Annotated in this window: 99 protein-coding genes (1 of these 99 running past the window's edge); 43 read left to right on the top strand and 56 right to left on the bottom strand. The window is 54.3% G+C overall.

Features of this window, described 5'->3' with window-relative positions; all coding sequences use genetic code 11:
- Positions 1-237: the final stretch of a 23S rRNA (cytosine(1962)-C(5))-methyltransferase RlmI gene (rlmI, locus tag H7K52_RS14445; RefSeq protein WP_003850021.1), read on the top strand. It extends 954 nt beyond the left edge of the window; the window shows 237 of its 1,191 coding nt (coding positions 955-1,191); the start codon falls outside the window, past its left edge; the stop codon is at positions 235-237.
- Between the two features lie 73 nt (positions 238-310).
- Positions 311-628: a heat shock protein HspQ gene (gene hspQ, locus H7K52_RS14440; RefSeq protein WP_010246651.1), complete on the top strand. Its 318-nt coding sequence runs from the start codon at positions 311-313 to the stop codon at positions 626-628.
- A gap of 33 nt (positions 629-661) precedes the next feature.
- On the opposite strand, the gene H7K52_RS14435 is transcribed toward hspQ, so the two are convergent.
- Positions 662-1,075 carry a CoA-binding protein gene (locus tag H7K52_RS14435; protein ID WP_003850025.1) on the bottom strand — a complete coding sequence of 138 codons (414 nt, stop codon included), beginning with the start codon at positions 1,073-1,075 and terminating at the stop codon, positions 662-664.
- A gap of 176 nt (positions 1,076-1,251) precedes the next feature.
- On the opposite strand from H7K52_RS14435, the gene H7K52_RS14430 reads away from it, so the two are divergent.
- Both H7K52_RS14430 and mgsA read left to right on the top strand, forming a co-directional pair.
- Positions 1,252-1,893, top strand: a complete 642-nt coding sequence (locus tag H7K52_RS14430; RefSeq protein ID WP_008925883.1) for a YccT family protein — start codon at positions 1,252-1,254, stop codon at positions 1,891-1,893.
- Positions 1,894-1,962: 69 nt separating this feature from the next.
- Positions 1,963-2,421, top strand: a complete 459-nt coding sequence (mgsA, locus tag H7K52_RS14425; protein WP_003850029.1) for a methylglyoxal synthase — start codon at positions 1,963-1,965, stop codon at positions 2,419-2,421.
- Between the two features lies 1 nt (position 2,422).
- On the opposite strand, the gene helD is transcribed toward mgsA, so the two are convergent.
- On the bottom strand, positions 2,423-4,477 hold the full coding sequence (gene helD, locus H7K52_RS14420) for a DNA helicase IV (protein ID WP_039660963.1): 2,055 nt from the start codon (positions 4,475-4,477) through the stop codon (positions 2,423-2,425).
- 123 nt (positions 4,478-4,600) lie between these two features.
- Between helD and H7K52_RS14415 the strand changes: the two genes are divergently transcribed.
- Entirely contained in the window at positions 4,601-5,041 is a 441-nt protein-coding gene (locus H7K52_RS14415) for a YccF domain-containing protein (protein WP_003850033.1), read from the top strand.
- The gene (gene yccS, locus H7K52_RS14410; RefSeq protein ID WP_008925881.1) at positions 5,025-7,184 is read left to right on the top strand and encodes a YccS family putative transporter; all 2,160 of its coding nucleotides are present in this window, start codon (positions 5,025-5,027) and stop codon (positions 7,182-7,184) included. The genes H7K52_RS14415 and yccS overlap by 17 nt, the downstream gene beginning before the upstream one ends.
- Here yccS and H7K52_RS14405 read toward each other — a convergent pair.
- Positions 7,181-7,810 (bottom strand): TfoX/Sxy family DNA transformation protein, encoded by a 630-nt coding sequence (locus H7K52_RS14405; RefSeq protein WP_003850036.1) that lies wholly within the window; start codon positions 7,808-7,810, stop codon positions 7,181-7,183. The genes yccS and H7K52_RS14405 overlap by 4 nt on opposite strands.
- Before the next feature lie 210 nt (positions 7,811-8,020).
- On the opposite strand from H7K52_RS14405, the gene sulA reads away from it, so the two are divergent.
- The gene (gene sulA, locus H7K52_RS14400) at positions 8,021-8,512 is read left to right on the top strand and encodes an SOS-induced cell division inhibitor SulA (RefSeq protein ID WP_003850038.1); all 492 of its coding nucleotides are present in this window, start codon (positions 8,021-8,023) and stop codon (positions 8,510-8,512) included.
- A 350-nt stretch (positions 8,513-8,862) separates the two neighbouring features.
- Positions 8,863-9,933, top strand: coding sequence for a porin OmpA (ompA, locus tag H7K52_RS14395; protein WP_140033554.1), 1,071 nt, complete (start codon positions 8,863-8,865; stop codon positions 9,931-9,933).
- A 97-nt stretch (positions 9,934-10,030) separates the two neighbouring features.
- Here ompA and matP read toward each other — a convergent pair whose 3' ends face one another.
- Positions 10,031-10,498 carry a macrodomain Ter protein MatP gene (gene matP, locus H7K52_RS14390; protein WP_008925878.1) on the bottom strand — a complete coding sequence of 156 codons (468 nt, stop codon included), beginning with the start codon at positions 10,496-10,498 and terminating at the stop codon, positions 10,031-10,033.
- A gap of 53 nt (positions 10,499-10,551) precedes the next feature.
- Between matP and H7K52_RS14385 the strand changes: the two genes are divergently transcribed.
- Both H7K52_RS14385 and fabA read left to right on the top strand, forming a co-directional pair.
- A complete protein-coding gene (locus H7K52_RS14385; RefSeq protein WP_050540844.1) occupies positions 10,552-12,423 on the top strand; it encodes an AAA family ATPase in 1,872 nt (623 codons plus the stop codon).
- Positions 12,424-12,491: 68 nt separating this feature from the next.
- On the top strand, positions 12,492-13,010 hold the full coding sequence (fabA, locus tag H7K52_RS14380; RefSeq protein ID WP_008925876.1) for a bifunctional 3-hydroxydecanoyl-ACP dehydratase/trans-2-decenoyl-ACP isomerase: 519 nt from the start codon (positions 12,492-12,494) through the stop codon (positions 13,008-13,010).
- Positions 13,011-13,078: 68 nt separating this feature from the next.
- On the opposite strand, the gene rmf is transcribed toward fabA, so the two are convergent.
- The 6 genes from rmf to rlmKL all read right to left on the bottom strand — a co-directional run bounded on the left by rmf (position 13,079) and on the right by rlmKL (position 21,042).
- A complete protein-coding gene (gene rmf / locus H7K52_RS14375; protein ID WP_008925875.1) occupies positions 13,079-13,246 on the bottom strand; it encodes a ribosome modulation factor in 168 nt (55 codons plus the stop codon).
- A gap of 279 nt (positions 13,247-13,525) precedes the next feature.
- Positions 13,526-14,095, bottom strand: a complete 570-nt coding sequence (gene pqiC, locus H7K52_RS14370) for a membrane integrity-associated transporter subunit PqiC (protein WP_008925874.1) — start codon at positions 14,093-14,095, stop codon at positions 13,526-13,528.
- A complete protein-coding gene (gene pqiB, locus H7K52_RS14365; RefSeq protein ID WP_008925873.1) occupies positions 14,092-15,735 on the bottom strand; it encodes an intermembrane transport protein PqiB in 1,644 nt (547 codons plus the stop codon). The genes pqiC and pqiB overlap by 4 nt, the downstream gene beginning before the upstream one ends.
- Positions 15,722-16,990 carry a membrane integrity-associated transporter subunit PqiA gene (gene pqiA, locus H7K52_RS14360; protein ID WP_008925872.1) on the bottom strand — a complete coding sequence of 423 codons (1,269 nt, stop codon included), beginning with the start codon at positions 16,988-16,990 and terminating at the stop codon, positions 15,722-15,724. Before pqiA ends, pqiB begins: the two co-directional genes overlap by 14 nt.
- Positions 16,991-17,004: 14 nt before the next feature.
- On the bottom strand, positions 17,005-18,921 hold the full coding sequence (locus tag H7K52_RS14355) for an ABC transporter ATP-binding protein (protein WP_182630162.1): 1,917 nt from the start codon (positions 18,919-18,921) through the stop codon (positions 17,005-17,007).
- A 6-nt stretch (positions 18,922-18,927) separates the two neighbouring features.
- Entirely contained in the window at positions 18,928-21,042 is a 2,115-nt protein-coding gene (gene rlmKL, locus H7K52_RS14350; RefSeq protein ID WP_008925870.1) for a bifunctional 23S rRNA (guanine(2069)-N(7))-methyltransferase RlmK/23S rRNA (guanine(2445)-N(2))-methyltransferase RlmL, read from the bottom strand.
- Between the two features lie 110 nt (positions 21,043-21,152).
- Here rlmKL and H7K52_RS14345 point away from each other — a divergent pair, with 110 nt between their 5' ends.
- Positions 21,153-22,262, top strand: a complete 1,110-nt coding sequence (locus H7K52_RS14345; protein ID WP_008925869.1) for a YcbX family protein — start codon at positions 21,153-21,155, stop codon at positions 22,260-22,262.
- On the opposite strand, the gene H7K52_RS14340 is transcribed toward H7K52_RS14345, so the two are convergent.
- From H7K52_RS14340 to H7K52_RS14325, 4 genes are all read right to left on the bottom strand, one after another.
- Entirely contained in the window at positions 22,263-22,805 is a 543-nt protein-coding gene (locus H7K52_RS14340) for a cell division protein ZapC (RefSeq protein WP_008925868.1), read from the bottom strand. It lies immediately after the preceding gene.
- Between the two features lie 152 nt (positions 22,806-22,957).
- A complete protein-coding gene (gene pyrD, locus H7K52_RS14335; protein ID WP_008925867.1) occupies positions 22,958-23,968 on the bottom strand; it encodes a quinone-dependent dihydroorotate dehydrogenase in 1,011 nt (336 codons plus the stop codon).
- A 134-nt stretch (positions 23,969-24,102) separates the two neighbouring features.
- Positions 24,103-25,404 (bottom strand): flippase, encoded by a 1,302-nt coding sequence (locus H7K52_RS14330; protein ID WP_039660951.1) that lies wholly within the window; start codon positions 25,402-25,404, stop codon positions 24,103-24,105.
- Between the two features lie 101 nt (positions 25,405-25,505).
- A complete protein-coding gene (locus tag H7K52_RS14325) occupies positions 25,506-26,486 on the bottom strand; it encodes a glycosyltransferase family 2 protein (protein ID WP_008925865.1) in 981 nt (326 codons plus the stop codon).
- Positions 26,487-27,235: 749 nt separating this feature from the next.
- Here H7K52_RS14325 and ssuE point away from each other — a divergent pair.
- Genes ssuE through ssuB form a run of 5 tightly spaced genes read left to right on the top strand, consistent with a single transcriptional unit; the run spans position 27,236 to position 31,500 of the window.
- Complete coding sequence (ssuE, locus tag H7K52_RS14320; RefSeq protein WP_008925864.1) at positions 27,236-27,787, top strand: NADPH-dependent FMN reductase; 552 nt, start codon at positions 27,236-27,238, stop codon at positions 27,785-27,787.
- Positions 27,788-27,798: 11 nt separating this feature from the next.
- Complete coding sequence (locus H7K52_RS14315; RefSeq protein ID WP_039660948.1) at positions 27,799-28,752, top strand: sulfonate ABC transporter substrate-binding protein; 954 nt, start codon at positions 27,799-27,801, stop codon at positions 28,750-28,752.
- Between the two features lie 12 nt (positions 28,753-28,764).
- On the top strand, positions 28,765-29,913 hold the full coding sequence (gene ssuD, locus H7K52_RS14310; protein ID WP_039660947.1) for an FMNH2-dependent alkanesulfonate monooxygenase: 1,149 nt from the start codon (positions 28,765-28,767) through the stop codon (positions 29,911-29,913).
- A 10-nt stretch (positions 29,914-29,923) separates the two neighbouring features.
- Positions 29,924-30,715: an aliphatic sulfonate ABC transporter permease SsuC gene (ssuC, locus tag H7K52_RS14305; protein ID WP_008925861.1), complete on the top strand. Its 792-nt coding sequence runs from the start codon at positions 29,924-29,926 to the stop codon at positions 30,713-30,715.
- On the top strand, positions 30,712-31,500 hold the full coding sequence (gene ssuB / locus H7K52_RS14300; RefSeq protein ID WP_182630161.1) for an aliphatic sulfonates ABC transporter ATP-binding protein: 789 nt from the start codon (positions 30,712-30,714) through the stop codon (positions 31,498-31,500). The genes ssuC and ssuB overlap by 4 nt, the downstream gene beginning before the upstream one ends.
- Positions 31,501-31,573: 73 nt before the next feature.
- Here the strand turns inward: ssuB and pepN are convergent, their stop codons facing one another.
- Positions 31,574-34,189 (bottom strand): aminopeptidase N, encoded by a 2,616-nt coding sequence (pepN, locus tag H7K52_RS14295; RefSeq protein ID WP_182630160.1) that lies wholly within the window; start codon positions 34,187-34,189, stop codon positions 31,574-31,576.
- 243 nt (positions 34,190-34,432) lie between these two features.
- Here pepN and pncB point away from each other — a divergent pair, with 243 nt between their 5' ends.
- From pncB to H7K52_RS14275, 4 genes are all read left to right on the top strand, one after another.
- Positions 34,433-35,638, top strand: a complete 1,206-nt coding sequence (gene pncB, locus H7K52_RS14290; RefSeq protein ID WP_008925858.1) for a nicotinate phosphoribosyltransferase — start codon at positions 34,433-34,435, stop codon at positions 35,636-35,638.
- A gap of 156 nt (positions 35,639-35,794) precedes the next feature.
- Positions 35,795-37,195 (top strand): asparagine--tRNA ligase, encoded by a 1,401-nt coding sequence (gene asnS / locus H7K52_RS14285; RefSeq protein WP_008925857.1) that lies wholly within the window; start codon positions 35,795-35,797, stop codon positions 37,193-37,195.
- Positions 37,196-37,494: 299 nt separating this feature from the next.
- Entirely contained in the window at positions 37,495-38,619 is a 1,125-nt protein-coding gene (ompF, locus tag H7K52_RS14280; RefSeq protein ID WP_310736402.1) for a porin OmpF, read from the top strand.
- A gap of 233 nt (positions 38,620-38,852) precedes the next feature.
- Positions 38,853-40,043: an amino acid aminotransferase gene (locus tag H7K52_RS14275; RefSeq protein ID WP_008925855.1), complete on the top strand. Its 1,191-nt coding sequence runs from the start codon at positions 38,853-38,855 to the stop codon at positions 40,041-40,043.
- Positions 40,044-40,108: 65 nt separating this feature from the next.
- Here the strand turns inward: H7K52_RS14275 and H7K52_RS14270 are convergent, their stop codons facing one another.
- The 7 genes from H7K52_RS14270 to cmoM all read right to left on the bottom strand — a co-directional run bounded on the left by H7K52_RS14270 (position 40,109) and on the right by cmoM (position 50,765).
- Positions 40,109-40,738, bottom strand: coding sequence for an MBL fold metallo-hydrolase (locus H7K52_RS14270; protein WP_110411571.1), 630 nt, complete (start codon positions 40,736-40,738; stop codon positions 40,109-40,111).
- Between the two features lie 39 nt (positions 40,739-40,777).
- Entirely contained in the window at positions 40,778-41,326 is a 549-nt protein-coding gene (gene mepK / locus H7K52_RS14265; protein ID WP_003849393.1) for a peptidoglycan L,D-endopeptidase MepK, read from the bottom strand.
- Between the two features lie 185 nt (positions 41,327-41,511).
- Positions 41,512-43,323: a L,D-transpeptidase gene (gene ldtD / locus H7K52_RS14260; RefSeq protein WP_182630159.1), complete on the bottom strand. Its 1,812-nt coding sequence runs from the start codon at positions 43,321-43,323 to the stop codon at positions 41,512-41,514.
- A 147-nt stretch (positions 43,324-43,470) separates the two neighbouring features.
- Complete coding sequence (gene mukB, locus H7K52_RS14255) at positions 43,471-47,958, bottom strand: chromosome partition protein MukB (protein WP_008925853.1); 4,488 nt, start codon at positions 47,956-47,958, stop codon at positions 43,471-43,473.
- Positions 47,955-48,680 carry a chromosome partition protein MukE gene (mukE, locus tag H7K52_RS14250; RefSeq protein ID WP_008925852.1) on the bottom strand — a complete coding sequence of 242 codons (726 nt, stop codon included), beginning with the start codon at positions 48,678-48,680 and terminating at the stop codon, positions 47,955-47,957. Before mukE ends, mukB begins: the two co-directional genes overlap by 4 nt.
- On the bottom strand, positions 48,661-49,983 hold the full coding sequence (gene mukF / locus H7K52_RS14245; protein WP_003849384.1) for a chromosome partition protein MukF: 1,323 nt from the start codon (positions 49,981-49,983) through the stop codon (positions 48,661-48,663). The genes mukE and mukF overlap by 20 nt, the downstream gene beginning before the upstream one ends.
- Positions 49,980-50,765 carry a tRNA uridine 5-oxyacetic acid(34) methyltransferase CmoM gene (cmoM, locus tag H7K52_RS14240; protein WP_008925851.1) on the bottom strand — a complete coding sequence of 262 codons (786 nt, stop codon included), beginning with the start codon at positions 50,763-50,765 and terminating at the stop codon, positions 49,980-49,982. Before cmoM ends, mukF begins: the two co-directional genes overlap by 4 nt.
- Before the next feature lie 125 nt (positions 50,766-50,890).
- On the opposite strand from cmoM, the gene elyC reads away from it, so the two are divergent.
- The gene (elyC, locus tag H7K52_RS14235) at positions 50,891-51,673 is read left to right on the top strand and encodes an envelope biogenesis factor ElyC (RefSeq protein ID WP_110411573.1); all 783 of its coding nucleotides are present in this window, start codon (positions 50,891-50,893) and stop codon (positions 51,671-51,673) included.
- On the opposite strand, the gene H7K52_RS14230 is transcribed toward elyC, so the two are convergent.
- The 12 genes from H7K52_RS14230 to serC all read right to left on the bottom strand — a co-directional run bounded on the left by H7K52_RS14230 (position 51,653) and on the right by serC (position 65,661).
- A complete protein-coding gene (locus H7K52_RS14230) occupies positions 51,653-52,546 on the bottom strand; it encodes a phosphotransferase (protein WP_182630158.1) in 894 nt (297 codons plus the stop codon). The genes elyC and H7K52_RS14230 overlap by 21 nt on opposite strands.
- Positions 52,547-52,657: 111 nt before the next feature.
- Positions 52,658-53,407: a 3-deoxy-manno-octulosonate cytidylyltransferase gene (gene kdsB, locus H7K52_RS14225; RefSeq protein WP_182630157.1), complete on the bottom strand. Its 750-nt coding sequence runs from the start codon at positions 53,405-53,407 to the stop codon at positions 52,658-52,660.
- A complete protein-coding gene (locus H7K52_RS14220) occupies positions 53,404-53,586 on the bottom strand; it encodes a Trm112 family protein (RefSeq protein ID WP_003849374.1) in 183 nt (60 codons plus the stop codon). The genes kdsB and H7K52_RS14220 overlap by 4 nt, the downstream gene beginning before the upstream one ends.
- A 105-nt stretch (positions 53,587-53,691) precedes the next feature.
- Entirely contained in the window at positions 53,692-54,906 is a 1,215-nt protein-coding gene (locus tag H7K52_RS14215) for a winged helix-turn-helix domain-containing protein (RefSeq protein WP_003849371.1), read from the bottom strand.
- A 39-nt stretch (positions 54,907-54,945) separates the two neighbouring features.
- On the bottom strand, positions 54,946-55,932 hold the full coding sequence (gene lpxK / locus H7K52_RS14210) for a tetraacyldisaccharide 4'-kinase (RefSeq protein WP_182630156.1): 987 nt from the start codon (positions 55,930-55,932) through the stop codon (positions 54,946-54,948).
- Positions 55,929-57,677, bottom strand: a complete 1,749-nt coding sequence (gene msbA / locus H7K52_RS14205) for a lipid A ABC transporter ATP-binding protein/permease MsbA (protein WP_003849365.1) — start codon at positions 57,675-57,677, stop codon at positions 55,929-55,931. Before msbA ends, lpxK begins: the two co-directional genes overlap by 4 nt.
- A gap of 34 nt (positions 57,678-57,711) precedes the next feature.
- Complete coding sequence (locus H7K52_RS14200; RefSeq protein ID WP_182630155.1) at positions 57,712-59,967, bottom strand: DNA internalization-related competence protein ComEC/Rec2; 2,256 nt, start codon at positions 59,965-59,967, stop codon at positions 57,712-57,714.
- A 204-nt stretch (positions 59,968-60,171) separates the two neighbouring features.
- Positions 60,172-60,456 carry an integration host factor subunit beta gene (gene ihfB, locus H7K52_RS14195; protein ID WP_003849360.1) on the bottom strand — a complete coding sequence of 95 codons (285 nt, stop codon included), beginning with the start codon at positions 60,454-60,456 and terminating at the stop codon, positions 60,172-60,174.
- 82 nt (positions 60,457-60,538) lie between these two features.
- On the bottom strand, positions 60,539-62,212 hold the full coding sequence (rpsA, locus tag H7K52_RS14190; RefSeq protein ID WP_003849352.1) for a 30S ribosomal protein S1: 1,674 nt from the start codon (positions 62,210-62,212) through the stop codon (positions 60,539-60,541).
- Between the two features lie 108 nt (positions 62,213-62,320).
- Positions 62,321-63,007 carry a (d)CMP kinase gene (gene cmk / locus H7K52_RS14185; RefSeq protein WP_008925844.1) on the bottom strand — a complete coding sequence of 229 codons (687 nt, stop codon included), beginning with the start codon at positions 63,005-63,007 and terminating at the stop codon, positions 62,321-62,323.
- Between the two features lie 200 nt (positions 63,008-63,207).
- Positions 63,208-64,494, bottom strand: coding sequence for a 3-phosphoshikimate 1-carboxyvinyltransferase (gene aroA, locus H7K52_RS14180; RefSeq protein WP_003849347.1), 1,287 nt, complete (start codon positions 64,492-64,494; stop codon positions 63,208-63,210).
- Positions 64,495-64,575: 81 nt separating this feature from the next.
- Positions 64,576-65,661: a 3-phosphoserine/phosphohydroxythreonine transaminase gene (gene serC, locus H7K52_RS14175; RefSeq protein ID WP_003849345.1), complete on the bottom strand. Its 1,086-nt coding sequence runs from the start codon at positions 65,659-65,661 to the stop codon at positions 64,576-64,578.
- A gap of 313 nt (positions 65,662-65,974) precedes the next feature.
- On the opposite strand from serC, the gene ycaO reads away from it, so the two are divergent.
- The 4 genes from ycaO to pflA all read left to right on the top strand — a co-directional run bounded on the left by ycaO (position 65,975) and on the right by pflA (position 72,229).
- Positions 65,975-67,738, top strand: coding sequence for a 30S ribosomal protein S12 methylthiotransferase accessory factor YcaO (gene ycaO / locus H7K52_RS14170; protein ID WP_140915845.1), 1,764 nt, complete (start codon positions 65,975-65,977; stop codon positions 67,736-67,738).
- 371 nt (positions 67,739-68,109) lie between these two features.
- Complete coding sequence (focA, locus tag H7K52_RS14165; protein ID WP_003849342.1) at positions 68,110-68,970, top strand: formate transporter FocA; 861 nt, start codon at positions 68,110-68,112, stop codon at positions 68,968-68,970.
- Between the two features lie 70 nt (positions 68,971-69,040).
- On the top strand, positions 69,041-71,323 hold the full coding sequence (gene pflB / locus H7K52_RS14160; RefSeq protein WP_033761664.1) for a formate C-acetyltransferase: 2,283 nt from the start codon (positions 69,041-69,043) through the stop codon (positions 71,321-71,323).
- Positions 71,324-71,488: 165 nt separating this feature from the next.
- Positions 71,489-72,229: a pyruvate formate lyase 1-activating protein gene (pflA, locus tag H7K52_RS14155; protein WP_008925842.1), complete on the top strand. Its 741-nt coding sequence runs from the start codon at positions 71,489-71,491 to the stop codon at positions 72,227-72,229.
- A 51-nt stretch (positions 72,230-72,280) separates the two neighbouring features.
- Here the strand turns inward: pflA and H7K52_RS14150 are convergent, their stop codons facing one another.
- The 6 genes from H7K52_RS14150 to lrp all read right to left on the bottom strand — a co-directional run bounded on the left by H7K52_RS14150 (position 72,281) and on the right by lrp (position 81,429).
- Positions 72,281-73,432, bottom strand: coding sequence for an MFS transporter (locus tag H7K52_RS14150; protein ID WP_003849339.1), 1,152 nt, complete (start codon positions 73,430-73,432; stop codon positions 72,281-72,283).
- A 318-nt stretch (positions 73,433-73,750) separates the two neighbouring features.
- Complete coding sequence (gene serS, locus H7K52_RS14145; RefSeq protein ID WP_008925841.1) at positions 73,751-75,043, bottom strand: serine--tRNA ligase; 1,293 nt, start codon at positions 75,041-75,043, stop codon at positions 73,751-73,753.
- Positions 75,044-75,135: 92 nt separating this feature from the next.
- Complete coding sequence (locus H7K52_RS14140; RefSeq protein ID WP_003849336.1) at positions 75,136-76,479, bottom strand: replication-associated recombination protein A; 1,344 nt, start codon at positions 76,477-76,479, stop codon at positions 75,136-75,138.
- A 7-nt stretch (positions 76,480-76,486) separates the two neighbouring features.
- A complete protein-coding gene (gene lolA, locus H7K52_RS14135) occupies positions 76,487-77,098 on the bottom strand; it encodes an outer membrane lipoprotein periplasmic chaperone LolA (RefSeq protein WP_003849334.1) in 612 nt (203 codons plus the stop codon).
- Positions 77,099-77,276: 178 nt separating this feature from the next.
- Positions 77,277-80,816 (bottom strand): DNA translocase FtsK 4TM domain-containing protein, encoded by a 3,540-nt coding sequence (locus tag H7K52_RS14130; protein ID WP_008925840.1) that lies wholly within the window; start codon positions 80,814-80,816, stop codon positions 77,277-77,279.
- Between the two features lie 118 nt (positions 80,817-80,934).
- Positions 80,935-81,429, bottom strand: a complete 495-nt coding sequence (gene lrp / locus H7K52_RS14125) for a leucine-responsive transcriptional regulator Lrp (RefSeq protein WP_006118610.1) — start codon at positions 81,427-81,429, stop codon at positions 80,935-80,937.
- Positions 81,430-81,949: 520 nt separating this feature from the next.
- Here lrp and trxB point away from each other — a divergent pair.
- The 5 genes from trxB (at position 81,950) to infA (ending at position 87,850) form a co-directional block, all read left to right on the top strand.
- Positions 81,950-82,918: a thioredoxin-disulfide reductase gene (trxB, locus tag H7K52_RS14120; RefSeq protein ID WP_003849329.1), complete on the top strand. Its 969-nt coding sequence runs from the start codon at positions 81,950-81,952 to the stop codon at positions 82,916-82,918.
- Positions 82,919-83,061: 143 nt separating this feature from the next.
- Positions 83,062-84,831, top strand: coding sequence for a heme ABC transporter permease/ATP-binding protein CydD (gene cydD / locus H7K52_RS14115; RefSeq protein ID WP_078804221.1), 1,770 nt, complete (start codon positions 83,062-83,064; stop codon positions 84,829-84,831).
- On the top strand, positions 84,831-86,561 hold the full coding sequence (gene cydC / locus H7K52_RS14110; RefSeq protein ID WP_078804220.1) for a heme ABC transporter ATP-binding protein/permease CydC: 1,731 nt from the start codon (positions 84,831-84,833) through the stop codon (positions 86,559-86,561). The genes cydD and cydC overlap by 1 nt, the downstream gene beginning before the upstream one ends.
- 33 nt (positions 86,562-86,594) lie before the next feature.
- The gene (gene aat, locus H7K52_RS14105) at positions 86,595-87,287 is read left to right on the top strand and encodes a leucyl/phenylalanyl-tRNA--protein transferase (protein ID WP_003849322.1); all 693 of its coding nucleotides are present in this window, start codon (positions 86,595-86,597) and stop codon (positions 87,285-87,287) included.
- 344 nt (positions 87,288-87,631) lie between these two features.
- Positions 87,632-87,850, top strand: coding sequence for a translation initiation factor IF-1 (gene infA, locus H7K52_RS14100; RefSeq protein ID WP_002211347.1), 219 nt, complete (start codon positions 87,632-87,634; stop codon positions 87,848-87,850).
- 88 nt (positions 87,851-87,938) lie between these two features.
- On the opposite strand, the gene clpA is transcribed toward infA, so the two are convergent.
- Both clpA and clpS read right to left on the bottom strand, forming a co-directional pair.
- Positions 87,939-90,215 (bottom strand): ATP-dependent Clp protease ATP-binding subunit ClpA, encoded by a 2,277-nt coding sequence (gene clpA, locus H7K52_RS14095; protein WP_008925836.1) that lies wholly within the window; start codon positions 90,213-90,215, stop codon positions 87,939-87,941.
- Positions 90,216-90,267: 52 nt separating this feature from the next.
- Positions 90,268-90,588, bottom strand: a complete 321-nt coding sequence (clpS, locus tag H7K52_RS14090; RefSeq protein ID WP_003849318.1) for an ATP-dependent Clp protease adapter ClpS — start codon at positions 90,586-90,588, stop codon at positions 90,268-90,270.
- 316 nt (positions 90,589-90,904) lie between these two features.
- On the opposite strand from clpS, the gene cspD reads away from it, so the two are divergent.
- Complete coding sequence (gene cspD, locus H7K52_RS14085) at positions 90,905-91,129, top strand: cold shock-like protein CspD (protein WP_003849316.1); 225 nt, start codon at positions 90,905-90,907, stop codon at positions 91,127-91,129.
- An 87-nt stretch (positions 91,130-91,216) separates the two neighbouring features.
- On the opposite strand, the gene H7K52_RS14080 is transcribed toward cspD, so the two are convergent.
- Positions 91,217-92,854, bottom strand: a complete 1,638-nt coding sequence (locus H7K52_RS14080) for an ATP-dependent nuclease (protein WP_003849313.1) — start codon at positions 92,852-92,854, stop codon at positions 91,217-91,219.
- Positions 92,855-92,982: 128 nt separating this feature from the next.
- Between H7K52_RS14080 and H7K52_RS14075 the strand changes: the two genes are divergently transcribed.
- The 3 genes from H7K52_RS14075 to ltaE all read left to right on the top strand — a co-directional run bounded on the left by H7K52_RS14075 (position 92,983) and on the right by ltaE (position 96,807).
- Positions 92,983-93,882, top strand: coding sequence for a LysO family transporter (locus H7K52_RS14075; protein WP_003849311.1), 900 nt, complete (start codon positions 92,983-92,985; stop codon positions 93,880-93,882).
- A gap of 130 nt (positions 93,883-94,012) precedes the next feature.
- Complete coding sequence (gene poxB / locus H7K52_RS14070; protein WP_140033571.1) at positions 94,013-95,734, top strand: ubiquinone-dependent pyruvate dehydrogenase; 1,722 nt, start codon at positions 94,013-94,015, stop codon at positions 95,732-95,734.
- A 71-nt stretch (positions 95,735-95,805) separates the two neighbouring features.
- Entirely contained in the window at positions 95,806-96,807 is a 1,002-nt protein-coding gene (gene ltaE, locus H7K52_RS14065) for a low-specificity L-threonine aldolase (RefSeq protein WP_182630154.1), read from the top strand.
- A gap of 4 nt (positions 96,808-96,811) precedes the next feature.
- Here ltaE and H7K52_RS14060 read toward each other — a convergent pair whose 3' ends face one another.
- Positions 96,812-97,636: an N-acetylmuramoyl-L-alanine amidase gene (locus H7K52_RS14060; protein WP_182630153.1), complete on the bottom strand. Its 825-nt coding sequence runs from the start codon at positions 97,634-97,636 to the stop codon at positions 96,812-96,814.
- Positions 97,633-97,953, bottom strand: coding sequence for a heavy metal-binding domain-containing protein (locus tag H7K52_RS14055; protein WP_003849304.1), 321 nt, complete (start codon positions 97,951-97,953; stop codon positions 97,633-97,635). Before H7K52_RS14055 ends, H7K52_RS14060 begins: the two co-directional genes overlap by 4 nt.
- Positions 97,954-98,058: 105 nt before the next feature.
- Here H7K52_RS14055 and H7K52_RS14050 point away from each other — a divergent pair, with 105 nt between their 5' ends.
- The 6 genes from H7K52_RS14050 (at position 98,059) to artJ (H7K52_RS14025) (ending at position 102,535) form a co-directional block, all read left to right on the top strand.
- Entirely contained in the window at positions 98,059-98,598 is a 540-nt protein-coding gene (locus tag H7K52_RS14050; RefSeq protein ID WP_003849298.1) for a lipoprotein, read from the top strand.
- Positions 98,599-98,821: 223 nt separating this feature from the next.
- Positions 98,822-99,550 carry an arginine ABC transporter ATP-binding protein ArtP gene (gene artP, locus H7K52_RS14045; protein ID WP_008925830.1) on the top strand — a complete coding sequence of 243 codons (729 nt, stop codon included), beginning with the start codon at positions 98,822-98,824 and terminating at the stop codon, positions 99,548-99,550.
- A gap of 15 nt (positions 99,551-99,565) precedes the next feature.
- The gene (gene artJ / locus H7K52_RS14040) at positions 99,566-100,297 is read left to right on the top strand and encodes an arginine ABC transporter substrate-binding protein (RefSeq protein WP_003849295.1); all 732 of its coding nucleotides are present in this window, start codon (positions 99,566-99,568) and stop codon (positions 100,295-100,297) included.
- Positions 100,298-100,303: 6 nt separating this feature from the next.
- The gene (gene artQ, locus H7K52_RS14035; RefSeq protein WP_003849293.1) at positions 100,304-101,020 is read left to right on the top strand and encodes an arginine ABC transporter permease ArtQ; all 717 of its coding nucleotides are present in this window, start codon (positions 100,304-100,306) and stop codon (positions 101,018-101,020) included.
- Positions 101,020-101,688, top strand: a complete 669-nt coding sequence (gene artM, locus H7K52_RS14030) for an arginine ABC transporter permease ArtM (protein WP_182630152.1) — start codon at positions 101,020-101,022, stop codon at positions 101,686-101,688. Before artQ ends, artM begins: the two co-directional genes overlap by 1 nt.
- 115 nt (positions 101,689-101,803) lie before the next feature.
- A complete protein-coding gene (gene artJ / locus H7K52_RS14025; protein WP_105099355.1) occupies positions 101,804-102,535 on the top strand; it encodes an arginine ABC transporter substrate-binding protein in 732 nt (243 codons plus the stop codon).
- Positions 102,536-102,555: 20 nt separating this feature from the next.
- Here artJ (H7K52_RS14025) and rlmC read toward each other — a convergent pair whose 3' ends face one another.
- The 10 genes from rlmC to H7K52_RS13975 form a co-directional block, all read right to left on the bottom strand.
- Positions 102,556-103,686, bottom strand: a complete 1,131-nt coding sequence (gene rlmC, locus H7K52_RS14020) for a 23S rRNA (uracil(747)-C(5))-methyltransferase RlmC (RefSeq protein WP_182630151.1) — start codon at positions 103,684-103,686, stop codon at positions 102,556-102,558.
- Positions 103,687-103,727: 41 nt separating this feature from the next.
- Complete coding sequence (locus H7K52_RS14015) at positions 103,728-104,195, bottom strand: YbjO family protein (protein WP_008925827.1); 468 nt, start codon at positions 104,193-104,195, stop codon at positions 103,728-103,730.
- A gap of 75 nt (positions 104,196-104,270) precedes the next feature.
- The gene (gene potI, locus H7K52_RS14010; protein WP_182630150.1) at positions 104,271-105,116 is read right to left on the bottom strand and encodes a putrescine ABC transporter permease PotI; all 846 of its coding nucleotides are present in this window, start codon (positions 105,114-105,116) and stop codon (positions 104,271-104,273) included.
- Positions 105,113-106,075: a putrescine ABC transporter permease PotH gene (gene potH / locus H7K52_RS14005; RefSeq protein ID WP_003849283.1), complete on the bottom strand. Its 963-nt coding sequence runs from the start codon at positions 106,073-106,075 to the stop codon at positions 105,113-105,115. Before potH ends, potI begins: the two co-directional genes overlap by 4 nt.
- Before the next feature lie 9 nt (positions 106,076-106,084).
- On the bottom strand, positions 106,085-107,218 hold the full coding sequence (gene potG, locus H7K52_RS14000; RefSeq protein WP_003849280.1) for a putrescine ABC transporter ATP-binding subunit PotG: 1,134 nt from the start codon (positions 107,216-107,218) through the stop codon (positions 106,085-106,087).
- Between the two features lie 123 nt (positions 107,219-107,341).
- On the bottom strand, positions 107,342-108,451 hold the full coding sequence (gene potF / locus H7K52_RS13995) for a spermidine/putrescine ABC transporter substrate-binding protein PotF (protein WP_003849278.1): 1,110 nt from the start codon (positions 108,449-108,451) through the stop codon (positions 107,342-107,344).
- A 384-nt stretch (positions 108,452-108,835) separates the two neighbouring features.
- Entirely contained in the window at positions 108,836-109,315 is a 480-nt protein-coding gene (locus H7K52_RS13990) for a YbjN domain-containing protein (protein ID WP_003849273.1), read from the bottom strand.
- An 87-nt stretch (positions 109,316-109,402) separates the two neighbouring features.
- Complete coding sequence (gene rimK / locus H7K52_RS13985; RefSeq protein ID WP_003849271.1) at positions 109,403-110,305, bottom strand: 30S ribosomal protein S6--L-glutamate ligase; 903 nt, start codon at positions 110,303-110,305, stop codon at positions 109,403-109,405.
- 20 nt (positions 110,306-110,325) lie between these two features.
- Entirely contained in the window at positions 110,326-111,048 is a 723-nt protein-coding gene (gene nfsA / locus H7K52_RS13980) for an oxygen-insensitive NADPH nitroreductase (RefSeq protein ID WP_003849269.1), read from the bottom strand.
- Between the two features lie 16 nt (positions 111,049-111,064).
- On the bottom strand, positions 111,065-111,316 hold the full coding sequence (locus H7K52_RS13975) for a DUF1418 family protein (RefSeq protein WP_003849267.1): 252 nt from the start codon (positions 111,314-111,316) through the stop codon (positions 111,065-111,067).
- A 255-nt stretch (positions 111,317-111,571) separates the two neighbouring features.
- Between H7K52_RS13975 and H7K52_RS13970 the strand changes: the two genes are divergently transcribed.
- Positions 111,572-111,835 (top strand): GrxA family glutaredoxin, encoded by a 264-nt coding sequence (locus H7K52_RS13970; protein WP_003849263.1) that lies wholly within the window; start codon positions 111,572-111,574, stop codon positions 111,833-111,835.
- Positions 111,836-111,923: 88 nt separating this feature from the next.
- Here the strand turns inward: H7K52_RS13970 and ybjM are convergent, their stop codons facing one another.
- A complete protein-coding gene (gene ybjM, locus H7K52_RS13965) occupies positions 111,924-112,289 on the bottom strand; it encodes an inner membrane protein YbjM (protein ID WP_003849260.1) in 366 nt (121 codons plus the stop codon).
- 258 nt (positions 112,290-112,547) lie between these two features.
- Between ybjM and H7K52_RS13960 the strand changes: the two genes are divergently transcribed.
- Together H7K52_RS13960 and ybjG are read left to right on the top strand one after the other, a co-directional pair.
- The gene (locus H7K52_RS13960; protein ID WP_003849258.1) at positions 112,548-114,236 is read left to right on the top strand and encodes an aspartate:alanine antiporter; all 1,689 of its coding nucleotides are present in this window, start codon (positions 112,548-112,550) and stop codon (positions 114,234-114,236) included.
- 303 nt (positions 114,237-114,539) lie between these two features.
- Positions 114,540-115,145, top strand: coding sequence for an undecaprenyl-diphosphate phosphatase (ybjG, locus tag H7K52_RS13955; RefSeq protein WP_039661079.1), 606 nt, complete (start codon positions 114,540-114,542; stop codon positions 115,143-115,145).
- Positions 115,146-115,343: the final 198 nt, after the last annotated feature.

The following is a 115,343-nucleotide window of genomic DNA, read 5'->3' as shown; positions in this document are numbered from 1 at the left end:
AAAGATATTAATATGCTTGCCATTCAATTACTGAATCCGGGCGGGGTCCTGATGACCTTCTCCTGCTCCGGTCTGATGGCTACCGAACTGTTCCAGAAGATTATTGCCGATGCCGCGCTGGATGCGGGACGCGAAGTGCAGTTTATCGAACAGTTCCGTCAGGCAGCGGATCATCCGGTCATCGCCAGCTATCCGGAAGGCCTCTATCTGAAAGGTTTTGCCTGCCGCGTGATGTGACTTGAAAAATGGGCTCCTGACCCCATATTGGTAGGAGAGCTTTTTTTCGGAGGTCACTATGATTGCCAGTAAAATGATTGCCAGTAAATTTGGTATTGGTCAGCAGGTTCGTCATCGTTTGTCCGGCGTACTGGGCGTTATCGTTGATGTCGATCCTGAGTACTCGTTAGACGAGCCTAAAATTGAAGATGTTGGCGCAGAAGAAAAGATGCGTACCGCACCCTGGTATCATGTGGTGATGGAAGATGAGGAAGGCGATCAGGTTCATACCTATGTCGCAGAGATTCAGCTTTCAGGTGAAACCAGCATTGAACATCCTGAGCAACCTTCAATGGATGAGCTCGCTGCATCCGTACGTCAGCAATTGCAGGCACCTCATCTGCGACACTAATCTGTGGCGGCACGCTCTGCCGCCACCCCTGATTTAGCGCGTAATCCCCAGACGTGGAATTTCAATCTTTGGGCAACGATCCATAATGACCGTCATGCCTGCATCCTGAGCCAGCACAGCCGCCTGTTCATTAATCACGCCGAGTTGCAGCCATAATGTCTTTGCCCCGACGGCTATAGCCTCCTGGGCGACACCCCATGCGGCTTCAGAATTGCGGAAGACATCCACCATATCAATCCCGCCGGGTACATCCGCCAGACTGGCATAACCCTGTTGCCCCAGCACTGTTTTCCCTGCAAGTTTCGGGCTGACCGGGATCACGTCATAGCCCTGATCAAGCAGATACTTCATCACACCGTAACTGGGACGTTCGGGGCGATCACTTGCTCCAACTAAGGCGATACGTTGGGTTCGCGTCAGCACGTCACGAATTGTCTGGTCGTTCATGTTTCTCTCCTTTCAGGCCAGCGTTGAGTGTAGATGGGTGCGCTTGTTAACGGGTAAGTCCTGAGCACAATTAATTGAATCCGCGCACGAATAAATATGTTTAAATGTAAATTAACTGCCATAATGTAAGAATTTGCTACACATCCCCTTTCGTGTCATCAGTTACCGGAGTTGAAATGAAGCTGTCGCTGGCTGTAACGGGGTTACTTACACTCCTCGTTTCGGCGTCCTGTTCTGCCATCACATTAAAGCTTGATCCGCAAATCGAGCTACTGGTGCTGGATGGTCGAAAAATTTCAGGCTCGCTCCTCAAAGGAGCTGACAGCCTGGAGCTGGATCGCGGTCAGCATCAGTTTCTGTTCCGGGTAGAGCATCAGCGCAAAGGGCTGAAAGAGAATGTCATTGCCTATCAGTCTCTGCCGATGATTGTCACGTTCACTGCTGTAGCCAAAACCATTACTATTCGGCTGCCCGCGCTGGAGACAAAACGCGAGCGTTATCATTTTGACCGCAGCCTTAACTTCCAGCTGGTGGATGAAAAAGGCACGGAGATTACCAGCGTGCGTGACCACCTGCCGGCCATCACAACCGCCGACATGGAAAAAGCGATGCTGAATTATAACCGCACCCGCCAGATCGCCTCTGTGCCCCGGTTTGCAAATTCCGCTTCTGCTCCCCCCTCTTCCGTCAGGCTTACCGCCGACCTGGACTGGACTTCACAGGCCGAACTGCCCTCGCTGCACCGCTGGTTTCATCGTTTCGATGAAGCGACGCGCCAGCAATTTATGACACTGGTCAAAATGCTACGTACGAGTTGATAGCGTTAATGGGCCAGAGGTAAACTCAGGATCCCTCTCATTGCGCATGAGCCTTATCAGGACGCCTCTATGGAACAGACTGTTCGCACCCTTGGCACCATAAAACATATCGCGCTGGTCGCCCATGACCACTGCAAAGCCGCACTGCTTGACTGGGTTAAACAGAATCAGCCCGCGCTGGAACAACACATCCTCTATGCGACCGGGACGACCGGAAATCTGATTAATCGTGATACCGGCCTGAACGTGACAGCCATGCTGAGCGGCCCGATGGGTGGTGATCAGCAGGTGGGTGCGCTGATTTCAGAAGGAAAAATTGATGCACTGATTTTTTTCTGGGATCCGCTTAACGCCGTGCCGCACGATCCGGATGTCAAAGCGCTGCTGCGTCTGGCAACCGTCTGGAATATTCCGGTCGCCACAAATCGCTCCACAGCGGACTTTATTATTCAGTCGCCGCTGTTTGCGCAAAGCCTGGAGATTATGATTCCCGATTATCAGCGCTATCTGGCCGATCGCCTGAAATAACTCAGGCTTTACGCAGTACTGGCACACCGAGCTCGCGGAAGTCATCGACAAACGGTGACGGCGCTGCTTTATCGAACAGTAAAAAGACCTGCTGACGCGCTCGCGTCAGTGCCACATAGGCCAGACGGCGCTCCTCCGCATGCGGGAAAGGTTCGGGCTGCGGCAGTAAGCCCTGTTCAATAACTGACTCGCGGACTTCCGCCGGGAACCCCTCTTTGCCCTGTTGTAATCCCAGCAGAATGACATAATCCGCCTGCTGGCCTTTGCTGGCGTGGATCGTCATAAAGTCCAGATTGAGTTTCGGCCAGCGGGTTCGGGCTTTATCCAGTATGTCTGGCCGCAGATAGTGATAGCGCGCCAGCAGCAGAATACGCTCATCCGGTTTCGCATAACCACTGAGTTTGTTCAGCAGGGCGTCCAGCTGATCCTCTGCCAGCAATGCAATCGATTTCTTATTGCCTTTGGTGACGCTATTCAGTGGTTTTGCCAGCTGTTGAGGATTCTGCTGGATAAAACGATTAGCAATATCGCCAATGCGATCGTTAAAGCGGTAGGTGGTGTCGAGCACGCAACGATCACCCTCACCAAAATAGTGATGGAATGCGGTCGTCAGCGTCATCTCTGCGCCGCTGAAGCGATAGATAGCCTGCCAGTCATCGCCAACCGCAAACAGGGCGGTGCGCTTATTCTGCTGGCGGAGTGCGCTGAGCAAGGCGGCACGCTGAGGTGAAATATCCTGGAACTCATCCACCAGTATGTGTTTCCACGGACTGATAAACCGCCCTTTTTCCAGAACGGCTATTGCCTGATGAATCAGACCCGAAAAGTCGACCGCGCCCTCCTCTTTCAACGCACTCTTCCACGCTTTCAACAACGGTGCCATCAGTTTGATGCGTTTACTGAAGAGATCACGGACCTCTTCCGGCACATCCGCGATCATAGCTGCCTGTGCACCTCCGTGCATGCGCATCAGGCCGAGCCAGCGCTCCAGTCGTGACGCCAGCCGCTTTGCCAGCCTGTCGTCCTCCCAGAAAGGCCCCTCCGGTAATTCCCACTGCAGTTCGTCACGCAGCCACTGACGCCAGCCGTTTGCCATCGCTTTCTTCTCATGGCACTGCTGCTGCCATTCCCGGATCAATAACGCGCGACGCGCATCCGCATCACTCTCCAGCTTGCTGATAACCGGCTGCTTATTGCTGCCTTCACGAATAATATGCAGCGCCAGAGAATGGAAGGTTCGCGCCTGGATGTCATCTGCGGAGAGCCGTGACTGGATACGCTCGTTCATCTCTTTGGCAGCCTCGCGGCCAAATGCCAGTAACAGGATTTGATCGGCGCTGGCCAGCTTGCGCTGCATTAACCAGCCTGCCCGGGCCACCAGCACTGACGTTTTACCGCTACCGGCGCCAGCCAGCACCAGCAATGAATTTTCGCCGTTGACCACCGCCTCACACTGGGACTGATTCAGTGGCGTGCTCTCGACGCTGGCAAAGAATGCCTGATAACGGCTTAACATAGCGGCCGTCCAGTCGCGGTTTCGCTGCTGCAAGGCCGCGTCACCCTGATCCAGCCAGCGCTGACAAAACGCCCAGTTCTCGCGGCAGTCAGCAAACTCTTTTAAGCGGATAAGAGGCATTGGCAACGCATCGAACTGTTTGAGAATTTTTGTTTTCAGCCCCTGCAGTTCGTGGCGGTTGAGCCAACGATCCTGCGCGCCAAAGGTCTCGATTTCATCATGCAGCGACTGGAGTACCTCACGGCAGACTGCGCTCATCTCCAGACTCCAGCTCTGCCAGGCCTGCATCAGATAGTGGTGAAAGCGCTGCGTCTCCTGCCATTCCGTTCCGTGCAGCCGAACCACTTTTTCATCGGCCAGCAAAAATTCCAGTTCGCCCCATACCAGCCCACGCTTGCAGGCAATATCCAGTAACTGGTTAAAGGGGATCAGATACTCGTGCTTATCGCCACTGACTTCGACGCCCGCCGCCATCAGGCGGACACGATTATAAGGATGCTGGGCAAGTCGTTTGCCCATCGAGGTTGCTTTCAGTTCCACGCCGACACCAACGTCAGATAACAGGATTAACGGGAGTTTACCTGTCAGACCCTTAGCGCTCCAGCCTTAAAACAAGCTAAACTTGGCGTCACATCTTGCGGAATGCAAAAGGAAAAGACGATCATGCGCACCGTTTTAAATATTCTTAATTTTGTCCTGGGTGGCTTTTTCACCACGCTGAGCTGGCTGTTTGCCACGTTAATCAGTGTCGTGCTGATTTTTACCCTGCCACTGACCCGCTCCTGCTGGGAAATTACAAAGCTCTCGCTGCTGCCGTTTGGCAACGAGGCGGTGCATGTCGATGTGCTTCGTCCTGAAAGTAAGAGTCATATTCTGAATACCGGCGGAACTTTCCTGAATATTTTCTGGCTGATTTTCTTTGGCTGGTGGCTCTGCCTTTCACATATCTCGGTGGGGATTGTGCAATGCATCAGCATCATCGGTATTCCAACAGGGATTGCGAACTTTAAGATTGCCGCTATCGCCCTCTGGCCGGTTGGACGCCGCGTGGTGTCCGTGGAAGAGGCGCGCGCCGCGCGCGAAGCCAATGCCCGCCGCTATTAATATGATGTCGGATGCAGTGCCTGGCTGGCGAAAATATCTGTTTAATAGTACGTGGCGCTATCTGCTGCGGATTTTGTTTGCGCTGAGTGGCTGCGCTGCCATCCCCTGGTGGCTGCATCAGATTGAGTGGACGATTCCCTTAACGCTGGGGGTGGTCGCGGCTGCGCTGGCCGATCTTGATGATCGCCTGGCCGGTCGTCTGAAGAATCTGCTGATTACCCTGCTTTGCTTCTGCATCGCCTCCGTTTCAGTAGAACTCCTGTTTCCCTATCCGTTCGCCTTTATTGTCGGGCTGGCGATCTCGACATGGGGCTTTATTCTGCTGGGTGCCCTGGGCCAGCGCTACGCCACTATCGCGTTTGGTGCGCTGCTGATTGCGGTCTATACCATGCTCGGCATCGGGCTGTTCAGTCAGTGGTATATGCAGCCGATGCTGCTGCTGGTCGGCGCGCTGTGGTACAACCTGCTGACGCTGCTGGGTCATCTGATGTTTCCGGTCCGGCCGGTGCAGGAACAGCTGGCTGGCAGCTTTTCACAACTGGCGCGTTACCTGGATGCCAAAGGGAATCTCTTCGATCCGGATGCTGGCGAGCAGGATGACGCCGCGTTTATCGATGCGGCGATGGTCAACAGCCAGTTAGTGGCGCAGCTCAACCTGACCAAAACTACGCTGCAGAGTCGACTGCGTGGCGATCGCGGATCACGCGGTACCCGCCGTAGTCTGCACTACTATTTTGTGGCGCAGGACATTCATGAACGGGCCAGCTCGTCCCATTTGCAATATCATCTGCTGCGCGGTGACTGGCGCTATAACGAAATTCTGTTTCGCTTCCAGCGTCTTCTTAACATGCAGGCACAAGCCTGTCGCCAGCTGGCACACTGCATTCTGATGCGTGAAAGATGGGTGCATGACAGTCGATTTGAGCGCGCGTTTGAACGATTACAAAAAGCAATTGAACGTCTGGAGCAGCGCGAGCCTGAGGCTGAGCATACCCGTGCCCTGTTCTGGCTGCTGCGCAATCTGCGCGCCATCGATGCCCACCTTGCCTCCATCGAATCTGAACAGACGCTGGCCGGTGAAGATCCTCAGCACAGCGATAATCTGCTGTCACGCGAAGGATTAAGTGGCTGGAGTGACATCCGGCTGCGCTTTAGCCGTCATCTCTCTCCCTCATCGGCGCTATTCCGGCATGCAGTTCGCATGTCAGTCGTGCTCTGTATCGGCTATGGATTCATTAAGATCACCGGACTCGAGCGGGGATACTGGATTTTGCTGACCAGCCTGTTTGTCTGCCAGCCCAACTACAACGCAACGCAGCGGCGACTGGCCTTACGTATCGGCGGAACACTGGCGGGCATTGCTATTGGTCTGCCCGTTTTATGGCTGGTACCCTCAATTGAAGGGCAGTTAATCCTGATTGTGATTTCCGGCGTGCTGTTCTTCGCTTTCAGGCAGGTACAGTATGCGCAGGCCACGCTGTTTATCACATTGCTGGTTCTGCTCTGCTTTAACCTGTTAGGGGAAGGCTTTGAGGTCGCCCTGCCACGCGTAGTGGACACCTTACTCGGCTGTGGCCTGGCCTGGCTGGCCGTGGCGTTTATCTGGCCAGACTGGCGCTTTCGTCAGTTGCCGGCGGTGGCTGAACGAACCCTGAAAGCGAACTGCCGCTATCTGGATGCGATCATGGAACAGTATCATCAGGGCAAGGATAACCGTCTCGCCTATCGCATTGCCCGCCGTGACGCACACAATGCAGATGCCGAGCTGGCATCCGTGGTTTCAAACATGAGCAGTGAAAGTCGCACCAGTCAGAAACTGCGCGAATCGGCTTTTCAGCTGCTTTGCTCAAACCACTCGTTTCTGAGTTACATTTCTGCACTCGGCGCGCACCGTGACAAAATTACGGCACCAGAACTGCTGACCTTGCTGGATGATACAGTTTGTTATGTTGAGGATGTGCTTCAGACGGACGTAGTCAGCGATGAGCATGTTGAAACAATGCGCCATCAACTGGCTCATCGCATCAGCCAGTTGGCCGCAGATGCGGATGTGCGTGCGCCGCTGGTGCTTCAGCAACTCGGACTGCTGGTAGCCTTAATGCCTGATGTGGCTCGCCTGCGCCGCACGCTTATTGCTGATTAGCCTTCTTCGCCTCTGAAGTCTGGTTTCGATAAAAGCGTGCGTTGAAACCATGCATTCAGCTCGGCACGGGTGGCCAGTGGCAGTGCGGCCGCATGGTGGCCCGTAATTGCACCCTGCAGCGCCAGTAGTGTCTGAAATCCAACGTGCTGGTTGATCGCTTTTAACTTCAGCCAGCACTGTTTGGCTCCCATCTGGTAAAGATGATTGACACTCATCACGCCCGCCTCGTACAACATGACTTCCATGCGTACACTGAGATTAGGCAGATCTTTCAAACGCGGAGAGGCTTGTCTGTGCTGCAACTCGCGCTGTGCCGTTTCTAAAGAGGCCGCGGAGAGCGTCAGAAGATGGTCAGGATCCCGCCATAAGGCTTCATCGACCTGAAAGTAATCAAGCTTCACTGACTTGCCCCGTTTGCGAAAAATCAGGGGCTGGAGCGGACGGTCGGTAATGTAATCCCGCAAGGGTTCACTGGCCCGCAGGTAGAGTTCATCTTTATTAATTAACGCGAAAACCACGCTTTCGACAGCCAGTGCATAGCCACCAAACTGGGTCCGGGACTCAATTGTTCCCAACGGGCCCAGGTGCGCTCTGGAGCGCTCGACAACCGGATTAATCTTTTTCATTGCACCACCTCCATGTAAGAAATATCTGGTAAATTACGTTGTGTATCAGGTAATTAGAAGATAAAAAAAAGTGGCAGCGGGTTCAATGAATAAATAGTGCTTCAACTAATCTTGTCGCGTTTTTGCGAGGCGTTTTCAGAAATTTGGGTTGATCTTTATCCAGGATGACAGTACTGTATATTCATACAGTCCACTGCTGGTGATTAACTTATGCGAACACAACATCCTAATAATGCACGCTATGCTCATCATTATGCGTCCTCTTCTGTTCCGTCCACGCAGGGTGGTGGAATTACTGAGTTACGTTACAGCGAGCAGCCCGGTATGATGCAGATGATGCTGTTGCCGTTATTACAGCAACTGAGTCAGCAGTCACGCTGGCAGTTGTGGTTAACACCGGCACATAAACTGAACCGCACCTGGTTGCAGGAATCAGGCTTACCATTAGATAAAAGTATGCATATCGCCGATTCTGAACGTCTGAATGCGGTTGAGGCGATGGTTAAAGCGTTGCGTACGGGAAATTACAGCGTTGTTCTGGCATGGATTCCGTACGATCTTGATGAAAATGAGCGTCGTCAACTTGAAAATGCGGCAGCTGAGGGTGAAGCGCTGGGTTTGATTTTGCGGGCCAGTGGGACAACGGAAGCGCCTCTGAGACCGCAAAGTGCGATAAAAATTCAGTCGGATTTGTTTCATTAAGTAAAAATAAGAAGTTTCCCAGGCTATTATTCTTATCAGTTGTCGCTAAACCACTGATTCTGTTAGTTCGAGCTGTGACAATGGGTTAGCAGGTTTTTTGGGCTTTTTGCTGCGACGTTACGACCATCCTAATTGTTAGAAATTGTGTATAAACCGCTGTTTTTTTACAGTAGCGCCTCACATCATACTTGTAAGTTTCCAATCTCGTTGTAGACTTTAGCTCGCCAGGGTGCTCAATAACCTCCGTTTTTTGCGGTAGAGTCATAAGCGAGCGTTTTGACCCGGCGAAGGATTTAAACCAAGAGCAACCTTTTTGCTCATTGCCTATTTGGATGATAACGAGGCGCAAAATGAAAAAGACAGCTATCGCAATTGCAGTGGCACTGGCTGGCTTCGCTACCGTAGCGCAGGCCGCTCCGAAAGATAACACCTGGTACACCGGTGCTAAACTGGGCTGGTCTCAGTATCACGACACTGGCTACTACGGTCACGGTTACGAGAACAATGACGGTCCAACTCATGAAAGCCAGCTGGGCGCAGGTGCGTTCGTTGGTTATCAGGCAAACCCATACCTGGGCTTCGAGATGGGCTATGACTGGCTGGGTCGCATGCCTAATAAAGGCAATGTGACTAACGGCGCATTCAAAGCACAGGGCGTTCAGCTGGCTGCTAAACTGAGCTACCCAATTAATGACGATCTGGACGTGTATACTCGTCTGGGCGGCATGGTATGGCGTGCAGATGCAACGCAGACTAACCCAACTACTGGCCGCATCAGCGACCACGACACCGGCGTATCTCCGCTGGCTGCAGTTGGTGTTGAATATGCGCTGACTCAGAACTGGGCTACCCGTCTGGATTACCAGTGGGTTAACAACATCGGTGATGCACAGACCGTTGGTGCTCGTCCAGACAATGGCATGCTGAGCGTAGGCGTTTCATACCGCTTCGGTCAGGATGACGTCGCTGCTCCGGCGCCAGCTCCGGCTCCAGCACCAGCGCCAGTTGTTGAAACCAAGCGTTTCACTCTGAAGTCTGACGTTCTGTTCACCTTCAACAAATCTACCCTGAAGCCAGAAGGCCAGCAGGCTCTGGATCAGCTGTACAGCCAGCTGAGCTCAATGGATCCTAAAGATGGTTCCGTTGTCGTACTGGGCTTCACCGACCGCATCGGTTCAGAGCAGTACAACCAGAAACTGTCTGAGAAACGTGCTCAGTCAGTCGTAGATTACCTGGTCTCTAAAGGTATCCCTTCTAACAAGATCTCTGCACGTGGCATGGGTAAATCTAACCCAGTTACCGGCAATACCTGTGACAGCGTGAAAGGCCGTAATGCCCTGATCGATTGCCTGTCTCCGGATCGTCGCGTAGAAATCGATGTTAAAGGCATCAAAGACGTTGTAACTCAGCCACAGGCTTAAGTTTACATGTCATAAAAAACCCCGCCAAGGCGGGGTTTTTTTATGCCAGTAATAAAGCTGGCATCAGGCGTTCAGGGATGACATTGCTCCCGTTACGTTACTCGCTTTCAGAGCCTGAATTACCCAGGATCGCCTGCAAATCCTGTTTCAGGCTGGACATCTGAGTGGCATATTTCTCTTTACGTTCTGCATCTTCTATCAACTGAACAATTGTTTCAGAAAGCGTGCAGCCGCGCCGCTGTGCCAGTCCCGCCAGTCGTTGCCAGACCAGATATTCAAGGTCGATGGATTTTTTACGGGTGTGCTGATGTTCAGCATTGAAATGGCGTTTTCGCCGGGCACGGATAGTCTGTTTCAGCCGATTATCCAGATCAGAATGGATATGTTCCGCGATCCATTCATTCACCGTGACCGGATTATTTTCCATCGCCAGAAGCTTATCGACTGCAGCCTGCGCCGCACTTAATTCAAGGTGACGCGTGATCAGTTCACCTTCCCGATGTTTTTTCACCAGGTATTTCCACTTCCATCCACATTCAAGATTTTCGAGTTGCTGGTATTTCATCGGAATCTCATCGTGATCACGTAACGAACTAAGAATAACAGCTTTTTTCCCGGATGCAGCAACGAAAAACATGCTGTCATCATCACATCTTCAACAGGAAGTCTGCAGTGCTTAACAAGGGTGATTCCTGTATAATCTCGCTTTTCTTAATACAGACAAATGCGATTATTTTGACCAGCACCCAACTTACGTGGCAGACCTTACAGCCGGATAGCGCGCAATACCAATCCGTTTTCTCCCGAATTGCTGATGAAGAAACTGATGCTCTGGCAACGGTACAGCCCCGTTTGCTGAATGCACTTGCGCATTTACACCATCAGACGCAAGGGTTCCCATTACTGCTGGTTCGTAGCCAGGAGAATCGCGATTATCTGGCATTCATTGCCCAGGCCGCACAACGGGTTATGGCCGACAGTACCACGCTGTATGGTGGTGATTACCATATCATGGCAGATAATGTCACGCTCCAGCCCCCCTCCGATCCGCAACGCCCGTTCACCAGTCAGGGTGGTATTCACTTTGCTGAGTGGATTGAGATGGAACAGTTGTTTGGCTGCGTGCGCCAGTATAAAGATCGCATCCAGCTCGAGCCGGGCCTGATACATCGCGCTAACGGCGGCACGCTGGTGCTTTCGTTGCAAAGCCTGATGACGCAGCCCATTCTCTGGTTGCGCCTGAAAAAGTGTATTGAACAGGGCTATGTCGAGTGGACATCCCAGGACGAACGCCAGCCGCTGCCGGTTTCTATTCCGCCTCTGCCACTCAGCCTCAATCTGGTCCTGTGTGGCGAACGTGAAACGCTGGCAGATTTTCAGGAGCTCGACCCTGAAGCACACGAAATGGCCATCTATACTGAGTTTGAAGAGAATATTCAGATTCTGGATGAGGATGACATGCTTGCCTGGTGTCGCTGGAACGCAGAACTGGCACAGCAGGCGGGGCTGCCCCTGCCGGAAGAGGACTTCTGGCCCGAGCTGATTAAAGAAGGCGTTCGCTATAGCGGCGATCAGGATACCCTGCCACTTTGTCCCCGCTGGCTCCAGCGTCAGATGCGCGAGTCAGCCCTGATGGGCGATGAACAACTCAATGCTGAAGCGCTACGTGATGCGTTGGAAGCGCGCTTATGGCGCGAGAATTATCTCAATGAACGGATGCGTGATGAGATCCTGCTGCGGCAGATTCTGATTGAAACTGAAGGTGAAGTTGTCGGTCAGATTAATGGTCTGTCAGTGGTGGAATTTCCTGGCCACCCGCGCGCCTGGGGCGATACTTCTCGCATTACCTGCGTAGTCCATCCTGGTGATGGTGAGTTCATGGATATCGAACGCAAAGCGGAGCTGGGCGGGAATATCCATGCCAAAGGTATGATGATTATGCAGGCTTACCTCACTGCCGAGCTGGAACTTGATCAGCAACTGCCCTTCTCGGCCTCAATGGTGTTTGAACAATCTTATTCCGAAGTGGATGGTGACAGCGCCTCGCTGGCTGAACTCTGTGCCTTAATAAGCGCATTGGCAAATCAGCCCATCAATCAGCAAATTGCTGTCACCGGCTCGGTCGATCAATTCGGCAACGTGCAACCTGTGGGCGGGCTGAATGAGAAGATCGAAGGCTTCTTTGATATTTGCCATCAGCGAGAACTGACGGGCCAGCAGGGAGTGATTATTCCTGCCTGCAATGTGCGTCATCTTAGTCTGAACCAGGCTGTTGTCACGGCGGTTGAGCAGGGTCGCTTCCACATCTGGGCCATTGACCAGGCCGAGGAAGCACTGCCGCTGCTGACGGGGAAAATCTGGAGTACCGAGGATGGTCTGGGTGATTGCCTGCTGAATACCATCCAGGAACGCATTAGCCTGTTCAACCAGCCGGACGGTCCGCAACGTCCCTGGGCGCTGCGCTGGCTTAACTGGTTTAACCACCGTTAATCCGATTTGCTCAGCGTACAACTGTTCGCTAATATTCGTGATTCACTAAAACAAGGCTTATTGAAAACATGGTAGATAAACGCGAATCCTATACCAAAGAAGATCTGATTCTGTCAGGTCGTGGTGAACTGTTTGGCGAAAATGGTCCGCCGCTTCCATCCGGCAACATGCTGATGATGGACCGCGTGGTCAAAATGACCGAAGACGGCGGCAAATATGACAAAGGCTTTGTTGAAGCGGAGCTGGATATCAATCCCGATCTCTGGTTCTTCGGTTGCCACTTCATTGGCGATCCGGTGATGCCGGGCTGCCTGGGCCTGGATGCCATGTGGCAGCTGGTTGGTTTCTATCTGGGCTGGCTGGGCGGCGAAGGTAAAGGCCGTGCACTGGGCGTGGGTGAAGTGAAATTCACCGGTCAGGTGTTGCCAGAAGCGAAGAAAGTTACTTACCGCATTCACTTCAAACGCGTGATCAACCGTAAACTGGTGATGGGCGTGGCAGATGGTGAAGTGCTGGTTGACGGTAATCTGATCTATACCGCCAGCGATCTGAAAGTCGGCCTGTTTAAAGATACTGCCGCTTTCTAAGCGTTTCCTCCGGAAACAAAAACCTCCGCGCATGGCGGAGGTTATATTCCCTTTTCAGTGACATCCGGTTATGCAGCTACCGACCTGTCCTCCATGGCTTGTCGCCAACCTCCCAACCAGTGAGACTTAGCGTCAATCAACTGATACGGACACATCTCTTTTGAGCGTCCAGTAATGCCTGCCTGATAACCACGTGAATGGGCGCGTTCGAGGCGGTCTCGTTTCTGTCTCTTCATACTCCGTGTCCCTCATGTAAGGTCTGTGGAATCTGGTGGAAAGAAAAGTGGTGATTTAATGTTCAACCACCCTTATGTTCTACCTCCTGCGAATCCAAAGATCAATGCTCAATCTTCATGCCAGTGTCATAAATGTGACCTTAATCGGTAAAAATAACGGCGTTTTGTGATGCACACATCAACACCATCTCTCTGATTAAGCTAATAAAAAAGCCCCTGGCCGGCGTCGAAAAATCACGACAACCGGACAGGGGCTTAGCTTATTTATTCACATTAATCTTAATTTAACGCAACCACACTGTTGGCAATCTTCTGCGCAGTCTGTTGCCAGCCCGCCGCCAGCGTGCGGACCATAGCATCATAGCCATCTTCGGTTTGCGGCAGAACCAGATTAAACGCCTGCTTAGTCAGACGGCCCTGATGTTCCAGCGTCCATTCACCACTGACGATCGCTTTGCCATCGTAACGTCCCTGGAAGCCGGTGACCGTCACGTTAAGCGTATCGTGTTGCGCACCTAACGGTGAACCGGCCACCAGCCGGCCTGGCAACGCCTTGCTCAGGTTAGTGATCAGCGTCTGCTGCAACTGCTGATCGAGCGGACTGGCCCAGAGATTATTTGTGGCGATGACATATTTGACATCGCTGGTCTGATAAACCAGTCCATTGCCTGCCAGATAATCCGGCACCGTCACCTGCTGCACCCACAGCATGGGCTGCGCTTCATTCAGCTGGCTGCTGCTGACCTGCATGGATGCCGCCCCGGAGGGCAGCTGATACCAGGTATTGTCAACGCTGCTACTGCACGCACTTAACACCAGCGCGGCACAAAGTATCAATCCTTTCTTCACTGTTTCGCCCTCTTCGGCTGGGGATCCTGTCCCGGTTTCGCCTCAAATACCAGCGCATTGCTCTTATTGTTGAGCGTTCTCAGTACCGGCTGAAGTTCACGCAGTACCTGATCCAGTCGCTGCATATCGCCTACCACTTTGGTGTAAGCTGGCGAACCTGGCTGCAGGCCCTTCATGCTGCGGTTCAGCTCGCGCAATGTCTGCTGCAGATCTTCCGGCAGCGTTTTCATCGCCGGACTGCCAGTGACTTTGTTGATGTTGTCGATGGTGCGCTGCAGATCACGCATCGTTTTCTGGCTCTCTTTCAGTGTACCTGTGGCTTCGTTAACCATGCCGTTCAGTGGAAGACTGTTGATTTTATCCAGTGCCGCCATCAGCTTCTGCTGAATCTGGCTCAGGCCACCACTGACCGTTGGGATCACTTCATAGCCAGAGACTTTCTGTGGTCCTTTATAGGCTGGCGCATTGTCATAGAAGTCGAGATCGACATAGAGTGCGCCCGACAGCAGGTTGCCCGTTTTCAGCGTGGCACGCAGACCGCGTTTCTTACCATCCTGCAGATGCTGTTCAAGATCGAAATTTTCACCCAGCCGGCTGATAAAGCGATCCGGCTCAATACGAATCAGTACCGGTACGCGGTAATCATTATTCAGCGCCTGATCCAGGCCTGCTTTCATCAATGGCGCTTCAGAAACGGTACCCAGACGAATACCCCGGAACTCAACCGGCGCGCCTGCCTGAAGACCACGAATCGAGTCGGTGAAGAACATCAGGTAATCAATATGGTTGGTATAAAGTGAGTCCTGAATACTGCGCTGATCGTCAAACAGATGATAATCAGATTTGTTCTGCGCAGGCTCACCCAGTTCCCAGCCATCCGGCACATCAAAACTGACGCCACCACTGAAGAGCGTCGTGAGCGAACCCATTTCTACGCGCATGCCAGAGGCAGACATATCCACGGCGATACCGCTGTCCTTCCAGAAACGCACGTTGGTCGTCACCAGGCGGTCGTAAGGCGCAGCGACAAACAGCTGATAGGTCATCATACGTTTATCAGTATCAAAAACGCTGGTCTCAACCGTACCGACGCGATAGCCGCGGAACAGCACCGGATCGCCCGGATTAAGCTGACCCGCTTTTTTGCTGTCGAGAATAATGCGGATACCTTTCGCATCTGGCGGCGCTAAAGGAGGGGCATCGAGCAGGTTAAACTGTTCTGGCGCTTCACTTTTGGTGCCGGGCTGTAATTCAATGTAGGCACCTGACAGCAGCGTTCCCAGCCCGCTGATGCCTTCACGTCCTATTTGCGGTTTCACTACCCAGAAAACACTGTCTTTATGCAGCAGTTTTCCCATACCCGCATTAAGACGGGCCTTAATTTCTACATGGTGGAGATCGTCGCTTAACACCGCGCTCTCCACGATACCGACATCCACGCTGCGACTTTTAATTGTGGTTTTACCCGCAACAATGCCTTCGGCGTTTTCGGTGATTAAGGTGACTTCAGGCCCCTGATGGCTGAAATGGTAGAACAGGATCCACCCGCCAATTAACAGCGTAACGATGGGGACAATCCAGACCGGCGACCAGCGCTTAATCTGTTCCACCTTTGCATGGCCGTGGTTAGTTTCCGTCAAGGCGCGACTCCTTCATATTGTTTTCGCGTACACGATCCCAGGTTAATCGCGGGTCAAAGGTCATGGCAGCAATCATGGTGATAATCACCACCATCGCAAACAGTACTGCCCCCCACGCGGGATAAACATTCATTAATTGCCCCATACGCACCAGCGCAGAGAGCACGGCAATCACAAACACGTCAATCATTGACCAGCGGCCAACAAATTCAACCACTTCATAAATTTTGTGCATCCTGTGGCTGTCACGCCGTCCGCGCCCGCTGGCATCCCAGCAGAGCCAGCCAATCGCCAGCATTTTTAGCGTAGGCACCATAATGCTGGCGATAAAAATCACCAGCGCTACCGGATAAGAACCGTCATCCCACAGCACAATCACCCCCGCCATAATATTAGAGGGATACGCTGTGCCGAGGGTTTCCGTCACCATGATCGGCAACAGGTTGGCGGGGATATAAAGCAGTATGGAGGTAAACAACAGCGCCAGCGTCCACTGCAGGCTGTGCTTTCGTCGCGCCTGCGCCGTTACGCCGCAGCGCGGACAGGTATGCTCAGCTTCAGGCAGAATGGCCGTACAGCATGGGCAGGAACGCAGGCCCTGCTCTAAACCACTGATGCCCACTTCGGGCAGATGAGGTAGCGCGGGTCGGGGGGAGAGACTCTCCCACAACTCGCGCCGGTCAACGCACTGAAAGGCCCGAAGTTGTAACAGACAAAACAACACCCACGGCCAGAAACTGGTCTCCAGGCCAATCTCACCGTAGGCCATCAGTTTGACGAAGCTGACCAGCACGCCCGCCATAAAAATTTCTGCCATGCCCCAGTTACGCAGCTGAAACAGGATGCGTGCCAGACCAATTTTAAGTCGGGTTGGAAAAGGAACCGGATTGACCAGCAGTATAATGGTGATCATGCAGAAAGCCGGGACCGCCTGCACAAAGAGCAGGAACAGCGTCGCCAGGCTGCTGTAATCTTCCGTCACCATGACCTTGGGGATCTGCGAAAGTGTAATCTGGCTGGTCAGCCCCGCAACTTTCATTGAGACGAAAGGAAACAGATTCGCCAGCAGCAGCATAAAGAGTGCTGCCAGCGCATAGCCCGTCGGTCGTTTGCGCGGCTCGTGCCAGTTGGCCGTCAGGGAGGTGTGGCAGCGCGGGCATGATGCACGGCTGCCAACGGGAATGTCCGGCAGCTTAATCATTAAATCGCATTGTGGACAAAGTATCCACGCGTTACTTTTCACTGCTGAACACATCCGTTAGCCCTGCCCTACGCGCCGTTTTTCAGTGACTCAAGCTCTTCCCAGCGCGCAAAAGCGGTTTCCAGCTCCTGCTCAGCCTGCGCCAGATTATCCAGCACCGGCTGTGTCTGATCGTGTGCCTGACTGAAGAAGTCCGGGTGACTCATCTTCGCCTGCAGTTCGCCAATGCGCGCCTCCAGCTGCTCCAGTTTTTGCGGCAACTGTTCCAGCTCTCGCGCCAGGTTGTAGCTGAGTTTATTTACGTTACGCTTCGCATCACTCTTCTCTGCGGCAGGCTTAGCGGTATTAGCCGTCGCTTTTGCGGGTGTGGCAGCTCTGTGCTGACGGTAGGCGGCGCGCTGCTGCTGAGCATCGTGATAACCGCCCACAAAGGTGCCGATTTCGCCGTTGCCTTCAAAAATCCAGCACTCAGTGACGGTATTGTCGACGAACTGACGATCGTGACTGACCAGTAAGACGGTGCCCTGATAACCATCAATCAGCTCTTCCAGCAGTTCCAGCGTTTCGACGTCGAGGTCGTTTGTTGGTTCATCCAGAATCATCAGGTTGCTGGGACGCAGGAACAGACGCGCCAGCAACAGGCGGTTACGTTCACCACCCGAAAGTGCGCGCACCGGCGTCATGGCACGTTTAGGATGGAACAGGAAGTCCTGCAGATAGCCCAGCACGTGGCGCGGTTTGCCGTTAACCAGCACTTCCTGCTTGCCTTCGGCCAAGTTGTCCATCACGGTGCGATCCGGATCCAGTTCAGCGCGATGCTGGTCAAAGTAGGCCACTTCCAGCTTGGTGCCGGAATGCACGCGGCCATGATCCGCTTTTAATTGCTGCAGCATCAGACGCAGTAAGGTGGTTTTACCGCAACCGTTCGGTCCAATCAGCGCAATTTTGTCGCCACGCTGAACCTGGGTTGAGAAATCCTTCACCAGCACTTTGCCGTCGACCGCGTAGTCGACATGTTCCAGCTCAAACACAATTTTGCCGGAGCGGGACGCTTCGCCCACCTGCATGTTGGCTTTGCCCATGACTTCGCGACGTTCCGAATGCTCACGACGCAGCGCTTTCAGCGCACGCACACGGCCTTCGTTACGTGTACGACGGGCTTTGATGCCCTGACGGATCCACACCTCTTCCTGCGCAAGCTTGCGGTCGAATTCTGCGTTCTGCATCTCTTCAACGCGCAAGGCTTCTTCTTTGCCTTCCAGATAGAGATCGTAGTTGCCCGGCCAGGAGACCAGCTTGCCGCGGTCGAGATCGACGATACGTGTCGCCATGTTGCGGATAAACGAACGGTCATGCGAAATAAAGATGATGCTGCCGGTGAAGTTCTTCAGGAACGTTTCCAGCCAGTCGATGGTTTCAATATCGAGGTGGTTGGTTGGCTCATCCAGCATCAGCACGCGCGGGTTACTGACCAGCGCACGGCCCAGCGCCGCTTTACGCAGCCAGCCGCCAGAGAGCGACGACAGTTCGGTATCGGGCTGCAGACCAATCTGCTCCAGCACGTCATGGATGCGGCTTTCCAGCTGCCACAAATTCTGATGGTCGAGAATAGTCTGCAGACGCGCCATCTCATTGAGGTTTTTATCGCTTGGATCGTCCATCACCACATGGGAAATGGCGTGATAGGCTTTCAGATTCTCAGCCTGCTCTTCAACGCCCTCAGCCACGAAGTCATAGACCGAACCGGTGATGTTACGCGGTGGATCCTGTTGCAGACGCGCAACCACCAGATCGGTTTCATAAATAATGCGGCCATCATCCAGCGGCTGTTCGCCGTTGATGATTTTCATCAGTGTGGATTTACCTGCACCGTTACGGCCCACCAGACAGACGCGTTCGTTCTCTTCAATGTGCAGTTCGGTGTTGTCTAGCAGCGGCGCATCGCTGAAGGAGAGATAAGCGCCGTGGATACTGATTAATGACATGTAATCTTATTCCTTACCGGCGTGAGTGATCAGCCAGCAGTTGTGAATTTGACGGTTACGCGCGAAGTCCTGCGACTGTGTTTTCTGGGTAATATCCTGCGCCTGCAGGCCCAGTGCTTTCAGGCCATCCATGTCCATTTTGAAACCGCGTTTGTTATTGGAGAACATGATGGTGCCGCCGCGACGCAGCAGGCGCTTCAGGTTACGCATCAGCATCATATGATCGCGCTGAACGTCAAAGCTCTCTTCCATACGTTTTGAGTTGGAGAAGGTTGGCGGATCGATAAAGATCAGGTCAAAATTCTCGTCACTCTCATTCAGCCAGCTCAGGCAGTCTGCCTGCATCAGGCGGTGCTGACGCCCGGTCAGTCCGTTAAGACGCAGGTTGCGCTCCGCCCACTCCAGATAGGTCCGCGACATATCGACCGTGGTGGTCGAACGCGCCCCACCCAGACCGGCATGCACACTGGCGGTGCCGGTATAGGCAAACAGGTTCAGGAAATCTTTGCCCTGGCTCATCTGGCCGAGCATTTTACGGGCAATGCGGTGATCGAGGAACAGGCCGGTATCGAGATAGTCGGTCAGATTCACCCAGAAATGCGCATTAAACTCTTTAACTTCGAAATAGTCGCCCTTTTCGCTGAGCTTCTGATACTGCGCTTTGCCTTTCTGACGCTCACGCGTTTTCATAATCAGACGGTCGGCAGGCAGTTCCAGTACGCTCAGGGTCGCGCTGATCACATCGAACAGGCGCTGACGCGCTTTGTTCGGATCGATCGTTTTCGGTGGCGCGTATTCCTGGATAATCACCCAGTCGCCATAGCGATCGACAGCGACGTTGTAGTCTGGCAGATCGGCGTCATAAATGCGGTAGCATTCAATGCCTTCCTGACGCGCCCACTTCTCCAGCTTTTTCACATTTTTACGCAGACGGTTCGCGTAATCTTCCGCAATCTGACCGGCGCTTTCATGGCTGTTGACCGCCAGCTGATAATTTTTCTGAACGCAATCCAGCGGACCGTTTTTCGCTTTGAACTGGCGGTCGGCACGCAGTTGCAGGCAGCTCAGCAGTTCAGGCGAGGCGCTGAACAGCGACAGATTCCAGCCGCCAAAATGCTGCTTCATCAGACGTCCAAGCTGGCTGTGCAGCGCAATGAGGGCGGGTTCGCTCTCCAGACGTTCACCGTAAGGCGGATTGCTCAGCACCGTGCCATGCACAGCCGGATCGACCGGATTGGTCAGCTTCAGCAGGTCCTGTTGAGCAAAGGTAAAGAGTTCATAAACGCCTGCGCGACGGGCATTCGACTGCGCCCACTCCAGTACACGGCCATTATTATCATAGCCAAAGAAGCGCGCCTGGGTGGCTGCGGTGCCCGCACGGGCACGCGCCTGCGCCTCGGCTTTCACATCCTGCCACAGAGCAGCATTAAACTGACTCCAGGCGGTGAAGCCCCAGTGCTTGCGCAGCAGGCCTGGTGCGCGATCGCAGGCGATCAGTGCGGCTTCAATCAGCAGCGTACCGGAACCACACATCGGATCGATCAGCGGCGTGGTCGGCTCCCAGCCAGAACGCAGCACAATCGCTGCGGCCAGCGTCTCTTTCAACGGTGCCTGACCGGTTTGCTGCCGATAGCCGCGCTGATGCAGCGAGCTGCCGCTGAGATCCAGCGCAATACTGGCACGATCGTCATTCAGCCAGACGTTGACACGGATATCCGCCTGCTCACGATCGACATTCGGCCGCTCGAGGTTTTGACGGGTAAAGCTGTCCACGATGGCATCTTTCACTTTCAGCGCGCCAAACTGGCTATTACGAATCGAGTCGTTGGTGCCGCTGAAATGCACGACAAACGTTTTGTCGCTGCCGAACATCGTCGGCCAGTCCACGCTCTGTACACCCAGATAGAGATCAAGATCGCTGTAGACGCCAAACTCTCCCAGCGGCAACAGGATGCGTGATGCTAAACGACTCCACATCAGACTTTGGTACATGGCGCGATCGTCGGCTTCGTAGTGAACGCCTCCCTGCACCACTTGCAAATCCTGCGCGCCCAGCGCGTCCAGCTCACTTTTTAACAGCTCTTCGAGCCCACGCGCCGTGCTGGCAAACAGAGAATTCATATCGTCACTTTTTAACTCTTGAGAAAATTGTCGCGCATTATAGCGAATCGGAGACCTATGTCATAAAGTTAGCTTCTTTTGTGTCGCGCGTCGGGTTCAAGGAGAACACCATGATCACGCTTTCCCGCTTATTTATTCATCCTGTGAAGTCGATGCGGGGATTAGCGTTATCACACGCGCTGGTCACTGACAGCGGACTGGCGTTTGATCGTCTGTTTATGGTGACCGAACCTGATGGCACCTTTATTACCGCCCGCCAGCACCCGGAGATGGTGCGCTTTACGCCCGCGATTCTGCCGGATGGCCTGTTGCTGGCGGCGCCAGATGGCAGTCAGTCCCTGATCCGCTTCAGCGATTTCGATGAGCAGGATCATCCCACCGAAGTCTGGGGTAATCATTTTACCGCGCGCATAGCGCCCCTTGCGATAAATCAGTGGCTGAGCCAGTTCTTCCCGCGCGACGTTCAGTTGCGCTGGGTCGGGCCACAACCCAGCCGCCGGGTCAAAAAGTTTGATCATATTCCGCTTAGCTTTGCCGATGGCTTTCCGTTTTTGCTGATCAACAACGCGTCGCTGCATGATCTGCAACAACGCTGCCCGGCCAGCGTCCGAGCCGAACAGTTTCGTCCGAATCTGGTCGTCAGCGGTGCTGCCGCATGGGATGAAGATAGCTGGGCAGAAATTCAGATTGGCGACGTGATATTCGAGGTGCCAAAGCCCTGCAGTCGCTGTGTGCTCACCACGGTCAGCACCGAGACCGGCGTTAAGCATCCCACCGGTCATCCGCTGGCGACGTTGCAGACTTTTCGTACCGCTCAGGATGGCAGTGGTGACATCGATTTCGGCCTGAACTTAGTGGCGCGTAGCAGCGGCGTCGTGCGTGCGGGTGATGAAATGATTGTCCTGAAACGTCATGCATCGCGCAGGTATGGGGCGGGTGAAGTGGTTGAAACGTTGAAACCAGAAAAACAGGCGCCTGAAACCGTGAACATTACTTATCAGGGTCAGACATTCACCGGGGATAATCAGCAGGTGTTACTGGATCAACTGGAGATGCAGGGCTTTCGCATACCCTATTCCTGTCGTGCAGGTCTCTGTGGCAGTTGCAAGCTGAATCTGGTCGCAGGTGAGGTGAAGGCGCTGAAACAGAGTGCCCTGCGTCAGGACGGCACACTGTTAAGCTGTAGCTGTATTCCGGCGGGCGATGTTGAACTGAGATGATCAGACAGCGCGGGCGAAAGGTGCAGCAACGTCCTCATGCCAGGGCTGCAGGCGATCGTTCATCACTTTGATGGCATCGCCGAGCACCATGTTTTTTCCCGCCAGCGTGAGACCTTGCTGCGCCAGCAGACAGAGCGCCGCATTATCACCACTTTCAACCACCAGCAGACGTGCCTGTGTTCCCTCTTCAGCCAGCGTAACCTGTACCATTTCGCCAGGACGAGGCTGCATGGCCGGGGCATATGAGGTGAAATGCCAGCTTTTAGGCATCAGGGGTTTGAGAAAGCGGGCAGCGACCAGTGCGTTTAACACCAACTCAGCACGGTGACTGCCACTGAGTTTGCAATGACGGCAGGTCTCTTCAAACGTGTAATAAAGAGCAGCGTCATCGACACAAAAGCCCGATTCAGCGAAAGCGTCCGGCGTGAGCATTTTGCGGGAATAGCGGGAACGAAACAGCATACCGTCGGCCAGGTCGAGCATCATTCGATCGTGGCTGCTGTCAAAATACCAACGCCAGTTATCATCGGGTTTAATTTTCATCGTGTGCCCTGTATTTACCGCTGCGCCAAAAATCACGCAGAATTCAGCGAAAAAGAAACATAAGGAAAAGTTGAAAAAGCGTGCAACAGGACAAAATATAAACGAGCCGAGGGGATAAATAAAGCCCCCGGCCCGTCATTGTGAGAATTGTCTTAGATATTGGTAACGATATCTTTAATTAAGCCCGGTCCCTGATAAATAAAACCTGAATAAATCTGAACTAATGTTGCCCCGGCGGCGATTTTTTCACGTGCGGCCGTTAAAGAATCAATGCCACCAACGCCAATAATCGGCAGGCGTCCCTGCAGTTCCTGAGAGAGGCGCTGGATAACCGCTGTGCTCCGGGACTGAACTGGCCGGCCACTTAATCCGCCTGCTTCCTCAGCATATTTGAGTCCACTAACCAGCGAACGATCGAGGGTGGTATTGCAGGCAATAACACCATCAATCTGATGACGAATTAAACTGTCTGCGACCTGAATTAACTCCTCTTCCGAGAGATCGGGCGCAATTTTCACGGCCAGCGGAACATATTTAAGGTGACGCTGTTCCAGCTCTTTTTGTTTTTGTTTGATTGAGGAGAGCAGATCATCCAGCGCCTCGCCATATTGCAGCGAACGCAAACCTGGCGTGTTAGGGGAGGAAATATTGATGGCGATATAACCGGCGTGGGCATAGACCTTCTCCATGCAGATCAGATAATCATCTTTGCCCTGCTCGACTGGCGTATCTTTATTTTTACCGATATTGATTCCCAGCACGCCGTTAAAACGCGCTTTTTTCACGTTTTCAACCAGATGATCGACACCCAGATTATTAAATCCCATCCGATTGATAATTCCGCCTGCTTCCACCAGCCGAAACATGCGTGGCTTATCATTGCCCGCCTGAGGGCGCGGCGTGACGGTACCGACTTCAACAAAACCAAAGCCCATCGCGGCAAACGCATCAATACACTCTGCGTTCTTATCCAGCCCGGCGGCCAGGCCCAGGGCGTTCTTAAAGGTCAGTCCCATACAGGTAACCGGACGCGACGGCAGAGTCTGGCGATAGAACATCTCAAGTGGCGTGCCGCTCATAAAGCGTAGTTGCTGAAAGGTGAGTTCGTGTGCGCGTTCGGGGTCGAGTTTAAACAGCGCCGGTCGGACGATAGGATAAAACATGCACTCTCCTGAAGGACGGAAGCGATCGTGGAAGTCGGTGCACGGGAAAATGTGCGCCAGAATGGTAAAGTGCTCTGGCGCAAAAGTAAATCGAACTGCGGGGTGGTGGGAAGTTAACTGAAAATCCCTTGATCTTACGCAGCGGAATCGTTTACGGGGTGATTTTCCACCTGCGAGGGGAACAGATATTCCCGGAGGATCCCGTGACGCTGCATGATGCCAAAAATACCGATGCAGACGAACGCTTCTGCCCCGACCATCGACCATGCGGCCCCGATCGCACCAAACTTCCACGCCAGGAAACAGCACAGCGGCACGTTAATCACACCCGCGGCCATCATCACCCACATACGCTGACGCGCTAAACCATGTGGAATCAGAATCTGTAATCCGGCCGGATAAGCAATGTTGCCAAACAGGAAGCAGAGCACAAAGACACGCAGCACATCCGCCGACGGAATAAAGTCCTTACCCAGTAAGATTGAAACCACCAGGTCAGCAAAGAACCAGGTAAAGATCACAATCGACAGACTCAGGGAAAACGACAGCAGCAGGCTTTTGCGCGTCGCTGCAATGGCAGCCCGTTTATCCCGGCCAAACAGATGACTGACGCGCGGGAAGAAGGCGCTGCCAATCTGCTCTGGCACAGAGTTAGCGGCTTTACGCAGACGATCCGCACCGTTATAGATACCCACCATATAGGTGGAGGTAAAGGAAGCGAGAATCACGACATTGACGCTGTTGAACAGATTGGCACCGGCAATGGCGATAAAGACATCCATGCTGTCGGTGATGCGCTGTTTGATTTCACGGGGCTCAAAGCGATAACGGCCAATGACCTTCATCTCCAGCACAAACTTCAGCGTAATCGCTGCACTGATGATCGAGACAGTGCCAGGGATCAGGGCAGCCAGCCAGGTATCCTGCGGGGATTTCACCAGTAAAAACGTTAGCGGAATCGCACAGAAGTTCCCGAAGGTAGCGATCATTGCCGTCTTACCCAACTTCTCAAAGCCCTGCATCAGCCAGCCAAATGAAAACAACGAGCCTATCAGCGTGGTGCAGTTCGCCAGGATGATAAAGAACAACGGATGCCAGGCAGGATTGAACCAGGTCGCGGTCAGCAGCGTGCCGCTGGTCACCACCAGCAGCATCAGCTTGGCGTTAAATGTTGACCAGAAAAGCTGAGTGACGCGTTCTTTGTCATCACGATGGTGAGCAATATCTTTGGTGGTAAAGACATTGAATCCCCAGTCAGAGATGGTACTGCAATAGAGCACACAGGCGATCGCCAGTGCCAGCGTACCCATCTGCTCTACACCCAGAACACGGGCAAGATAGGGCAGCGTCGCCAGCGGAAAAAGAAACGACGCACCACGATAGGCCAGCAGGGAGAAAATATTAATAATCAGACTTTTATCAAGAACTTTTGCCATGACGCAACAACCTTATACACATTGCATGTCTCACCTTCTCATTTCGCTAAGGCATAAACAATATCGCTTCACATTTTTCAGAATCAGGCTGTTTTTTGTGATCAGGCCGCGTTTTTCAACTCTTTTTTGACTTTGTAATGCTGCAGCGCAATAAACAGTTCAGGACGATTAAACAATAACCGCTCTTTAAAGCTCTCTGCTTTTACATTACGTCCCAAAAAGCGAATAGCATTCAGCACATATTCAGGAACAGGTGTTCGATTGTAGAGCGATAAATAGATCATCAGACGAAACGAGTGAACTAAATAGGCTTTTTCCAGGGTGTCACGCCATGCTGATTTAACCATCGATCCGGTTAACGTGTTGTAGGCGTGCATAAAAGCGTCATAGCGCTGATGGAAAAACTCATTACTTTTAGTACTGTTGGTCAGTGAACCGTTACGAATACGCTGTTTATAATAGACCTGATGACTGACCCAGGCCTGCTGACTTTTCATAAAACAGGAAAGGGTAAAATTGTGGTCTTCATGAACACGTTTAACAAAGCGCAATTTATGCTGCTCAATAACGCGTTTGCTGATGACATAACTCCAGGCCGCCGAGGTATAGCTGCCATTACGCAGCAGCGCCAGCAGGACCTCCTGTGGCTTTTGCTGGCCAAAGAGTTCGTGCCTCACTTTTGGTGAAGTGATGTCAATCTGACCATCGCGGAATACACACGATTTAAAACAGAACAGGTCCGTTTCAGGATGCGTTTCCGCCACCCTGGCCAGCTCGGCCACCAGGCCGTCCGCCACGACGTCGTCCGGATCACAGAAAAAGAGAAACTGTCCCTTCGCCTGTGCAATGCCCACATCCCGGGCCTGACCGGCGCCTCCATTTTCAGTGGTAATTATTTTCACCTGAGGAAGATGCGCATAATTCTGTTCAAGTAAGGCTAATGTTCCATCGGTGGAACCATCATTCACAATGAGTATTTCATTGGGCGCTTTAACCTGACGTAATAATGAATCGACGCACTCCACAATATATTTTTCAACATTGTAAGTTGGAATAATTACAGATAATAGAGTGTCAGACATAGGCAATTCTCTGCTGTTAGAAAAAAGACAATACGCGTCACCTGCCAGATGCAGGTCCTGACCAGAGGCGAAACGTCGAAAAGAGTAATGCGCTATTATTATGATAGCTTTCATTTGGCCTGATTATCTTAAACCGGTAATGCGAATAAAGACCAGTCGTAAAAATTATCTTAACGTTTCCTGTGAAAATCACTGTTAATGAAAGTGCATCTATAGTCCGCGTAAATGTTAAAACCGTTGATGATCGATTTAAAATAGCCCGGCAAAGCAGACGTAACCATGTTCAGTAATGTGTAAGAGAACATCTGTAATAGTGAATAACTTCACCATTACTTCATTTTCATTGCAGTTTTCTTTCTGCGATTAATCTTAGCTTCAGGCAGGGGCTTCCGCAGACAGGCAGATTCTGTGCCGCTCAGAGGGGCTGTTATGCTCACCGCTTCGCTTTAACGCTGTATGATTCTCAGGAAGATTGATTAAGCAATCAGACGAAAACGATTTTTTTCAGCACCCTCCCCCGTTTTGACCATCTCGTATCAAACTCCTTAATCAATTCACCGCCTGCCGGAACCTAAATTAAGAATTATCGGAAGCTTATGCGTTCCCTTCTGCAGCGGCGTCTTCTATTTGCATTTTTCACCCTTACTTTGCCGGATAAATCATTTAAGCCCACTCCGTAGCTCTGACAGTATGAAGCCATTAGTTCTCAACTTTAGATAATCAATAACTTTTAGTTATAAGGAGTGATGATGCGCGTTATTACGCTGGCTGGCAGCCCACGATTTCCTTCCCGCTCGACTTCATTACTGACGCTGTGTCAGCACAAGCTGGAAGCGCGTGGCATTGAAGTCATTCCCTGGAATATTCACAACTTTCAGCCTGACGATCTGATCAATGCACGTTTTGATGCACCCGCACTCCTGGCCCTCCGTGAAGACCTCGCGTCTGCTGATGGCCTGATCGTGGCGACACCTGTTTATAAGGCGTCCTTTTCAGGCGCGCTGAAAACCCTGCTCGATTTGCTACCTGAACGTGCACTCGAGCACAAGGTTGTGTTGCCGCTGGCCAGCGGCGGCAGTGTCGGCCACATGCTGGCGCTGGATTACGCCCTGAAACCGGTTCTTAACGCCTTAAAGGCGCAGGAGATCCTGCACGGTGTTTATGCCGAGGACAGCCAGATTACCCACTACGATCGTCAGCCGGTTTTACAGGATTCACTGTCACAGCGTCTGGATGAAGCCGTCACTGCGTTCTGGCTGGCGCTGACCCGTCACCACCACCCCGTTGCACAAGCGGTATAAGGAAGAGTTCGATGAAGCAAATAGTTGGAAAGTGGCTGGTGGCAGGCCTTTTACTCATCGCCCCTCTGGTTCAGGCCGCCGAATCCGATCCGGCTGAGATTCGTATCGGCTATCAGAAAGGTTCAGTCAGCATGGTGCTGGCAAAATCACATCAGTTACTGGAGAAGCGTTTTCCCCATACTCAGATTAAGTGGATCGAGTTTCCGGCGGGTCCACAAATGCTGGAAGCGCTGAACATCAACAGTATTGACCTCGGCAGCACCGGTGACCTTCCGCCATTGTTTGCCCAGGCCGCTGGCGCGGATCTGCTTTATGTCGGCTCCGAGCCGCCAAAGCCCAAAGCAGAAGTGATTCTGGTCCCAAAAGAGAGTCCTCTGAAACAGGTCGCAGACCTGAAAGGGAAAAAGGTCGCGTTCCAGAAAGGCTCCAGCTCGCACAATTTACTGCTTCGCGCCTTACAGCAGGCGGGCCTGAGTTTTAAAGATATTACACCGGTTTATCTGACACCCGCCGATGCGCGCGCCGCCTTCCAGCAGGGAGATGTTGATGCCTGGGCAATCTGGGACCCCTACTACTCCTCGGTGCTGTTGCAGGGTCATTCGCGTCTGCTGACTGATGGCAGCGCACTTAATCTGACTGGCTCATTCTATTTAGCGACCCGCAGCTATGCCGAAGCCCATGGCGCCTTTATCCAGCAGGTTCTCGATACCTTTAGCGCGGCCGATGCGCTGACAATCAGCCAGCGTCAGCAGAGCACCACACTGCTGGCGCAGGCAATGGGTCTGCCTGAGCCGGTTATCGCCAGCTATCTCAGCCATCGGCCACCAACCCGGATTTCACCAGTGAGCGCTGAAACCGCTGCGGCTCAGCAGCGCACCGCTGACCTGTTCTATGCCAATCATCTGTTGCCCGTAAAAGTGACGATTCAGGATCGCATCTGGCAACCGCATACCGTAACGCAATAAGGAGCAACAATAATGAGCGTATCCATTTTCTGGTTTCTGCCGACGCATGGCGACGGCCACTATCTTGGTACTGCCGAAGGGGCGCGACCGGTTGATCACGCCTATCTGCAACAGGTGGCACAGGCCGCCGACCGCCTCGGCTTCGGTGGCGTATTAATCCCGACCGGCCGTTCATGCGAAGATGCCTGGCTGGTTGCCGCCTCGCTGATTCCGGTCACTCAGCGTCTGCGCTTCCTGGTGGCGCTGCGCCCCGGCGTGATTTCACCGACTCAGGCGGCGCGTCAGGCTGCCACTCTGGATCGGCTCTCCAATGGCCGCGCGCTGTTCAATCTGGTGACCGGCGGCGATCCGGAAGAGCTGGCGGGCGACGGTGTGTTCCTGGATCACCGTGAGCGTTACGCAGAGTCTGCCGAGTTTACCCGTGTCTGGCGTCGGGTGCTGGAAGGCGAAACCGTCGATTATGAAGGCAGGCACGTGAAGGTTCGCGGCGCGCGTCTGATGTTTAAACCGGTACAACAGCCTCGTCCTCCCCTCTGGTTCGGTGGCTCTTCTGAACCGGCCCAGGAGCTGGCGGCCGAACAGGTCGATGTTTATCTCACCTGGGGTGAGCCGCCTGCACAGGTCAAAGAGAAGATTGACCAGGTGCGCGCCAAAGCCGCTGCTCAGGGACGCACCGTACGCTTCGGCATCCGTCTGCATGTGATTGTGCGTGAAACCAATGAAGAAGCCTGGCAGGCCGCTGACCGGCTGATTGCCAATGTCGATGACGCCACTATCGCGAAAGCACAGGCAGCGTTCCAGCGGGCAGATTCTGTGGGTCAGCGCCGGATGGCCGCCCTGCACGGCGGTCGACGCGACAAGCTCGAAATCAGCCCGAACCTGTGGGCCGGCGTGGGCCTGGTGCGCAGCGGAGCCGGTACGGCGCTGGTCGGCGATGGTCCGACGGTTGCCGCACGTATCAGGGAGTATGAAGCGCTGGGCATCGAGACCTTTATCCTGTCGGGGTATCCGCATCTGGAAGAGGCGTATCGCGTTGGCGAACTGCTGTTCCCGCATCTGGATCTGCAGGTTCCCCTGGTGCCTCAGCCGCGGGTGGTTCAGGCGCACGGTGAAGCGGTCGCCAACGATTTTACCCCTGAGAAAAAAGTCGCCCGGGGCTGAGGAGAGCATGATGGCCAGAACCCGAAAACGCCTTGCTGATACGTTGCTACCCTGGCTCCTGCCAACGCTGCTGGTCGTGGTGTGGCAGATAGCCTCACAGACCGGCTGGTTATCAAACCGCATTCTGCCCGCACCGGAGAAGATCGTGACCACCTTCTGGCAGCTGACCGCCAGCGGTGAACTCTGGCAGCACCTGGCGATCAGCAGCTGGCGGGCGCTGATCGGCTTCAGCATCGGTGGATCTCTCGGCCTGCTGCTGGGCTTGATCACGGGCACCTCAAAAACCGGTGAGCGGTTGCTGGATACCTCGCTGCAGATGCTGCGTAATGTGCCGCATCTGGCACTGATCCCGCTGGTGATCCTCTGGTTCGGCATTGATGAATCCGCCAAAATCTTTCTGGTGGCGCTGGGCACGCTGTTCCCGATCTACCTGAATACTTATCATGGCATCCGCAACATTGATCGCGGGCTGGTTGAGATGGCCCGCAGCTATGGCCTCTCCGGCTGGAGCCTGTTTATTCAGGTGATCCTGCCCGGTGCGCTGCCCAATATTATGGTCGGCGTACGGTTCGCGCTGGGTCTGATGTGGCTGACGCTGATTGTCGCCGAGACTATCTCCGCCAGTTCTGGCATCGGCTATCTGGCGATGAATGCGCGTGAATTCCTGCAGACCGATGTGGTGGTGGTGGCCATTATTCTCTACGCCCTGCTCGGCAAACTGGCGGATGTCGCCGCGTTGTTACTGGAACGTGTCTGGCTGCGCTGGCATCCCGCTTACCAACTGAAGGAGGAGAACGCATGAGCCAGACTTTCTCACCGGCCCGCCTCAACACCGGTACGCCGGTTGGCGTCAACGGCGTCAGCAAACAGTATGGCAGTCGCACCATACTCAATAAGATCGACCTGCATATTCCTTCAGGTCAGTTTGTGGCGGTAGTGGGTCGCAGCGGCTGTGGCAAAAGCACTCTGCTGCGTCTGCTGGCGGGACTTGAACAGAGTTCCAGCGGTGAACTGCTGTCGGGCAATGCGCCGCTGCAGTCAGCGCGAGAAGATACCCGCCTGATGTTTCAGGATGCGCGACTGCTGCCGTGGAAAAAAGTGATCGATAACGTCGGTCTGGGCCTGCGCGGACGCGAATGGCGCAGCGCGGCAATGGATGCCCTGGCGGCGGTAGGACTGGCCGATCGGGCCAGTGAGTGGCCGGCTGCACTCTCTGGCGGTCAGAAACAGCGCGTGGCACTGGCCAGGGCGCTGATCCATCGACCGGGTTTGCTGCTGCTGGATGAACCGCTGGGCGCACTGGATGCCCTGACGCGCATTGAAATGCAGGGATTGATTGAGTCACTGTGGCAACAGCATCATTTTACTGTGTTGCTGGTCACACATGATGTCAGTGAAGCGGTGGCAATGGCGGATCGCGTGCTGTTGATTGAAGAGGGCGAGATCGGTCTGGATCTGCTGGTGGACCTGCCCCGTCCGCGGCGTCGTGGATCTGCGCGGCTGGCCGAACTGGAAGCGGAGGTACTGGATCGGGTGATGCAGCGCACGGAACGACCGCAGCCCGTCCGTTACGCGCAGCAGCGCTGAAATAAAAAACGCCTGATGCAGAGCATCAGGCGTTTTAACAGCATAGCGTGTCAACCTATGCCAGGACGGGTCATCAGGCGTTCAGTGCCCGGGTAATTTTCTCGTAAAGATCACCAGAGAGCTTATCCAGCTGCAGCAACTGCTCAAGCGCCTGGCGCATCATCGCCTGACGGTCTTCGTCATAACGTTTCAGACGAATCAGCGGTTCTACCATTCGCGCCGCGACCTGCGGATTACGGGTGTTCAGGTCGGTAAGCATCTCCACCAGGAACTTATAACCGCTGCCATCTTTCGCATGGAACGCGGCCGGGTTAGCCGAGGCAAAGGCCCCCACCAGCGAGCGAACGCGGTTCGGGTTACTCATGGTAAAGGAGCGATGAGTCAGAAGCTGACGCACATTACGCATCACGTTGGCAGCCGGACTGGTGGCCTGCAGAACAAACCATTTGTCCATCACCAGACCATCCTGATGCCAGCGCTCATCGTAGGCCGCCAGCAGCGCATCACGGCACGGCAACTGAGCCGCCACAGCCGCGGAAAGCGCCGCCAGCGCATCCGTCATGTTGGTCGCCTGGTGGTACTGCGTCTGTACCAGCTTGTCTGCCAACTGCGCATCGCTAAAGGCAAGATAGGTCAGGCAGGTATTTTTCAGGCTGCGCTGACCAATCGCATCATGCTCCACGCGGTATTCAGGCTGCTGATTGGCGTTGTAGATGGCAAAAAACTCATCGGCCAGTTCGCGGGCCAGCGTGCGTTGCAGAGCGTCACGCACCAGCGCAATCGCCTGCGGATCGATGGTATCGAACAGCTCGGCAATCTCATTTTCCGACGGCAGGGTCAGGATCAGCGCCGTCAGGGCCGGATCGCAGTCGGTATCCAGTAATACTGCACGGAAGGCGTCGGCGACATGCAGCGGCAGCGACAGATGCTGACCCTGCTGATAGCGTGCAACGTTCAGACGGATGTAGGTCGCCAGCAGGCTCTGCGCCGCATCCCAGCGGGAGAAGTCGTTGCGGGCATGGCGCATCAGGAAGGTGAGCTGCGCATCACTCCATTTATAATCGAGTTTCACTGGCGCAGAGAATTCGCGCAGCAGTGACGGCACCGGCTGGAAGTAGACGTTATCGAAAATAAAGGTCTGGAACTCTTCGGTGACATTCAGCACATGGTGCATCGGATGGCCGTTGTTCTGTAGCGGGATCACCTTGCCTTCACCGTCATAGAGTTCAATATCCAGCGGGATATGCAGGGGCAGCTTCTCTTTCTGATCGGCGGTCGCTGGCGTGTGCTGCGTGACGTGTAGCGTGTACTGCTCCAGTTCCGGATTGTAATCGTCGCGCACCGTCAGTACCGGCGTACCGGACTGGCTGTACCAGCGGCGGAACTGCGACAGATCGACGTTTGAGGCATCTTCCATCGCCTGCACAAAATCATCACAGGTGGCGGCGCTGCCGTCATGACGATCAAAGTAGAGCTTCATGCCTTTCTGGAAATTCTCTTCACCCAGCAGGGTATGCATCATACGGATCACTTCTGACCCTTTCTCATACACCGTCAGGGTGTAGAAGTTGTTCATCTCAATAACCTGATCCGGACGGATCGGGTGTGCCATTGGGCTGGCATCTTCGGCGAACTGCGCCCCACGCACGATACGCACATTATCGATGCGGTTCACGGCACGTGAACCCAGATCAGAGCTGAACTCCTGATCGCGGAACACGGTCAGTCCCTCTTTCAGGCTGAGCTGGAACCAGTCGCGGCAGGTCACGCGGTTGCCCGTCCAGTTGTGGAAATATTCGTGGCCGATAACGGCTTCAATACCCAGATAATCTTTGTCGGTCGCCGTTTCCGCTTTCGCCAGTACATATTTGGCGTTGAAGACGTTCAGGCCTTTATTCTCCATTGCGCCCATATTGAAGAAGTCCACCGCCACGATCATAAAGATGTCGAGGTCATACTCCAGGCCGAAACGCTCTTCATCCCACTTCATGCTGTTTTTCAGCGAGGTCATCGCCCAGTCGGCACGGTCGAGATTACCGCGATCGACGAAGATCTCCAGCGCCACATCACGGCCTGAACGGGTGGTAAAACTGTCACGCAACACGTCGAAATCGCCTGCCACCAGCGCAAACAGGTAACACGGTTTCGGGAACGGATCTTCCCACTTCACCCAGCTGCGGCCCTGCTCATCCCGGCCGCTGTCAATGCGGTTACCGTTGGAGAGCAGGAATGGATAGCGTTCACCGTCGGCATAAATGGTGGTGGTAAAGCGCGCCAGCACATCCGGTCGATCGAGGTACCAGGTAATATGGCGGAAGCCTTCAGCTTCACATTGGGTGCAGAGCGCCTCGCCCGATTTGTACAACCCTTCCAGCGCGGTGTTCTGATCCGGATGAATATCATTGATGATTTTCAGGGTGAAGCTTTCCGGCAGCTGGCCGATCACCAGTGCGCCCTCTTCTTCACGGTAAGCCGTCCAGGGTTGCCCGTCGATCTCCAGCGCAATCAGCGTTAACGCTTCGCCGTCCAGTCGCAGCTCAGCCTGGCTGTCGCCCAGTCGTTTAACCTGGCTGATGGCCGTAACACGGGTGGTGGACGCATCCAGTTCAAAGGTTAAATCGATATCGGTGATGGTGTAATCAGGCGCACGATAATCGTGGCGATACTTGATTTGGGGCTGTTGCGTCATATTGCGTCTCGCGTTGTTATAAGTTTACCGGCAAAGTCTAAGCTTGTTACTACAAGCTTGCCACGCACAATGCACCTAAAAGGTGAAATGGCTACAGTTTGTTAACAAAGGCACAGATTGGCCTCGACCCACCCGACTGAAATATGCTGTGATCGGGTTCAGATAGTGAATTATACTTTCGCGTCTTTATGACTGTGTACAACACCGGGCTCTGCGCCACCGAACAGGATGCTGAAACGCGCCATGACAGGACATGCTTCCCCGATACTGACCTCGCTGCTGGATACGGACGCCTATAAGCTCCATATGCAGCAGGCCGTTTTCCACCGCTATCATGACGTAACGGTGGCGGCGGAGTTTCGCTGCCGCGGCGACGAACTGCTGGGTCTCTACGCTGACGAAATTCGTGACGCGATAACCGCTATGCAACACCTGGCGCTGACTGATGATGAAGCGACCTGGCTGTCTCACCTCCCCTTCTTCCAGCAGGATTACCTCAGCTGGTTACGCCAGTTCCGCTATAACCCGGATCAGGTTGAGGTGCGCAATCACCATGGCAAACTGGATATCCGTATTCAGGGGCCGTGGCGGGAAGTCATTATGTGGGAGGTGCCGCTGCTGGCGCTAATCAGCGAGATTGTGCATCGTCATCGCACACCGCAGGTCACCACCCAGCAGGCAATTGACCATTTACACCAGAAACTCGGCGACTTTAAGACGCAGGTAGCTGATCTGGATATGTCACGCTTCCGCCTGATGGATTTCGGCACCCGTCGTCGCTACTCGCAGGATGTGCAGCAGTCGATCGTCTCAACGCTGAAACAGGATTTCCCGTGGCTGATTGGCACCAGTAACTATGATCTGGCGCGCCGTCTGTCACTGACGCCGGTCGGGACGCAGGCACATGAGTGGTTCCAGGCCTTCCAGCAGATCAGCCCGGTCCTTGCTAATAGCCAGCGCGCGGCGCTGCAGGCGTGGCTCGATGAGTATGACGATCAACTGGGCATTGCGCTGACCGATTGTATTGCCATGGACGCCTTCCTGCGCGATTTCGGTCCGTTGTTTGCCCGTCGCTATCAGGGACTGCGCCATGACTCCGGCGATCCGGTTGAATGGGGCGAGAAAGCCCTTGCCCACTATCAGAGCCTGGGTATCGATCCGCAAAGCAAACACCTGGTCTTTTCTGACAACTTAAACCTCGACAAAGCCCTGGCGTTATACCGCCACTTTGGCCAGCGGACGAATGTCGTGTTCGGTATCGGTACCCGCCTGACCTGCGACATTCCGGGCGTAACGCCACTGAATATCGTTATCAAGCTGGTGCAGTGCAATGGTAAACCGGTGGCAAAACTCTCAGACAGCCCCGGCAAAACTATCTGTCAGGATAAAGCCTTTGTAAAAGCCCTGCGAAAAGCCTTTGATTTGCCGCTGGTGAAAAAAGCGAGTTAATCCTCTTCTTATCGGGGCGTTGATGCGCCCCGCCTCTGCTGTAATAAATCTGCATTCCCCCTGAATTTTGCTTGTTTCCTGAAGACTCGCAAGTAACATAGCAAAACCCCGGATGGGGCAACTTTTAACTCACTTCTTCTATATAGAGAGATATTTATGAGCGTAGTGCCTGTAGCGGACGTACTGCACGGTCGCGTCGCGGTTGACAGTGAAGTCACCGTACGTGGTTGGGTGCGTACCCGAAGAGATTCCAAAGCCGGTCTTTCCTTCATCGCTGTCTATGACGGCTCCTGCTTTAATCCCGTTCAGGCTGTCGTCAATAATTCTCTGAATAATTATCAGGATGAAGTGCTGCGTCTGACCACCGGCTGTTCCGTTATCGTCACCGGTAAAGTGGTGGCATCGCCGGGTCAGGGCCAGGCGTTTGAGATTCAGGCAACCAGCCTGGAAGTGGTGGGCTGGGTGGAAGATCCGGACAGCTATCCGATGGCGGCGAAACGTCACAGCATTGAGTATCTGCGTGAAGTGGCGCACCTGCGTCCACGCACCAACCTGATTGGTGCAGTGGCCCGCGTTCGCCATACCCTGGCGCAGGCACTGCATCGCTTCTTCCATGAAAATGGCTATTTCTGGGTCTCCACCCCGCTGATTACCGCCTCCGACACCGAAGGTGCAGGTGAAATGTTCCGTGTCTCTACGCTGGATATGGAAAACCTGCCGCGCAACGATCAGGGCAAAGTCGATTTCAGCGAAGATTTCTTTGGCAAAGAAGCTTTCCTGACCGTTTCCGGTCAGCTGAACGGTGAAACCTATGCCAGCGCCCTGTCGAAGATCTACACCTTTGGCCCGACGTTTCGCGCAGAGAACTCCAACACCAGCCGTCATCTGGCAGAATTCTGGATGCTGGAGCCGGAAATTGCGTTTGCGACACTGGATGATGCCGCCGCACTGGCCGAGTCAATGCTGAAGTATGTGTTCAATGCGGTGCTGGAAGAGCGCGCCGATGACATGGCCTTCTTCGCTGAGCGCGTCGATAAAGAAGCTGTAGAACGCCTCCAGCGTTTCATTACCACTGATTTTGCCCAGGTCGACTACACCGACGCGGTTGAAATCCTGATGAATTGCGGTCAGACCTTCGAAAACCCGGTTTCCTGGGGAATCGACCTCTCTTCTGAGCATGAGCGTTACCTGGCAGAGAAACATTTTAAAGCGCCAGTGGTGGTGAAAAACTATCCGAAAGACATTAAAGCGTTCTATATGCGTCTGAACGACGATGGCAAAACCGTGGCGGCAATGGATGTCCTGGCGCCTGGCATTGGTGAGATCATCGGTGGTTCACAGCGTGAAGAGCGTCTGGATGTGCTGGATGCACGACTCGAAGAGATGGGTCTGAATAAAGAAGATTACTGGTGGTATCGTGATCTGCGTCGCTACGGTACCGTGCCACATTCTGGATTTGGTTTGGGCTTTGAACGTTTAATCGCCTATGTCACTGGCGTACAAAATGTAAGGGATGTTATCCCCTTCCCGCGCACGCCACGCAACGCGAGTTTCTGATTTCGGCATTAAATATAAGAAATTCATATATATAACGAGGTCGGCACTGCCGGCCTTTTTTTATTTTTGTAAATTTTGAGTTCACTCACAAAGTTCCGTGTTTTTTACATTTTGTAATACATATTTTCCTGCTGAAACAAGATTACGAGTTTAGTAGCATTTAAGCGCTAGAATTACGGCGGGTGGGATGGAAAGATGCGTGCAGACACAGGAAGACACCAAACTTCGTTAAGGGTTCTGTAAAGATTTCCTGACGGCAGTGGCAGGTGTACAAATAACTCCAATGAGGGTAATGAATAATGATGAAGCGCAATATTCTTGCAGTGGTTATCCCTGCTCTGTTAGCCGCCAGCGCAGCAAATGCTGCAGAAATCTATAACAAAGACGGCAACAAACTGGACCTGTACGGTAAAGCTGTTGGCCTGCATTATTTTTCTGATAACGATGGCTCAGATGGCGACGGCAACAACGGCGACAAATCTTACGTTCGTTTCGGCTTTAAAGGCGAAACCCAGATTAATGACCAGCTGACCGGTTACGGCCAGTGGGAATACAACATTCAGGCGAATAACTCTGAAGGTTCTGACGCACAAAACGGCAACAAAACCCGTCTGGGCTTTGCCGGTCTGAAATTCGGCGACGCTGGCTCAATCGACTACGGCCGTAACTACGGTGTGGTTTATGATGCAATCGGCTGGACCGATATGCTGCCAGAGTTCGGTGGCGACTCAGGATACTCAGATAACTTCATGAACGGTCGTAGCACCGGCCTGCTGACCTACCGCAACACCAACTTCTTTGGTCTGGTAGATGGCTGGGACTTCGCATTTCAGTATCAGGGTAAAAACGAGCGTACCGACACGCGTCGTGCTAACGGCGACGGCTGGGGCGCATCAACCAGCTATACCTCACCAATCGGTGTTGGTGTTGTTGGCGCATACAGCAGCAGCGATCGCACAAACTCTCAGGCAGACGGCACTACCGATATCAATGGTAATGTTGTTGGCCAGGGCAAACGTGCTGAAAACTGGGCAACTGCTCTGAAATATGATGCAAATAATGTTTACCTGGCAGCGATGTACGGTGAAACCCGTAACTCTACACCAATCTCTGTTGTGACTGGTCTGAACAACACCACCAGCGCTGCTTCTGCTAACAAAGCACAGAACATTGAACTGGTTGCACAGTATCAGTTCGACTTCGGTCTGCGCCCATCCATTGCTTATGTTCAGTCTAAAGGCAAGGATATCGAAGGCGTTGGCGATGCTGACCTGATTAAATACATCGACGTTGGCGCGACTTACTACTTCAACAAAAACATGTCTACCTACGTGGATTATCAGATCAACCAGCTGGATGACAATAACGCGCTGGGTCTGAACACCGATGACACTGTAGCAGTAGGCCTGGTTTACCAGTTCTAATCCTGCTTCAGACGCGTTAAAAAACGGGGCCTCGGCCCCGTTTTTTTATGGCTGTCATTCCTGAAATCTGCCCGACACTCCGCTTTTTACTTCGCCTGAAATTCAGCTTCTCCTCGTCGTGAAATGAACACGGTAAAATTGATGATTTTGTCTCGCAAACGGTTGGCATTTCCCTGGCCGGACGTTAACCTGACAGCTCTTTCCGCTAACGTTCACGCTAATGGACCTGACACATGTTTGAATCGATCTCTGCTGCACCCGCCGATCCTATTCTTGGGCTGGCCGATCTGTTTCGTGCTGATGACCGCCCTGAAAAAATCAATCTGGGTATCGGCGTCTACAAAGACGAAACCGGCAAGACCCCGGTGCTGACCAGTGTTAAAAAAGCTGAGCAATACCTGCTGGAAAACGAAACCACCAAAAACTATCTGAGCATTGATGGCCTGGCTGATTTCGCCCGCTGCACACAGGTCCTGCTGTTCGGTAATCAAAGCCCGCTGATCACGGCAGGCCGCGCCCGTACGGCGCAGACGCCAGGTGGCACTGGTGCGTTACGTGTGGCAGCAGATTTCCTCGCGACGCAGACCTCCGTGAAGCGGGTCTGGATCAGCAATCCGAGCTGGCCTAACCACAACAACGTGTTTAATGCGGCCGGTCTTGAAGTCTGTGAATACCACTATTATGACGCGGCAAACCATACGCTGGATTTTGAAGGCATGCTGACGTCGCTGCAGCAGGTTCAGCCAGGTGATGTGGTGCTGTTCCACGGCTGCTGCCATAACCCGACCGGTATTGACCCAACCGCTGAGCAGTGGCAACAGCTGGCGGAATTGTCACAGGCCAATGGGTGGCTGCCGTTGTTTGACTTCGCCTACCAGGGCTTTGCCCGTGGTCTGGATGAAGATGCAGAAGGCCTGCGCATTTTTGCCGCCTCGCATCAGGAACTGATCGTCGCCAGCTCCTACTCCAAGAACTTTGGTCTGTATAACGAGCGTGTCGGTGCCATCACCGTGGTGGCGGCTGAAGCCAGCGTGGCAGATACGGCGTTCAGTCAGGTGAAATACACCATCCGCGCTAACTACTCCAATCCGCCGGCGCATGGTGCCGCTATCGTCGCCACTATTCTGGGCAACGATACACTGCGAACCATCTGGGAGCAGGAGCTGTCAGATATGCGCCAGCGCATTCAGCGCATGCGTCAGCTGTTTGTGAACACCCTTGCAGAGAAAGGCGCTCAGCGTGACTTCAGCTTTATTATTAAGCAAAACGGTATGTTCTCGTTCAGTGGCTTAACCAAAGACCAGGTAATTCGCCTGCGTGAAGAGTTCGGTGTCTATGCCGTTAACTCAGGCCGGGTGAATGTGGCAGGCATGACGCCAGACAATATGTCGGCACTGTGCGAAGCGATTGTCGCGGTGCTGTAACGCTGACGACGAAACAAAAATGGGCCTGATGGCCCATTTTTTATTGCAGGAAAGATCGCTGATTTTTACTGCAGAAAAGGGTTACTCACGCGCTCATGTCCCAGCGTAGAAATCGGACCGTGACCGGGCAGAAACGTCACATCATCGCCCAGCGGCAGTAATTTTGTGCGGATAGCATTGATAAGCTGCTGATGATCGCCCTGCGGGAAGTCTGTGCGTCCCACCCCGCCATTAAAGATAACGTCGCCTGAAATCAGCAATCGTCCCTGACGGTCAAAGAAGACCACGTGGCCAGGTGAATGTCCCGGACAGTGCAGGACTTCGAGCGTGGTCAACCCGACCTGAACGCTCTCCCCCTCTTCCAGCCAGCGATCGGGGGTAAAAGGTGCGCACTCGTCCAGGCCGAACATCCGGCTCTGGGTAGGCAGCGCTTCCAGCCAGAAAGCATCGCGCTTTTGCGGGCCGATAATCGGAATCTGCCAGAAGGCAGCCAGTTCAACGGCAGCCCCGACGTGATCAAGATGTCCATGCGTCAGCAGAATCTGAGCAGGTTTAAGTCCGAGTTGTTCCAGCGTTTGTTTGACAAGTTCGGCATCGCCGCCGGGATCGACCAGCGCGGCTTCGCGCGTGGAGTCGCACCAGATCACTGAGCAGTTCTGGGCAAACGCTGTAACAGGAATAATGTGGTAATTCATAACGCTCCATGACCGGCTCACGCAGCGTTGCCGGTGTCGTTACCAGTGCCTGATCGGCCCGGTATCAATATGTACAAAGTTACTGCGGGGATAATATCCTACACCACCTGCGCGCAGAGATAACGCCGCTTTGCGTACATTGGCGAGCGAAACGCCTTCGATATGAAAATCCATCGCCTGACCCTTGGTGTGATAGCTGTGCTTTGCCACACCTGGACCACTCTCACGTAGCATGTTGTTGGTTGCCAGTGAGCGATAGCCGGACACCAGCTGAATCGGTTTACGCATACCCAGCAGCGCCTGCAGGCGAAAAATCTGATCAAACAGGTGCGGATCGATGCTTTTCACTTTATTGGCGCGATAGTCCCGGAAAAAGTGATTTAATCGTGACAACTCATCCTTGTCGTAACTCTTACCATTAAAAAACTCAGTTTTAAGGGTTTCACCGGTGTGAAGATTATTAAGCATCAATACACGCGGACGAGACGTAGAAAGCGAGGCCCTTGCGGAAGCAGGCAATAAAGCCAGTCCGGCGGCGGCACTACCACACAGCAGTAGTTTGCGACGAGAAGAATCAATAGTAGACATGTAACGATTTACCTGAGAATGAAGCCCGAGAAATGTGCAAAAAGCGCACAGGCCGAACCATAACTTTCTCTCAGAGAAGCGTCAACCCATCTGCCCATGGTTTGTGAGGCGATCCCCGGAGGGATCGCCATTTGAAAATATTAGTGTAAATGACCGGGACGCTGCTAACGATTTAAAATCAATCACTAGAGCAGTAACTGCTCAGCCCGACTGAGAGCCTGACTGCCCGAACGGGCGGTGTCATCATAATTGTAAATATCTGTGCGGAACTGGGGTATGCCATCATCAGCGACCCACGCCGTAAGATAATAGAGATTCACTGGAATGCGATGGCGAATCGGAACATAGCGGGTGTCGCCCTCTTTTAACGTGCTGGAAATACGCGCATCGTTCCAGCCCGCGTCCTGCAGTAATAATCCCGCCAGTTCAGATGCTTTATTCACCCGGACACAGCCGGAGCTGAGCGCGCGGATATCACGCTGGAACAGATTATGGTTTGGCGTGTCATGCAGGTAGATCGCATCTGAGCTTGGCATATTAAATTTATAACGGCCCAGCGCATTCGCCTCCCCCGGTGCCTGAATCAGGCGATAAGGGAATGATGAGGCGGTGACCATACGCCAGTCGATCATGCTGGGATCAATCACTTCAGCATCAGCACTCCAGCCCGACAGCAGGGTATAACCATGCTTATAAAGATAGGTCGGATCCAGCTTCACTTTTGGAATAATATCTTTTCGCACCAGTGTTGTTGGTACATTCCACGGCGGATTCAGCACCACATTATTGAGTGCGCTGCGCATCAACGGCGTTTTACGGTCCGGACGTCCGACGATGACGCGTGATGAGAGGATCTTATTGCCATTGTTGTAGTAAATCAGCGAGTAGTTGGCGATGTTCACCATGATGCCGTTATGCATATCGTCCGGCAGCAGGCGGAGACGCTGAATGTTCAGCGCGAGTAACGACGCACGCATCTGCGGAGAGACGTTAAGCCACTGACGGGTTCTGGCACCGATAGCCCCATCGCCATCCAGTCCCTGCCACTGCTGGAAACGCTTCACCGCCGCCACCAGCGTCTCATCATAAATATTGGCGGTATTTCCTTCGAGCGTCTGACTCTGTACGTTACCCGGTGATTGTGGTGATGGGGTAAGCAGATTGCTGACTGGCGCGGCAGAAGGACTGACTGCAACAGGCTGATCGCTGTGCGTTACCGGCGAGGCGGCAACGGGTACCGCATCGTCATTGGGTGCCGGCGCATTAACCTGCGCCGTTAACATGCCGCTGCGCTGCAAAATTTCACGCAGCGCAGGAACGTCATCACTGACCTGGCCCGGACGCAGTGTTTCACTGCTTTTCAGCTGCGGCCAGGGCTGCTTATCGCTAAGCAGGGTGATAAGCGCAGCATGCATGGGCTGATACTGTGGATGCTGCGGCTGTAAGGAGGCAATAAATGCATTGTCAGAACCGGCATTGACCGCATTCTGCCACTGATTGACCACCGCCACGGAGGGCTGGGTCAGCCTGTAAGGAACATTGCTGTAGAGCCAGGTTTCACCCTGCGTCGGCACATTCGACACAAATTGCAGATAACCCAGCATCGCATCAGACAACGCAACATCCCGGGCAAAGCCGGTAATGGCGGGGTTGGTCAGACGCTCAATCCAGCGCGTGAACTGCGGCTGAACGCCAGACAGCGCCACTTCTGCCAGCTGCTGCTGAAATTTTTGCACCGCCTGAGGATCCTGCCAGAGCGGTTGCATATGACGGGATGCATAAAGCGTTGCCAGCGGTCCCAGATAAAATGGCTGGTCGGCGCTGGAGAACGCCTGCCGAATGCGCTGCTGACTGTCGGATACGGAGATGGCCGCCTGGCTAGTTCCAGGCAAAGCGGCGATGACAGCAGCCTGCGGTAGCGTAAATGGAACAACGGATAGCGCCAGCGCCAGCAATGATACAACGCGATGATGATGTAATTTTTTTACCCGCAACATCCCTGCCTCCTTATTTTTCAACTTCGCAGCGTTCCCTGTATCCGCTGCGACCGCGCTGTGACTCATCATGTGAGTATACAAACAAAAACGGCATTTGCCTCATGCGACAAATGCCGTAACCAGATTAACGAATGGTTCAGTTTTTGACTACGTTTCCGCCTGTGATTTTTCAGCCGTTAAATCGGGCAATGCATCGGCTTCGCTTCCCGCACGCACCGGCGAAGGATCCGCAGCAAAACCACGCAGGCCAACCACATGCACATGCTCGGTGTTATTAAACACTTTACGCACCAGTTTGTAGGTCGTGCCTTTCTCAGGGCTGATGTTCTCTGGCGCGGCAATCACCAGTTGCATCTCCAGTCGTTCACACAGTTCAAACAGCGTGGCGATGGAGCGGGCATCCAGACGGGCCGCTTCATCAAGGAACAGCAGTCGGCATGGCGAAATGTCTTTGCCGCGCAGACGACGGGACTCCTCTTCCCAGCTTTGCACCACCATCACCAGAATGGACATACCGGTACCAATCGCTTCACCGGTTGAGAGCGCACCGCTCTCTGCACGCAGCCAGCCATCAGAACCCCGGTTAACTTCCACTTCCATCTCCAGATAGTTGCGGTAGTCCAGCAGCTCCTCGCCGATGGTCTGCGGCGTACGCTGCCCCATGTCGATGTGCGGATTAAGACGCTGATAAAGCTTCGCCAGCGCTTCGGAGAAGGTCAGGCGATTACTGTTAAACAGATCCTGATGCTGCTCGTGCTCCTCCGACAGTGTGTCCAGCAGCATGGCATGCGTTTCACGCACATTCACGTTAAGCCGCACGCTGTGCACCTGACCAAAGCTGACGGTCTGCAAGCCCTGGTTGAGCTGACGGATGCGATTCTGTTCGCGCTGGATTGTTTTACGGATGATATTGGCCGCACTGCGCGAACTGATCGCCAGCATCTGCTCACGTGCCGTCAGCTCTTCGGTCAGACGGTTCAGTTCGATTTCCATCTGTTCAATCGCTTCGACCGGATCGTCAGTACGAATAATATCCTGACGGATACGCTCACGCAGATGCTGATAAACCGCAATAAAGAACTGAATCTTACGTTCCGGACGTTTTGGATCTTCCGACAACCGCAGCACGTCGCGCAGATGTTCGTTATCCGCTACCGCCAGACGCAGCGCACCCAATGCTTTATCCGACATCGAGCGCAGTTCATCGCCGCTCAGGTAGGCCAGTTCACGGCGATGCAGACGACGCTCAACGCCATTCTCTTTCACCAGACGCAGTACGGTACACCAGCCCGCTTTGGCGCTGACCACCTGCTCCCGCACCAGATGATATTGACGCTCCAGCTGACGCAGTCGCTTCTGCAGGTTATCCATCTCCGCTTCGCAGAAAGTGAGTTGTTTCTCCAGCTGATTGCGGCGGGCACGGTTGTGGCTGAGTGCTGTGTACAGTTCGTCACGGCGAACGCGCGCGCGCGCTTCTGCACTGCTGTCAGCCTGGACGCCAATGTCCTGCATTTCCTGCTGCAGCTCTTTCAGCATGTCGCGTTTCGCGTCATAGGCGCTTTTCAGCGAGGCGAGCACCTGCGAGTATTGTGTCAGCTGCGCCTGATGTTCACGCAGGCGATCACGACTGCGACTACGTTCACCTTCAGCCTGCTCCAGACGCTGACGCAGCTTATCGCTGAGGTCATTGTTGCCGTTGAGCATGCTGGCTGAGTCGTCATAGCTGAAGTGGGCGCGACGCTGCACCACTTCGGTCAGGGCAAAGGCCTGCTGACGCGCATTACGCTGTTGCTGCTGTGCCTGCTGATAATCCGCCTGCAGCTGCTCGTGCTGTTCCGGGTCGCTCTGCAACACGGCGATAATTGGCTCAAGTTTCGCCAGTTTCGCGCCGTGCTGATGCAGAAAGCGCGCCGCATCCTGCGCCGCATCGACCTGCTCACGAATCTCTTCGCAACGATCGCCCAGCGTATCATCCAGCAGCAGGTTAACGCGTGGCAGCAGTCGGTTAAGTTGTGACACGCCCTCTTTCGCCAGCTCATACTGCTGGCGCTGCTGCTGATTATTGCTCTCGTGCTGATTCAGCGCCCGTTCCAGTTCAGCCCGGCGTGCGCCCAGCTGACGGATCTGCGCTTCCGGGTCAGCGTCAAACGCCACGGCCAGATGACTGCCGATAAAACGGCTGAACGACTGATGCAGACGTTGCGTTTTCTGCACGTCAAACGACAGCGTCGCGTAGCGTTCGGCCAGCCTGTCACGTTCAAGATGCAGCAGCTCCAGCTGATTTTCACGCGCAGCACGGCCAAACAGCGGTATTTTCGGGAAGCGGGAGTAGCGCCACTGACGCTCAGCTACCTTCACAACCACCGCATTCTGCAGCTCATCCACGCTGAAGACGCTGTCATCGAACGACTGCGGATCACCTTCGATCAGATAGAGATCTTCCGGGCAATCCTCGAGCCCGTCCAGCAACTCACGAACACGTGACAGATCCGGCACCACGATCGCATGACGTGACGGACCATAGAGTGCGGAGAAGTACGGCGCATCGTCCAGTGTAACATCATCATAAATTTCAGACAGTAAGACGCCGCCAAAACGTTCCGCCAGCTGGGTCAGCCGCGCATCTTCCGCTCCGCCTGGCTGGCTGAGTCGTTCAATCTGCTGCTCGATATCGCGTTTTTGGGCGGCCACTTCGTCGCGCTCGACGGTGGTCTCACGCTCACGCTCCAGCAGCTGCTGCATATATTCGGTGACGTCCTGGCTGCTGTTCAGCGCCTGGCCAGTCTGTTCGCTGAGCTGCGTCAGAATCTCCTGCGCCGCCAGCCAGTGTGGCGCGCGGGCAGTCAGGCTGGTGATGCGTTCACGCAGCTGTTCCAGCTCCTGACGCATCATCATGCGCTGCTCACCAGCGTCCGAGACGCTGCTGTTCAGCTGTTCAATCTGTGCTTCCAGTTCCTGCTGCAGGCCAGCCAGCGCATCGGCTTCGTAATGCTGCCCCTGGCGCTTGCAGAACTCGGCCAGCAGACGCTCCGCCTCATGCTGTTCGCGCAGGCGCTGTTCCAGCTCATTGAGACGCAGACGCAGCGATGAGAGCTGTTCAGCGTGATGACGCTGATTGCTGGCATCACGCAGCAGTTCGCGACCGGTTTGCCAGGCATCCTGTCGGGACACATCACCGGCAATGCTGGTCACCAGCGCCAGCGCCTGTTCAAACTGACTGTGTGCCGCTTCCGCCACGCTCAGCTTCTGCTCCAGACGCAGCAGGCGTTCTGTCGCCTCTTCCTCTTTGGCCTGGAAACTTTCCTGCCATTCAGCGGCATTGTCGATGGTCAAATCGGGCAGCTGGCAGAGCGTACGGGCGCGTTCCAGCGCCTGCAAGGCCTGCTGATACTGGATGGCGCGGGTTTGCTGCACGTCGAGTGCCTGCTGGAAATCGGCCAGCTGACTTTTCAGCTCATCCACTTCCAGCTCAGCGGCTTCGGCACGCGCTTCATTCTCTTCCTGAATTTCACGGGCTTCGGCGACCACTTCAGTCTGCTCTTCCAGACGCAACGTCAGATCTTCGATATCGGCATCGTAACGCTCAATCTTCTCCTGCTGACGCATCGCCGTCTGCACCAGGTTCAGATGATCGCTGGCGGCCTGATAATCGACTTCGAGATCATTCTCTGCGCCACTGTGCTCAGCCAGTTCGCGCGCCATCTCAACATGACGATACTGCTCGGTGGCGAGCTGCTTGCGACTGCTGAACAGCTCACTGCGCAGTTGTAACGCACTGTCGAGATGCCCCCGACGCTCGTTGGCGTGGCGCATATAGTCAGCCGAAACGTAGCTGGTCGCCTCGGAGATCAGATGCTTAAAGAGATCGCGGTCAGACTGGGTAACGCGGATTGCCTCCAGCGTCATGCGGTTTTCGCGCAGCGCCGCTTCCATATCCTGAAACGCTTTACGCACGCCGCTGTTTTCAGGCAGCAGGTAATCACGCAGCGATCGGGTGATGGCGCTGGAGATACCGCCATACAGTGAGGCTTCAATCAGGCGATAAAACTTGCTGCGATCGCTGGCAGAACGCAGACGTCGCGGCACCACGCCCAGATCAAACATCATGGCGTGATAATCGGTGATCGAGTTATAAGCGCGGAACTGTACGCCTTCCTGCGCCTCAACCCGCTCTTTCACCTCATTCAGCGGCAATACGCGTGCCTGACGGCTGTTAAGCACTTCCGTCAGCATATCGGTCGGGTTGGTATCGGTTGGCAGGCCATGGATACTGAAAGGTTTAATATCGACCTTTTTATCGCGTCCGGCGACCTGTTGCAGACGGACACCGACCACCACACGCTGATGGCGTGAATTCACGACATCCAGCATGGAGTAACAGACGCCAGCCCGCAGCTTCCCGTGCAGACCTTTGTCACGTGATCCCGACGTTGCGCCCGCTTCGGTGGTATTACGGAAGTGCAGCAATGTTAAATCGGGGATCAGCGCGGTCACAAATGCCGCCATGGTGGTGGACTTACCCGCACCGTTTCCGCCTGACAGCGTGGTCACTAATTCATCGAGATCAAAAGTACGGGCAAAAAAACCGTTCCAGTTGATCAGCGTAAGCGAACGAAACTTTCCGCGCTCAATCATGCCTGTTCTTCCTCTGCGTTCTCACTCGCGTCGCCTTCCTGACCGTCACCTTCGTCGGTGTCGACCGGTGCTGTCGCGTTTTCCAGTAGCATGGCTTCGCCATCACGAATCAGGCGAAGCTGCGCTTCACGGGCGTCATCACCGCTGCGCACGTCGGCACCAAAGCGAAACACGGATTCAGTGATGCGGAATTTGCTGCTGTCGTTACCGTAAAACCACACCATACCCAGACGGCGCAGACGGCTCAGAGAGGCGCGCACTTTCTCCTGCAGTTTGGTGCGATCCAGATCCGAACCGGTTGAACGCTGGTTAACCAGCTTCAGCAGGCGATTCTCGTCCGCCAGCGAGAGCAGCTCGTCGTAGAGCTCCTGCTGGGTAAAAATCCCTTCATTGGCAAGGCGTTCCGGACTGAGGTAGAGATAGCAAAGAATCTTCCCGACCATCATGTCCAGCTCAGAGAGCACGGAACGCGGAATCAACGTTGTTGAACGCGGACGCAGATAGAAAAAGCCTTCCGGCGCACGAATCAACTCAACGTGATAACGGCTGTAAAACTCTTCGAGAAACGACTGGTAGTCCATCAGAAACGCATGATTATCCAGCTCTTCGATACCGATATGACGTCCGGCGCGTAACTGGCTATCCAGCGCGGGAAAAATCGGGTTGGCCAGTGCCTGTGCCAGCTTAACCGGCATCACTTGTTCAATATTTGTCGATGACATGTGCCTGCACCTTGGCTCCGTAATCATTGATGGCTTGCCATTCCACAGGCAAACCGGCTAAATCAGCTTCTGCTACGCCAAGGCGCACCGCCTGATCCACCACAATGCGTGCCAGATCGAAATGGCGGGCGCGTGGATACTGGGCCAGGTAGTCGCGCATCACTGACGCGAGGTTGAGCGGTTTTTGTTGCGATTTATAGACCTGCAGCGCTTCTTCAATCATCGCTGCCAGCTGTTCGCGAATTTCGTTGATCTCTTCGTATTCCATCTCCGGCGGCAGTTCGCCCATCACTTCGTCATTCCGCAGCGTCAGCGCTTCATCACGCATGTCATACAGACGGTCAGCGTTGGCGTAGGTCAGCGCCCAGGGAGCGTCGAAGTAATTCTGCACTGATACCCGCAGGCGCTGCGCAAAGACGCGGTTCTTATCCATGTCGATGGCGGTACGGATGAATTTATGGACGTGGCGGTCATAGCCGATCCACAGGTCGATTGCCTGCTGGCCCCAGCTGGTAATCCGGTCGAGTTTGCTTTGCAGATCAAACACCAGCTTATCGACGAAGCCCAGGTCCGGGCTGTCCAGCGTGGCATCCTGAATCCGCAGCAGGTTTTCCTGAAGTTTGTCGCCCGCAGCTTCCAGCGTATCCTGCAGTTCACGCAACGTCCCTGACGTTTCGGAAAGCAGCATTTCACAGCTGGAGATAGCCGCGCGCCAGTCTTTGTTCAGCAGTTCAGCAATATCGTTTTTCACCGCCTGTTGCTGTTCATCCATCAGACGCTGGGTCATATCAATGCTGTCGAAGATCTCCGCCACCGAATATTTCAGCGGCGCAAAAACATTGCGATGCCAGTGGAACTCGTCGCCGTTTTCCTGCGCCGCATCGGCTGCTCGCTTAAGCTCATTGGCCACAATCGACAGCTGCATAGACAGGCGCAGCGTCGAAAATTCTCGCTGACGGATGTAATAGTCAGTGATGCCGATGGCCAGCGGCGTCAGGCGATAGATAGCATTGCCTTCGGTCAGTTCGCTGGTAAAGCGGTTGAGCAGGCGCTGTCGCACCATGTCATTGATGGCGTTGTTGGCGCGAACCAACACGGTTTCGTGGGTTTGTTCGAAAGCTTTACTGACGTGACGGAATGCATCAATCAGATCGCCTTCACTCATTTCGCCATCCATCCGCTCACCATTAAGGGTGGCGATAGCCAGCAAAAAGGCCAGACGTTCCACTGGCAGCGCAAGGGAAAAGTCATTTTTGCGCGCCCAGGAGACCAGTTCAGGTACCGTCTGGGAAAATTCACTCATAATTCGTCCTTCTGCCCGGGTTTACGCGCGGTCACGTGGATGTAACGCCCTAAGCTCAAAAAGGGTTCCTGACGGCAGTAACGCCGCTCCATCTCAATAATTTCATCGTCGCTTTTTGGTTCGCCCTTCGGCGGCTTCATGTAATCACTGAATACCCGGATCCCGGCACGCTGTTCAATCACAAAACCACACGCCTCCAGCCAGCGATAAACCTGTTCAGGGTCGCGCGGATAATCAGGCGACAGCGTTCGCTTTTTGCGTTTGGTCAGATTGGTGCGCAGATAGCCGAAATTACCCAGCGTTAAGGTGCGCAGTGTCAGGCCGTGCAGATTGTAAAACATCAGCGACATGACGCCTCCTGGACGCAGCAGATCGAACAGCGCTTTCAGCACCGTCTCCGGTTCAGCGACCCATTCAAGCACAGCGTGGAACAATACCAGATCCACCGGCTTATCCAAATGTTCGCCCACCTGCTGAGCGCTAATTTGTCTGAATTGCATGTTATGGCTCACACCCTGCGACACCGCATTTTCCTCTGCCCGGCGTAGCATCTCACCAGAGAGATCGCACAGCAGAACCTGATGGCCCTGTGCCGCAAGCCCGCTGGAGACCTGGCCAATACCGCCGCCCGCGTCCAGCACCGACAGCGGGTGTGACGACAGATCGGGCAGAATCTTCTCCAGCTCGTCCCAAAGAATGGCCTGCCGTATTTTCCCTTTAGTGGTGCCGTAAATATTTTGCGAAAATTTATCCGCGAGATCGTCAAAGTTACGATCCTGCATGGCATGCGCTCCGGTATGCTGCGGTGAGACTTGTGCTATTTTGTCACAGGCACCAGAAGAATGAACCTTTCATCCCCATCTTCCCTTCCGGGTGCTCTATTTTCGGACAACAGGACGCATTTTTGATGTTATTTACCCTGAAAAAAGTCATTGGCGGGCTGCTTTTACCCCTGCCGTTTCTGCTTTTGCTGATGGCGATTGGTATTTTACTGGTTTGGTTTACTGGCTGGCAGAAAAGCGGCAAAACCGTGATCTCGGTCAGCTGGCTGCTCCTTCTGTTGCTGAGTCTGCAGCCGCTGGCGGATCGTCTGCTGCTGCCGCTGGACAGCCGCTACCCGACCTGGAACGGCGCAGAGAAGGTGGACTATATTGTGGTACTGGGTGGAGGCTACACCTTTAATCCGGGATGGGCGCCCAGCTCGAACCTGTTGAATAACAGCCTGCCTCGCGTGGCAGAGGGTGTGCGCCAGTGGCGGCGTAATCCGCAGTCGACCCTGATTTTTACCGGTGCAGCGGGCGGCACCAATCCGAAGAGCAGCGCCTGGGTAGCGGCACAGGTGGCGGAAAGTCTGGGCGTTCCTCACGAACATATTCAGATCCTTGACCAGCCACGCGATACCGCAGACGAAGCGCAGGCAGTTAAAACTGTGGCAGGCAATCGCCCGCTAATGCTGGTGACCTCCGCGAATCATATGCCACGGGCAATACGCTTTTTCCACGCGGTCGGGTTGAAGCCCATTGCCGCGCCCGCCAATCAGCTTGCGATTACCTCACCGCTGAATGGCTGGGAACGGGCCATACCGTCATCGATCTGGCTAAGTCACAGCGAACGTGCCGTTTATGAAACGCTGGGCACGTTATTGCAACGGCTGAAAACCGAGGATGGCTCAGCCGAGCCAGGGAAGTAACTGTGCGCGAGCATGGTCAAAGCGCGGCCGATCAAAGGTGCCGGTCTGGATAAGCGTGTCGATGCAGTCCCACAGCTGATAAACCCACCGACGCCAGATAAAACCCTCTGAGACCGGCGCCCGTTGCAGGTAATGATGCAGTAGCGCCGTTTCGGCTGGCGATGCATCCAGATGGATCAGGTCATATTCACGCGGTGCCCAGAGAATCGTGCCGGGCTGTGTCATCGCGATTAACTGGTCACTGCGGCTGTTTTTCAGCATGCTCTGCAGCCGCACGTTGCCATGAACCATCACGCAGGGATCATCGAAGCCGCGAAACAGATGCGCCAGTCGCGCGCGGCAGCGGAACAGCACCTGGCGATCGTCCAGGGTAAAGGTGGGTGGACGCAGATAGCTCAGGGTCGCCCACAACACTTCAACCCGCTGTGCATACCAGGCGGGCCAGCGATTCTGCTGCGTGCTGTCCACTGTGCCGGCCAGGCCGTGGCTATCAAGCCGGTGCCAGGCCAGCAGTCCCTCGACGACCTGTTCGCAGAACTGTTGCCAGCGCTGAGCATCCCGCGCCGGTGCTTCCGCCGTCACACCATTCAGTCGCGCCATCAGAAGCATTTCATGCACTGGCGGCTGCTGGCTCAGCACCAGACCATAGACCGCGGGTACGGCGACCAGCCCGGCCTGCCCCAGCAACGCCAGTTTTCTGGCTTCCATCGCCGCCCTGCCCTGGTGACGAAAATATTTCGCCACCACTGGCATAGGAAGGCCGTCACGATTGTATAACGCATAGAGCCGGGTGGGTGGATGTTCACTGATCATTTCGAGGCGGCTGATGGTTTCACCCAGCGCCAGCGTGAGTTCTGATTTAAGCTGTTCCATGCGGCATCCTCCTCAGATGAATATCACCCTATCCTGAAGGAAGTGTTGGCCATAAGTTTAGCGGCGGATCAATAACGTGGTGCTGAAACGGGGAGACAGGCTCCCCGCTTGTCAGGCCTGCATGGCAATACGAACACGTTGCAAATCGTCTGGCGTATCCACACCCACGCTCGGGATGGTTTTCGCCACGGCGACATGAATTTTCTCGCCGTACCACAAAACGCGCAATTGCTCGAGCAGCTCAATCTGTTCCAGAGGGCAAGGCGCCCAGGCAACATAGCGGCGAATAAAACCGGCACGATAAGCGTAGATGCCAATGTGGCGCAGTAGCGTGTCACCGATCTGCTCGCGCGAGGCGGCATAGCGTTCACGATCCCACGGAATGGTGGCCCGTGAGAAATAGAGCGCGTAGCCATTCACATCCATGACCACTTTCACCGCATTCGGATTAAAAGCTTCTTCCGCATCCGTAATTGGCACCGCCAGCGTCGCCATGCCCGCTGCTGACCCCGCCAGATTGGTCGCCACCTGACGCAAAATCTCTGCCGGGATCATCGGCTCATCGCCCTGGACGTTGACGATGATTTCGTCATCGGCAAACTGATATTTTTCGATCACTTCCGCCAGCCGCTCCGTGCCGGACTGGTGATCGGCGCGCGTCATGCAGACTTCGCCGCCTGCCGCCTCGACGGCCTTTGCCACGTCAGGATGATCGGTAGCAACGATGACACGGCTGGCACCCGATTCACGGGCGCGCTCCATCACATGCACGACCATCGGTTTACCATGGATATCAAGCAGTGGCTTGCCCGGTAAGCGGGTTGACGCATAACGCGCAGGAATGATGGCCGTAAAACTCATGGATGAATCTCTTCGACGGAGAGCGTGCGGGCTTCCGTTTCCAGCAGCACCGGAATGCCGTCACGAACCGGGAAGGCCAGGCCATCAGGTTTGCAGATCAGCTCCTGCTGTGCATTGTTGAAGTAGAGTTTGCCATTGCACACCGGGCAGGCAACGATTTCGAGTAAACGATGATCCATATGTCCTCCATCAGGGACCGAATGCGTAAGGGTTCAAGCATACCATAGCGCGGCGTATGCGGGATGGAGTAAAACACCATCCCACAGCGGCTGCCGAAAATTTGATTAATCCAGCGTCCACAGGGCTGGCCAGTGCGCTTTAAGCGCATCGGGTACCTGCAGGATGGCGACGCTTTCTGCGCCCTGCCAGGCTGCGAAGCGTTCAATCGCGCGCCGGATATCTGCTGCAAAACGCGCCGTGACACGGGTTTTCTCTTCCAGCCAGAGTTTTTTAATCTCCAGCTGTTTTGACTGACGCAGCATACGGGCATCAAGCCGGCCTTTTATTTGCCCGCGATGGAGGATGGGCAACACAAAATAGCCAAACTTGCGCTTCTCCTCGGGGGTATAGCACTCGATACGGTAGTCGAAGTTAAACAGCTCAAGCGCGCGTTTGCGATCCCAGACCACCGGATCAAACGGAGAAAGCACTGTGCTGTGCGTCGCCTGCAGCGGCGTCTCCAGCAACGGCAGCAGGTCACGATGCAGCCACATCTCGCCAAGACCCTCTGTATTGACGGCGACCAGATCGCCCGCAGCCTCGGCGTCAGCGATAAAGTCTTTTACGGGTGCCCGCTTCAGGCGATAGTAATCCGCCAGCCAGGCCGCGCGGAAAACCCCTAAGCTGCGGGCGCTGTTCATCAGCATCTGACGGGTCGCTTCGGCTTCGCTGATACCATGCAGTTCATCCTGCCAGTCAGGCATTACGCGGCTGCGCAGATCGTAGACGCGCTGAAAATTGCGGCGTTCTGCGACCATCAGCTCACCGGCGCTGAAGAGATTTTCCAGATGACGTTTGTGCGGTTTCCATGCCCACCAGCCTGACTTCGGGTTATCGGCGTGCGTAAAATCGGCGGCGCGCACCGGGCCATTTTCCCGGATCTGCTGCAATAGTTCAGCAATCGCCTGCTGGTGGTCAGCAACCCATTGCGCGTTGTATTTCCAGCCCAGACGTTCAGGCGACAACATGCGATGACGAAGCAGTCTGTAATCGGCGCGGGGAATAAAACAGGCTTCATGCGCCCAGTATTCAAAGAGTTCCCCCTGCGCCAGCGCCTGCTCCAGCCATGCCTGAGGATAATTACCCAGGCGACTGAACAGCACCAGATAGGGACTGCGGGCCACCACATGAATGGTATCGATTTGCAGCAGCGACATGCGGGAGATGCAGTTGATCAGATCCTGATACACCGCGCGTTTTGCCGGCGCGCGCAGCAGGCCCTGCGCGGCGAGATGAAGATGACGTGCTTGCTGTAACGAAAGTGAATGCGGGCTGTTCATCCTCTTCCTTATCAGGCATCACCTGAATGGGTGCGGGTATCAGAGCGTGCGGCGACAGAGTTGTTCAATATCAGCCAGTAATGGCGTGACGGATTTACCGGTCAGGTGAGCATCGACCGGCAGATACCACCAGTCAGGCTGAGCAAAGTCGCGGCATTTCACCGCGTCTTTTTCGGTCATCAACAGCTGCTGGCCTGTCCGGAGTAATCGGGTCAGCTCATCCTCGCTGTAGGCATGATGATCGGCAAAGGCGATCTCTGCAACTGGCGTGATGCCCTGCTTTTTCAGCGTGGTGAAAAAACGGGGAGGATGGCCTATACCGGCCATCGCAACTACCGCACCCAGTTGCTCAGCTGGACAGGTTTCCCCGGTCAGGAGATTGGTGGCCAGCCCGGGCTGAAGCTGCATGGCAATCTCGTCGGGCTGCGCGTCGCCACCGTTGATGATGACGGCATCAACCTGCCGCAGACGAGAAGCGCGTTCGCGCATCGGACCTGCGGGCAACCACCAGCCATTGCCAAAGCGGCGTACGCCATCCACCACCACGATCTCGCGATCGCGCTGCAGGGCGTAATGTTGCAGGCCGTCATCAGTGATGACCACATCCAGCGAGCCCTGTTGCAGTAATGCTTCAATCGCCTGTCGCCTTCTGGGCGCCACCGCGACCGGCGCCCCGGTGCGCTGAGCGATTAAAACCGGCTCATCACCGGCCTGTTCCGTGCTGGTCTGTGCGGTGACCAGCAAGGGATACTGATCTGCCTTGCCGCCATACCCTCTGGAGACGACGCCAGCACGCAGGCCGCGCTGCTGCAACGCCTCAACCAGCCAGATCACCACCGGCGTCTTTCCGTTGCCGCCGGCAGTGAGGTTACCCACCACCACGACCGGCAAAGGCGCGCGCCAGCTTTTACGCCAGCCACGCCTGTAACTGAAACGTATCAGGGCCGTGATCGCACCATACAGCAGGCTGAATGGCCATAGCAGTAGCCATAGCGGTGAGCGACCACTCCAGATACGTTCAATCATTGGCCGAATTGCATCTTATGCAGTTGTGCATAGGCACCGCGTTCTGCCAGCAACACCTGATGCGTACCGCGCTCAACAATCTGACCATCTTCAATGACCACGATTTCATCCGCTTTCTCAATGGTTGAGAGACGGTGCGCAATCACCAGCGAAGTACGGTTCTTCTGCAACTCATCGAGTGCAGACTGAATGGCGCGTTCTGACTCAGTATCCAGCGCAGAGGTCGCTTCATCCAGGATCAGAATCGGACAATCACGCAGCAGTGCGCGGGCAATGGCGATACGCTGACGCTGACCGCCAGATAGCAGCACGCCATTCTCGCCAATCACTGTATCCAGGCCTTTATCCATCTTATTGATAAAGTCCATGGCATGCGCCATGGTGGCTGCCTGCTCGATCTCTGCACGGCTATACTGCTCACTCCGCGCATAAGCGATGTTATTGGCAATGGTGTCGTTAAAGAGATGCACATTCTGCGACACCAGCGCGACCTGATTACGCAGCGAACGCAGGCTGTACTCTCTCAGGTCATGTCCGTCCAGCAGGATTTCGCCCTGCTGAATGTCATAAAAGCGGGTCAGCAGGCTCGCCATCGTCGACTTACCGGAACCTGAACGGCCCACCAGCGCCACCGTTTTTCCTGCTGGCAGTGACAGATTGATATTACGCAGTGCCGGAATATCACGGCCCGGATAGGTAAAGGTCACATCACGGAATTCGATATCGCCTTTCGCCCGGGTCATTTCGCGTGTGCCATTATCCACTTCCTGCTCACTGTCCAGAATAGAGAACAGCGTCTGACAGGCCGCCATGCCACGCTGGAACTGGGCATTAACGTTGGTCAGCGACTTAAGCGGGCGCATCAGGGCAATCATCGAGGAGAAGACCACGGTAATCGTCCCGGCGGTCAGCGTATCCATGACGCTTGGGAAGCTGGCAGCGTAAAGTACAAACGCCAGTGCCAGCGATGCGATGAGCTGAATAATGGGATCAGAAATGGAGGATGCTGATACCAGCTTCATTCCCTGCTGACGCATACGGTTACTGACGCGGGAAAAGCGCTCCGATTCGATTTCCTGACCGCCAAAAATCAGCACTTCTTTGTGGCCTTTCAGCATCTGTTCGGCGCTGGTTGTCACCTGCCCCATGGTGTTCTGCATACTTTTGCTGATGGTGCGGAAACGCTTTGAAACGGTGCGAATCGCAAATGAGACAATGGGTGCCAGAACAATCAGGATCAACGACAGCTGCCAGCTGTAGTAGAACATCATAACAAACAGGCCAATAATGGAAGCACCTTCACGCACCACTGTCACCAGCGCGCCGGAAGAAGAGGAGGCGACCTGCTCGGAATCGTAAGTAATGCGTGACAACAGGGTCCCGGTCGACTGCTGGTCAAAGAATGAAACCGGCATCCCCATCATATGGCTGAACAGCCGACGGCGGATATTCATCACGACATTGCCTGAGACCCAGGAGATGCAGTAGCTGGAGATATAACTGGTCACGCCGCGTACCAGCATCAGGCCAATGACCACTAACGGCAGCCATAGCATCACCGACCTGTCAGCTTTACCAAAACCATCATCCAGTAATGGTTTCAACAGTGAGAGCATTAAGGCGTCGCCCGCAGCATTGATAATCAGGGCGACTGAAGCCGCAATTAATCCCGCTTTATTAGGCGCGATCATCGGCCAGAGTCGGCGAAACGTCTGCCACGTAGAGAGATCTTTATCTTGATGCATTATTTATTCACGCTGTTGGAAATAGCCGGCCATTCTACCTGGATTCGCGTTTGACGCCAAACCACTGATGATACCAACGGGGCATTAATTGTTCCCGTAGGGTGTAAACCTGCACGCTGCCCTGCTCTATCCTGATACTGATTAGTCCGGACTGGCCCGTATCCAGCCATCTAAAACCGACTGTTCGATAGTTTTCCAGAACACTTTTCGCGGGCATACGCCATGCGTTGTAGCGTGCGAGCGAGGCAATCGCGGTGTGTCCGCCGGTTTTGCGCAGCAGCAATGAGGTCGACGAGGTACGGCTGCCGTGATGCGGTACCTGCAGAATATCCACCTTCAGCCCCTGCTTTTCCAGCGCCACCAACTGACGTTCCGCTTTCGCTTCAATATCGCCGGTTAACATCAGCCGGACCTGACCATCATCAACGATCACCACACAGGAATCGTTATTTTCACCCGGCAAAGGTGCCGTTAGCGGCCAGACTACCTGAAAGTGGAGTTGCCGCCAGCGCCACTGCGTGCCGCGTACACAGGGTAAATGCGTTTTCTCTGCCAGCGCGCTTCTGACTTCTACCGCTGGCCAGCGTTGCATAATCGCCTCCAGTCCGCCGGTATGATCGAGATGTTTATGACTCAGGATGATCTGTTTTAACCGTAACTGTTTGCGCTCCAGCCATGGAATGATTACCCGACTCCCCGCGTTATCGTTCTGCCAGCGCGGCCCTGTGTCATACATCACCGCCTCCTTGCCCTGACTGATCACCAGGCTTAATCCATGCCCGATATCCAGCATATCGATGCGCCAGCCCGGCTCCTGATGGGGCTGGCGACTCCATATCATCGCCAGCGCCAACACACAGCTGCTCAATGGCAAAGAAAAGAAGAACTGCGCACGCCAGAGAATCAGACTTCCCCATACCATAATCGTAAACCAGGTTGTGCCACTCAGCGGCCACCATCCTGGCGGCAGTAAAGCCAGAGAATGAAACAGTGCACGCACGGAGAGATCGGCCGCCCCCCAGAAGAAGCCCGATACAGGCGCCATCGGCAGCAGCAACGCAAACGTTATCAATGGCATAGTAATGAACGAGATGACCGGAATTGCCACCAGATTTGCCAGCAGTGCGGTCAGGCTGATCCCGTTGAATATCGCTACCTGCAACGGCACCATTAAAATCATCATGCCCACCTGCAAATGCAGCAGTTGTATCGGAATCCATCGCTTTTGATGACGGAAGCGTGCAGGCAAGGGAAACCAGTGGTACCAGACCAGCAGCATGCCTACAGCCAGTACCGAGAGCCAGAAACTGTCAGACAAAACGGTCAGCGGATCCGTCACCAGCAGCAATCCAATACAGAAGGTCCAGACCTGCCAGCTATTGAGTTGTACACCTGCAAACCGTGTTATTGCCCACAGCGTCAGGGCCAGCAATGCACGCGCTGCGGGAGGCTGTGCTCCTGAGAGCCAGGTATAGGTTGCAGCAAATAGCCAGCTAACGATAAGCGGAAGGAGATAGCCGATACGCCGGGCTGGCAGGATAAATTGCACCCCACGCGTAATGATCCAGCCGGTGCTGGCGGCCAGGGCGATATGCATGCCCGATATCGCCATTAAATGCGCAGTACCGGTATCCCGAAGTAACTGGCGAGTCTGCTGGCTCATTTCATCCCTGATGCCAAAGGAGAGTGCCTCCAGCGTGGCACGTGCAGGCATGGAGTGGGTCCTGTCGCGATGCCATAAAATAAATCGCCAGCGTCCATTACACTGTTCGCTAACGGCAACCTGATTAAGGATCCTGCCCTGGAGCGGCGTATTATTAGCCAGAGCAAAACGCTGCGCATCGAAATCGCCCTCATTGAGACGAGCATGGACTGGTCTCAAACGAAGTCGCATCGTCCAGCGTTGTCCCGGACAATAAGTTTCCTGATCAGTATCGAAATAAAGCCAGGCATAGCGGGGAGGGAATATCATTCTGCCCTCTTCTTCCAGCAGCCGAACCCGGATTTGCTTTCTCTCTTTCCGCAGTTCACTGATCTCAAGCGTAAAGGTGGCGGGACGTACGGAGAGCTGTTCAATATCCCGCACCATCAGACGGGCATCGTTAAAAGCCCATGCCAGCAACAGCAGCGTAATACCGGTCCAGCGAACGGATGGGTAATGGCAATGGAGCAGAGCGAGGCCCATCAGTACCAGCATCACCATCATCTTACTTGAGGGCAGTTGGGCCATCAGCAATAGCGGTAATGTTGCAACGATCACCAGTCGCGCCAGAACGGTCCATGTCAGCATAATCGTATCCATTGTTTCAGTTCGATTATTCTGGGCAATTGAGGTGAAACTAACAGGGAACAATCAGGCAGGCTGGAGCGCCCTCACAAACAGAATGCGGCCTTGCAGTGTTGACGACAGTAATCTGGATATCAGTGCTCAGCCTGAATAGCAGGCAAAAAAAAACGACATCCGGAGATGTCGTTTATTGGGTTCGGTATCGGCTTAGCCGTAGATGTTTGCGCGATCGCGCAGCTCTTTGCCTGGCTTAAAGTGGGGAACGTATTTACCTTCCAGATCCACTTTGTCACCCGTTTTCGGGTTACGTCCAGTACGAGGAGCGCGATAGTGCAAAGAAAAGCTGCCGAATCCCCGGATTTCGATGCGCTCGCCCTGTGCCAGCGTAGTGGCCATGTGCTCAAGCATCTCTTTGACTGCATCCTCAACGACTTTCGCCGGTATATGAGTATGCTGTCCCGCCAGTCTTTCGATCAGTTCTGACTTGGTCATGTAACCTCCGGTTTATCCCTACAGGAATGTATGACAGCTTTTACCGAAACCGGGTGGTTGCCCACCCGGTGCTTCAGGTCGATTACTCGCCTTTAGCCGCTTTGAACGCTTCAGCCATAGCGCTAGAGAAATTGCCTTCTTCCTGTTTGGTGTTAACAGTATTGATAGCTTCTTTCTCATCAGCCTGGTCTTTCGCACGGACAGACAGGCTTACGACACGGTTTTTACGATCAACGCCGGTGAACTTAGCTTCAACGTCGTCGCCAACGTTCAGAACCAGAGTTGCATCTTCAATGCGGTCCAGTGAAGCTTCAGAAGCGCGCAGGTAACCCTCAACGCCGTCTGCTAATTCAACTGTAGCACCTTTAGCATCAACTGCAGTCACTTTACCGGTGACGATGGCACCTTTCTTGTTCAAAGTGATGTAGTTGTTGAACGGATCTTCTGCCAGCTGTTTAACGCCCAGAGAGATACGCTCGCGCTCTGCATCAACCTGCAGTACAACGGCAGCGATTTCGTCGCCTTTTTTGTACTCACGAACGGCTTCTTCGCCAGTCGCGTTCCAGGAGATGTCAGACAGGTGAACCAGACCGTCGATGCCGCCATCCAGGCCGATGAAGATACCGAAGTCAGTGATTGACTTAATTTTACCTTCAACACGATCGCCTTTGTTGTGCGTCTCAGCGAACAGCTGCCATGGGTTAGATTTACACTGCTTCAGACCCAGGGAGATACGACGACGCTCTTCGTCAATGTCCAGAACCATAACTTCAACAACATCGCCTACGTTAACAACTTTAGACGGATGGATGTTTTTGTTGGTCCAGTCCATTTCAGACACGTGTACCAGACCTTCAACGCCTTCTTCGATTTCCACGAAGCAGCCGTAATCAGTCAGGTTGGTAACACGACCGGTCAGGCGGGTGCCTTCCGGATAGCGTTTAGCGATAGCAACCCATGGATCTTCGCCCAGCTGCTTCAGACCCAGAGAAACACGGGTACGCTCGCGGTCGAACTTCAGCACCTTAACGGTGATTTCGTCGCCCACGTTAACGATTTCGCTTGGATGCTTAACGCGTTTCCATGCCATGTCAGTGATGTGCAGCAGGCCATCAACGCCGCCCAGATCAACGAATGCACCGTAGTCAGTGAGGTTCTTAACGATACCTTTAACTTCCATGCCTTCCTGCAGGTTTTCCAGCAGCTGATCGCGCTCTGCGCTGTTTTCGGATTCGATAACCGCACGACGTGAAACCACGACGTTGTTGCGTTTCTGATCCAGCTTGATCACTTTGAATTCAAGCTCTTTGCCTTCCAGGTGCAGCGTATCGCGCACCGGACGCACATCTACCAGTGAACCTGGCAGGAACGCACGGATACCGTTGAGCTCAACTGTGAAGCCGCCTTTAACTTTGCCGTTGATAACACCGGTAACAGTTTCAGCGTCTTCGTAAGCTTTCTCCAGCGTGATCCATGCTTCATGGCGCTTCGCTTTCTCACGGGACAGCAGGGTTTCACCGAAGCCGTCTTCCACTGCATCCAGAGCAACATCAACTTCGTCGCCTACCTGGATTTCCAGTTCGCCGGCTGCGTTCTTGAACTGCTCTGCAGGAATTGCAGATTCAGATTTCAGACCCGCATCAACCAGAACGACATCTTTGTCGATAGAAACGACGATGCCACGAACGATAGAACCCGGGCGGGTTTCGATTGTTTTTAAGGATTCTTCAAATAGTTGAGCAAAAGATTCAGTCATATTGATAATCTTCAGGATTCTTCAATTTAACGTCCATCTGACTTCATGTCGGATGGGGTTGTTTCACATGCCCGGCACCTGATCCATGGTACAGGGTGATAAATTCAGTTAAGCCGTAATACCCAGCTTCTCGCGGGCATAGTGTAGCGCTTTTTCGATGACTTGATCGATAGACATCTCGGTAGAGTCCAGAACCAGTGCATCGCCAGCGGCTACTAAAGGTGCGATTGCGCGGTTGCGATCGCGGTCGTCGCGTTCTTTTATCTCGGCTAAAAGGCGGTCAAAGTTAACATTAAAGCCATTGTCCTGCAACTGTAGCATACGGCGCTGAGCACGTTCTTCCGGACTGGCATCCAGGAAAATTTTCACTGGCGCCTCCGGGAAAACCACGGTGCCCATGTCTCGTCCATCAGCAATTAATCCCGGCAGCTCGCGGAAACCGCGCTGGCGGCGTAATAACGCTTCGCGCACCCGTGGAAACGCGGCAACACGTGACGCGGTGTTGCTGACCTCCTGAGTACGGATTTCACCGGTAACATCTTCACCTTCAAGGATGACCTGCATGTCACCATTTTGTGACACAAAGCGCACATCGAGGTGTGCAGCAATCGGCACAAGCGCTTCTTCAGATTCGATGTCGACCTGATGATGCAACGCGGCTAATGCCAGCACGCGATAAATAGCACCGGAGTCCAGCAGATGCCACTGCAGCGATTCAGCCATCGCTTTACACAGTGTTCCTTTTCCCGCTCCACTTGGCCCATCAATAGTTATGACCGGGGCAGTTACTGTCATTATTCCCTCCTGTTGCTGCGTGCTTCCTGACCTTTCGGTCACCATTAATGACTCGCATTATACGCTGCATAGCGCGGCTTGGTTACTGTTTCGCACTAACCGGGTTCGTAATTTTAGTTAATTCAGAGGATCGCTGGGCCGTTACAGCCAGATTAAATCCGGGGAGATCCGGTGCGGAACCGCACCGGAAGAGAGAGATATCAGGCGCTCTGGCTGATTTTAGCCAGTTGAACGAAGTAATCCGGGAAGGTTTTAGCTGTACAGCCAGGATCAAGAATGGTCACTGGCGTATCTGACAGTGCTACCAGAGAAAAGCACATTGCCATACGGTGATCATTGTAGGTGCCAATATCAGCATGCTTTAGCGTCGCAGGTGGGGTAATACGGATGTAGTCATGACCCTCTTCGACTTCCGCGCCGACTTTACGCAGCTCTGTCGCCATTGCGCTCAATCGATCGGTCTCTTTTACCCGCCAGTTATAAATATTACGTAACTGGGTGGTGCCTTCTGCAAACAGCGCCGTGGTGGCAATGGTCATTGCAGCATCCGGGATATGGTTCATGTCCATATCAATGGCCTGCAGCTTTCCAGCCGTACAGGCAATGTAATCATCGCCCCATTCGATCGCAGCACCCATCTTTTCCAGCACGTCAGCAAACCGAATGTCACCCTGCATACTCTGGCGTCCGATACCGGTGACCCGGACCGTTCCGCCTTTTATGGCTGCAGCCGCCAGGAAATAAGAAGCGGAAGAGGCATCACCTTCCACCAGGTAATCGCCCGGTGACTGATACTGCTGCTGTCCCTTAATCAGGAAACGCTGATAGCTCTGATTCTCAACGTCGACGCCAAAGCACTGCATAAGATTGAGCGTAATGTCGATGTAAGGTTTGGAAACCAAATCACCTTTAATCGTGATGCAGGTATCCTGCTGCGCCAGCGGCGCGGTCATCAGCAGCGCCGTCAGGAACTGACTGGAAACACTGCCATCCACACTGACATCACCGCCGGTAAAACCACCGCGTAAACGCAGCGGCGGATAGTTTTCGTTTTCCAGGTACTCAATGGTTGCGCCACCCTGACGAAGCGCATCGACCAGATGCCCGATTGGACGCTCTTTCATGCGGGGTTCGCCGGTCAGTTCGATATCGTGCTCGCCCAGGCAAAGTGCTGCGGCCAATGGACGCATAGCGGTGCCGGCGTTGCCCAGAAACAGTGACAGCGGTTGAGATGCGTTCAGTGGTCCTGCATTCCCCGTGACTTCACACACGGTACGATCGTCTGAAAGCGTATAGCTTACGCCCAGCGCGGTCAGCGCATTCAGCATATGCTTTACATCGTCGCTGTCGAGCAGGTTGGTGAGACGGGTAGTGCCTTTAGCCAGCGCAGCCAGCAGCAATGCGCGATTAGAAACGCTCTTAGAACCTGGCAGGTTCACGGTGCCATCGACACGCGAAATGGGTTGGAGAGTCAGGGAGTCCTGCATGTGAAACGAAATCCTCAAAAATACAGAGACCTCGCCGTGTGACGAGGTCTGGCATCAGCATTAGTGCTGATATTTTAATAATCAGCCGTGGCGACGTTCAAAATCGACCATGAAATCGGTCAGCGCTTTCACACCTTCCAGCGGCATCGCATTATAGATAGAGGCGCGCATACCGCCTACTACACGATGTCCTTTAAGCGCATGCAATCCCGCCTTAAATGACTCTTCCAGGAACAGCGCATCCAGTGACGCATCCGCCAGCTGGAAAGGAATGTTCATGCGTGAACGGTTTTCTGTCGCCACATCATTACGGTAAAAACCACTGTGATCGATAACGCCATAAAGCAGGTCAGATTTTGCCTGATTAATACGATCAATTTCAGCGACACCGCCCTTCTCTTTCAGCCATTTAAATACCAGCCCCGACAGATACCATGCAAACGTCGGTGGGGTGTTAAACATCGAATCGTTATCGGCCAGTACTTTGTAATCGAGGATTGAAGGCACTGAGGCATGCGCCTGGCCCAGCAGATCTTCACGCACAACCACCAGCGTTAATCCGGCCGGGCCTACATTTTTCTGCGCACCCGCATAAATCACGCCATAACGACTCACATCGATCGGACGAGACAGAATGGTAGAGGAGAAATCAGCAACAACGGTTTTACTGCCGAAGTCAGGCTGTTCATCAATGGCGATGCCATCAATGGTTTCATTCGGGCAAAAATGCAGGTAAGCGGATGCCTCACTTACCGCCCATTCGCTCATCGGCAGGATAGCGCGTTTACCGTCGCGGGTTGTTTTGACATCCAGCGTGCGTGGGGAACAATACTTTTCCGCTTCTTTTATTGCGCTATGCGCCCAGTAGCCGCCATCAACATAGTCAGCAGTTGTCGCCTGACCCAGCAGATTACCGGGTACAGCAGCAAACTGCGCGCGTGCGCCGCCATGACAGAATAAAACTTTGTAATTGGCCGGTATTTTTAGCAGATCACGGAAGTCCTGCTCTGCTTCTTCAGCTACCTGAATAAACTCTTTACTGCGGTGACTGATCTCCATTACAGAGGTACCCAGACCGCGCCAGTTCGTCAGTTCCTGTTCTGCACGACGAAGGACTTCAACCGGTAGCATCGCCGGGCCAGAGCTAAAATTATAAACTTGCGTCATTTCCCCTCACCACTGTCATATCGAACGGTTATGAATAACCATTCGGTTTTATCACTGCATACTGATAGCTGCAATCATAAATCAGGGCGCGGTCACATTTTCTGAATATGCCTCGCCGGAGGTTATGTTACCAATGCAAACCAGCGCGGAATTTTGTGAGGCTTCATCCAGCACCATTAATCCACGTTTGGCCTGAGAGCCGATGTGATAAAAACTAAGCCCGTAAAAATGTCCCGCCCTGATAGCGGTCTGTAAGCAAAATCCGTATCATTGCGCGCTTTACGCACCCCATGACAACAGAGAGAGCGGCACTATGACGCAAACATTTATCCCGGGCAAAGATGCCGCACTGGAAGACTCCATTGCGCGTTTCCAGAACAAGCTGCAGGATCTCGGCTTTAACATTGAAGAAGCTTCCTGGCTGAATCCTGTTCCCCATGTCTGGTCAGTGCATATCCGCGACCGCGATTGCCCGCTCTGCTTTACCAACGGCAAGGGCGCCAGTAAAAAAGCTGCGCTGGCCTCTGCACTGGGCGAATATTTTGAGCGTCTCTCAACTAACTACTTTTTTGCTGACTTCTGGCTGGGCAAAAAGATCGCGAACGGCGACTTTGTTCACTATCCCAATGAAAAATGGTTCGCGTTACCTGAGGATGATTCCTTACCTGAAGGCATTCTGGATGCGCGCCTGAACGCGTTTTACGATCCCGACAATGCTCTGACGGCTTCCGGCCTGATTGATCTGCAGTCTGGCAATGCTGAGCGCGGTATCTGCGCCCTGCCGTTTACCCGCCAGTCGGATCAGCAAACGGTTTACATCCCGATGAATATCATCGGCAACCTCTATGTCTCAAATGGCATGTCCGCAGGTAACACCGCGAATGAAGCACGTGTTCAGGGCCTGTCCGAAGTGTTTGAGCGCTACATCAAGAACCGCATCATCGCGGAAGCAATCAGCCTGCCTGCGATTCCTGATGAGGTGATGCAGCGTTATCCGGAGGTGATCGAAGCGATTGCCCGCCTTGAAGCGGAAGGTTTCCCGATTTTCGCTTATGACGCCTCGCTGGGCGGTAAATATCCGGTGATTTGTGTGGTGCTGTTTAACCCGATCAACGGAACCTGTTTTGCCTCCTTTGGTGCCCATCCCGATTTTGGTGTGGCACTGGAACGAACTGTCACGGAGCTGCTGCAGGGCCGAAGCCTGAAAGATCTTGATGTGTTCACGCCACCGACTTTTGATGATGAAGAAGTCGCTGAACATGCCAATCTGGAGACCCATTTCATTGATTCAAGCGGTCTGATCTCATGGGATCTGTTTAAAGAAACAGCGGACTATCCCTTTGTTGACTGGTCATTTGCAGGCAGCACCGAGCAGGAATTCTCCACACTGATGGCCATCTTTGCCTCGGAAGATCAGGAAGTCTATATTGCTGACTACGAGCATCTGGGTGTCTATGCCTGCCGCATCATCGTACCTGGGATGTCTGATATCTACCCTGCCGAAGATCTCTTCCTGGCGAATAACAGCATGGGCGCTGGCATTCGTGAAACCCTGCTGGCCCTGCCTGACAGCAACTGGAATCCGGAAGAGTATCTGGATCTGATTGGACAGCTTGATGATGAAGGTTTTGACGACTTCACTCGCGTTCGCGAACTACTGGGTCTGGCAACCGGTAAAGACAACGGCTGGTACACACTGCGTGTTGGCGAATTAAAAGCGATGCTGGCGCTGGCGGGCGGCGATCTGGATCAGGCACTGATCTGGACAGAGTGGACAATGGAGTTTAACAGCTCCATCTTTACGCCAGAGCGGGCTAACTACTATCGTTGTCTGCAGACTCTGCTGTTACTGGCAATGGAAGATGAGCGTGATCCGCTGCAGTATCATCACGCCTTCCTGCGTATGTACGGTGAAAGCGCGATGGAAGCAGCCTCAGCCGCCATCAGTGGTGAACATCCATTTAACGGCCTGCAGGCCGTTGATGATGAACTGCAGGCATTCCCGGCCCATCAGTCCCTGCTTGCTGCTTACGAAAAACTGCAGGCGGCTAAGCGTCTCTACTGGAAAAATGCGTAAGTTATAACGCGACTGATCCAAAAAGAGGATTAACATGGCACCGGCCTTTTCTGGTGCCATAATTTTCTGCCTTCCTTGTGGAACATTAACTGTATTAAAATCCATTCAATTACATCAAATTATTTTAATTAACATATCAGCCATTAATTACTCATCAGGCAGGCCCTTCAAAAAGGGTAAGTCTTTTTACATTAAAAAAATTTTGCATTTTTAAAATTTATTTAAATAAATAATTTCAAACAGTTAGAGGTTTATTTCGCTTTTTCCTCTGCGATTTACTGGCTGCCACGTCGGCAAACATGATCCATATCAATTCCTGACCTATACTCCTTTGTTAGTATTTTTCCAGACAACTTCTGGAGTAAGTTAGTGTGAAAACTGACAACCCTTTTAATCTTTTATTACCAGCCGCAATGGCGAAAGTGGCCGAAGACGCCGGTATCTATAAAGCAACCAAACATCCCTTCACCACCTTCTTTCTGGCGATAAACGCTGGCGTATTTATCTCCATCGCATTCGTTTTTTATATTACAGCGACCACCGGCAGCGGCACGATGCCCTATGGCATAGCCAAACTGATTGGCGGTGTCTGTTTCTCACTCGGCCTGATGCTGGTCGTCGTGTGTGGCGCTGACCTCTTTACTTCTACTGTCTTAATCGTCGTCGCCAAAGCCAGTGGCCGCATCAGCTGGGGACAGCTGGCCCGCAACTGGATTAACGTTTACGCCGGTAACCTTGCAGGTGCCCTCTTCTTTGTCGCCCTGATGTGGTTTGCCGGACAGCATATGGTCGCGAATGGCGCCTGGGGATTGAATGTCCTGGAAACCGCCGATCACAAAATGCATCACACATTCATCGAAGCGGTTTGTCTGGGTACGCTGGCGAATTTGCTGGTCTGCCTCGCCGTCTGGATGAGTTACTCCGGCCGTACCCTGACCGATAAGCTGGTGGTAATGATTTTGCCTGTTGGCATGTTTGTCGCCAGCGGTTTCGAGCACAGCATCGCCAATATGTTTCTGATTCCTTATGCCATTGTCATTCGCGACTTCGCGGCACCTGAATTCTGGCAGGCTGCTGGCACCACGGCGGCACAGTTTCACTCGCTTACCGTGAGCAACTTTATTCTCGACAACCTGATTCCTGTGACCATTGGCAACATCATTGGCGGCGGCATTCTGGTTGGGTTGACCTACTGGGTTATCTATCTCCGTAAAGGTGACCAGGTCCATTAAACACATTTTGACGGCACAGGACGTTGACTGTGCCCGACCGTAAAGTCTCTTCATATAAGGCAGGTATATTATGACCGAACTTAATGCAAAACTGGCTTCAGCATGGGAAGGATTTGCTGAAGGCGAATGGCAGAATAGCGTCAATGTGCGCGATTTCATTCAGAAAAACTACACTCCTTATGAAGGTGATGAGTCGTTCCTGGCGGGCGCAACTGAAGCGACCACTAAACTATGGGAAAGCGTGCTGGAAGGCATCAAAATTGAAAACCGCACCCACGCGCCAGTTGACTTCGACACCGACCTCGCCTCAACGATTACCTCGCACGACGCAGGCTACATCAATAAGTCGCTGGAAAAAATCGTTGGTCTGCAGACTGAGGCACCATTAAAACGCGCGCTGATTCCTTTTGGCGGCATCAAAATGGTCGAAGGTTCATGCAAAGTCTATGGCCGTGAACTCGATCCTTCACTGAAAAAAATCTTCACCGAATACCGTAAAACGCATAATCAGGGCGTGTTCGACGTTTACACCCCGGACATCATGCGCTGCCGTAAATCAGGTATCCTGACCGGTTTACCCGATGCCTATGGACGTGGCCGCATCATCGGTGACTATCGTCGCGTGGCTCTCTACGGCATCGATTTCCTGATGGCGGATAAATTCTCCCAGTTCGCCTCTCTGCAGAACGATTTAGAGAATGGCGTGAATCTGGAAGCGACCATTCGTCTGCGTGAAGAGATCTCGGATCAGCATCGTGCGCTGGCGCAGATTAAAGAGATGGCCGCAAAATATGGCCACGACATTTCGGGCCCGGCAACCAATGCCGTTGAAGCCGTACAGTGGACTTATTACGGCTACCTTGCTGCCGTTAAATCACAAAACGGTGCTGCCATGTCCTTTGGCCGCGTCTCAACCTTCCTGGATGTTTACATCGAGCGTGACCTTAAAGCCGGTAAACTGACTGAAGAACAGGCACAGGAACTGATTGACCATCTGGTCATGAAACTGCGTATGGTTCGCTTCCTGCGTACTCCTGAATATGATGAGCTGTTCTCAGGTGACCCAATCTGGGCAACCGAATCACTGGCAGGTATGGGCGTTGATGGCCGTACTCTGGTTTCAAAAAGTACCTTCCGCTTCCTGAATACCCTGTACACCATGGGTCCTTCACCTGAGCCGAACATGACCATTCTGTGGTCAGAAAAACTGCCAATTAATTTCAAAAAATATGCCGCTAAAGTCTCAATCGACACCTCATCTCTGCAGTATGAGAACGATGACCTGATGCGTCCTGATTTCGACAATGATGACTATGCCATCGCCTGCTGCGTCAGCCCGATGATTGTCGGCAAACAAATGCAGTTCTTTGGTGCACGTGCCAACCTGGCGAAAACCCTGCTCTACGCAATCAACGGCGGCGTGGATGAAAAACTGAAAATGCAGGTTGGACCGAAAGGCGACAAAATCAGCGATGATGTGCTGGACTTCGACACCGTCATGGAGCGTATGGATCACTTCATGGACTGGCTGGCAAAACAGTATGTGACTTCGCTGAACATCATTCACTACATGCATGATAAGTACAGCTACGAAGCCGCGCTGATGGCCCTGCATGACCGTGACGTCTATCGCACCATGGCGTGTGGTATCGCTGGTCTCTCCGTTGCTGCGGATTCACTGTCTGCGATTAAATATGCCAAAGTGAAACCGATTCGTGATGAAGATGGTCTGGCGATCGACTTCGACATCGAAGGTGAATATCCTCAGTTCGGTAACAACGACTCCCGCGTTGATGACCTGGCCTGCGATCTGGTTGAACGCTTCATGAAGAAAATTCAGCAGCTGACCACCTATCGTAATGCCGTGCCGACACAGTCTGTTCTGACCATCACCTCAAACGTGGTGTATGGTAAGAAAACCGGTAACACACCGGATGGACGTCGCGCTGGCGCACCGTTTGGACCTGGTGCTAACCCAATGCATGGCCGTGACCAGAAAGGTGCGGTGGCTTCACTGACTTCCGTCGCGAAACTGCCGTTTGCCTATGCGAAAGATGGCATCTCTTATACCTTCTCAATCGTGCCAAACGCGCTGGGTAAAGATGATAACGTGCGTAAAACTAACCTTGCCGGTCTGATGGATGGTTACTTCCATCATGAAGCGAGCATCGAAGGCGGTCAGCACCTTAACGTCAATGTCATGAACCGTGAAATGCTGCTGGACGCGATGGAGCATCCAGAGAAGTATCCGCAGCTGACCATTCGCGTTTCCGGTTATGCTGTGCGTTTTAACTCACTGACCAAAGAGCAGCAGCAGGATGTGATTACCCGTACCTTCACACAGTCACTGTAATCACGGCTCAACCCGATATAAAAAGGCTCCTCGCGGAGCCTTTTCCTTAAAAGTCTGTTTTGTTGGTCATCTTTATCAAGGTTCCCACCAGAATCGATTTCCTGCCCTGAGCGCAACAGAGATTGCGCCGTCTGTCCCGGCAGACTCACTGGAGAACACATCGCAATGTCAGTTAACGGTCGTATCCACTCATTTGAATCCTGCGGCACCGTCGATGGTCCCGGCATCCGTTTTATCACCTTCTTTCAGGGCTGCCTGATGCGCTGCCTCTACTGCCACAACCGCGACACCTGGGATACCCACGGCGGCAAAGAGATCAGCGTTGAAGCGCTGATGGCGGATGTGCTTTCCTATCGCCATTTTATGAACGCCTCTGGCGGCGGTGTTACGGCCTCTGGTGGTGAAGCGATTCTTCAGGCTGAATTTGTGCGCGACTGGTTTCGCGCCTGTAAAGCGGAAGGCATTCATACCTGTCTCGACACGAACGGTTTCGTACGCCGCTATGATCCGGTGATCGATGAACTGCTTGATGTTACTGACTTAGTGATGCTCGACCTGAAACAGATGAATGACGATGTGCATCAGATTCTGGTGGGGGTCTCTAATCACCGTACCCTGGACTTTGCCCGTTATCTGCAGAAAAAAGGCAAGAGAACCTGGATCCGTTTCGTTGTCGTACCGGGCTATTCCGATGACGATGACACCGCGCATCGCCTGGGCGAATTCACCCGTGATATGCAGAACGTTGAGAAGATTGAATTGCTGCCCTATCACGAACTGGGTAAGCATAAATGGATTGCGATGGGTGAAGAGTACAAGCTGGATGGCGTAAAGCCGCCGGGTAAAGAGACGATGGAGCGCGTGAAAAACATTCTCGCCAGTTACGGCCACGAAGTGATGTACTAACAATCGGCCACAAAAAAGGGAGCTTAATGCTCCCTTTTGGCCAAATGGCGATCAGGCATGTGCCACTGGCGTAGCCTGATGATTCGTTTTGCGCAGCAGCATAACCAGATAAATCAGCGCCACAGCCGCGATCATCACGAACAATAGCTGGTCAGAATAATTCTGCATCAGAACAGAGGTCATTGCCGGTCCAGCCAGACTGCCTACGGTATAACTCATCAGCAACGCCTGGTTCATTGCAACCAGCTCATGGTGGGCGACCGTCTCACAAGCCCAGGACATCGCCACCGGATAGAGTGTGAAGCCTGCCAGGCCCAGCACAAACAGCGCAGGCGCCATCGCGGCATTGGTCAACATGGCCATCGCGCCCAGGATAACGACAAAAACCTGAACCCGTAGCACCAGCATGCGACCAAAACGATCAGCCAGGCGGCCAACGGGCCACTGGCCCACAATACCTGCGCTGACCAGCAACGCCATCCAGTAACCGACATTTGCGTCACTCATTCCCTGATGTGACAGGTAAAGCGGCATCAGGCCATAAAGCGAGCCCAGAAGGATGCCAGAGATGATGCAGCCATTAATACCCAGGCGGGAACTACGACGACGCAGCATCGGCCAGATGCGGGCCGGAGCCGCCTCTGTCGCTTCACCATTACTGGAAACGCGGGTAAAGACCAGCGGCAGCACGGCGCAGAAGACCAGCGAGGTTACCCACGGGATCACGCTGAGTAATTCCGTAGAGAGTTTGCTGACCAGTAACTGGCCGGTCACAGTACCGATGTAATAGACAACCATGTAGGCCGCCAGCAGTTGTCCGCGATTACGCACCGTGCCGCTGCACAGAAGTGCGCTCTCAACCACCACCCACATCAGCGCACAGCCGACACCCGCGATGAATCGCATTGAACTCCAGGCCCAGAAGCCCGACATCATCGCCAGGCACAGGGTCGCGACGGCAAACATCACGGTAGCCAGGTAATAGCTGCGATTGAAGCCGTACTGTCTGATTAACCAGCCAGCCAGCAGCGTGCCTGCGAGATTACCGGTGTAATAAGACGAACTTACTATACCCACCTGCCAGGTTGTCAGTAAGTCATGCGTCAGCCACAGTGGAACGAGCGTATTCAGCACGGCAATTGCGACAGTCATTAACATCAGGCCGCAAAGCAGCAGTATCACGGGGCGTGACCAGGTTGACATAGGGGATAGAAACCAGAGCAAATGAAGGAAATTGCGCGCAGTTTGCCATTAGCTTTTTTAAAGTCAATGGAAGGAATTTAACGGCAGCACATTTTGCTGGCCGACAATTTAATTTACTAATCTTCAGTGGGTTACAATCGTCTTGGACGACAGACGGCTAAATGCTATCTCTATGAAAAATTAGGTTTTTAAGCACTCCAGCACATCTGTTATCGATAACGTTTATTTGTGATTAAATCAGCGAGATATAAATCCTATTTTTCAGATGCAGGACATAAAAAAACCCGGCCATGGCCGGGTCTTCAGATACCTGATTGCTTAGCCGATAATTTCGACGCCCTTCATGTAAGGGCGTAAAACTTCCGGTACGGCGATACGACCATCTTCCTGCTGATAGTTTTCCAGCACTGCCACCAGGGTACGGCCGACGGCCAGACCTGAACCATTAAGGGTATGAACCAGACGCGGCTTCTTATCCTGTTTGTTACGGCAACGCGCCTGCATACGACGCGCCTGGAAATCACCCATGTTGGAACAGGATGAAATCTCGCGGTAGGTGTTCTGCGCCGGTAACCAGACTTCCAGATCGTAGGTTTTAGTCGCTCCGAAGCCCATATCGCCGGTACAGAGTAAAACCTTGCGGTATGGCAGGTTCAGCAGTTGCAGAACTTTTTCAGCGTGGCCGGTCAGCTCTTCAAGCGCCTCCATAGACTGTTCCGGGGTAACGATCTGCACCATCTCAACTTTGTCGAACTGGTGCATACGGATCAGACCGCGTGTGTCACGACCGTAAGAACCCGCTTCGGAACGGAAGCACGGTGTATGTGCGGTGAGTTTAACCGGCAGGGTATCCTCTTCGAGGATCTCGTCACGCACCAGGTTGGTCAGCGGCACTTCCGCGGTAGGAATCAGTGCATAGTTGCTGCTGTCTGACTCCTCTTCCAGCGGACGGGTGTGGAACAGGTCTTCGCCAAACTTAGGCAACTGTCCGGTACCGTAAAGCGTTGCGTGGTTAACCAGGTAAGGCACGGAGGTTTCAAGGTAGCCATGCTGCTCAGTGTGCAGGTCAATCATAAACTGACTCAGTGCACGGTGCAGGCGGGCAATCTGCCCCTGCATGACAACAAAGCGCGAACCGGTCAGTTTCACGGCAGCCGCAAAATCCAGGCCTTTAGCCGCTTCACCCAGCTCAACGTGATCTTTAACCTGGAAACTGAACTCGCGCGGCGTACCCCAGCGGCTCACTTCCTGGTTTTCGCTGTCATCTTTGCCCAGCGGCACTTCGTCTGCCGGAATGTTCGGCATTGCCAGCGCGAAGTCACGAATTTGATTCTGCAGTTCGTCCAGTTCTGCTTTAGCGGCATCCAGGCGTTCGCCCAGCGCATTCACTTCCTGGCGCAGCGGCTCGATGTCTTCCCCACGTGCTTTGGCCTGACCGATGGATTTGGATCGGGAGTTACGCTCTGCCTGCAAATTTTCTGTTTCCACCTGCAGTACTTTGCGACGCTCTTCAAGCGAACGCAGCGTTTCCACATCCAGTTTGTATCCCCGGCGTGCCAGTTTTTCTGCGACTGCGTCTGGCTCGTTACGCAGCAGATTGGGATCGAGCATGCTTATCCTGTGTATAAAAAGTTGGTTGAAAGAAGGGACGCATTCCTGTGGAATGCGTTGAAAACATTGCCCACATTACCGTAAGGTCTGTTTCAGCGGTAGCGTTTTGTCGGGCTATTTTGATCCTGCTCAGCCAGCCAGCTTAGCTTTTCACCAATCTTACCCTCAAGCCCGCGCTGGGTTGGCGTGTAATAGCGCGTGCTGGCCAGTTCCTTTGGAAAATAGACTTCACCGGCAGCATAGGCGTTGGTTTCATCATGAGCATAACGGTACTCTTTGCCCAGCCCCATCTCTTTCATCAGCTTAGTCGGCGCGTTGCGCAGATGTTCCGGCACATCGTAATCAGGATTATCACGCGCATCACGCATCGCAGCTTTAAAGGCGTTATAGACCGCGTTACTTTTCGGCGCACAGGCCAGATATACAATGGCCTGAGCGATGGCGCGCTCCCCTTCTGCCGGACCGACGCGCGTGAAGCAATCCCAGGCTGCAATCGCCACCTGCATACCGCGTGGATCGGCATTGCCGACATCTTCGGAGGCGATAGCCAGCAGCCGGCGTGCCACATAGAGCGGATCGCCGCCTGCGGTGATGATGCGCGCATACCAGTAGAGCGCTGCATCTGGCGCGGAGCCGCGAACCGATTTGTGCAGCGCCGAAATCAGATCGTAAAAACGATCGCCTTTGTTATCAAAACGCGCGGATCGCTCACCCGAGACTTCGTTAAGCAACTGAGGCGTCAGTTCACGCTGACCTGAGGCGGTGGTTTCGGCCATATCTGCCATCATTTCCAGCGTATTCAATGCCCGGCGTGCATCACCATTAACCAGTTCAGCAATCATCCTGCGGGTATTATCCGGCAGCACGATGTCACTCTCGCCATAACCTCGCGCTTTATCCTGCATCGCCTGATCCAGCACCTGCTCAATATCTTCGAGCGTCAGTGATTTCAGCAGGTAAACGCGGGCGCGTGACAGCAATGCGGAGTTAAGTTCGAAAGAGGGATTTTCGGTGGTGGCACCAATAAAGGTGATGGTGCCATCTTCAATATGGGGCAGAAAAGCATCCTGCTGGCTCTTGTTGAACCGATGGACCTCGTCCACAAACAGAATAGTGCGCCGTCCGGCATGTTTGTTCTGTCGGGCACGCTCAATCGCTTCACGGATCTCTTTTACGCCGGAGGTCACTGCAGAGATACGCTCCACATCGGCATTACCGTAATGCGCGATGATCTCAGCCAGCGTGGTTTTGCCGGTCCCGGGCGGTCCCCATAAGATCATTGAATGCAGATGCCCGGCTTCAATCGCACGCGGCAGCGGTTTACCCGCGCCCAGCAGATGCTGCTGACCAATGTACTGTTTCAACGTTTCTGGCCGCATACGTGCGGCCAGAGGTTTGAAATTCTCGGTGGAAAAATCCAGGGACAGGTTACTCACCGTGACCTCACTGACGTTGGTCGTCCACCGTCACGCCTTTTGGCGGTGTGAACGTGAATTTATCCGGGCTGATCGCGCCATTCTGCTGGCTTTTCAGCTGGTAATCGCTGCGCTGACCATCCTGCTCAATCGCGCTGAAGCGGTTAATGGTGCCGCTGGACGTCACCTGAATAGTGAACTGTTTCAGGTTGCCGTCGCTGTTTTTCGGCGTCAGTTCGAAATTGTCACCCTGCTGTTTGATGTTGTATTGCTTCCAGTCGTTTGACTGGTTACGGGCAATCAGCATAAACGGCGTGTTGCTGGTGGCATTCTGCAGCAGGCTGACAGTAGCCTGTTCAACAAACGGGTTGTAGAACCAAAGCGATTTGCCGTCGGAGATGATGATACTTTCGTCCGGTGCGGTCATGTGCCAGTTAAACAGGCTGGGACGTTTAACCCACAACTCGCCTTCGCCGTCCTGCACATTGGCGCCGCTGCTGTCGGTCACTTTTTGCGTGAAGCTGGCGTGGAAGCTGCTGACCTTATTCAGGCGCTGCTGCAGATCACTGGAAGCATCAGCCAATACGCTGGCTGAAGAAAAGGTGGCCAACAGGCCCAGAGCGATTACGCGTAATTTCATCTGCTTCAATTCCTTATTTAAACGTTCCCATCGATAACTGCATTAAGCCTGGTCGCCGTTCCGCCATCAGAACAGAAGAAAAAACCGAAAGCTGATTCAGATATGGGGCTTAACCGTATAAAAAACAATGAGCCAGTCGGAACTGGCTCAGTGAGTAGTGTTTCAAAACATTTAACTGCTACATGTCGTGTGGGGGCGGAGACAGGACTTCACGGTTACCATTGTGGCCTGGTGCAGAGACAATGCCCTGCGCTTCCATCTGCTCAATGATACGTGCCGCACGGTTATAACCAATGCGGAACTGACGCTGAACGCCTGAAATCGATGCTCGACGTTTATCAACCACAAAGCCGACTGCCTGGTCGAACAGCGGATCGAGCTCTTCATCACTGTCGATGCCACCGGCACTTTCGCTCTCTTCGCCCGCGGTAATGCTGTCGATATATTGCGGACGTCCACGCGCTTTCCAGTCCTGAACCACGGCATGCACTTCCTGGTCACGAACAAAGGCACCGTGCACACGAATAGGCAGGGAGGAGTTTGGCGGCATATAGAGCATGTCACCCATCCCCAGCAGTGACTCCGCGCCGCCCTGATCGAGAATGGTACGTGAGTCAATCTTGCTCGACACGGTAAAGGCGATACGCGTCGGGATGTTCGCTTTGATCAGGCCAGTAATCACATCCACGGATGGGCGCTGTGTTGCCAGCACCAGGTGGATACCTGCGGCTCGGGCTTTCTGTGCCAGACGCGCAATCAACTCTTCAACTTTTTTACCCACTGCCATGATCAGGTCGGCAAACTCATCGACCATTACCACGATGTAAGGCAGTTTTTCCAGGACCGGCGGCGTCATATCCATACTGTCGCCCGGCTTCCAGAACGGATCGGGAATCGGACGGCCCATCGCTTCAGCCTGTTCCACTTTCTCGTTGTAACCTGCCAGATTACGCACGCCCAGCGCCGACATCAGCTTATAGCGACGCTCCATTTCGCCAACACTCCAGCGCAGCGCATTGGCGGCATCTTTCATGTCTGTGACGACTTCGGTCAGCAGGTGTGGGATGCCTTCGTAGACCGACAGCTCCAGCATTTTCGGGTCGATCATGATGAAGCGAACTTCTTCCGGCGTCGCCTTATAAAGCATGCTGATAATCATGGCGTTCACACCCACAGATTTACCGGAACCGGTGGTACCGGCTACCAGTAAGTGCGGCATTTTCGCCAGATCGGCGACGACAGGCTGACCCGCAATATCTTTACCCAGCACAACAGCCAGCGGTGACGGATTGTCGCGGAATTTAGGGCAATCCAGTACTTCACGCAGATAGACTGTCTGACGATGCTTGTTAGGCAGTTCCAGACCCACGTAAGGCTTGCCTGGAATCACTTCCACCACACGAACCGCAACCGTGGACAGCGAACGTGCTAAATCACGCGACAGGTTTGAAATACGCGCCGCTTTCACGCCAGGTGCCAGGTCGAGTTCAAAACGGGTAATAACCGGGCCAGGCGAGATGCCAACCACTTCCGCTTTCACACGATAATCACCCAGGCGAGACTCAACCAGACGGGCGGTCTGCTCCAGCGAAAACATGTCCACCGGCTCTTCTTCTTCAGGTGGCGCAGTCAGCAGATCCAGTGAAGGCAGTGGTGTAGACGGTTTCTCCAGAGGCTGTTCATGGCGCATCAGGAACGGATGAATCAGGCTGTCATGCAGCGAAGGTTTCGCTTCTTCAACCGGCTGAGCCGGCACGGCGGCTGGCGAACCATAAGCGGGAGCAGAATAAGCCGGAGCCTGAGAAGCCACTGGCGCACCATAAGCGGGCGCAGAGGGTGCTGCAGGCGCTGCATACACAGGCTCAGACGAGGCTGCTGGCGTACTGTAATCTGATTCTGCCGGGATAAAGCGGTCAGGTGCAGGAACCTGAGCCGGAGCCTGAGGTTGTGAAACCTCACTCACCTGCTGCCATGGTTCGTGTGAAACCGCAGGAGCTTCCGGTTCTGGCGTCGCGGCAATCGTAAACAGCGGTTCAGACGGGCCGTCATCCACCAGATCTTTCATCGGTGAAAAATCAAACGCAGAGGCGGTATCAATATTAAATACCGGATCTTTTTTCACTTCAGGTTCATAGCGCTGTTGCTGCTGCTCGGCGAACTGACGTGCCAGTGCATCCTGATGCTGAGCATCCTGCTCATCTTCCTCGTCCTGCTGCCAGCTGGTGCCATAACGCTGCTGCTGTTCAGACTGGAAGGCCTGACGCAGTTCAGCCTGCTGCAGCGCCTCTTCAGCATCAGGTGCAGCAGAAACTGATCCAGCCGGGGCCGTTTCGCTCTCTTCCGTTTTTGCTTTCTCTTCAGCCATGCGCTGAGAAGGCAATTTAATGCCATAAGAGGCCAGCTCACGACGGGTTGGCAGTTTTACCGGGTTAGGACGCGGTAGCGCCGGTCCGATGCCCTGCTTAACCTGCGGGTTGGGATTGGTTTCAGGGGCTAAATCGAAAACAGGGGCAGTACGCGTGGTCGCCTGGGCCGCAGTGGCAGCGACGGCGGCCGCAGCTGCAGGAGCCGCAGGCATTGCTGGTGTGTCGCGCCAGTTCCCCATTTTAGGTTCATCGTCGTCGTAAGCACTGAACGACGGCGCAGCCGGGGCCTCGTCCGGCATTTCAAAGTGATAAAGCGGTGGTGAGGTCGCAGGTGCAGAAGCACTCTGCGCCGGAGTCGGAGCCGTTGCTGCACCATAGGATGCTGGCGCGCTCTGCACGGCCGCAGGCGCGGGTTGTGCCGTCGGCGATGCTGGCATAGCTGCAGGCGCAGATGCCGCCGCAGAAGACGCTGCAACAGCGGCAGGCGTTACCGGAGCGGCCGGCGCGAGCGTCACCTCTGCGGCTTCCGCCGTTGCCGCTACCGCCGCGCTGGTTGCTGCTGCCGCTTTAGCCAGCAGAGGATCCGGCTGTGACGCCGCAGGCTGGGCGGCTGCACGTGGAGCAGAAAGCAGCACATCTTCATCTTCATCCTGATCGGCAGCATGCAGTTCAGGCACATCCGCGTATTCATGCGCGTCCTGCTCGTCATCCTCTTCCTGCCAGGGTTCATCGTGACGTGAACGGTTGCTGGCAAACGTCAGCACACCCATCACCACGCCACCAATTCTTTCTGCGATGGTGAGCCATGACCAGCCGGTGTAAAGGGTAATGCCCGCCGCCCAGACGCAAAGCAGCATAAGCGTGCCACCCGCTGGACTGAACCAGGGGGCAATCGCATTACTCACCAGGCTACCAATCACGCCGCCTGAGGCGAAGTACCAGATATCATCGGCATTTAGCGCCGCCATACCACAGGTCGTCACCACCAGTGCCAGGACGCCAATTAAGCGCAGCCCGACAGCAAAGTAGTCAAAGTAGTCCTGGCTGTCGCGCTGACGGAAAGCAATCCAGCACAGACCCAGGATGACGGGCGGAATGGCGTACGCCATCACACCAAAGATGAAGAGTAAGGTGTCAGCCAGCCAGGCACCGACGCTGCCGCCGATATTGTGGATAGGTTCATGCCAGGCCGTTTGCGACCAGCTCGGGTCGGAAGGGTTAAAACTGACTAAAGAAACCATCAGGTAGATGGCAAACAACGCCACCAGAATAAGCAACGCTTCCAGCAGACGACGTCCACTGCTCAGCGATTGTAACGAAACGTCTTTATCTTCTGTATATTCCTGGCTCAAGAGGACTCTCCAGGTGCCTGTAAAGTAAGAAGCAACAGCGCCGGGCGAGCCCGACGCTGATCCTGTATGAATTCACAGGAGTGTACCGAAATCTAACAGGTTTTGCACCTGCCCCGCATCAGCGGGTTTTGATCACCAGTCGATTGCTCTGTTTGACCTCTTCCATCACCACGTAAGTTCGCGTGTCGTTTACGCCGGGCAGGCGCAACAGGGTTTCACCCAGCAACTTACGGTAGGCAGACATATCAGGTACGCGCGTTTTCAGCAGGTAGTCGAAATCGCCGGAAACGAGGTGACACTCTTGAGTTTCCTCAAGTTTTTGCACAGCGGCGTTAAATTGCTCAAACACATCCGGCGCACCACGATTCAGAGTAATCTCAACGAATACCAGTAGCGATGCATCAAGGTAGTGCGGGTTCAACTGCGCGGTATAGCCAAGAATAAATCCCTGACGTTCAAGACGACGCACGCGTTCAAGACATGGCGTAGGCGATAAGCCTACGCGTTTGGAAAGCTCTACGTTTGAAATGCGACCATCTTTCTGAAGTTCATTCAGAATGTTCCTGTCAATTCTGTCGAGATCTTTTCCGGGGCGTTTCTTATTGTCTACCATTATTATTGTCTCTCTTAATTCCTTCCCTTTACCTGCCACGCCCTGAAAACGCTCATTGTTCGGGGCATTTCTGAAGTGAGCTAACAGAGCCTGTGTTCTGAAATCTATCGACATGACGCATATTGTCTGTCCACATCATGCGTCATTATCCATATCAGGCTGCTTTTATTCGGCGTTAAGTGCAAAACAGGCGAGGAAAACCTGTTTTGTTCCGATAAATGTTATTCGCTTCTGATAATGTTTTCGCAAAAGCGCAGGCGATTGTCAAAGTAAAATCACCAAATTCAGGACAAGATGCCAGACAGTTAGCTGGGTATCTGTTTTTAAATGAGTATTTTTGCACTTTTGCACCCATTCAGCCCGAGTTTTGCCCCCTTTTGGCGCATTCGCCAGGCAAAACTGCCGTTCATCGTCTACGCCATTTGCAGCTATCGTTAACAAAATTGGCTAAGCCTTGTCATTGTCGCCGGATATTCCCTACAATCGCAGGCTATGTCAGCCGAATGAAACTGAGGAACGCATGAGTACGGCCAAACACAGTAAGTTACTCATTCTGGGCTCTGGCCCAGCGGGTTATACCGCAGCCGTTTATGCTGCACGCGCCAACCTGAACCCCGTATTGATCACGGGTCTGGAAAAAGGCGGACAGCTGACCACGACCACTGAAGTGGAAAACTGGCCGGGCGACCCGCACGATCTGACAGGTCCATCGCTGATGGAGCGCATGCACGAGCATGCCGAAAAATTCAATACTGAGATCATTTTTGATCACATCCACACGGTGGATCTGCAGAATCGTCCGTTCCGCCTCACTGGCGATAGCGGCGAATACACAGCAGATGCGCTTATCATCGCAACGGGTGCGTCGGCACGTTATCTGGGCCTGCCATCTGAAGAGGCGTTCAAAGGCAAAGGCGTTTCTGCCTGCGCAACCTGTGACGGCTTTTTCTATCGCAATCAGAAAGTCGCGGTGATTGGCGGTGGCAACACGGCCGTTGAAGAAGCACTTTATCTGGCTAACATTGCGGCTGAAGTGCACCTGATTCACCGTCGTGACAGCTTCCGCGCTGAGAAGATCCTGATTGACCGCCTGATGGAAAAAGTGCGTAACGGCAATATCGTGCTGCACACTCATCGCACGCTTGAAGAAGTGGTAGGCGATCAGATGGGCGTGACAGGTCTGACGCTGCGTTCTACCCAGAACAGTGATGAGACGGAAGCACTGGAAGTGGCGGGTCTGTTTGTTGCTATCGGGCACAGCCCGAATACGGCCATCTTTGAAGGTCAGCTGGCGCTGGAGAACGGGTACATTAAAGTTCAGTCCGGTTTACACGGCAACGCCACCCAGACCAGCATCCCTGGCGTTTTTGCAGCAGGTGATGTGATGGACCATATCTATCGTCAGGCGATTACCTCTGCGGGCACTGGCTGCATGGCTGCGTTAGACGCCGAGCGTTTTCTTGACGGGTTAGTTAAAAACGATCAGTAAGTTGTTAACCCTCTGATCTCAAATGTTCCAGGCGACGGTTTTTCCGTCGCCTTTTTTATTGCTCTCATGCTAGATTCTTGCGCCTGAAGAGATGGAAATGTCTTTCCATTTTCCCCCATCATCGACATTTATCATGGTCTCGCATGGACAAATCGCGGCAGCAGCATCTTACCCGCTGGCTTCGTCAGCAACGTCGTTTCGCCGGTCGCTGGTTGCGACTCAACACGCTGCTCGGCACGGCGAGTGCACTGCTGATCATTGTCCAGGCCGGTTTACTGGCCTCGCTGCTTCAGGCACTGATTATTGATCAACAGCCGCGCGAAACGCTGTCGGTCAGCATCCTGCTATTACTGCTCTGCTTTGTGCTCCGTGCCCTGATTAACTATGCCCGCGAACTGACCGGTTACCGTGCCGGGCAGGCTATCCGCCAGGCTTTACGACAGCAGGTTCTTGACCGGTTATCTGATCTCGGCCCGGCGTGGATTCAGGGAAGGCCAGCCGGTAGCTGGGCAACGCTGTTGCTGGAACAGATCGAAGAGATGCAGGAGTATTACGCCCGTTATCTGCCGCAGATGACACTGGCAGTCGTGATCCCCTGCTGCATTCTGCTGACCATTTTCCCGTTGAACTGGACGGCAGGTCTGATTCTTTTTGCCACCGCGCCGTTGATACCGCTGTTTATGGCGCTGGCTGGAATGGGTGCTGCCGAGGCCAACCGCCGAAACTTTCTGGTACTGGCTCGCCTGAGCGGGAATTTTCTGGACCGCCTGCGCGGCAGAGAGACGCTGCGACTGTTTCATCGTGGTGAAGCAGAACAGCAGGCCGTTGCCGCCGCCACCACCGATTTTCGCCAGCGCACCATGGAAGTGCTGCGCCTCGCCTTTCTCTCCTCCGCCGTACTGGAGTTTTTTGCCTCGTTAGCGATTGCCGTGGTGGCCGTCTATTTTGGTTTCTCCTATCTGGGCGAATTGCATTTCGGTGCGTATGGCCAGGGCGTGACGCTGTTTGCCGGCTTCCTGGTGCTGATCCTCGCTCCGGAGTTTTTCCAGCCACTGCGCGATCTCGGTGCGTTCTATCACGCCAAAGCGCAGGCGGTGGGCGGTGCCGATGCGCTTGAAGCCTTTATGCAGGCGACGCCCGACGCCGCCCCGCAGAGAGGCCAGCGCCCTTTCACTACCGATCGCGCAATCGCGCTAAGCGCTGACGATCTCTGTGTCTGCGCACCTGATGGCCAGGTGCTGTGTGGCCCTCTAACTTTTACCATTGCTGCGGGTGAGCAGATTGCGCTGGTCGGTCAAAGCGGGGCGGGTAAAACGGCACTGATGAACGCTCTGCTCGGGTTTCTGCCCTATCAGGGCTCGCTGAAAGTCAATAGCGTCGAACTGCGCGATATACGCCGGAGCGACTGGCATCAGCAACTGAGTTGGGTAGGACAGAATCCTCAATTACCGGCCAGCACATTGCGCGACAACATCCTGATGAATGCCGCCTGGGACAGCGAGCGCTTTGCAGCACTGCTGGAAGCGTGCGGCATCAATGAGTTCCTGCCGCGTCTGCCCTTAGGCATTGAGACCCCGCCTGGCGATGGCGGTCATCAGCTGTCGGTGGGCCAGGCGCAACGGGTCGCGGTTGCACGTGCACTCTATAAAACCTCACATTTTTTGCTGCTTGATGAACCGGCAGCCAGCCTGGATGCACTCAGCGAACGCCATGTGATGCTGGCGCTGAACGAGGCGGCAGATCGGCAGACCACACTGATGATTACTCATCAGATCGATACGCTAAGCCGCTGGCAGACCCTCTGGGTGATGGAAGCGGGTAAGCTGGTCCAGCAGGGTAACTGGCAGCAGCTGTCACAACAGCCAGGTGCCTTTAGCGAGATGCTGAAGCATCGCCAACAGGAGATCCGCTGATGTCCGCCTTGCGTCCTTTTCTTCGTCTCTGGCTGCGCCACCCTTTTCGCCTGACGCTGGGCATCGTGCTGGCGATTGTTACCCTGCTGGCCAGCATTGGCCTGCTGACGCTCTCTGGCTGGTTTCTGGCCGCCTCCTCAGTGGCCGGTGTCGCGGGTCTCTATACCTTCAACTACATGCTGCCTGCGGCGGGCGTCCGTGGCGCAGCCATCATTCGCACCGCCGCACGCTATGCTGAACGGCTGGTCAGCCACGATGCAACGTTCAGGGTGCTTCAGCACTTGCGTGTCCACACGTTCAGCCGCCTGATGGCCCTTTCCCCTGGCCAGCTCTCGCGATTCCGGCAGGCGGACCTGCTCAACCGCTTTGTGGCTGATGTCGATACGCTGGATCATCTCTATCTGCGCGTCATCTCGCCACTGCTTGGCGCTTTTATCGTGAGTGTCGTGGTGACCTTCGGGATGAGTTTTATCAATTTTCATCTGGCACTGACGCTGGGCGGCATCATGTTGAGTACGCTGGTACTGATGCCAGCCCTGTTTTATCGTCTGGGATCGCCGGCAGGTGTTGCCATTGCCCAGGGTCGTGCCCACTGGCGCTTACAACTGATGCAGTGGCTGGCGGCCCAGGCTGAACTGACATTGTACGGTGCCTCGCAGGGATGGCGACAGCAGCTCGATGAAGATGAACAGCGCTGGCAGCAGGCACAAAGTCAACAACAACGCTTACAGGCCGCCGCACAGTGTCTGCTGCTGCTGATCAGCGGTGTAACGGTCACACTGCTGCTCTGGCTGAGTGCCGCCACCATCAGCGAACAGCAGTTACCCGGTTCGCTGATTGCGCTGGTAGTGTTTTGCGCCCTGGCCGCCTTTGAAGCGCTGGCACCGGTAGCAGGCGCCTTCCTGCCTATGTCACAGGTGATAAACGCCGCTCAGAGAGTCAATGACATTATCGACCAGTCTCCTGCGATCACTTTCCCGGCACATTCCGAGGCCCGACCGGGACCTCTTTCGATCGGGATCGATCAGCTCGACTTCAGCTATCCCGACCGTCCGGATAAGGTGCTAAACCGTTGTACTCTCTCGGTAGCAGCCGGTGAGCATATTGCGCTGCTGGGGCCGACCGGCTGCGGAAAATCAACATTGCTGGCGCTGTTAACCCGTGGCTGGGAGAGCCAGCACGGCGTTATCCGTTTAAATGATCGGCCGATTCGCGAATGGTCAGAACCCGCGTTGCGCCAGCGCATCAGCGTGGTAACGCAGCGGGTTCACCTCTTCAGCCAGAGCCTGCGCGATAATTTACTGCTGGCTTGCCCTGATGCCAGTGATGAGCAGTTAACTCGCGCACTCAACGACGTCGGCCTGCAGCGCCTGCTTGAAAATCAGGAAGGCCTGAACGCCTGGATGGGGGAAGGCGGTCGCCCGCTGTCAGGCGGCGAACTGCGCCGGCTGGCGCTGGCGCGCGCATTATTACACGATGGCGATCTCTGGCTGCTGGATGAACCTACTGAAGGGCTGGATGCCACTACCGAGCAGCATATTCTGACGCTGCTCCAGCAGTTGACCGCCGGGAAGACGATGATCATGGTCACGCATCGTCTCAGCGGCCTGGAGCTGATGGATCGCATCTGCGTAATGGATAATGGTGCCATTGTTGAACAGGGTAGCCATGCGGAATTAATCTCAAAAGCGGGCCGCTACTGGCGTTTCCGGCAGCGGATTGCGTTATAGTCATAGCGAAATGCTGATGAGTAACGCAACGCGATGAGACTGGTACAACTGTCACGGGAATCTCTGCAATTTCCCCCACCTGAAATGGCACTTCGTGAGCCAAATGGCTTACTGGCTATGGGTGGGGATCTCTCCCCTGCCCGGCTGCTAAATGCTTATCAGTGCGGCATTTTTCCATGGTTTTCCCCCGGCGATCCCATCCTCTGGTGGTCACCCGATCCCCGAGCAGTCCTGTTGCCCGAGCAGTTTCACCTGAGTCGTAGCATGAAACGCTTTCACAGCCGTTCACCTTATCGGGTAACGATGAACGAGTCATTCGACGAGGTGATCGAGGGCTGCGCTACCGGTCGCGAAGAAGGCACCTGGATTACTTTTGAAATGAAGCGCGCCTGGTTGCGATTGTATGAGCTGGGCCATGCCCACTCCATTGAAGTGTGGGATGAACATCAGCTGGTGGGTGGCATGTACGGGCTGGCGATGGGGCAAATCTTCTGCGGCGAATCGATGTTCAGCCGTCAGCAGAATGCCTCTAAAACCGCACTTTGGGTATTTTGCCAGCATTTTATCCGACATCAGGGCCGTCTGGTGGATTGCCAGGTGCTTAATCCCCACACCGCGTCATTAGGCGCGCAGGAAATCCCGCGCGCTGATTATCTGCAATATGTACAAAGCCTTGCCAGTCAGCCGGTCAGCGATGGATGCTGGCAGACACAAACGCTTTTTTAGTACTACTGAGATGTTTTGCACACATAAAGGCGCATAAGTGGTATAATAGTCGAGTTTGGTATGTCGTCCGCGCTTCGCAATAACGAGCCGGAATTGCCAGGCTGGGAATCTCAACGCACTCTCGGAACTGTTTTCAATCGTGCGCGTGTTACCGGTTGATACAGATTCTTAGCCTGCTAATCCCCTGCAGACGCCACCATAAACACCCTAATTTTACCGGATGCACGTAACTGACGTGCATCCGGTAAAGCGTTGGCAAAATCGCCGACGGTTCTTTACATAAATCGTTGAATTGGGCATTATCTTGCCGGTTCAACTGAAAGGTAGTACACCCAGAGGATTCGATGGCCAAAGAAGACAATATTGAAATGCAAGGTACCGTACTGGATACGTTACCTAACACCATGTTCCGCGTAGAACTTGAGAACGGACACGTGGTCACTGCTCACATCTCCGGTAAAATGCGCAAAAACTACATCCGCATCCTGACGGGTGACAAAGTGACCGTTGAGTTGACCCCGTACGACCTGAGCAAAGGCCGCATTGTCTTCCGTAGTCGCTAATTTGCAGTAACTTCATCGCTCTGCATGTTGAAGCGATAAAAAAGGCCGGATATTCATATCCGGCCTTTTTCACATCTGCAGCAAGTGATTAGTGCACAGTGCCTTCGGTTTTGCGTTTCTCAGCACTCAGGAAGTGATAGGTCAGTTCACCTTTCTCACGATCCAGCGCAACAGATACTGAGCCACCATCCACCAGCGAACCAAACAGCAGTTCATTGGCTAACGGTTTCTTCAGGCTGTCCTGCACGGTGCGCGCCATCGGACGTGCGCCCATCGCTTTGTCATAGCCCTTCTCAGCCAGCCAGTCGCGCGCTTCATCACTGACTTCCAGCGACACACCTTTCGCATCCAGCTGCGCCTGCAACTCGACAATAAATTTGTCGACCACCTGATGGATCACCTCTGGTGACAGGTGACTGAACCAGATGATGTTGTCGAGACGGTTACGGAACTCTGGCGTAAAGATCTTTTTGATCTCTTCCATCGCATCGGTGCTGTTGTCCTGATGAATCAGGCCAATCGACTTACGTTCCGTCTCACGCACACCGGCGTTGGTGGTCATCACCAGCACCACGTTGCGGAAGTCCGCTTTGCGACCGTTGTTATCTGTCAGCATGCCGTTATCCATCACCTGCAGCAGCAGGTTGAAGACATCCGGGTGCGCTTTCTCGATCTCATCCAGTAACACCACCGCATGTGGATGCTTGATCACCGCATCCGTCAGCAGCCCGCCCTGATCAAAACCGACGTACCCCGGAGGTGCACCAATCAGACGACTGACGGTGTGACGCTCCATGTACTCGGACATGTCAAAACGCAGCAGCTCAATACCCAGCGCTTTCGCCAGCTGCACAGTCACTTCCGTTTTACCCACACCGGTTGGCCCGGCAAACAGGAAGGAACCAACTGGCTTGCGATCCTGACCCAGACCGGCGCGGCTCATTTTGATCGCTTCCGTCAGCACCTCAATGGCTTTGTCCTGTCCAAACACCAGCATCTTGAGCCGTTCGCCCAGATTTCTCAGTGTATCGCGATCGGTTGCTGACACACTTTGTTCAGGAATACGGGCAATGCGGGCCACCACGGTTTCAATGTCAGAAACATTGATGGTTTTCTTACGTTTGCTGGCAGGCATCAGGCGCGCACGCGCACCCGCTTCATCAATCACGTCAATCGCCTTGTCAGGCAGATGACGGTCGTTGATATATTTCACTGCCAGTTCCACCGCTGCACGCACCGCTTTCGCGGTATACCGCACATCATGGTGGGCTTCATACTTGGTCTTCAGGCCGCTCAGGATCTGCACGGTTTCTTCAACAGAAGGCTCAGTGATATCGATCTTCTGGAAACGACGCGCCAGAGCACGATCTTTTTCGAAGATGTTGCTGAATTCCTGATACGTGGTAGACCCCATTACCCGAATCTTACCGCCAGAAAGTAACGGTTTAATCAGGTTCGCTGCGTCTACCTGGCCACCTGATGCCGCACCCGCACCAATGATGGTATGGATCTCATCAATAAACAGAATGCTGTGTTCGTCCTGCTCCAGCTGTTTCAGTAGCGCTTTGAAGCGTTTCTCAAAGTCACCACGATATTTGGTGCCTGCCAGCAGTGAACCAATATCCAGCGAGTAGATAGTGCAATCTTTCATCACTTCCGGTACATCGCCCTGCTCGATACGCCAGGCGAGACCTTCTGCGATAGCCGTTTTACCGACACCGGATTCCCCCACCAGCAGCGGGTTGTTTTTACGGCGACGGCACAGCACCTGAATAGTACGTTCCAGCTCTCTGTCGCGACCAATCAGTGGATCAATCCCACCGACGCGAGCAAGCTGATTAAGATTGGTGGTGAAGTTTTCCATACGATCCTCCCCGCCTGCTTGCTCTTCGTTAACCGGGTTTTCAGCGCCTGGCGCCTGGCCCGGTTCGTCTTTGCGCGTACCGTGAGAGATGAAATTCACCACATCAAGGCGGCTGACTTCATGTTTGCGTAACAGATAGGCCGCTTGCGACTCCTGCTCGCTGAAGATGGCGACCAGCACATTCGCCCCGGTGACTTCACTGCGACCGGATGACTGGACATGGAAAACCGCGCGCTGCAGAACGCGCTGGAAGCTGAGCGTTGGTTGAGTATCACGCTCCTCCTCACTGGCAGGCAGCACCGGTGTGGTTTGTTCGATGAAGGCTTCGAGTTCCTGCCGCAGAGCCACCATGTCCACCGTACAGGCTTCCAGTGCCTCTCTGGCCGACGGGTTACTGAGCAATGCCAGTAACAGATGCTCGACGGTCATAAACTCATGACGGTGCTCACGCGCTCTGGCGAAAGCCATATTTAAACTGAGTTCCAGTTCTTGATTGAGCATTAGGCACCTCCCCCAATTATCGCCCTTACCTGTTTCCTATATGGAGACGGGCTCAGGCTTTTTCCAGCGTACACAGCAACGGATGATGGTTTTCCCGCGCATAATTGTTCACCTGGGCCGCTTTTGTTTCGGCGACTTCTGCAGTAAATACACCACAGATCGCCTTGCCGTGATAGTGAACTTTCAACATCAGCTGCGTTGCACGTTCAACATCATAAGAAAAGAACTTTTGCACGACGTCAATAACAAATTCCATAGGTGTATAATCGTCATTATTCAGAATGACTTTATACATAGAAGGCGGCTTTAACCCTTCACGTACTTTGTCTTCGGCCAGATGTTCAAAGTTAAGCCAGTCGTTTGTGTTTGCCATAGTGTTCCGTTGAGATTTTGCTTTTAGCCTTTAGGTGGCTACATGTTGAGAGTTTAACATGCCTGTCAAGCTGCGGGCCGCTGCTGAAAATTTATTCAGAAATAACCTTGCGCGACCTGCATCACAAAATTTGCAATAGCGTTAACTGCCTCAAATTTTGATGATTTTTTCCCCATCCGGCCCGGTGGTTTGCTTGACGCCAGCGGCGCTTTCTCTACATTCTACCTGCACAGGCTGATTGAGTTTTAATCAAATCCGACTCACAGCTTCAAAGACCTCACCTACTTATAAAATGTCTTGCGAGGGAAGTAAAAGCATGGAGACGGGCACCGTTAAATGGTTCAATAATTCCAAAGGCTTTGGCTTTATCTGTCCGGTTGGTGGTGGCGAAGATATTTTTGCGCACTACTCCACCATTCAGATGGAAGGCTACCGAACGCTAAAGGCAGGCCAGCAGGTTCAGTTCGATGTGCATGAAGGTCCGAAAGGCAATCACGCCAGCCTCATCGTGCCGGTTGTTGAGGTACAGGCCGTGGCCTGATACTGAACCCACCTCTGTACAGAGCCCTAAAAATGCCAGCCAGTGCCGCTGGCATTTTTCATTTTTGACAGGCCATGTTTGACAGGCTTAGTCCGCCTGACCCTGCGCCAGCCCAATCACCCGGGCAAACATCTGCCGCATTAACGGCGGGATGGCTTCCGGCCCGCGTTCCGCCGCCGATGTCGCCACTGCGATCGCCAGTTCCGGCTTGGAGCTCTGGTGAATCGCTTTGGTAATAATACGCCTGGAACTCATCGGCGCGTTTAACGGCAGGTGCGCCATTTGATGATAAACATCCTGAAACCCCTGGTGATAGAGAAAGTTTTCCATATCCAGCGCGGGTAACTGCGTCAGAAAACGCGGCTCAGGATCACCCGGCTGTAACTGCGTGCGCGCCGTGCTGGCATATTTATTACCCGCCTGATCGCCATCTGTCAGCACGTGCCAGGCGATCCCCATGCGTCGGGCAAATTTCAGCAGCGGCTTCAGGCCCGATTGCGCAAACTCAATCACTTTCACCCCTTCCGCCGCGAAGTTGTAACCACACTGCTGCGCCAGCTCATTCATAATCCAGACCTCGGTTTCACCTTCGACCAGCAGCCAGCAACGGGCAAACAGGGCCGCCGGTCGATTGACGCGAATATGAAAGCCGATACGCCGACTCTCTTCGGCACTCAGACCTTCCGGACCGATGCGCCAGGCTGCTACGCGTGAGGACTGACGCACCAGACGGCAGACGTTTTCTACCGGCACCTGCGACAGCAGTTCAGCTGAATTGGTCGTGACGATTTTCTGTAGCGGCAGCAGCTTCAGCAGGTTCCAGGCCACGGACAGCATAATCGGATGCAGGCGGGTTTCCGGATCTTCAATCAGCAGCAGCGGCCGCGCACCGGCAGCTAGCGGAACGTCGCCTCGTGCTTCGATCAACAGGGTAAACATCTGCAGCAAAATCAGCTGACGGCTGCGGGAGTCAGTTCCGGCAATCAGCTGATTCAGATGATCCAGCGCCCGCCATCCCTGCACCCCATCGCGCATCTGCGGATCCCGTGACCGGGCCTCACTGCCTGCGCCAGGCGGTTGCACCAGAAAATAGTGCTGCATCAATTGCTGCATCGTCTTGAGGCCCTGTCTCAGCACCTCATCGCTGAGTTGCTGAGGATGTTGCTCCAGATCGCGCGCCAGCGTCTCCATGCCTGCCAGCAGCTCAGGATGGGGACCGGTCACGGGCGCACGGTTCCGCGTTCGCTTGCTGAAACGCGCGTCGCGCAACCGCAATACCGGATAACGCGTCAGCAACAGGTCGATTGCGTCCGCACAGTTCTGCTCAGGCAACAGCTGGGCATTCACGTCAACGAAACGGCGACGGGTGTCGATGCCGCCGTCACGCCAGGTGGCGCTGACGCTGTAATAAAGCCGACGCTGGCCCTGCGCATCACGCTGCCAGAAGGTCGAGAGCACCGCGTCCGGATCGCTTCCGTCATCCCGAAAGTGGAACACCACTGAAATACGGCGCATCGGATCGGTCACATCACCCGGTGTAAAATGGAAATCCGCCTCAGTAAAAACATAGGCCGGTTCATGAGGAGAGAGCAGCAGGCTCATGACATCCAGCAGGCTGGATTTACCCCAGGCATTCTCACCAATCAGCAGAGTGGTGTGCGTTAAAGGCAGTGAGAGCTTATTGATACCGCGGAAGCCGCGAATGTCGATATGTTCCAGAATCATAGGCGTCCATCCTCAGTTTATAGACAGCATGGTTGTCGCCCGCGCGCCGGTCAAGCCGCTTTATCAGGGTTTACTCCGTTACGCTTTTTCGCTAGCGTGTGACCTCTTCTTCCAGGGATGGCAATGATATGTACTCCGGACTTCTGATTATTCTGCTGCCGCTAATCGCAGGCTGGCTGTTACCCTTCCGTAAAACCGCCACCCTGCGTCGGGTAAATCAACTGCTGGGCTGGATGGTTTACGTCATTCTGTTCTTTATGGGCATCAGCCTGGCCTTTCTCGACAACCTGAGCAGCAATCTGCTGGCCGTTTTTCATACGGCTCTGGTGGCGGCGTTCTGCATTCTGCTGTGCAATGTACTGGCGTTGCGCGGGCTGGAGAAATATGCACCGTGGCAGCATGCGCACCGGCAGGAGAAGCTTCCCTCGCGGCTGCATATGGCACTGGACTCGCTGAAGCTATGTGGCGTGGTTGTCATCGGTTTTCTGCTAGGTCTGACCCAGTGGTCACTGCTGCACCACGCCTCGACGGCCAGTGAATATGCGCTGATCTTCCTGCTGTTCCTCGTGGGGATTCAGCTGCGCGGCAGTGGAATGACTCTGCGTCAGATTATCCTGAACCGTCGCGGTCTGCTGGTTGCCAGTGTGGTGCTGGTCAGCGCGCTGGCAGGTGGCATGATCGCGGCATTACTGCTGGGTGTTCCGCTAAAAACCGGTCTGGCGCTAGCCAGCGGCTTTGGCTGGTACTCTCTCTCTGGCATATTGATGACCGAAGCTTTTGGCCCGGTCATTGGCAGCGCCGCCTTCTTCAACGATCTGGTGCGTGAACTGGTCGCAATCATGCTGATCCCCGCGCTGATTGGCCGTCATCGTTCCAGCGCGCTGGGGCTGTGCGGTGCCACCTCAATGGACTTTACCCTGCCGGTACTGCAGCGGGCGGGCGGCAACGAGATTGTCCCTGCCGCTATTGTGCACGGTTTTGTGATGAGCCTGCTGGCCCCGATTCTGATCGCCCTTTTCTCTGCCTGAATTCGGTCTGAGATGTGCTGAGCTCTGCCAGCGCATTTTTTCACGCCTGCTTTTCTGCCGTGTCGTCTACGCTTCTTTTTTCGATTCTGGTCACGTCACTCTTCATGGCGGGCCGACAAAGGAGAAGATCATGAAACAAACCGTGGCGGCGCTGGTCGCCAAAACGCTGGAAAGCGCGGGCGTAAAACGCATCTGGGGCGTCACCGGAGATTCCCTTAACGGCCTGAGCGATAGCCTGAATCGCATGGGCACTATTGAATGGATGCCGACACGCCATGAAGAGGTCGCCGCCTTTGCGGCGGGTGCGGAAGCGCACATCAGCGGCGAACTGGCGGTCTGCGCCGGCTCCTGCGGACCAGGCAACTTACACCTCATCAACGGCTTGTTCGACTGCCATCGTAACCGCGTCCCGGTGCTGGCGATTGCGGCACACATTCCCTCCAGCGAAATCGGCAGCGGTTATTTCCAGGAAACTCATCCCCAGGAGCTGTTCCGCGAATGCAGCCACTACTGCGAGCTGGTCTCGAATCCTGAGCAGTTACCGCAGGTGCTGGGCATTGCGATGCGCAAAGCCATTCTCAATCGCGGTGTCTCAGTCGTGGTGCTGCCGGGTGATATCGCCCTGAAACTGGCGCCAGAAAGCGCCCGCACTGAGTGGTATCCACCGCAGTTGCCGCAGGTCCTGCCTCAGCCAGCCGAACTGACCCGGCTGGCACAGACGCTGAACGACGCCACTGACATTACGCTGCTGTGTGGCAGTGGCTGTGCCGGTGCGCATCAGGAGGTGGTGGCGCTGGCAGAAGCGCTTAAAGCGCCAATTGTGCATGCGCTGCGTGGCAAAGAACACATCGAATATGACAACCCTTATGATGTTGGCATGACCGGTCTGATCGGTTTCTCATCCGGCTTCCACGCCATGATGAATGCCGGGACGCTGGTATTGCTGGGCACACAATTCCCCTATCGCGCATTCTATCCGGAAAACGCGAAGATCATTCAGATTGACATCAACCCGGGCAGCCTGGGATCGCATTGTCATGTCGATGAAGCGTATGTCGGCGATGTGAAAAGCACGCTGCAGGCGCTGCTACCGCAACTGACGACCAAAAGCGATCGCAAACATCTCGACAGTGCGGTTAAACACTATGGCGAGGCGCGCAAAAGTCTCGACGAACTGGCGCAGCCCAACGACAAACAGCCAATTCATCCGCAATATCTGGCACAGCAGATCAGTCACTACGCCAGCGATGACGCTATTTTTACCTGCGATGTCGGCACCCCAACCGTGTGGGCGGCGCGCTATCTGAAGATGAACGGCCGACGTCGCCTGCTGGGTTCGTTTAACCACGGCTCGATGGCGAATGCGATGCCACAGGCGCTGGGTGCGCAGTCGATCGATCGCAATCGTCAGGTTGTCGCGCTGTGCGGCGACGGCGGCTTCAGCATGCTGATGGGTGATTTTATCTCGCTGGCGCAGCTGAAAATGCCGGTGAAACTGGTGATTTTCAACAACAGCGTGCTGGGCTTTGTGGCGATGGAGATGAAAGCGGGCGGCTATCTTACCGACGGCACCGAGCTGGAAAATCCTGACTTTGCCGCTATCGCCCAGGCCTGTGGCATCCGGGGTATCCGGGTGGAAAAGGCCTCAGAACTCAATGGTGCGCTGGAGCAGGCATTTGCCCACGATGGCCCGGTACTGGTGGATGTGATTACCGCCAAAGAGGAGCTGGCAATGCCGCCGCAGATCAAAATGGAGCAGGCCAAAGGCTTCAGTCTCTACATGCTGCGCGCCATCATGAATGGTCGTGGTGACGAGGTGGTAGAACTGGCGAAAACCAACTGGCTACGGTAAAACAGAGGTTCCATCCAGGCGGGCGCGATGCCCGCCTTTTTTTTCTCTTCCGCCACATCCAGGAGCATAAGGTGATCGATTTACGCAGTGATACCGTGACCCGGCCCAGCGCCGCCATGCTAAACGCGATGATGTCTGCCGAAACAGGCGATGATGTCTACCGTGACGATCCCACCGTCAATGCGCTGGAAGCAGAAGCCGCACGATTAAGCGGCAAAGCAGCAGCGCTGTTTTTCCCTACCGGCACTCAGGCAAATCTGGTGGCATTGCTCAGCCACTGCGAACGCGGCGATGAATATATCGTCGGTCAGCAGGCGCATAACTACAAGTATGAAGCAGGTGGCGCGGCTGTGCTGGGGAGCATTCAGCCGCAACCGGTGCTGGCCGCCGACGATGGCACTCTGCCGCTCGACGTGGTGGCGGCTGCCATCAAGCCGGACGATATTCACTTCGCCCGCACCCGCCTGCTGAGTCTGGAAAACACCCATCATGGTAAAGTCCTGCCGCTGGCGTATCTGGAACAGGCGTGGACTTTTACCCGTGAGCATAAGCTGGCGCTGCACATTGATGGCGCACGTATTTTCAATGCGGTGGTGGCGCAAAAAACCACGCTGGCTGCGATGGCCCGCTATTGCGACACCCTGACCATCTGTCTCTCAAAAGGCCTGGGCACGCCGGTGGGTTCACTACTGTGTGGCGATACAGCGCTGATTGAGCGCGCCCGTCGCTGGCGTAAAATGACCGGTGGCGGCATGCGTCAGACCGGTATTCTGGCGGCGGCGGGTCTCTACGCATTGGAACACAACGTGACGCGACTCCAGGAGGATCATGACAATGCTGCCTGGCTGGGACAGCAGCTGCATGAGCTGGGCGTGAGCGTTATCGATCAACAGACCAACATGCTGTTTGTGGCGGTGCCGGAAGCTCAGGTCAAACCATTAGGCGAGTGGATGAAAGCGCGCGACGTGTTAATCAGCGTGGGGACACGTACCCGGCTGGTCACCCATCTGGATACTGATCGTGCGGCACTGGAGCAGGTTGTCGCCCACTGGAAAGCGTTTCTGCAACAGTAATCCGCTATTCCGCCGCGCCATACTTCTCCAGTAGCGCGGCAGCTATCGCGGCGGTTTCGGCATCGGGCTGACCGCGATAATCCGCAGGCCGGAAGTGCATCTGAAACGCGGCAATCACCTTCTGCTGATCACGCGCACTCATCCCCTCTGTCACCGCATAACCGAAGCGCTGCAGGTTTTCCATGAGTGGCTGCACCGGCACCTGTGCGTGTGGATCCTGACCCGCTAAATAAAACTGCACCCGTCCGGCATCAGGCCATGCGCCCAGTCCGCGCTGCGCCAGCTGTTGCCACGGAAAAAGTGGACCCGGATCCTGCTTGCGCTGCGGCGCGATATCGCTGTGACCGACAATGTTTTCCGGTGGGATGCCGTAGCGCTGTGCAATATCACGCACCAGGGCCTCCAGCGTGATGATCTGCGCGGCGGTAAAGGGCTGCCATTCAAGACCGGTCAGGGTGCGGCGATATCCCCGGTTCACCAGCTCAATGCCAATCGAGGTGTCGTTGATGCGACTGGCTCCGCGCCAGAAACTGGGCCCGGCATGCCAGGCAAGTTGCTGCTCCGGCACCAGCTGCCAGACAATGCCTTTGCCGGCGCGCTGAGGCGGCTGACGGGGGATCAGATAATGGACGCTGACCTCCCGATCGGTGAGGGTCGCCAGCGACGAAGAAAAATCTTCGGCGGTATAGTGGATGACAATCACCTTAACCCGCGGTCGCGCCCCCTGCGCGGGATGCCGCAGATCGGCCCAGTAGCCGTCACGGGATTCTATCCCGGAGTGGCAGCCCGCCAGCAGCAGTGCCAGTATCAGCAACAGCCCGCGTTTCAACGAATGATCACTGCCGTGCCGCTGACGCTGACCATCAGCATGCTGCCATCTTTGCCGACCGTTTCGTAATCGATATCAATACCGACCACCGCGTTGGCACCCAGCGCTTTTGCCTGTTCTTCCAGCTCTTCAAACGCAATCTCGCGTGCTTTACGCAGCTCTTTCTCATACGCGCCGGAACGGCCGCCGACCACATCACGGATGCCCGCAAAAAAATCACGGAAAATGTTCGCACCAAGAATCGCTTCGCCAGTGACCACACCACAATATTCACTGATGCTGTGGCCTTCCAGCGTCGGGGTTGTTGAAAATTTCATCGCATTCTCCTTGTTGAAATCAGGCTAAGGCTCTTTCGACTAAAAAGCACAGCTATACTCTATGCTAAAAAGGGCACCTTGCCAGAGAACCATAAGGAAATCGAGATGAGAAACAACGCGTTTGCGCTAATGATCCCGGCGGCCCTGCTGCTTAGCGCCTGTACCACCGTTGAGCCAGTCATTAAGGATAATGGCCCGCGAACCGCCCCCTGCATTGAAGGCGGTCCTGACCAGGTTGCCCAACAATTTTATGATCTGCGTGTTGAACAGCCCACGCAGGGTCTGCCTGACAGCAACACACTGGCAAAATATCGCCCTTACCTGAGTGATGCGCTTTACCACTCCCTGCAGGCGGCCAGCGGCAGCAATGCCGGTGCACAGTGGCGGAACGGTGATCTTTTCTCCAGCCTGTCACAGGGCCCGACAGCCGCCAGCGTTGCTGATGCATCTACTATTCCAAACCGTGATGCACGCAACATCCCGCTGCGGGTAAAACTGAGCCGCGACGGAAAGGAGTGGCAGGATGAAGTGCTGATGATTCATCAGGGCACTTGCTGGGTCGTTGACGACGTGCGCTACATGGCGAACCCTGTGCATGCCGAGGGTGGAAGCCTGAGCCAGATGCTTGAAAAGTCAAAAAAATAACCTGATATTTTAGCGGTATGAAAAGCGCAGCCACCTCAGGTGACTGCGCTTTTTTATTGCCGCAGCCTGCCCCACGGCATCGGGCTGGCGCCAGACACTGCATGATATTGTGCTAAGCTTTTGCTGTTTACCTGTTGTTTTACAAATTTTAACCCACCTTATTTGCATAACTATTCTGGTGACGTTAAAATCCGCGACACTAATAGCTATTCAAATCTGGCGCATGAGTATTCAACTAAACGCAATAAACTGCTTCTACGGTGCTCATCAGGCGCTGTTCGACATCAACCTTGAGTGTCCGCAAGGCGAAACCCTGGTACTGCTTGGCCCAAGCGGTGCGGGCAAGAGTTCGCTGCTGCGGGTTCTTAACCTGCTGGAGCAGCCTCGTTCAGGTCAGTTGCAGATTGCCGGCAATCAGTTCGACTTCACTCAGAAACCCTCTGACGCCGCGATTCGCGAACTGCGCCAGAACGTCGGTATGGTGTTCCAGCAATATAATCTCTGGCCGCATCTCACCGTGCTGCAGAATCTGATTGAAGCGCCCTGCCGGGTGCTGGGCCTCAGCAAAAGTGAAGCGCGTGCCCGCGCCGACAAGCTGCTTGATCGTCTGCGCCTCACGCCTTACAGCGATCGCTTCCCGCTGCACCTCTCTGGTGGTCAGCAGCAGCGTGTGGCGATTGCCCGCGCCCTGATGATGGAACCGCAGGTGCTCCTGTTCGATGAGCCAACGGCCGCGCTGGACCCTGAAATTACCGCACAGATTGTCAGTATCATTCGCGAACTGGCGCAGACCCGCATTACCCAGGTGATTGTGACCCATGAAGTGGAAGTGGCACGTAAAACGGCCAGCCGCGTTGTTTACATGGAGAACGGTCGCATTGTGGAACAGGGCGACGCCAGCCGCTTTACACAGCCGCAAACCGACGCGTTTGCTCACTATCTTTCGCACTAAGTCAGGATGCTAAAAATGAAAAAAATGGTACTTGCTGCACTGCTTGCCGGTTTTAGCCTGAGCGCTACCGCGGCACAGACAATTCGTTTTGCGACCGAAGCCTCTTATCCTCCTTTTGAGTATGTGGATGCAGATAACAAGATTCAGGGCTTTGATGTTGATCTGGCTAACGCACTGTGTAAAGAGATCGACGCGACCTGCACCTTCACTAACCAGGCGTTCGACAGCCTGATCCCAAGCCTGAAATTCCGTCGCTTTGATGCGGTGATGGCGGGCATGGATATCACGCCGGATCGTGAAAAGCAGGTCCTGTTCACCAAGCCTTACTACGACAACTCGGCGCTGTTTGTGGCCCAGAAAGGTAAAGTCGCCAGTGTTGAAGCGTTGAAAGGCAAGCGCGTTGGCGTCCAGAATGGCACCACACATCAGAAATACCTGACGGATAAACACAGCGACATCACCATCGTTCCTTACGACAGCTATCAGAACGCGGTGCTGGATCTGAAAAATGGCCGCATTGATGCCGTATTTGGTGACACCGCCGTGGTTAACGAGTGGCTGAAGCAGAATGCTGCGCTGGCTGCCGTCGGCGATAAAGTTACAGATAAAGCCTACTTTGGTACTGGCCTGGGTATTGCGGTTCGCACCGGTAACACCGAGCTGCAGACCAAATTCAATGGCGCGCTGGATAAAATCAAAGCGGATGGTACCTACAAGACCATCTACAGCAAATGGTTCCAGCAGTAATCTCCGATGAATGAAATGATGACCCTCGCAAGCGCCGCCGGGATGACCGTCGGCCTTGCTGTTTGTGCTCTCATCGCTGGCCTGGTGCTGGCGATGATTTTCGCTGGCTGGGAGTCACTGCGCCTGAGACCACTGGCGTGGATTGGCACCGGCCTGGTGACGCTGATCCGTGGCCTGCCGGAAATTCTGGTGGTGCTGTTTATCTATTTTGGCGCATCACAGCTGCTGCTCACTCTCTCTGATGGTTTCACGCTGAACTTCGGACTGTTTACGCTGCCGGTTCAGATGCAGATTGAGAACTTTGATGTCAGTCCTTTCCTGTGTGGTGTGATTGCGCTGGCGATGCTCTATGCCGCCTACGCCTCACAGACGCTGCGTGGCGCACTTAAAGCGGTGCCTGTTGGTCAGTGGGAATCGGGACAGGCGCTGGGCATGAAAAAATCGGCCATATTTCTGCGGCTGATTATGCCCCAGATGTGGCGTCACGCCCTGCCCGGTCTGGGCAATCAGTGGCTGGTGCTGCTAAAAGATACCGCACTGGTCTCGCTGATCAGCGTCAACGATCTGATGCTGCAAACCAAAAGTATTGCCACCCGAACGCAGGAGCCCTTTACCTGGTTCCTGGTGGCGGCCGCGATCTACCTGGTGATTACGCTGTTCAGCCAGGCGGTGTTACGCCGCATTGAACTGCGCACGACCCGCTTTGAACGGGGGAACAGCTGATGCTGGCCTATCTGCCTGAACTTCTGAAAGGGCTGCATACCAGCCTGACGCTGACGGCGGCCTCGCTGGTGGTGGCGCTGCTGCTTGCACTGATCTTCACCGTGGTGCTGTCGCTGAAAACGCCGGTGTTTAATCCGCTGGTGAAGGGCTTTATCACACTGTTTACCGGCACGCCGCTGCTGGTACAGATCTTCCTGATCTACTACGGTCCGGGACAGTTTCCGTCGATCCAGCAGATCCCCTGGCTGTGGCATATCCTGTCGCAGCCGTGGCTGTGCGCGATGCTGGCGCTGTCGCTGAACAGCGCGGCTTACACCACGCAACTGTTTTACGGTGCGGTCCGGGCGATTCCTTCCGGACAGTGGCAATCGTGCGCGGCACTTGGCATGGGTCGCAAAGACACCCTGCGCATCCTGCTGCCCTATGCATTTAAACGCGCCCTCTCCTCTTACTCCAATGAAGTGGTGCTGGTGTTTAAAGGCACCTCGCTGGCCTACACCATCACTCTGATGGAAGTCATGGGCCACGGCCAGTTGCTCTATGGCCGCACCTACGACATCACGGTCTATGCCGCGGCAGGTCTGATTTATCTCTGCGTTAACGGTTTACTGACGCTGATGATGCGACTGATCGAAAGACGCGCGCTGGCATTTGAGCGGCGTAACTGAATTCCGGGCGAGGCCTCTCGCCCTTTCCGCCTGAAAAATCACCCTAATTGCATAAAAATTCATTTTATGGCAGGGTATTGCCCTCTCTGGCTGACCACATCACAGGAATCATAAAATGAAAAAATGGATTATTGCCGCTGCGCTGGCAACGCTTACGATCAACGCGCAGGCCGCGGAAAAGATCCGCTTCGCCGCCTCAGCAACCTATCCACCGTTTGAAACGCTGGATCGGGAAAATAATCTGGTGGGGTTTGATATCGATCTGGCCAAAGCGCTGTGTCAGCAGATGAAAGCAGAGTGCACTTTTACCAACAACGCCTTCGACAGCCTGATTCCGTCACTGAAGTTCCGCCGCTATGACGCGGTCATTTCCGGCATGGATATCACCGCTGAACGTAGCAAGCAGGTCGATTTTACCCAGCCTTATTACGCTAACTCCGCCATTGTGATCGCGCAGAAGGGCAAGTTCAGTAGCTTCAGCGATCTGAAAGACAAACGCATCGGCGTTGAAAACGGCACCACTCACCAGAAGTTCCTGCAGGATAAGCATCCGGAAGTGAAAGTAGTGGCGTATGACAGCTATCAGAATGCGATTCTGGATATGAAGAATGGCCGACTGGATGGCGTGTTTGGCGACAGCGCGGTGGTGAATCAGTGGCTGAAAACCAATCCCGATCTCGCTACGGTCGGTGAACATGTGACGGATGCAGACTACTTTGGCACCGGCCTCGGCATTGCGGTGCGGAAAGGCAATACCGCGCTGCGCGATCAGTTCAATCAGGCGCTGACCGAACTGAAAGCCAACGGCAGCTGGCAGCAGCTTAATCAGAAGTGGTTCCCGGAGTAACTCCGGGAATTTCACCGGACTCAGTGGTGACGGCGGGTTAACAGCGTCAGCACTTCAAAATGGGCGGTGTGAGGGAACATATCGAACAGCTGAACCTTCGTGACCTCATACGCGCTCAGCCGGGCAATGTCCTGCGCCATGGTCTGCGGATTACAGCTTGAATAGAGCAGATAATCCGGGGCCATCTGGCTGAGATAATCACACAACGCCTCTCCAATCCCACGACGCGGCGGATTCACCAGCACCAGCTGCGGTACGGCATCGCGTCCGGTCGCAAACGACGTAGAGTCCAGCGCCGCAAACTGCACTTTCTCCAGCCCCAGCATCTCAGCGGAACGTTGGGCGCATTTAATCGCCTCAGCGCTAATCTCAATGCCGGTCAGTTCCATCTCTGGTGTCGCGCAATGCAGGCCAAAACCGCCTACGCCACAGAAGAGATCCCACATACTGTTAACCGGCAGCGCACGCACCCAGTCGCGTGCGGTGGCATAGAGTGCACTGGCAACCTGCGGATTGGTCTGGAAGAAGCTCTGCGGGCGGATCCACAGCGGCACGCCGTTGAAGTTCTCTGCCAGCGACTGCGCGGGCGTCAGCGCAATCTCCTCATCCCCTTCCAGAATCGCCATATGCACCGGCTGAATATTGGCAGAGATCACCGCCAGCTGCGGCAACTGCTGTTGCAGCCAGGGCAATGCCACACGCAGCTGTTCCAGTTTAGCGGTTGAGCGCAGGACAAAACGGAGCATGATGCCGCCCTGCTGACTCTCAGTGATCAGCAGGAATTTCAGTTCGCCGCGTTTACGTGCCACGTTATAAGGCGTCAGGCCGGCACGGGCAATAAAGGGTTTTAGCGCCGTAAACACCGGCTGGAAGCTGGCGGGATAGAGCGGACAGTCGCACAGATCGACAGCCTCGCCATCACGATGGATAAGACCCAGCACCGGACGCTCAACACTGCCGCTGACCACCATTTTGGCTTTGTTACGGAATGCCTGTTGTGGTGAGGTTACCGGCGGCAGCCAGGCTGTAACCGGCTGCTCAGCCAGTAACTGCTCAAGCATCGACTGCTTGTCGCTCAGCTGAATGGGATAGGGTTTTTCCAGCCACTGACAGGAGCGGCAACGATTAGCGTCATAAAGCGCGCAGTGCATGATAAAGCCTTAACGATGGGGTCGGGCGGAGCGCGATTGTATCATCGCTTCCTGAAAAAAGCGCGGCTGCTGGCAGGCAGAAACAGCAGCATCAACACCAGCAGGTCGGGAATTTTCTGCGACAGCGTATGGTGGATTATCTGGACATTATTGTCGCCATCAATGCTGAAAATTTCCGGGTAGATTCCCCCCAGCGAAGCGAACAGCATATAGATCAGCACAATCACCTGTGTCGCCACATAGCCCCAGCGTCCACGGTTACTGCCGCGCATCAGAATAAAGGCGCAGCGCAGTTCGAACAGGAAGATCAGCTGGCTGGCGATAAAGATGAGTGTAGAGTCCCAGGACTGGGCGCTGCGGTGCACAAAGTTGGCGAGTTCGCTGTAACCCAGCTCGTTTGCCAGCATCAGAACGCTCAGGCAGCGGGTCGCGATAATAGCAATGCCCGCAACCGTCACCGGAACCGGTGCGCCTGAGAGCGTAGCGCTGCTTTTGAAGATGTCTGACATAGTCCGTGACTCCACCTGATCGAAAAACGGGCCGGTTAAACCGGCCCGTTTATATAGTGGCAAAACTCAGGGATTTCAGCCACGTTTAGCTTTCTGAATATCGCTTAAACGCTGTTTTTCTTCGTGCGCCATAAATCGCCAGGCGATAAAACCGACTAAACCGACCACAAACAGGATCAATGAAGCCAGCGCATTGATCTCCGGGTTAACGCCGCGTCGTACGGTGGCGAAAATCGCCATCGGCAATGTTGTCGCGCCCGGTCCGGTCACGAAGCTGGCAATCACCAGATCGTCGAGCGACAGGGTAAACGCCAGCAGCCAGCCGGTGACAATCGCTGGCGCAATCATTGGCAAGGTAATCACGAAAAAGACCTTCAGTGGCGTGGCACCTAAATCCATCGCAGCCTCTTCAATTGAGCGGTCCAGCTCACGCAGACGCGAGTTAATCACCACCGCCACATAGGCGGTACAGAAGGTGACGTGTGCCAGCCAGATGGTCAGCATGCCGCGTTCGCTCGGCCAGCCAAACGCGTTACCCATTGCGACGAACAGCAGCAGCAGCGACAGCCCGGTGATCACATCGGGCATCACCAGCGGCGCGGTCAGCATAAACGCAAAACCGTTGTGTCCCCGGAAGCGACCAAAGCGAACGATAATCACTGCTGCCAGCGTGCCCAACACTACCGCCATCGTGGCAGAAAGTCCGGCGATGCTCAGACTCAGCACCACCGCGTCGATCATCGCGCTGTCCTGGAACAGTACCCTGTACCAGTGGAACGAAAAGCTCTCCCACACCGTCACGAGCGGGGAGCGGTTGAAGGAGTAAACCACCAGCAGCAGCATCGGCGCATAAAGGAACAGGAAGCAGCAGGCCAGAATAGCGGTACGCCATGGCGAGCGAATAGTTGGCAAATTATTCATGCCTTCTCTCCCATTTCACGGTTTTGATGCTTATGGAACCAGATGATCGGCAGAATCAGGATCAGCAGAATGATCACCGCCAGCGCGGAAGCCACCGGCCAGTCGCGGTTGTTAAAGAATTCCTGCCACAGGATACGGCCGATCATGATGCTGTCCGGGCCACCCAGCAGTTCAGGAATCACGTACTCCCCTACCGCCGGGATAAAGACCAGCATCGATCCGGCGATGATGCCGCCTTTGGTCAGCGGCACAATCACGCTGAAAAAGGTCTTCAGCGGCCGCGCGCCCAGGTCCAGTGAGGCTTCCACCAGCGAGTAGTCGATACGGGTCAGCGCGGTGTAGATCGGCAGCACCATAAACGGCAGATAGCAGTAAACGATACCGATATAGACCGCGGTATTGGTGTAGAGGATCACCAGCGGATGATCGATTACGCCCAGCCACAGCAGGAAGCGGTTCAGAATGCCGTTGTTGTTCAGCAAGCCCATCCAGGCGTAAACGCGAACCAGAAACGAGGTCCACGACGGCAGAATGACCAGCAGCAACAGAATGGTGCGCATCGATGGCTTGCTATGCGCCACGGCCCAGGCGAGTGGATAGCCAATCAGCAGACAGATGACCGTGGAGATCGCCGCTACTTTCAATGACTGCAGATAGGCGTCGATGTAGAGCGGATCGTCAGTCAGCGTCAGATAGTTGCCGAAATTGAGCACAATGCTGAACTGGTCATCTGCCCAGCTCACCAGCTCGGTGTAAGGGGGAATCGCTCGCGCTATGTCTGCGAAGCTGATCTTCAGCACCGTCAGAAACGGCAGCAGGAATAACAGCACCAGCCAGACATAAGGCAGTGCGATCACCAGCTTGCGGCCATGCTGCATTTTTACCCGCGTGGCCCAGCGTTGCAGCGGCGTGCCGACCAGTCGGGCAGGCGCTTTAGCGCGTTGGAAAATCTGGCTCATAGCCGCTCCTTAAACCGTCAACACCACGCAACTGTCGCTTTCCCAGCAGAGGCGGACTTCATCGCCCCAGGTTGGCAACCCTTTGCGGTAGCGATGCGCGTTTTGCAACTGTGCGCTAATCATCTGTCCACTGTGCAGACGGACATGGAAAATAGAGAGGTCGCCGAGATAAGCGATGTGAACCACTTCTCCCACCGCAAAGTTATAGCCATCGGCGGGTACTTCATCGCACAGCATGACTTTTTCAGGACGCAGCGCCACATGCACCGGCACGTTATCGACCACCGAGACATCGGAATCGACTTTCAGCGGATGCATCAGGCCGGGACTGTCGATCACCAGGCCATCCGCCTGACGTTCACGCAGTAACCCTTCGAAGACGTTAACCGAACCGATAAACTCCGCGCTGTAACGGCTGGTCGGATGCTCATAGATCTCTTCCGGCTCGCCAATCTGCACGAATTTACCGCGATTCATAATCGCAATGCGCCCCGCCATGGTCATCGCCTCTTCCTGGTCGTGCGTCACCATCACGCAGGTCGCGCCAACGCGCTCCAGAATATCAACCACTTCCAGCTGCATTCTGTCGCGCAGTTTCTTGTCCAGAGCGCCCATTGGCTCATCCAGCAGCAGCAGTTTTGGGCGTTTCGCCAGGCTGCGGGCCAGTGCCACGCGCTGACGCTGACCACCGGAGAGCTGATGCGGTTTGCGTTTCGCAAACTCCTGCATGTGCACCAGCGCCAGCATTTCGGCGACCCGACTGTTTATCTCCCCTTTCGGCAGCCGGTCCTGCTTCAGACCAAAGGCGATATTCTGCTCCACCGTCATGTGCGGAAATAGCGCGTAGGACTGGAACATCATGTTAATCGGGCGCTGATAGGGAGCAACGTGCGACAGATCCTGTCCATCCAGCACAATCTGGCCGCTGGTGGGCGGCTCGAAACCGGCCAGCATGCGCAGCAGCGTGGATTTGCCACAGCCCGATGCACCCAGCAGGGCAAAGATCTCACCTTTATAGATAGTCAGGCTGACATCATCCACGGCGTGCTGGCCGTCAAAGGATTTGGTCAGATTGCGAATTTCCAGCAGCGGCGTTAACGCTTTTGCGGTTTTATTTTGAGGACGGGGAATGGCATCGTTCACAAAGGGTTCTCTCCGGAGCCAGGCGGAACATTGCGGCAAAATTTGCCGCTAAAAATGGCACAACAGAGGCCGGTATTGCGCCTCTGTTGCTGATGCGTGACAGGTCAATCCGTTAAGGACGAACTACTTACCACTTTTTACTTTAGTCCATGCACGCGTACGCACACGATCCAGTTTCGGATCCTGGACTTTCAGCACGAACAATTTCGACATCGCTTCAGGTGTCGGGAAGATACCTGGATTGTTACGGACATCAGCATTGATCAGCGGCAGCGACGCTTTGTTGCCGTTGGCGTAGTTCATTTTGTTAGAGACATCGGCGATCACTTTCGGATCCATGATGTAGTTCAGCCAGGCGTAAGCACCGTCGAGGTTTTTCGCATCTTTCGGGATCGCCATCATATCGAAGAAGGCCAGTGCGCCCTCTTTCGGTACGCTGTAGCCCAGGTGCACCCCGTTTTTCGCGGCATCAGCACGGTTTTTCGCCTGCAGAATATCGCCCGACCAGCCGATGGCGACACAGATGTTACCGTTAGCCAGATCGTTGATGTACTGCGACGAGTGGAAGTAGCGGATATTCGGACGCAGTTTCAGCAGCAGGTCAGTGGCCGCGCCGGAATACTCTTTAGCATCAGAGGAGTTCGGATCTTTGCCCAGATAGTTCAGTACCGTGGCGAAAATCTCTTCCGGTGCATCCAGGAAGGAAACGCCACAGCTTTTCAGTTTCTCCAGGTTTTCTGGCTTCAGCACCAGATCCCAGCTGTTGACTGGCGCATCGGCGCCCAGTGCGGCTTTAACTTTATCGATGTTATAGCCAATACCCGTGGTGCCCCACAGATATGGAATGGCATATTTGTTACCGGGATCGTGTTGCGCCACTTTTTCCATCAGTGCCGGATCGAGGTTTTTATAGTTAGGCAGTTTGCTCTTATCCAGCGGCTGGAATACCCCGGACTGCAGCTGACGCGCCAGGAAACTGGAAGATGGCACCACAACATCGTAGCCGGTACTGCCCGCCATCAGTTTGCCTTCCAGCACTTCGTTGGAGTCAAACACATCGTAGACCACTTTGATGCCGGACTGCTTTTCAAAGTTCGGCACGGTATCTGGCGAAATATAATCGGACCAGTTGTAGACGTGCAGCGTTTTATCTTCCGCCATGCTGCTGGCCGACGCGGCCATCAGCGCAGCAGCTACCACAGCTGACAGCCATTTCTGACGTGAGTTGAACATATTTTTCCATCCTCCTGAGCGGGTCATTACAACGCTGCAAATCAGAGATCCCTGCATTGCGTTCCGGACAAAACGTCAGTGACACAATGAATCATTATTCAGCGGGAGTTTAATAGCAAAAACCTATAGCTGAGACGCAGTTACGCGCCTGTTACAGCCCCGCAAGCATAGCCCCACCCGTCATGCTGTACCAGACCTCAGCGTAAAAAACGCCTGAAACCGATATTTTATGCATGTTTAAGCTATGAGGTTCGGCTTTGATGGCATAAACCACGACAAATATCTGGCGTTAAAGGGCAAAGTGCAGAATAAAAAAAGGCGGCGGCGGATAGCGGGCATAAAAAAGCCGTCTCAGGGACGGCTTAGTGGGCGACCCTGTCGGGCTTAGTGCAGCACAGAATGGACGCTGGTCACCGGAACGTGCTCTTCTTCTTCGCCCACAATCAGCAAATTGTTGGCAAAGGCTTCCAGAATGACCATGGAGATCTGCTCTTCACTCTGCTTCATAAAGTGTGAGAACTGACCAAACGTTAATCCTGCCGTGGTGGTCATTGACTGACAGACAATGAGCTTCGGCAGATTATCATCCTGAATGTCGATAAATGCTTTCACCGTCAGTGAACTGGCATTGATTTGCGACAAATCGCCGACCAGCGGAATCAGCGCCGTTGGCTTCACTTCAGCCAGCGCCGAAAACAGAATGACGTTGTCGACCAGATCGATTTTGGCGTCAAACACCCCATCAAAGTTTTGCATGTGAGGCAGATGAAGTGCCTGACAGGCATCGCATTCGAACCAGGTGATATTTTGCTGATCCAGCCAGCGACGCAGCAGGTCGATATCCGGAACGACAAGAGAATCCATCGTAAAATCCCAGTGGGGTGATAAACAGGCGACTTAGCTTACGGAAAAATGCGCGGCGATGCCACGAAAACTGCTGAAAAGCGCGCGTCAGCCAGCGGTTTTAGGACGGAGCCCGGGGATAGCCTGCTGCTCGATCCGCTGGATCATTAACGCGGCGATGTTAAGGTCGCTGCTGGTTTCGATGCCCTCCAGACCTGGCGAGGCGTTAACTTCCATCACCAGTGGGCCACGATGAGCGCGCAGAATATCGACGCCCGCCACTTCCAGTCCCAGTGTGGCTGCCGCTTTCACGGCCATCTGCCGCTCCTGTGACGTGATCTCGACGGGATACGCTTTGCCACCACGATGCAGGTTGGAACGGAAATCGCCCTCTTTCGCGACACGCTCAATCGCGGCCACGACCTGATTGCCGATCACCAGACAGCGAATGTCACGTCCCTGCGCTTCTTTAATAAACTCCTGCACCAGAATATGGGCATTCAGGCCGCGAAAGGCATCAATAACACTCTCTGCCGCCTGACGTGTTTCGGCCAGTACGACACCAATGCCCTGGGTTCCTTCTACCAGCTTGACCACCAGCGGTGCGCCACCCACCATGGCAATCAAATCATCGGTATCATCGGGCGAAGAGGCAAAGCCCGTCACCGGCATATCGATGCCTTCTCGTGCCAGCAGCTGCAGCGAGCGCAATTTGTCACGGGTGCGGGTAATGGCGGCGGACTCATTCAGCGGATAGCTGCCACACATTTCAAACTGCCGCAGTACCGCCGCGCCATAAAAAGTGATGGCGTTACCAATGCGCGGGATAACGGCATCGAAATGACCCAGCGGTTCACCACAATAGTGAACCGCTGGCGAGGCAGGATTGATATTCATATAGCAGGAGAGCGGATCGATGACCTGTACTTCGTGGTCGCGCGCAGCGGCCTCATCACGCAATCGTCGGCTGGAATAGAGCGTTTCGTCACGTGACAGGATGGCTATCTTCATCGCTGCTCTCCCTTTCTGAATTAACGCGTGGCCCAGCCCTGTTGATGCAGATAATCGAGCATAAACGGACGCGTCTCTTTAATGATCAGCCGCTGGATTAGCTCGCTCCAGGTTTCACTACGCTGGTTACTGTCGCGCTGCTGATAATAGAGTTCTGTGCGGCTATCGTATTCTGCCAGCACCGCCGGATCCAGTGGCTGATAGCGATTCTCATGTACCAGCATCGCATGTGGCATACGCGGTTTGACGTCCGGCTTCGATTCCGGATGACCCAGGCAGAAACCAAACAGCGGCAGCACAAACTTCGGCAGGCCCAGCAGTTCTGTCACTTCCGCAATGCTGTTACGAATCCCGCCGATAAAGACGCCGCCCAGATCCAGTGATTCCGCTGCGACCATGGCATTCTGCCCCATCAGCGCGGTGTCGACACAGCCCAGCAGCAATTGCTCGGCACGGCCCAGTTGTGCATCCGGGCAAATCTGCAGGTGGCGATTAAAGTCCGCGCAGAAAATCCAGAACTCAGGCGCATCTGCGACCCACGTCTGCCCGCCGGTCAGCGTTACCAGCTTGTCACGCAGCGCTTTGTCGGTGATACGGATAATAGAAGAGCACTGTAAAAAGCTGGATGTGGACGCCGATTGCGCCGAATTAATAATCGCTTCACGCTGCTCTTCGCTGACCGGCTGGTCAGTAAAGGCGCGGATCGAACGGTGGCTGCACAGTAAATCAATGGTCGGTGTCATAAAGTCTCCAGCAAAATTATCTTTTTTTATCAATCTGATTGAACAGCTGTGGTGCTATCGCTTTCGCGGTGCGCCACATTAACAGCCAGGCAGCAGGCAGCATCAGAACCACGCCGGCGATGAACAGCACAGTGGCCAGCGTTTTCACGTCAGCCATGTCTGGCAGCGGAAGCCAGTGGTTGATCAGCAGCAGCGCGCCTAAAATCAACAGGCCACCTGCCGCCTCCATCACCACCACAAACCGGGGCAATCTGGCTACACTCTGCATCACATCCTCCTGCCTTAGCGGCTTACTGAGCGTCAATTATGGTCAACAACCCAAAAATTGCGCGGGATATAGAGGCCGCTGCTGCGAAAAAGCCCCTGTTTCAGATGCTTCCTGAACGCGCGGCAATAGCGTGCGGGCATCAGACTAACAGGCAAATCCTGCTTTCCTTAAGCGATACGAGCGGGCATGATGGTGCCCATTCTCTGTTTCGTTGTGTGACATACATCACATAATAGTCGCTGCAAGGAGTTCTTTATGATTGCTGTTATTTTTGGTCGTCCGGGCTGTCCTTACTGTGTGCGTGCCCACGAACTGGCCGATAAACTGACCGCTGAGCGCGATGATTTTAGCTACCAGTACGTTGATATTAACGCAGAAGGCATTACAAAAGCCGATCTGGAAGCCAGCGCCGGTAAACCGGTCAGCACCGTCCCACAGATTTTCGTGGACGAAAAACATATCGGTGGCTACACCGAGTTCGCTGCATGGACTAAAGAGAATCTGGGATTTGTCGCGTAAGCGCAAAGGGCCGGAATGAAAAAGGCGAGGCAGAAAATTCTGTCTCGCCTTTTTTGCTCTCTGGCTGTGGGAAATCAAACGGCACCCTTCAGTTGAGTGACGCCATGACAATCTGCATCAATCGCACCAGCAATGCCCCGCAACCTGCCCAGAACAGGGCGCTCAGGCTCCAGGCCACTAAAAAGAATCCGCTACTGTGAATAAACAGGCTGTTGTTTAACAGCAGTGCTGCCAGTAACGTTCCCCAGAGTCCCATCAGCAGCGTGCTTTTTAGCGGGCTTTCCACCTGCATCAACGCCATCACAATACCGGGCAACATAAAGAGCAGTAATTCGGGCTGACCACGAAGCGGGCCGGGACCGACTTGCCAGAAACGACAGGTAAAAACAAACACCAGACTATACAACACCACGCCGCACAGGCGGGTTGTCCAGAGATAAGAGCGCTGCGGCATACTACCCCACTGATTAAAAATAACCCCGACAATAACCTGCTGATATCCCTGATGCGTTCAGATGGAAATAAAAAGAAACAGTTCGTTGTGGCAACGAATGAAAACAGCCAATGGCTGAGAAAGATAATTGTGATTAGAATAGCGCCGCGGTAAAGGTTCCATTTACAGCATTGATACAACAGAACCTCAACGGCCTGCTCACGATAACGAAAAACAGGCTACTCTTCAATAGCTTACATGTAAACAAGAAGTTAAACAGTGAATATTAACGTCGCAGGATTGTTAAGCGGAAATGACATTTTGTTATTATTTGTCGTTTTAGCGCTTGGCCTTTGTCTGGGTAAGTTGCGTCTTGGCTCCGTTCAGCTGGGAAATTCGATTGGCGTATTAGTCGTTTCGCTCTTATTAGGCCAGCAACACTTCACGATCAATACCGATGCATTGAGCCTGGGCTTTATGCTGTTTATTTTTTGTGTCGGCGTTGAAGCCGGTCCCAACTTTTTTTCCATTTTCTTCCGCGACGGCAAAAATTATTTCATGCTCGCCATCGTCATGGTGGTCAGCGCACTGCTGCTGGCGCTGGGGCTGGGCAAACTCTTTGGCTGGGATATTGGCCTCACCGCTGGCATGCTGGCCGGTTCGATGACCTCAACGCCGGTACTGGTCGGCGCGGGTGATACCCTGCGGCAAAGCATCACCGATCCAAAGCAGCTCGCACTCATGCAGGATCAGCTGAGCCTCGGCTATGCCGTAACCTATCTGATTGGCCTGGTGAGTCTGATTTTTGGCGCACGCTACCTGCCCCGTCTGCAACATCAGGATCTGCCCACCTGCGCCCAGCAAATTGCCCGGGAACGCGGTCTGGATGCGGACAGCCAGCGCAAAGTCTTTCTTCCCGTCATTCGCGCCTATCGCGTGGGTGCGGAACTGGTGGCGTGGAGCGGGGGCAAAAACCTGCGTGAACTGGGCATCTATCGTCAGACCGGTTGCTACATTGAGCGCATTCGCCGCAACGGTATTCTCGCCAGTCCCGATGGTGATGCGGTGCTGCAGCTGGGTGATGATATCTCGCTGGTCGGCTATCCCGACGCACATGCCCGGCTCGACCCCAGCTTTCGTAATGGTAAAGAGGTGTTTGACCGCGATCTGCTGGATATGCGCATCGTTACCGAAGAGATCGTGGTGAAGAACCATAATGCGGTAAACAAGCGCCTGAGCAAGTTAAACCTCACCGATCACGGCTGCTTCCTGAACCGGGTGATACGCAGTCAGATTGAGATGCCGATCGATGACAGCATCATACTGAACAAAGGTGATGTGCTGCAGGTCAGCGGTGAGGCACGACGGGTCAAAAGTGTGGCCGATCGCATTGGTTTCATCGCGATTCACAGTCAGATGACCGATCTTTTAGCTTTCTGCGCCTTCTTTATCGTGGGTCTGATGATTGGCCTGATTACTTTCCAGTTCAGCAATTTCAGTTTTGGTATTGGTAACGCAGCGGGTCTGCTGTTCGCCGGTATCATGCTCGGCTTCCTCCGTGCCAACCATCCGACCTTTGGTTATATTCCGCAGGGCGCGCTGACGATGGTGAAAGAGTTCGGGCTGATGGTGTTTATGGCGGGAGTAGGATTAAGCGCTGGCAGCGGCATTAATCACGGCCTGAGCAGTGACGGTGCCCTGATGCTACTTTGCGGCCTGCTGGTGAGCCTGATTCCGGTGATCATCTGCTATCTGTTTGGTGCCTATGTGTTGCGGATGAACCGCGCCCTGCTGTTTGGTGCCATCATGGGTGCGCGAACCTGTGCACCGGCCATGGAGATTATCAGTGATACCGCACGCAGCAATATTCCGGCGCTGGGGTATGCCGGAACCTATGCCATTGCCAACGTATTGCTCACGCTGGCGGGGACACTGATTGTGATCATCTGGCCAATTTTGCCTTTATAAAATTTTTTTGCCTGCGTCCAGAACTTTATAGTTAAGCGATAGTCATAATAACTGCCACTGCTTTTCTTTGAAATCCCCAAATTGTGGAGCCCGCTGGTCTTTTTCCTGGCGGGTTTTTTTATGCCCTTTTTTCCTCCCTGCGCCACTCACCAGCACCACAAACTGACCCGAAACGGTCATAAAACTTAAACAGTTGTGCAACTCATTATCAGATTCGGAGCCTTTCCGTAGACGAATTGCGTCTTAAAAAGCAGGATGGTGCGCTGTTAAGTTAGCTATTTGTGCTGAGGAATGTATCCCGAAATGGAAGAGCTGAACCACTCACTGTTTACTGCCATCAATGCCACGCCGGCGTCACCCGCCTGGTTAATACACCTCGCGACCTTTATTGCCAAAGACCTGATTGCCATTGTGCCGCTGTTAATTGTGGCGATGTGGCTCTGGGGACCGCGCGATCAGGTTTCTTCACAACGGGCGCTGGTTCTGAAAACCGGTATGGCGCTGATTTATGCGCTGGCAATCTCGTGGTGTGTCGGCCATCTGCTGCCGCATCCCCGCCCTTTTGCCATTGGTTACGGCTATCAGTTCCTGCACCACGCCGCCGATGACTCCTATCCCAGCGATCACGGCACCACGATTTTCACCTTTGCGCTGGCCTTTATCTTCTGGCATCGCCTCTGGTCGGGCGTAGTGCTGATGATAGCGGGTTGCGCTATCGCCTGGTCGCGGGTCTACCTGGGCGTTCACTGGCCAATGGATATGCTGGGTGGGTTCCTGGTGGGTCTGCTGAGTTGTCTGGCGTCGCATCTGGCGTGGCAGTTCTATGGCGAGCGGATGCTGGCAGTGATCAACCCGCTCTACAGGGCGCTGTTTGCCGTACCGATTCGTAAAGGCTGGACGCAGGATTAAAAAGGGACTTGTTAGCGTTCCTGAGATTGCTGACAAAGTCTGGACTGGTTGCTGTAAGACTGAGCCTGCACAGGAAACACGGTCAGATCGGAAAGACGCAAAACTGCCATCCATGGCTCGCTCGGCCCGCGCGATTACGCCCCTCATCCCTGAGGGGCGCCCGTAAAGGGGCCAACGCGTTGCGTTGTTCAAAAACGC

Origin of the sequence: Pantoea hericii (assembly GCF_014155795.1) — a bacterium.
GTDB lineage: Bacteria > Pseudomonadota > Gammaproteobacteria > Enterobacterales > Enterobacteriaceae > Pantoea > Pantoea eucalypti.
The sequence above is the reverse complement of the archived record's forward strand: the minus strand, read 5'-3'. Positions and strand labels throughout refer to the sequence as shown.

Excerpts from the sequence above, each read along its gene's own strand:
- hspQ (WP_010246651.1), top strand. The coding sequence starts at position 311 with ATGATTGCCAGTAAATTTGGTATTGGTCAGCAGGTTCGTCATCGTTTG.
- H7K52_RS14435 (WP_003850025.1), bottom strand. The coding sequence starts at position 1,075 with ATGAACGACCAGACAATTCGTGACGTGCTGACGCGAACCCAACGTATC.
- H7K52_RS14430 (WP_008925883.1), top strand. The coding sequence starts at position 1,252 with ATGAAGCTGTCGCTGGCTGTAACGGGGTTACTTACACTCCTCGTTTCG.
- mgsA (WP_003850029.1), top strand. The coding sequence starts at position 1,963 with ATGGAACAGACTGTTCGCACCCTTGGCACCATAAAACATATCGCGCTG.
- H7K52_RS14415 (WP_003850033.1), top strand. The coding sequence starts at position 4,601 with ATGCGCACCGTTTTAAATATTCTTAATTTTGTCCTGGGTGGCTTTTTC.
- yccS (WP_008925881.1), top strand. The coding sequence starts at position 5,025 with ATGCCCGCCGCTATTAATATGATGTCGGATGCAGTGCCTGGCTGGCGA.
- H7K52_RS14405 (WP_003850036.1), bottom strand. The coding sequence starts at position 7,810 with ATGAAAAAGATTAATCCGGTTGTCGAGCGCTCCAGAGCGCACCTGGGC.
- sulA (WP_003850038.1), top strand. The coding sequence starts at position 8,021 with ATGCGAACACAACATCCTAATAATGCACGCTATGCTCATCATTATGCG.
- ompA (WP_140033554.1), top strand. The coding sequence starts at position 8,863 with ATGAAAAAGACAGCTATCGCAATTGCAGTGGCACTGGCTGGCTTCGCT.
- matP (WP_008925878.1), bottom strand. The coding sequence starts at position 10,498 with ATGAAATACCAGCAACTCGAAAATCTTGAATGTGGATGGAAGTGGAAA.
- H7K52_RS14385 (WP_050540844.1), top strand. The coding sequence starts at position 10,552 with ATGCAGCAACGAAAAACATGCTGTCATCATCACATCTTCAACAGGAAG.
- fabA (WP_008925876.1), top strand. The coding sequence starts at position 12,492 with ATGGTAGATAAACGCGAATCCTATACCAAAGAAGATCTGATTCTGTCA.
- rmf (WP_008925875.1), bottom strand. The coding sequence starts at position 13,246 with ATGAAGAGACAGAAACGAGACCGCCTCGAACGCGCCCATTCACGTGGT.
- pqiA (WP_008925872.1), bottom strand. The coding sequence starts at position 16,990 with ATGTGTTCAGCAGTGAAAAGTAACGCGTGGATACTTTGTCCACAATGC.
- H7K52_RS14355 (WP_182630162.1), bottom strand. The coding sequence starts at position 18,921 with ATGTCATTAATCAGTATCCACGGCGCTTATCTCTCCTTCAGCGATGCG.
- rlmKL (WP_008925870.1), bottom strand. The coding sequence starts at position 21,042 with ATGAATTCTCTGTTTGCCAGCACGGCGCGTGGGCTCGAAGAGCTGTTA.
- H7K52_RS14345 (WP_008925869.1), top strand. The coding sequence starts at position 21,153 with ATGATCACGCTTTCCCGCTTATTTATTCATCCTGTGAAGTCGATGCGG.
- H7K52_RS14340 (WP_008925868.1), bottom strand. The coding sequence starts at position 22,805 with ATGAAAATTAAACCCGATGATAACTGGCGTTGGTATTTTGACAGCAGC.
- pyrD (WP_008925867.1), bottom strand. The coding sequence starts at position 23,968 with ATGTTTTATCCTATCGTCCGACCGGCGCTGTTTAAACTCGACCCCGAA.
- H7K52_RS14330 (WP_039660951.1), bottom strand. The coding sequence starts at position 25,404 with ATGGCAAAAGTTCTTGATAAAAGTCTGATTATTAATATTTTCTCCCTG.
- H7K52_RS14325 (WP_008925865.1), bottom strand. The coding sequence starts at position 26,486 with ATGTCTGACACTCTATTATCTGTAATTATTCCAACTTACAATGTTGAA.
- ssuE (WP_008925864.1), top strand. The coding sequence starts at position 27,236 with ATGCGCGTTATTACGCTGGCTGGCAGCCCACGATTTCCTTCCCGCTCG.
- H7K52_RS14315 (WP_039660948.1), top strand. The coding sequence starts at position 27,799 with ATGAAGCAAATAGTTGGAAAGTGGCTGGTGGCAGGCCTTTTACTCATC.
- ssuD (WP_039660947.1), top strand. The coding sequence starts at position 28,765 with ATGAGCGTATCCATTTTCTGGTTTCTGCCGACGCATGGCGACGGCCAC.
- ssuC (WP_008925861.1), top strand. The coding sequence starts at position 29,924 with ATGGCCAGAACCCGAAAACGCCTTGCTGATACGTTGCTACCCTGGCTC.
- ssuB (WP_182630161.1), top strand. The coding sequence starts at position 30,712 with ATGAGCCAGACTTTCTCACCGGCCCGCCTCAACACCGGTACGCCGGTT.
- pepN (WP_182630160.1), bottom strand. The coding sequence starts at position 34,189 with ATGACGCAACAGCCCCAAATCAAGTATCGCCACGATTATCGTGCGCCT.
- pncB (WP_008925858.1), top strand. The coding sequence starts at position 34,433 with ATGACAGGACATGCTTCCCCGATACTGACCTCGCTGCTGGATACGGAC.
- asnS (WP_008925857.1), top strand. The coding sequence starts at position 35,795 with ATGAGCGTAGTGCCTGTAGCGGACGTACTGCACGGTCGCGTCGCGGTT.
- ompF (WP_310736402.1), top strand. The coding sequence starts at position 37,495 with ATGATGAAGCGCAATATTCTTGCAGTGGTTATCCCTGCTCTGTTAGCC.
- H7K52_RS14275 (WP_008925855.1), top strand. The coding sequence starts at position 38,853 with ATGTTTGAATCGATCTCTGCTGCACCCGCCGATCCTATTCTTGGGCTG.
- H7K52_RS14270 (WP_110411571.1), bottom strand. The coding sequence starts at position 40,738 with ATGAATTACCACATTATTCCTGTTACAGCGTTTGCCCAGAACTGCTCA.
- mepK (WP_003849393.1), bottom strand. The coding sequence starts at position 41,326 with ATGTCTACTATTGATTCTTCTCGTCGCAAACTACTGCTGTGTGGTAGT.
- ldtD (WP_182630159.1), bottom strand. The coding sequence starts at position 43,323 with ATGTTGCGGGTAAAAAAATTACATCATCATCGCGTTGTATCATTGCTG.
- mukB (WP_008925853.1), bottom strand. The coding sequence starts at position 47,958 with ATGATTGAGCGCGGAAAGTTTCGTTCGCTTACGCTGATCAACTGGAAC.
- mukE (WP_008925852.1), bottom strand. The coding sequence starts at position 48,680 with ATGTCATCGACAAATATTGAACAAGTGATGCCGGTTAAGCTGGCACAG.
- mukF (WP_003849384.1), bottom strand. The coding sequence starts at position 49,983 with ATGAGTGAATTTTCCCAGACGGTACCTGAACTGGTCTCCTGGGCGCGC.
- cmoM (WP_008925851.1), bottom strand. The coding sequence starts at position 50,765 with ATGCAGGATCGTAACTTTGACGATCTCGCGGATAAATTTTCGCAAAAT.
- elyC (WP_110411573.1), top strand. The coding sequence starts at position 50,891 with ATGTTATTTACCCTGAAAAAAGTCATTGGCGGGCTGCTTTTACCCCTG.
- H7K52_RS14230 (WP_182630158.1), bottom strand. The coding sequence starts at position 52,546 with ATGGAACAGCTTAAATCAGAACTCACGCTGGCGCTGGGTGAAACCATC.
- kdsB (WP_182630157.1), bottom strand. The coding sequence starts at position 53,407 with ATGAGTTTTACGGCCATCATTCCTGCGCGTTATGCGTCAACCCGCTTA.
- H7K52_RS14220 (WP_003849374.1), bottom strand. The coding sequence starts at position 53,586 with ATGGATCATCGTTTACTCGAAATCGTTGCCTGCCCGGTGTGCAATGGC.
- H7K52_RS14215 (WP_003849371.1), bottom strand. The coding sequence starts at position 54,906 with ATGAACAGCCCGCATTCACTTTCGTTACAGCAAGCACGTCATCTTCAT.
- lpxK (WP_182630156.1), bottom strand. The coding sequence starts at position 55,932 with ATGATTGAACGTATCTGGAGTGGTCGCTCACCGCTATGGCTACTGCTA.
- msbA (WP_003849365.1), bottom strand. The coding sequence starts at position 57,677 with ATGCATCAAGATAAAGATCTCTCTACGTGGCAGACGTTTCGCCGACTC.
- H7K52_RS14200 (WP_182630155.1), bottom strand. The coding sequence starts at position 59,967 with ATGCTGACATGGACCGTTCTGGCGCGACTGGTGATCGTTGCAACATTA.
- ihfB (WP_003849360.1), bottom strand. The coding sequence starts at position 60,456 with ATGACCAAGTCAGAACTGATCGAAAGACTGGCGGGACAGCATACTCAT.
- rpsA (WP_003849352.1), bottom strand. The coding sequence starts at position 62,212 with ATGACTGAATCTTTTGCTCAACTATTTGAAGAATCCTTAAAAACAATC.
- cmk (WP_008925844.1), bottom strand. The coding sequence starts at position 63,007 with ATGACAGTAACTGCCCCGGTCATAACTATTGATGGGCCAAGTGGAGCG.
- aroA (WP_003849347.1), bottom strand. The coding sequence starts at position 64,494 with ATGCAGGACTCCCTGACTCTCCAACCCATTTCGCGTGTCGATGGCACC.
- serC (WP_003849345.1), bottom strand. The coding sequence starts at position 65,661 with ATGACGCAAGTTTATAATTTTAGCTCTGGCCCGGCGATGCTACCGGTT.
- ycaO (WP_140915845.1), top strand. The coding sequence starts at position 65,975 with ATGACGCAAACATTTATCCCGGGCAAAGATGCCGCACTGGAAGACTCC.
- pflB (WP_033761664.1), top strand. The coding sequence starts at position 69,041 with ATGACCGAACTTAATGCAAAACTGGCTTCAGCATGGGAAGGATTTGCT.
- pflA (WP_008925842.1), top strand. The coding sequence starts at position 71,489 with ATGTCAGTTAACGGTCGTATCCACTCATTTGAATCCTGCGGCACCGTC.
- H7K52_RS14150 (WP_003849339.1), bottom strand. The coding sequence starts at position 73,432 with ATGTCAACCTGGTCACGCCCCGTGATACTGCTGCTTTGCGGCCTGATG.
- serS (WP_008925841.1), bottom strand. The coding sequence starts at position 75,043 with ATGCTCGATCCCAATCTGCTGCGTAACGAGCCAGACGCAGTCGCAGAA.
- lolA (WP_003849334.1), bottom strand. The coding sequence starts at position 77,098 with ATGAAATTACGCGTAATCGCTCTGGGCCTGTTGGCCACCTTTTCTTCA.
- lrp (WP_006118610.1), bottom strand. The coding sequence starts at position 81,429 with ATGGTAGACAATAAGAAACGCCCCGGAAAAGATCTCGACAGAATTGAC.
- trxB (WP_003849329.1), top strand. The coding sequence starts at position 81,950 with ATGAGTACGGCCAAACACAGTAAGTTACTCATTCTGGGCTCTGGCCCA.
- cydD (WP_078804221.1), top strand. The coding sequence starts at position 83,062 with ATGGACAAATCGCGGCAGCAGCATCTTACCCGCTGGCTTCGTCAGCAA.
- cydC (WP_078804220.1), top strand. The coding sequence starts at position 84,831 with ATGTCCGCCTTGCGTCCTTTTCTTCGTCTCTGGCTGCGCCACCCTTTT.
- aat (WP_003849322.1), top strand. The coding sequence starts at position 86,595 with ATGAGACTGGTACAACTGTCACGGGAATCTCTGCAATTTCCCCCACCT.
- infA (WP_002211347.1), top strand. The coding sequence starts at position 87,632 with ATGGCCAAAGAAGACAATATTGAAATGCAAGGTACCGTACTGGATACG.
- clpA (WP_008925836.1), bottom strand. The coding sequence starts at position 90,215 with ATGCTCAATCAAGAACTGGAACTCAGTTTAAATATGGCTTTCGCCAGA.
- clpS (WP_003849318.1), bottom strand. The coding sequence starts at position 90,588 with ATGGCAAACACAAACGACTGGCTTAACTTTGAACATCTGGCCGAAGAC.
- cspD (WP_003849316.1), top strand. The coding sequence starts at position 90,905 with ATGGAGACGGGCACCGTTAAATGGTTCAATAATTCCAAAGGCTTTGGC.
- H7K52_RS14080 (WP_003849313.1), bottom strand. The coding sequence starts at position 92,854 with ATGATTCTGGAACATATCGACATTCGCGGCTTCCGCGGTATCAATAAG.
- H7K52_RS14075 (WP_003849311.1), top strand. The coding sequence starts at position 92,983 with ATGTACTCCGGACTTCTGATTATTCTGCTGCCGCTAATCGCAGGCTGG.
- poxB (WP_140033571.1), top strand. The coding sequence starts at position 94,013 with ATGAAACAAACCGTGGCGGCGCTGGTCGCCAAAACGCTGGAAAGCGCG.
- H7K52_RS14055 (WP_003849304.1), bottom strand. The coding sequence starts at position 97,953 with ATGAAATTTTCAACAACCCCGACGCTGGAAGGCCACAGCATCAGTGAA.
- H7K52_RS14050 (WP_003849298.1), top strand. The coding sequence starts at position 98,059 with ATGAGAAACAACGCGTTTGCGCTAATGATCCCGGCGGCCCTGCTGCTT.
- artP (WP_008925830.1), top strand. The coding sequence starts at position 98,822 with ATGAGTATTCAACTAAACGCAATAAACTGCTTCTACGGTGCTCATCAG.
- artJ (WP_003849295.1), top strand. The coding sequence starts at position 99,566 with ATGAAAAAAATGGTACTTGCTGCACTGCTTGCCGGTTTTAGCCTGAGC.
- artQ (WP_003849293.1), top strand. The coding sequence starts at position 100,304 with ATGAATGAAATGATGACCCTCGCAAGCGCCGCCGGGATGACCGTCGGC.
- artM (WP_182630152.1), top strand. The coding sequence starts at position 101,020 with ATGCTGGCCTATCTGCCTGAACTTCTGAAAGGGCTGCATACCAGCCTG.
- artJ (WP_105099355.1), top strand. The coding sequence starts at position 101,804 with ATGAAAAAATGGATTATTGCCGCTGCGCTGGCAACGCTTACGATCAAC.
- rlmC (WP_182630151.1), bottom strand. The coding sequence starts at position 103,686 with ATGCACTGCGCGCTTTATGACGCTAATCGTTGCCGCTCCTGTCAGTGG.
- H7K52_RS14015 (WP_008925827.1), bottom strand. The coding sequence starts at position 104,195 with ATGTCAGACATCTTCAAAAGCAGCGCTACGCTCTCAGGCGCACCGGTT.
- potI (WP_182630150.1), bottom strand. The coding sequence starts at position 105,116 with ATGAATAATTTGCCAACTATTCGCTCGCCATGGCGTACCGCTATTCTG.
- potH (WP_003849283.1), bottom strand. The coding sequence starts at position 106,075 with ATGAGCCAGATTTTCCAACGCGCTAAAGCGCCTGCCCGACTGGTCGGC.
- potF (WP_003849278.1), bottom strand. The coding sequence starts at position 108,451 with ATGTTCAACTCACGTCAGAAATGGCTGTCAGCTGTGGTAGCTGCTGCG.
- H7K52_RS13990 (WP_003849273.1), bottom strand. The coding sequence starts at position 109,315 with ATGGATTCTCTTGTCGTTCCGGATATCGACCTGCTGCGTCGCTGGCTG.
- rimK (WP_003849271.1), bottom strand. The coding sequence starts at position 110,305 with ATGAAGATAGCCATCCTGTCACGTGACGAAACGCTCTATTCCAGCCGA.
- nfsA (WP_003849269.1), bottom strand. The coding sequence starts at position 111,048 with ATGACACCGACCATTGATTTACTGTGCAGCCACCGTTCGATCCGCGCC.
- H7K52_RS13975 (WP_003849267.1), bottom strand. The coding sequence starts at position 111,316 with ATGCAGAGTGTAGCCAGATTGCCCCGGTTTGTGGTGGTGATGGAGGCG.
- H7K52_RS13970 (WP_003849263.1), top strand. The coding sequence starts at position 111,572 with ATGATTGCTGTTATTTTTGGTCGTCCGGGCTGTCCTTACTGTGTGCGT.
- ybjM (WP_003849260.1), bottom strand. The coding sequence starts at position 112,289 with ATGCCGCAGCGCTCTTATCTCTGGACAACCCGCCTGTGCGGCGTGGTG.
- ybjG (WP_039661079.1), top strand. The coding sequence starts at position 114,540 with ATGGAAGAGCTGAACCACTCACTGTTTACTGCCATCAATGCCACGCCG.